Here is a 115343-nt window from a genome sequence, read left to right as displayed (position 1 = left end):
CGAGGGGGCCAGGCGTTTTAGGGCGCGGCGCAGAGAGGGTTCCAGCCCCTCCAGCCCATACAGGCCCTCCCGCACCTCCCAGTCGATTTGGGGGGCGCTTTTCCAGTAGGTCTCTCCCCTGCGGCCGCAAACCCCCCGGGGAGAAGGCCCCCGTCCCGCAGGGGGGCCTTGGGGAGCCTCCCCCTCCACCGTAAGGCGCACTTGGGGAAACGCCTTGGCGGCCCATTCCAGAAAAAGGGCGGCCTCCTCCTGCGGGACCTCTCCGAACACCCTCATCGCGTACTCACCATATTCCAGCGCCATCCTTTCTGTTCCCTGCCACCAGTATACCACAGTCCCGGGGGGCGTCCACTCCTTTTTTTGAAAAAGTGTTTGAATTTGAAACACTTTTCCCACCAGGCCCTGTAGCGCGGCGGGGGGAAAGCCTGTATCCTAAAAGCAAAGAATCCGGCCCGCCGGCTGGAGAGACAAAAGGAGGAAAAAGGAATGAAGCCTGTAGAAGTGCGGGGCATCATCCCGCCTGTCATCACCCCCATGGGCCCGGACGAGGAGGTCAACCTGGAGGAGCTGCGCCGCCAGGTGGAGCGGCTGCTGGAAAGCGGCGTGCATGGGATTTTTTGCTTTGGCACCAACGGGGAGGGCTATGCCCTGGACGGCGGGGAGAAACGGCAGATTTTGAAAGCCGCCGTCAGCCAGGTGCGGGGAAGGGTCCCGGTGTATGCGGGGACAGGCTGCGTCACCACGCGGGAGACCACCGCCCAATCCCGCATGGCCTGTGAGGAAGGGGCCGACGTGCTCAGCATCGTCACCCCCAGCTTTGGGGCTGCCAGCCAACAGGAACTCTATGACCACTATGCCGCCGTGGCCCGGGCGGTGGATTTGCCCATTCTGCTTTACAACATCCCTGCCCGCACAGGGAATGCCCTTCTGCCCGAGACGGTGGCGCGGCTGGCCCAGCTTCCCAATATTGTGGGCATCAAGGATTCTTCCGGGGACTGGAACAGCATGCTGGCCTATTTGGAGATTGGCAAAAGCAGGGACTTCGCGGTCCTCTCCGGCAACGACGGGCTGATCCTGGACTGCCTGCGCAGCGGGGGAAAAGGGGCCGTAGCCGGGTGCGCCAACGTGTACCCCCGCACGCTGGTCTCCCTCTATCACCGGTTTCTCGCCGGGGACGGGGAGGGCGCCCAAAGGGAGCAGGAGAGCCTGGCCTCTTTCCGGAAGTGCTTTCAATATGGGGGCTCCGGCACGGTGATCAAGGCGGCGGTGGCCATGCTGGGATATGATGTGGGCCGGTGCCGGGCCCCGTTCCATCTGCTGCCCCAAGAGGGGGCCGCGGCCCTGAAACGGGTTTTGGAGGAAAACCGGGAGAAGGGAATGGGCTGACAGAAGGGGGAAGGAGGGCTTCCAGCGCGTGAGGCGCCGGAGGCCCCTTTTGCCTTTCCGGGGCCTTTGCGGCAAGGGGAGAAGACGGGGGGCGCAGCAGAAAGCCCGTGCCCAGAACGCGAATGGCGTTGGGGCTTGGCCGGGGTGACAAACGAGACGCCCGCCGTAAACGCGGGCAGGAAAAAACGCGCACCCCACAACGTGAGGTGCGCGAATGGGGAGCGGCAGCTTGCCGCCTGGGAGGCGTTGACAAAAAGATACCTGCTATAAACGCGGGCGGCAAGGCAAAAGAAAAAGCGGAGCCTGGAAGGCCAATTGCGTCCAGGCTCCGTCCTACTAAAGAAAAATGAATGCTGAAAGCGCGGGCACAAAAAACAACGCACCCCACAACGTGAGGTGCGCGAATGGGGAGCGGCAGCTTGCCGCTGGTGGAGATGGCGGGAATCGAACCCGCGTCCGAAAAAGGATTACCAAGGCTTTCTACGAGCGTAGCTTCTGTTTTAAGATTCCCGCCGCCCCCCGCCCAAAAGCAGGCTGGGGGTTTTGGTAGCCCTTAGGTCATGACGGGGGTAAGGGCATAGCCCCGTTCACGTTCACCGCTTATCGACGCCCTAGCCCCGGCCGCGGTGCTCCGGGGGAGGACGGCTGCCTTAGTTAGGCAGCAACAGCAACAGGTTCGTTGTCGTTTAATTTTAAAGGTTGCGGATTTTATAGCGGTCCCGCACCGCTGCTCGCTTACCAGGGCTCTCCTTCCCCGTCGAAACCTTTACATCCCCCTATCTGGGACAGCCAGGGCTGCCCTTGGGTTTTGGGCGGCGCACCGCCCGAAGAGGTACATTTACCGGTTGCGCTCTTTTATGGCGCGCTCGATGTCCCGCTTGGCGGCTTTCTCCGCCATGTCGGCCCGCTTGTCATAGAGCTTCTTGCCCCGGCACAGGCCCACCTGCACCTTCACCCGGGAGTCCTTGAAGTACAAAGACAGGGGGATGAGGGAATACCCCTGCTGCTTGACAATGCCGTACAGCCGCAGGATCTCCTTTTTGTGCATAAGCAGCCGCCGCACCCGCATGGGGTCGGGGTTGAAGATGTTGCCAAAGTCATAGGGGCTGATATGGCAGCCGTTGAGCACCATCTCCCCGTTTACCACGGAGCACCAGGCGTCCTTCAGGTTGGCCCGGCCCGCCCGCAGGGACTTTACCTCTGTCCCCTTCAGCTCGATGCCGGCCTCGAAGCTCTCTTCCACGAAGTAATCGTGGAAGGCTTTTTTGTTTTGGGCAATGGTTTTTGTGTTGGCCTTGCCTGCCACGGTCACTCCTCCTTTGCGGAATTTCCTCCAAACTGATGCCTTGCTTGGAACACTTATTATACCACACCTGCCTGTCGAAGTGCAAGGGATTTTCCCCCGGAGGCAATTTTTTCAGGAGAGAGGGCGGCCTGTGAAAAAAAGAAAAATATTTACCCATACTCTCTATGGAAAAGAAAAATGGGGCGGAACCCAGGGGAAAGGCCGAAAAGCCGGTATAGCGGAGTTTTTCCCGAGCGGGGTTCCCGCAAGGGGGTGATTTTTGCCGAAAACAGAGGGGAGAGAGCGGGAATTTCCTGCTTTTTCACGAAGCGCAAAAGCTTTGATAAAGGATTGACAAAAGGGGGAATCAGTAGTATTCTAAGCAATGGATAGTTTAAGTCTTAAACAAAAGGCTGAACTGCGGACGAGGGAACCGGTCCAATATCAAGCAAGTGGAGTGTGGAACCATGAAATTCAAGTACCGCTGGTGGGGCAAAGGCGATATCGACGCCTCTATCGGCATCTTTTTCGACGGCTTCTCAAAGATTCTGTCCGCCACAGGCATCATGCTGTTTGTGTTTGGCATGCCGGCGGACATCGTGCTGGGGAAGATTGTGCCAGGCGTGGGCCTGGCTATTTTTGCGGGCAACCTGTGGTATTTTTACGAGGCGTGGGCCCTGGCTAAAAAAGAGCAGCGCCAAGATGTGACCGCCCAGCCCTTTGGCATTGGGGCCTCTCAGCTGACGGGCTGGCTGTACCTTATCATGGGGCCTATTTATTGGCAGACTGGCGATGCGGAGCTGGCCTTCCAGGTGGGCCTGGCGTCCTCTCTGATTGGCGGCATGATCGAGGTGCTGGGCGGCTTTATCGGCCGCTGGATTGTGAAGGTGGTGCCCCACAGCGCCCTGATGGGCAACATGGCCTCTTCGGCGCTGGTGTGGCTCTCTTTTGTGGGCATCGCCATGGTGTTCGACAAGCCCATCTACGCCCTGCTGCCTTTCTGCATGGTCATCATCGACTATCTGGGCAAGGCAGACCGGCGGTTCCAGAAGATCCCCACCGGCGTCATTGCCGTGGTGCTGGGCGCTGTCATCGCCTGGTGCACCGGCAGCCTGACCTGGGAGAACTTCACCGCCTCCTTCTCGGACCTGGGCTTTTACCCGCCCACCTTCTGCGGTGTGGACATCGTCAAAGGCCTGAAGGGCATCTTCCCCTTCCTGCCGGTCATTATCCCCCTGCAGATCAACAATTTCCTTTCCACCCTTCAGGGCATTGAGGCCGCCAAGGCGGTGGGGGATGTGTACCCCGAACGCCGCTCCATGGTGATGGACGGATGCTCCACCATGCTGGGCAGCCTGTTTGGAAATCCCTTCCCCACCACGGTGTACTTCGGCCATCCCGGCTGGAAGGAGCTGGGGGCCCGGGCGGGCTTCTCCCTGGTGAACGCGGGGGCCTACCTGCTCATCTGCCTGACCGGCCTGACCGGCGTGCTGATGGCCCTCATCCCCACAGAAGCGGTGATGGTGCTGCTGATCTTCGTGGGCTTCTCCGTGACGGCCTCCACCTTCCAGGAGCTGGACAAGAAGTACGTCAACGTGGTGCTTCTCTCTCTGATCCCCATTCTGTTCCAGTATATCCAAACCCAGATCAGCTCTTCGGTTCAGGCGGCGGGCACCACGGTGGACGCCCTGACCGCCGCCCAGTTTGCGGAGTACTCGGTGCCCATCAACGGCATCCAGTACCTGGGTAACGGGGCGTTCCTCTCCAGCCTGCTGCTGGCGGGGCTGCTGGCCTATGTGTTGGACAAGAAATACTTCCACGCCGCTTCCTTTGCGGCGGCCCTGGCCTTCTGCTCCTTCATCGGGATGATCCACGCGCCCTCGGTGGCGCTGTTCCCAGCGGAGAGCCTTCCCTTTGGGGTGGTGTACCTGGTGGCAGGGGCTTGGCTGGTGGCCAAGGGCCTGCTGTTCCGCAAGCCCCAGGCGCAGGAGGAGGCCGCCGCGGGCCCGCTGCAAAATTAAGGTGATTTCGCCCTGGAAAGCGGGGCGTGCCACATAAAGGAACTTTTTCATCATTAGGAGGAAGAAAAATGACGGACAGCGTAAAAATTCCACTGTTCAAAAAAGCGGACTTGGACGCTTCCATCGGTGTATTCTTCGATGGGTTTTCCAAGGTAATTGTGGCCGTGGCCATTCTGCTGGGCACCTTTAGCCTGGACGGCGGCACGGTGTTTGGCACCATGATGCCCGGCGTGCTGGTGACGGTGCTGGTGATGAACGGCGGCCTGTGGCTTTACTACCGCCACATCGCCAAGAGCCGCGGCGACGCGAACCTGACTGCCGTGCCCGCTGGCCTGCAGGCCGGCCGTATGTTCATCTGGCTGTATTCCATCATGCTGCCGGTGTTCAACACCACCGGCGACGCGGAGATGGCCTTCAAGGTGGGCGTGCTGGCCCACTTTATCGGCGGCGCGGTGTTCATCATCGGCGCTTTTGTGGTGCCCCTGATCCTGCGGATCGTCCCCGCGGGCGCCCTGTTCGGCAGCCTGGCCGGCGGCGCCATGGCCTTCTTGATCCTGCAGTCCATGGACGGCACCTTGAAAATGCCCCTGGTTGGCTGGCTGTCCCTGATTGTGCTGTTTGTCATCTACCTGGGCAAGGTGAACACCAAGCTGCCCGCCGCCCTTATCGCCATTGTGGTGGGCGCCGGCATCGCCTGGGTCACCGGCTCCATGAGCTTCTCCACCGTGACGGACTCCCTGCAGAACCTGAACTTCTACATTCCCAACGTGACCTTCGGCATCTTCTCTGGGGACGTGATCTCCCAGACCCTGCCCTTCCTGCCCATTGTCATCGTGTTCTCCCTGAACGAGGTCATCACCGGCATCCAGGCCGTTGAGCAGGCCAAGGAGTGCGGCGACACCTTCTTCACCACCACCAAGCCCCTGGTGCTGTGCGGCGTGGCCTCTATGGTGGGCGCCCTGTTCGGCAACCCCCTGGCTGTGGGCCTGTACTGGGGCTATCCCGGCTGGAAGAAGATGGGCTCCGGCACGGGCTACCATCTGGGCATTGTGGTGCTCTACGCCCTGGTGGGCCTGACCGGCCTGTCCGCCATCATCACCGCCTTCATCCCCGAGGCCGTGGTGCTGCCCATCCTGGTGTTTGTGGGCATTTCCAGCTACTCTCAGGCTTTCGAGGTGGTCACCAAGAAGTATTACCCCGCGGTCATCATGGCCTCCCTGCCCGTTGTGATGGACTTTATGATGGACAATGTGGCCGAGGGCAAGCTCCAGGGCTTCCTGGCCTTCGACCCCGGTTCGGCGTTCGTGGGCCTGCTGGTAGGCTGCGTGTTCGTGTTCATCATTGACAACGAGTGGATGAAGGTCGCCATCACCAACGTGGTTGCCCTGGCCCTTACCGGCATCGGCATGATCCACTCCCCGGGCCTGCTGTTCACCGATACGTACAGCCCGGACCTGGGTTTTGTGGCGGCCTACTGCGTGCTGGCCGTGGCCTTCCTGGTCCTGCATTTCATCAAGTTCAACCAGAAGGCCCATCAGGCGGACCTGGAGGCGGAAAAAGCAGCCGCCCTGGCGGCCGCCAAGCAAGAATAATTCCGGAGGAATCTGTCCTATGAAAACCCTAGTCATCACCGGTGCGGCCCGGAAGAACGGCCACACCAACCAGATGGTGAAGCTGTTCCTGGACACCCTGGGCGGCGAGTACACCATCATTGACGCCTACCGCGCGGAAAACATCGCCCCCTGCAAGGACTGCCGCTACTGCTGGCACAAGAAGGGCTGCTCCATCCACGACGGCATGGACGAAGTCTACCGGCTGCTGGAGGAGGCCGACAACGTGGTGCTGGCCTCTCCCATGTACTTCCACTCCATCACCGGCAAGATGAAGGCCCTCATCGACCGCTTCCAGGTGTACTGGGCGGGCCATGTCCGCAACGATATGCCCGAGAAGCCCCTGCGCAAGGGCGCCATCCTCATGGTGGGCGGCGCGCCCAGCTTCCCCAACCAGTTTTTGGGCGGCGAGCTGGTGCTGAAGAACCTGTTGAACGACCTGAGCACCGAGTGCCTGGGCGAGGTCTGCCTGCCCAACTCGGACCATGACTCCCTGGAGACCCGCCCGGACATCGCCCAGCAGGTGGTGGAGCTGGCGGAGAAGATGAAGGCCGCGCAGGAATAAAACCGCGAAGCGGCGTAAAGTTTTCGCAGTACGTCCGCAGGACGTACTGGCCTTCTTTCAAAAGGCTTGCAGAGCGCGGGGCGCTGGTCTCCTGTGGAGACCGTTCAGCGCTTGACCGAACCGGCAGGTGAGAAGCGTCTCGCGGCCTTAACCGGCGCAGCCGAAAAAGAAATCCAGGGGCAAGGGCGCACGCCGCCCCAGGCGGCTGGCCCGCGGCCCCGGCCGGGACCAAGAAAGCCCCAATCTGAACAACAAAAAACCAGGGAACAGGGCGGCTCCGCCGCTCCCCTTCCCTGATACTGAAACATGAAAAAACAGGAGGATACAATCATGCAAGGCTATACCTATGTCAAAGGCGAGCACTATCCCGTAGAACACCTGATTTTTGAGACCGCTCCCGAGCACGTTCAGGAATTCCTGGATGTGGACCACGAGGTCTGGACCCTGGGCGAGGCGGAAAGCGACCTGTTCGACCACATCCCCTTCCTGTACAAAGAGGTTTGGGTCAACGACAACAAGCCCGGCGAGATGCACTTCATCTTTGTGTGGGAGAGCCTTGAAAGCTGGCGCAAGGTGGACGATAAGGAAGTGCAGGCCGCTTTGATCGCCCGCTTCGAGTCCAAGTTCCAGCATCCCTATAAGCTGACCCGCTGCATCCAGAACGAGGAGAACTTTGGCATCCATCGTTACAGCCGCTTCGAGCGCATCTAAAACTGTCAGGGAAAGGACTTGTGTGCAATGAAATTTGAAAATAAAGTGGTCATCGTCACCGGCGCCAGCTCTGGCATTGGCGAGGGCGTGGCCAAAATGTTCCTGGAAGAGGGCGCCCGCCTGGTGGGCTGCGGCATTGAGCCCGCTATGAAGATCGAAAGCGAGAAGGCCATCTACGTTCAGGCCGACCTGACCGACCCCGCCCAGGCCCAGAACGTAGTGGACAAGGCTGTGGAGGCCTTTGGCCAGGTGGACAAGCTGGTGTGCTGCGCCGGCGTCACCTTCATCGGCTCTTTGGAGAATACCGAGTACAACACCTTTATGCGGGAAATCTCCATCAACCTGGGCGGCGTGTTCAACATGTGCAAGGCCGCTGTGAAAGAGCTGGTCAAGAGCGAGGACCCCTCCATTGTCACCATCGGCTCCGACCTGGGCGTGCGCCCCATCCCCGAGCGCATTGGCTACTGCCCCTCTAAGGCTGGCGTCATTATGCTGACCAAGTGCATCGCCCTGGAGTACGCCCCCAAGGTGCGGGTCAACTGCGTGCTGCCCGGCCTGGTGCGCACCCCCATGACAGAGCAGCGCTTTTTGGATGCAGAGGACCCCGCCGCCCTGGAGGAGGCGTACGCTTCCCTGTACCCCCTGCACAAGATGGGCAAAGTGGCCGACATGGCCAACGCCGTGCGGTTCCTCTCCTGCAGCGAGGACAGCGGCTTTATCACCGGCGAGATTATGAACGTCTGCGGCGGCAGCCTGATCTAAGGGAGGGACACCATGGCTACATCCCTGTTTAAAATGCCCTTCGACGTGGACCGCCTGCACCTGACCCGCATCTACCAGAGCAAGGAGCTGGAAAGCTGCCAGGTGGAGACCATGAGCTGCCCCAAGATCCAGAAGATCTACGGCGACCTGAAGTTTTTGGAGCTTCACGAGGACCGGCCCTGCACCTACACCTCTCTGGTGACCTCCATCGACGGGCGCATTGCCTTTACAGACGCCCCCCAGGGCCCCCTGATCGCCAAGAAGAACAAATATGACCCCGCCGGCGCCGACGCCGACTGGTTCATCCTGAATATGCTGCGGGCTGTTTCCGACGGCGTGATGCTGGGCGCCGGCACCATGAACGCCGAAGCCGACTATACTTGCCATGTGTTCGACCAGGACATGGAGGACATGCGCATTGCAAACGGCAAGAACCCGGTGCCCTGGAACATCATCACCTCTCTGGACGCCACAGACATCCCCTTCGGCCACATCCTCTTCAACACCCCCGAGGTGCCCGTGATGATCTCTACCTCCCGCAAGGGCATGGAGCTGGTAAGGGAGAACCTGAAAAACGAGGCTTACTTTGTGGACGCCCCCTCCATGGAGGCTGTGACAGAGGAGCTCATCCAGGGCATGAAGGAGAACGCGGACAAGGTGCTGGTCATCGGCACCGGCGACACCGCCCCCGACTCCAAGGTGGCCCTGTATGTGCTGAAGAAGTTCGGCATTGACCGGCTGCTGGTGGAGACCCCCTCTTACATGCACTACCTGGTAAGCCAGAAGATGATGGACGAGCTGTTCTTCAACTACTCCTGCATTTATGTGGGCGGCCAGGCGCTGACCATTGGCAAGTTCGGCAAGGAGTTCACCAGTGAGGACCACCCCCACACCCGGATGCTCTCCATCCACACCCACAGCGATCATTTCTTCTATCTCCGCCACAAGCTGCTTTACGATTGAGCGCGGAAAGCCGCAGCTTGAACGGGCGGGATCCATCCTATAAAAAAGAGGAGCCTTCCAGCGGCTCCTCTTTTGCTGAGAACAGGGTTCAGCCGTTTGTTTCCGCGGCGTTTGCCATATCCTGAAAAAATTGGCAGATGGCCTGGTGGGCAGCGCCCAGAATGGGCCCGCTTTTCCCCAGGGGGGAGAGCACAACCTCCTCCGCGTGGGTGATGGGCAGCACCATTTTCCCCAGAATGTCGGGCATGTAATAGGGCAGGGCGGAAAGAAGCTCGGAGCTGATGACAATGACCTGGCAGTCAAAGATGAAGATGATGTTGGTCAGCCCCACAGCCAGGTAGGTGATGAAGCGGTCCAGAACCTGCCGCGCGGTGGGGTCCTGGCGGCGGATGAGGTCCGCCAGCTCTGGAATGGAAGAAATGGGTTGGGAGAGCACAGAGTTGGCATAGGCGATCAGGGCGCCGTCGGAGCAGTACTGCTCCCAGCAGCCATATTTGCCGCAAGAGCACTGCGCGGGCTCGTCAAAATTGATGGTGTGGTGGCCGATGGCGTTGGCAAAGCCGTGGAAGCCCCGGAACAACTCGCCATTGGTGATGAGCCCCACAGAGATGGAGTCGCCAATGTTGACCATGGCCAGGCTTTGCAGGCACTCCCCCGTGCCGCTGATCAGTTCCTGCTGGGCCAGGGCGGCCAGGTTGCCGTCGTTGTCCAGGGAAACCGGAACCTGGTAGCGCTCTGCCAGCAGGCTGCGCAGGTCCACGTTCCGCCAGCCCCGCCGGGGGATAAAGCGGATCAGCCCGGACAGGTCCACCACGCCGTGGACAGCCACCCCCATGCCCACCAGCCCATATTGGGAGGCGGGCATTTGGGCCAAAAGCCTGTCCACCGCCTGGCACACCCGCTCATACACCCGGGGGAAATCCTCCCCCTGGGTGGGGAACTGCTCCCGGGCCAGGACGGTCTCTCCCGAGAGGTCCGTTAAAATGGCCTGAACCCGGCTGATATCAATGTCCAGGGCCACAGCGCAGCCCGCCCCGTGGAGGGGGGAGAGGAGGATGGGTTTGCGCCCCCCTTCCGAGTGGCCCAGCTCGGTTTCCATCAGCAGCCCGGCGTCAATCCACTCCTTGACAATGGTGGAAACCGTGGCCTTGTTCAAGCCGGTGCGGCGGCCGATGTCCGCCCGGCTGATGGGGTAGTTCCCCAGCACCTGCCGCATAATCTCCCAGCGGTTGGCTGCCCGGATGTCCTTTGTCTGCGTGATTTTCATGGCGGATCGCTCTTTTCTGCTTTGGGCACTGCCCAATTGTTCTAAAATGGATTATACTATATTTGTTAGAAAAGTTCCAGGGCCCTGGGAAAAGAGGCCCTGGAAGAAGGAGGTCTTTATCATGCCTTGCATCCAAATCAAGACGAACGTGCAGGTTTCCAACGAGACGGCCCAGACGGTGAAAAGCCAGCTGGGGCGCATCATCACCCATCTGCCTGAGAAGACGGAGGACTGGCTGATGGTCACCCTGGAGGACCAGTGCCGCATGTGGTTCCGGGGAGAGAGCGCCAAGCCCCTGGCGATTGTAGAGGTGAAGGTGTTCGGAAACAAAATTGACAGAGAGGGCTCTGAGCGGATGACACAGGAGGTGTGCGCCCTGTTCCAGAAGGAGCTGGGCGTAGACCCCAAGGACCTGTATGTCCGCTATTTGGCCTCTCCTGACTGGGGCTGGAATAACGGGAATTTCTAAATGCTGAACAAGAAAACGCCTGCTGCCCAAGGAGGCCTCCCTTTTGGAGAAAGGGGGAACCCCTCCCTGGCGAAGCAGGCGTTTTTTTGTGGAACTGTGAAAGCGCAAAGAAAATCAAGTTGGCGGCTCTGTTGCTGGCTGGCGCCATGCTGCTCACGGCGTCCGCTGTTGGGACGCGGGCACGGACACTCCCAACATCATGCCGCCCACTCTGTGCGCCCTGCTCTCTGGCGTGGACTGACGCGAAACGGGATACCAGGATGTGGGCCTGCCGGACCATCAGGCCAAAATCGACCAGGCCATTGCCGATGGGTTCTTCTCCCAGCCGGACCACCATGTGCCCGGCCTGTTTATGAGCATGGGAAATCTAGGTTCCATGAACGCGGGCCATGTGTTTGGGATGAGCTCCACAAACTGCGCCAGCCTGTCCCAGGGCATGGTGCGGGGCCGCCGCCTGGTGCAGGAGTACCTGCGCTTTTACCAGAAATACTATGACCTTCCGAAGCTCCAATTGGTGACCACTGCGGCCATGATGGGCATTCGGGAATCCAGGCGCATTCAGGGGGAGTATGTGCTGGGGTATGAGGATTACACCGCCCGGCGGAAATTCCCAGACCAAATCGCCATTTTCGCCAAGGCTATCGACATCCATGTGTACGATTGCTCCGAGGAACAGTATGAGCGGTATTACGGCTCTTTTACCAAGGTAAAGGCACGGGTTACAGAATGTCGATGTACTCCCCGCTCAGGGCCTTGTTCATGCTGCGCACGGCGCAGAACTTGCCGCACATGCTGCAGGTGTCGCTGTGGTCGTCCTCGGGCTTGCGGCTGTCTCGGATGGCCCGGGCGGTCTCGGGGTCCAGGGCGCAGGCGAACTGGGCTTCCCAGTCCAGGGCACGGCGGGCGTTGGCCATCTTGTCGTCTATCTCCTGGGCGCCGGGGATGCCCTTGGCGATGTCCGCGGCGTGGGCGGCGATTTTCGAGGCGATGATGCCCTGCTTTACGTCCTCCACGTTGGGTAGGGCCAGGTGCTCCGCCGGGGTGACGTAGCACAGGAAGGCCGCGCCGCTCATGGCCGCCACCGCCCCGCCAATGGCGGCTGTGATGTGGTCGTATCCCGGGGCGATGTCCGTCACCAGGGGGCCCAGCACATAGAAGGGCGCCCCCATGCAGATGCTCTGCTGCACCTGCATGTTGGCCGCCACCTGGTTCAGGGGCACGTGGCCGGGGCCCTCCACCATCACCTGGACGTTGTGCTCCCAGGCCCGTTTGGTCAGCTCGCCCAGACGCACCAGCTCCTCAATCTGGCACACGTCGGTGGCGTCGGCCAGGCAGCCGGGCCGGCAGGCGTCCCCCAGGGAGATGGTCACGTCGTGCTGTTCGCAGATGTCCAGAATCTCGTCGAAGTGCTCGTAGAAGGGGTTTTCCTCCCCGGTCATGGTCATCCAGGCGAACACCAGGCTGCCGCCCCGGCTGACAATGTTCATCTTCCGCTTGTGGCGGCGGATCTGGTCAATGGTCTTGCGGGTGATGCCGCAGTGCAGGGTGACAAAGTCCACCCCATCCTCCGCGTGAAGGCGCACCACGTCGATGAAGTCCTGGGCGGTGAGGGTGCCCAGGTCCCGCTGGTAGTGGATGACGCTGTCGTACACCGGCACGGTGCCGATCATGGCGGGGCACTCGGCCACCAGCTTTTTCCGGAAGGGCTGGGTGTCCCCGTGGGAGGACAGGTCCATGATGGCCTCGGCCCCCAGGTCGATGGCGCTCTGCACCTTTTTCATCTCGATGTCATAGTCCTTGCAGTCCCGGGAGACCCCCAGGTTCACGTTGATCTTGGTGCGCAGCATGCTGCCCACGCCTTCGGGGTTCAGGCAGGTGTGGGCCTTGTTGGCGCAGATGGCCACCTGGCCCTTTGCCACCAGTTCCATCAGCTTTTCCAGAGGCATGCGCTCCTTCTTCGCCACAATCTTCATCTGGGGGGTGGCAATGCCCTTGCGGGCGGCGTCCATTTGGGTGGTGTATTCCATAGGTCAGTCCTCCTTGTGGGTTCTCAGTGGATAGGCGTGGTCTAAGGGGCCGCTGCCATGGCCCAGGTCCAGCATGGCCGCCAGGGCCCCAGAGAGGTACGCCTTGGCGTTTGTCACGGCGGTTTCCAGGTCCTGGCCCTTGGCAAGGTTCGCGGCAATGGCGCTTGAAAGGGTGCAGCCGGTGCCGTGGGTGTTGGGGTTGCCGATGCGCTGGCCCAAGAACCACCGGCCCTGCCCCTGGCAGTACAGGTAGTCGTTGGCGTCGTTGAGGCTGTGGCCGCCCTTGCACAGCACGGCGCAGCCATAGGCGTCCCCCACGGCTTTGGCGGCGGCCTCCATGTCCTCTGGGGTGTGGATGTCCTGCCCGGAAAGGGCCTGGGCCTCGGGGATGTTGGGCGTCACCACCGCGGCCAGGGGGAACAGCTCTTCCCGCAGGGCGGCGGCAGCGTCGTTTTCCAGCAGCCGGGATCCGCTGGTGGAGACCATCACCGGGTCCACCACCACGTTTTGAGCGCCGTACTGGCGCAGCTTCTGGGCGATGACGCGGATGAGCCCCGCCGAGGAAACCATGCCCACTTTCACCGCGTCGGGCCGGATGTCCTGGAACACGGCGTCAATCTGCTGGCCTAAAAACTCCGGCTCCACCTCTAAAATGTTGGTGACGCCCAAGGTGTTCTGCACGGTCAGCGCGGTGATGGCGCACATGGCGTATACGCCGTTCATGGTCATCGTTTTCAGGTCCGCCTGGATGCCCGCCCCGCCGCTGGGGTCGCTTCCGGCGATGGATAGGCATGTGTTCATGGGTTACACTCCTTTACAGCGCGCTCCGCCAGGGCACGCAGCTCCCGGCAGGCGGCTTCGATGTCCGGCTGGGAGAAGATGGCGGAGACCAGGGCAAATCCGTCCATGCCGCCCCCCGCCAAGGCGGGCAGGTTCTCCCGGCTGATGCCCCCAATGGCCACGCAGGGGATGGACACGCTGGCGCAGATCTCCCGCAGCTGCCCCGTGGTGATGCGGATGGCGTTTTTCTTGGTGGGGGAGGGGAACACCGCCCCCACCCCCAGGTAATCCGCCCCGGCGGCTTGGGCGGCCCGGGCCTGTTCCACGGTTTTGGCTGTGGCCCCGATGAGGAAGCCCTTGCCCGCCTGGCGGCGTATCTCCGCCACCGGCTGGTCCTCGATGCCCACGTGGACGCCGTCAGCCCCGCTTTTCAGGGCCACCTCCAGGGAGTCGTTGACGATCAGTGGCACCCCGTAGCGGTGGCACAGGGCTGTGGCCTGGGCGGCCTCCCGGATATAGTCCAGCCGGGAAAGATCCTTTTCCCGCAGCTGCACCAAGGTGGCGCCGCCTTTCAGCGCGGACTCTATCTGTTCCAGCAAAGTCTGCCTGCCCACCCACGCCCGATCCGTCACGGCGTAGAGCAGCAGGTTTTGGGCGGTGAAGTTCATTCTCCCGCCTCCTTTCTCAGTTGGCTCACAAGGCGGGCCGGGTCGGGGGCGGTCATCAGGCCGCTCATCACGCAGGCCCCGGCGGCCCCAGCTTGTTTTACTTGGGCGATGTTCCCCGGCCCCACGCCCCCAATGGCGTACACGGGCAGGGGGGAGGCTTGGCACACCTGTGCCAGCAGCTCCACGCCCCGGGGTGGCAGGCCCGGCTTGCACCCGGTGGGGAAGATGTGCCCCAGTGTGCCATAGGAGCACCCAAGCTCCGCCGCCTCCAGCACATCCTCCAGGCTGTGGCAGGAGGCCCCCAGCGCCGGGAAAGCTGCCCGCTCCTCCGGGGAGAGCGCCCGCAGCCGGGGGAGGGGCAGGTGCAGGGCGGGGGCGCCCAGCTCTTTGGCTGTCTGGGGGAAGTTGTGCACCGCGCACTCCACCCCATACCGGCGGCAGAGCGCCAGCGCCTGGGCGGCCAAAAGCTTGTACTCTGGCTCCGGCAGGTCCTTCTCCCGCAGGATGATTTTGTCCACCCCGGCGGCCGCCACCCGCTCCAGCTGGGAAAGAAAGTCGTTGGGGCACAGCGCCCTGGCGGTGACGCACAGGATCTCAAACATAGAGGTAATCGTTGAGGACGGGCTGCAAGCCCTCCTCCGCCATGTCCTGGTACATCTGGGAGAGGCTGCGCTCGTCGCTGATCTCAAACTGCTCGTCGCCCGTTTCCTCGGCCTCCTTCCCCTGGTATTTGCTCTCGTGGTCCCCGATGCCGGTGCTCACCCCGGCGGAAACCTTGGTGGCAGCGATGCGCACAATGCCGTTGCGGAAGGCGGCGTTCTCCCGGGAGGAGACGGTGATGCCCACAAAGGGCAGGAAGATGCGGTAGGCGCACAGCACCTGGCACAGCTGGCGCTCGCCCACGTCCAGGGGGTTGATCTTGTCGTTGTTGATGATGGGCCGCAGCCGCGGGCAGGAGAGGGACATCTCCGCCGCGGGGTACTTCCGCTGGAGGTAGTAGACGTGCAAGGCGCTGGCCAGGGCGTCCTTGCGGAAATCCGCCAGGCCCAAAAGGGCCGAGAAGGCCACGCCCCGCATGCCGCCCCGCAGGGCCCGCTCCTGGGCGTCGAAGCGGTAGGGCCACACCCGCTTGTGGCCCATCAGGTGCAGCGTCTCGTACTTGTCCCGGTCGTAGGTCTCCTGGAACACGGTGACGTAGTCCGCCCCGCATTCATGGAGGTAGCGGTATTCGCCGGTGTTGACAGGGTAGATCTCCAACCCCACGTTGCGGAAGTGCTTCCGGGCCAGCTTGCAGGCCTCGCCGATGTACTCCACGGAGCTCATGGAGCGGCTCTCCCCGGTGAGGATGAGGATTTCCTCCATGCCGCTTTGGGCAATGACCTCCATCTCGTGCTCAATCTGCCCCAGAGAGAGCTTCATCCGGTGGATGTGGTTGTAGCAGTTAAAGCCGCAGTACACGCAGTAGTTCTCGCAGTAGTTGGCGATGTACAAGGGGGTGAACAGGTACACCGTGTTGCCGAAGTGCTTTTTGGTCTCCAGGCAGGCCCGCTGGGCCATCTCCTCCAAAAAGGGCTCGGCCGCCGGGGAGAGCAGGGCCTTGAAGTCCTCGATGGTGCAGGTTTCGTGCTCCAGGGCGGCCCGCACGTCCCGGGCGGTGTACTGGGCGTAGTCGTAGCTGTCCATCTGGGAGAGCACCTTCTCCATCACGTCCGAGTGGAGCACCTCCATGCCGGGCAGGTACTCCAGGTGGCTCTTCCGGGAGGAGGGGTCCGTCTCCAGCCGGTGCTTTTTCTCCAAAGCCTGGGGGGAGAGGAATTCAGAGTCGATCAAAAACTGGTTTTCCCGCTGTGCCATGATAACGCCCCCTCAGTCCCGCAAAAAGCCCGTCAGGGGGTCAGAGGCGCTGGCGCCCCGGGCCAGCACCCGCCCCAGCCCGGAGAGGTACGCCTTGCGGCCCGCCTCGATGGCCTGGCGGAAGGCGGCGGCCATCAGGGGCAGGTCCCCGGCGGTGGCCAAAGCGGTGTTGGCCATAATGGCCGCGGCGCCCATCTCCATGGCCTCGCAGGCCTGGGAGGGCCGGCCGATGCCCGCGTCCACAATGACGGGCAGGTCGATCTCGTCAATGAGGATCTGGATAAAGTCCCGGGTGGCCAGACCCTTGTTGGAGCCGATGGGGGAGGCCAGGGGCATCACGCAGGCGGCCCCGGCGCTGACCAGGTCCCGGGCGGCGTTTAAATCGGGGTACATGTAGGGCATCACCACAAAGCCCTCTTTGGCCAGGATTTCCGTGGCCTTGATGGTCTCCTGGTTGTCGGGCAGCAGGTACTTGGTGTCCCGCATGATCTCAATTTTCACAAAGTCCCCGCAGCCCAGCTCCCGGGCCAGGCGGGCAATGCGCACAGCCTCTTCCGCGTTCCGGGCGCCGGAGGTGTTGGGCAGCAGCGTCACCCCCTGGGGAATGTAGTCCAAGATGTTCTCCTTCTCGGTGGTGTTGGCCCGGCGCACCGCCAGGGTGATCATCTGGGCGCCGGCGTCCCGCACCGCGGCCTCAATCAGCTCCAGGGAGTATTTCCCCGAGCCCAAAATGAACCGGGAGGTGAATTCCCTGCCTCCCAGGCTCCAAGTGTCCTGTGTGTTCATGGTCGATTCCCTCTTTCTAAAAAATAAAGTTAAACGTCAAATTCCCCGGCTAGGATGCGCAGTACAGCCTGGGCTTGATGGGCCGCGCAGAGCATCACCCGGGGGGCGAACAGGCTGCTGTTTTGCACATCGCTTTCCCCGTCGCCGCAAAGGTAGAGCCGGGACCCCACCCGCCGGGTGCGGATGGCGTTGGCAGGCCCCAGCCCCGCCATGCCGGAGGCCGCCACCAGGTACGTTTCCGGCAGGCGCTCCAGCACGGTGTTGGTAAGCAGGGCCTTTTCCTCCGGCCGGTCAAAGGCTTCGCAGACCACCTGGGCTCCTTGCAGCAGCAGGGGAATGTTTTCCTCTGTCAGCCGCAGGGCATGGGGCTCCAAACGGAGGTACGGGTTGACCTCCCGCAAATTTTCCGCCAAGGCCATGGGCTTTTCCAGCCCGATCTGAGAGGCCTTGTACTGCTGGCGGTTCAGGTTGGACAGGTCCACCCGGTCAAAGTCGAAGAGGCGCAGCGTGCCCACCCCGGCCCTGGCCAGGGCCAGCGCAATGTGGGAACCCAGCCCCCCCAGCCCGCAGACCGCCACCGTGGCCTGCTGGAAGCGCTCCCACAGAGCTGGGCCGATCCGCCCCCGGAGGGAGGCCTCCATTGCTTTCCTGGCGGGCGGGCCGCCCTCAGCCCCCGCCCACAAAGCGGACCACCTCCAGCGCGTCGCCGTCCTCCAGCACAGTGGAGGCGTACTGGGCTTTGGGGACGATCTCCCCATTGCGCTCCACGGCGATGCGGCCGGTTTCGTATCCGGCAGAGGCCAGAAGCTCCGCCAGGGTCTTGCCCGCCGCGTCCTGGGCCTGCCCATTGACTGTTACCATATCCATTCCTCCTTTTTGGACAAAAGAAAACGGGGATACCTGCTACGGTATCCCCGGGAAAGGCGTATGTCACTTCCTACGACGGCATTATCCGTATCAGGTAAAGGGTCGAAGTTGATGACTTCCTCTCAGCCTGCCAATACAAGCTCCCCTGGTTTTTATTTAACTGTATTATAGCAAGCGGCGCCGGATCCGTCAAGGGCGGGAAACAGCCCGTGGGAACAAAGCGTGCCAGCTGGGTGGCGCTCCTGCCGCCGGCTATTCCCCCGCGTTTTGGGCGGCGGGCTCCCGGCGGGGCCGGACGGTTACACGCACCCGGTCACCGGCTTGCTTGTGCAGCGCCGCGCGGATATCCTTGCGCACGCCGAGAATATAACAGATGGAACCATCCGGGTTTTTCACCCCCATATTGACCAGGCTTCCGGCATAGGAGACCCCATCGAAGGCGGCGTCCACTTTCAGCCGCCCCACGCCGAACTCCTTCCGGAGATCCAGGGGAAAGCGGACAAAGGCCCCCTTCCCGTCGGGCGTGGACTCGATGACGGCTTCAAATTCGTAACAGCGCTGGTCCATAGGGCTTCCTCCGTGTGAAAAGGGAATCTACAGTATGGGGTATGGGAGGGAGGGCGTGAGAAAATACAGCCGGCAGTGCCTTTTTAGTCCGCCTTTCCGTGGATGAGGGGGGAAATTTTCTTGTAGACCAAAAAGGTGATCGCTACATCGCACAGGGCCTTGAACAGGGTGAAGGGGCAGTTGAACCACAGCAGGGCCTGGGCCAGGTTCTCCACCGCCGGGTTGATGGCCTGGTACAGCCCCAAAATGGCTTCCAGGGGGTACATGGTGGCGGTGTAGAAGGGATAGGTGATGAAATAGTTGATGGGGAAGCTCATGGCGGCCATCACCACCGCCCCCAGCAAAGAGCCCCACAAAGCGCCCCAGCGGTCCTTGCGGAGCTTGTAGAACAGCCCGGCAGGCACCACAAAAGTGACGCCCAAAAGGAAGTTGCACAGCTCGCCCACACCGGCAGTGGAGGACATGGCCAGGTTGATGAGGTTTTTCAGAAAGCACACTGCCACCCCGCTGGCAGGCCCCATGGAAAAGGCCGCAATCAGGGCGGGAAGCTCGGAGAAGTCCAGCTTGACAAAGCTGGGGATGACGGGCAGGCTGAAGCTGAGGAACATCAGCACGGTGGCCACCGCCCCCAAAATGGCAGTCATAGCCAAGGTTCTGGGGTTGACGCGCTTGCGGCCCGGGGAATTTTGAACAGCGCTCTTTTGCATAAAAACCATCCCTTTCGGAAAATTTTGCTTGCAAAAGACCGAAGGGGTGGCGAAAGGGCGAAAAAATCCCGGAACCGCGCGCGGCTCCGGGGACCCTTTTTGATGAAATGAGAAAAACGGAACGGCGCCCCGCCGTCCCCAATCTTCTATCATCCGGACTTTGCCTGGATATACCAGGCGTTCACCGTCGGTGCTGGAATCACACCAGCTCGGCGGAGGGTTGCCCCTCCGTTCGCAGACTATACTGCCGGTAAGGAATTGCACCTTGCCCCGAAGATCATTTGCTGGTATCATTTTAGTACAGAGTTTTGCGCCTGTCAAGGAGGAATTGGATATGAAGCTCTTTTGCCGTGATGAGATGCAGCGCCTGGAGATGGCGGCTGTTGCCGCGGGGGTCCCCCTCGCCCAGCTGATGGAGAACGCGGGCCGGGCCCTGGCCCAAGAAGTGCTGTGCCGCTGCCGCCCCGTAAAGGGGAAGCGGGCCGTGGTGCTGTGCGGAAGGGGCAACAACGGGGGCGATGGATTTGTCTGCGCCCGGGTGCTGGCCCAGCAGGGCATGGAGTGCGTGGTCATCCTGGCCCAGGGCGCGCCCCGGACGGACTTGGCGGGGGAGGCCTTCGCCGCCCTGCCGGAAGGGGTGCGGGTCCTCTCGGGAGAGGACCGGGAGGCGGCCCGCCGGGAGATGGAGGGGGCCGGTGTGCTCATCGACTGCGTGTTCGGCTTCAGCTTCCGGGGAGAGCTTTCCGGCCTGCCCGCCCAGCTGCTGGGCTTTGCCAACGGGGTGCCCTGCCTGAAGGTCTCCGCCGACCTGCCCAGCGGCGTGGAATGCGACACGGGCCGGGTGTCCGCCGGGGCGTTCCGTGCGGACGTGACGGTCACGTTTACCGGGAAAAAGCCAGCCAATGCTTCCTACCCCGGCAAGGAGTTCTGCGGGGAGACCGTGGTGCGGCAAGTGGGGGTGCCCGCCGCCCTTGTGGAGGGGGCGGAGACCCATATTTTTGAAACGGATGCCGGGTTCCCTCCGGCGTGTTTTTCCACCCCGGACCCCCAGGCCAACAAGGGGGACAATGGAAAGCTGCTGATGGTCTGCGGCAGCTGGGGCATGGCGGGGGCCTGTGTCATGGCGGCCCAGGCAGCTCTGCGCTGTGGGGTGGGGCTGCTGCAAATCGCCGTGGAGGAACGGCTCTACCCCCTCATCGCCCAGGCGGTGCCCCAGGCGGTGTACATCATTTTGGACTGGGAGAACCGGCGGGAAGAGAGCGAGGAAAGGCTTTTTGAAGCCCTGCGGGGCTGCACTGCCTGCCTGGTGGGCTGCGGCCTGGGGACGGACTCTGAGCGGCTGTGCCCCCTGGTGTTCTCTCATTGCCAGCGGCCCTTGGTGGCGGACGCGGACGCCGTCAATTTTCTCTCCCGGCATCCGGGCTTTTTAGAGGGCATTCAGGCGCCTGTGGTGCTGACGCCCCATCCCGGGGAGATGGCCCGTCTCTGCGATGACACCATCCCGGAGATCCAATCGGACCGGTTGGGAGCTGCCCGGCAGAAGGCGAAGGACACCGGCGCCGTGGTGGCCCTGAAGGGGGCGGCTACCGTGGTGGCAGCCCCCGATGGGCGCTGCGCGGTGAACCCCACCGGAAACCCGGGCATGGCGAAAGGGGGCAGCGGCGACGTGCTGGCGGGCATGGCGGGGGCTTTTCTGGCCCAGGGAATGCGGGCCTTTGAGGCGGCGGTGCTGGCGGTGTATCTTCATGGGTATGCCGGGGACCGGTGCGCGGAGCGCCTGGGCCAGCGTGCCATGCTGCCCACGGACCTGGTGGAGGCCCTGCCCCAGGTGTTCCAGGCTTTCCCGGCAGGGGAAGGGGCCCTGTGAGGGGGCAACAGCCCGCAAAGCGGCCCGGCCTTGTGAAAAGGTCCGGGCCGCTTCTCATGGGCAGGGCTCACTCCCGCAGCATCTGGATGTGGGGGATGCCGTCCTCTAAAAACTCCTCCGAGACCTGCCGGAAGCCGAACTTCTCGTAAAAGCCTTTGGCGTAGGTCTGGGCCTCGATGCGCAGGGGTCCCTTTCCCAGCCAGGCCTCCGCGGCTTTCAGCCCCCGGCGCAGCAGCTCTGCTCCCAGGCCTTGGCCCCGCGCCCGTGTGGCCACCCTTCCCAGAGAGGCTTCCGGGAAGGAAACGCCCGGCCGCAGCACCCGCAGATAAGCCTGAACCCCGGTTTCATCCCAGGCAAAGACGTGCAGGGCCTCTGGGTCCTTTCCGTCCAGCTCGGGGTAAGGGCAGCGCTGCTCCACCACGAACACGTCCACCCGCAGCTGGAGAAGCCGGTAGAGCTCTTCCGGGGACAAATCCGCAAAGCGTTTGCATTCCCACTGCATAAGCTGCCTCCTTTCAGGGGTATTTTCCCCCATTATAGCATAGATTTCCCAAGGGGGGAAGGCGGGCGGCCCGGCTTTACAAACCGGCCGGAATCTGCTACAATAGCTCAAATAGCCGGCTGCGGCCGGAAGTTTTTTGGAAATAGGGGAAATGTGGATGATCTATTCCTATCTTTGGGTCTTTTTTCTGTTCTCGTTTTTAGGCTGGTGCAGCGAAGTGATCTTCGCGGCCATCCGGCAGAAGCGCTTTGTCAACCGGGGATTTTTGAACGGGCCCCTTTGCCCCATTTACGGCCTGGGCGTGGTGCTCATCGACGCCCTGCTGCGCCCCTTTGGGGACAGCCTGGCCATTCAGCTGGTGGGCTCTATGCTGTTGGGCTCGGCGCTGGAATACCTGGCGGGTTTTCTGCTGGAAAAGCTGTTCCACCAGAAATGGTGGGATTACTCTGACCGGCCCCACAACCTGCACGGCTACATCTGCCTGAAGTTCAGCGTGGTATGGGCTTTGGCGGGGGCGATGACCGCCCGGTACATCATGCCTGGCTTTGTGCGGCTGTTTTCCCACATCCCCCGGCCCCTGGGCTGGGTGCTGCTGGCGGTGCTGGGAGGGCTGCTGCTGGCGGACCTGCTGGTGACGGTGGTGGCCATTGTGGGCCTGAACCGCAAGCTGCGGAATTTGGAATACGTCACAAGCAAGCTGCGGCAGGGCTCGGATAAGCTGGGGAAGGACCTCTCCAAAGGCGCCATTGCCCTGCATGGAAAGCGCCTGGCGGGCAAGCGCGCCTTGGAGAAGGACTGGCAGCGGGAGGCTGCCCGCCTGAAGGCCAAGTACGAGCAGAATATCCAGAACAACTGGCTGCGGCGCCGGCTCTCCATGGCGTTCCCCAACCTGCAGGTGCTCAAGCACAATGAACAGCTGGAGGAGCTGCGCCAGAACATGAGCGTGCTGCGCCGCCGCTCTTGGGAGGCCCTGCGCAAGCGCAACGAGGACGCCCGGGCCGCCTATGAGACCCGGCTGGCCCCTGGCGAGGAGCGGCCCTTCGCCTTTGGCCTGTGCTATTCCAAGCTTTTCTGGATCTTCATGGTGGGCAATGTGGTGGGTTTTGTGCTGGAGACGTTGTATGCCCTGGTGCGCACCCATGAGTTCCAGATCCGTGTGGGGCTGGTGTTTGGCCCCTTCATCCCCGTGTATGGCTTGGGGGCGGTGGCCATTACCCTGCTGCTTTGGCGCATGTATAACCAAAAGGATGTTATGATCTTTTTGGCCAGCATGTTTATCGGCGGCGCCTTTGAATACCTGTGCAGTTTTTTGCAGCAGGCCGTGTTTGGCACGGTCTCCTGGGAGTACAGCGACTCCCCCTTGAATATTGGCGGCCGCACCAACTTGATGTACTCCTTCTTCTGGGGGATTCTGGGTTTGGTGTGGGTAAAGGACCTGTATCCTGCCCTGTCCCGCCGCATTCAAAAGGTCCCCAAGCGGGCGGGCCGTATTCTGACGGCGGTGTTCACCCTGCTGATGGCAGTGGATGTGCTTCTCTCTGCTGGGGCTGTGTACCGCCAGAGCGAGCGGGTCAATGATATCCCCGCGGACAATGTGGTGCGGGAGTTCTTCGACACCTATTTCCCCGACTCCTATTTAGATCTCATTTTCCCCCACATGGAGTATGTGGGCAAGCCAGAGCTTCCATCCGCCCCGCCGCCTAAGGCGTAGGGAGGACAAAGCAGGCCCCCGGCACAACTTTGCCGGGGGCCTGCTTGCATCCGCTCTGGAAACGGAAAAGGCCGCCCCGAAACGCACCGGGGCGGCCCTTTCCAAAGTGGGGAAAAAGAGTCATTGTGAGAAGGGCCCTAAAGGCCGGGTGCTCACACCTTGAACATCAGATCACCATAGGTGGGGTAAGGCCAGTACTTGGAGGACACATGAACCTCCATCTGGTCCACAACGGCCCGCAGCGCCTCCATGGCGGGGATAATTGTATCCTTGTAGTAGGTGGCGGAGGTCAGCACATTGTGGCTTTCTGCCTTTCCGTCGGCCAGCAGGGTGTCCAGGGCCTCCACCTTTTCGTAGGCCTGATCCAGCAGGCCGGAAAGCTTTTTAATGAGAGCGGTCTCTGCGGCGCAGGGCAGGCCGGCACACACGGTGCGCTGGGCCGCCACGGACTTGGCCAGGGATGCTACATACCCGCTGACAGAGAGGAGGATATCCTGCCGGGTCATCTCGCTCATGGTCAAAGCCTCAATGTTCAGCGTTTTGCAGTACTCCTCCATAATGGTCTCATACCGGGCCTCCATCTCCGCCTCGGTGTAGATCTTGTGGGAAGTAAACAGATCCACATTCTTTTTGTCCAAATACCGGGGCAGGGCGTCCACGGTGGTGCGCAGGTTCAAAAGCCCGCGGCGGGCCGCCTCTTGGGTCCAGGCCTCCGAGTAGCCGTCCCCATTGAAGATGATGCGCTTGTGCTCCTGCATCACCTGGCGCACCAGGGTGCGCACATCGCTTTCCAGGTTGGCAGAGCCCTCCAGCTTGTCGGCAAACTGGCGCAGCTCTTCGGCGGCGATGGTGTTCAGCATGATATTGGGGCAGGAAATGGAAATGGCAGAGCCCAGCATGCGGAACTCGAACTTGTTGCCGGTGAAGGCGAAGGGAGAGGTGCGGTTCCGGTCGGTGGTATCCATGGCCAGGTCGGGCAGCACATGCACGCCAGTCTCCAGCTTTTTCTGCTGCGCGCCCACATAGGGGGCGTCGTACTCAATGGACTCCAAAATGGCGGAGAGCTCATCCCCCAGGAACATAGAAATGATGGCGGGAGGGGCCTCGTTGGCGCCCAGCCGGTGGTCGTTGCCGGCAGAGGCCACAGAGATGCGCAGCAGGTCCTGATATTCGTCCACGCCCTTGATAATGGCCGCCAGGAACAGCAGGAACTGGGTGTTTTTGGCGGGTTCCTTGCCGGGGTCCAGCAGGTTCTTGCCGGTGTCTGTGGAGATGGACCAGTTGTTGTGCTTGCCGCTGCCGTTGACCCCATCGAAGGGCTTTTCGTGGAGCAGGCAGACCAAACCGTGCTTGGCGGCCACATTTTTCATGGTTTCCATGGTCAGCTGGTTGTGGTCAGTGGCAATGTTGGTGGTGGTGAAGATGGGGGCCAGCTCATGCTGGGCGGGGGCCACCTCGTTGTGTTTGGTTTTGGCCAGAATGCCCAGCTTCCACAGCTCTTCGTCCAGGTCTTTCATAAAGGCGGCCACCCGGGGCTTGATAGCGCCAAAGTAGTGGTCCTCCAGCTCCTGGCCCTTGGGGGCCTTGGCGCCGAACAGGGTGCGGCCGGTAAAGCGCAGGTCCGGGCGCTGGTCATACAGTGCCTTGTCCACCAGGAAGTACTCCTGCTCCGGGCCCACGGTGGTGATGACCCGCTTGGCCTTCTGGTCCCCAAACAGCCGCAGAATGCGCAGGGCCTGGACATTCAGGTCCTCCATAGAGCGCAGCAGGGGGGTCTTCTTGTCCAGCACCTCGCCGCTGTAAGAACAGAAGGCGGTGGGAATGTAGAGAGAGTCCCCCTTCACAAAGGCGTAGGAGGTGGGGTCCCAGGCGGTGTAGCCCCGGGCCTCAAAGGTGGCCCGCAGGCCGCCGGAGGGGAAAGAGGAGGCGTCGGGCTCGCCTTTAATCAGCTCTTTGCCGGAGAACTGCATAATCACCCGCCCGTCCGAGGTGGGGGAGATGAAGCTGTCGTGCTTTTCCGCGGTGATGCCGTTTAAAGGCTGGAACCAGTGGGTGTAGTGGGTGGCGCCCTTTTCCACGGCCCAGTCCTTCATGGCGTTGGCCACGGCGTTGGCCACGTTCAGGTCCAGGTCTTTGCCCTCGTCGATGGTCTTCCGAAGGGATCTGTACACATCCTTGGGAAGCCGCTCCTGCATGACGTCATCGTTGAATACCGAGCTGCCAAACAGCTCGGGAACGCTTTTGCGGTTTTCCGAACAAGTTCCCATAACATACCACTCTTTCCTTGATGATGGAGTCGGACGCCTTCCCAGGGCTCTGGGAAAGCGCACCGTAAGACGAAAGGCGCTGAAGGGACTTCCCTCAGCGCCTTTGCTGCTCTATGCGCTATTCTATACCTGAACCAAGGGTTTGTCAACGGGTTTTTGCGCGCCAGAGCGCCTTTCTCCAAGGTGAACAGAAGTGCCGGGAAAACCCTTCTTGGTTTTTATGGAAATTTTCGGGGGTTCCCTGCGGGGCACGGCCAAAAGCCGCGGCGGGCCCCGGAACCAGTTGACAAGCGGGGAAGGGCATGGTATCCTTTCATAACAGAAGGACAAAGGCGTCCATCCCCTGGAAGGCAACCGTGCCGGCAAGGGGGTGGGCGCTTTTTTCATCATGGGGGCAAAACCAAAAGGCACGGGGAAGCGTCCCTGCCGCTGGGGCCAAGAAACTGCGCCCATGCCCTGTTGAGTTTGTGTAAATGGGAGAAATGAAATTTCTTCTTGCTTGTTTTCCTCCCATCGGGTATGATATACTATTGATAACTAGAGAGACGAAACAGAAGCGCCTGGGTTCAGGCTCCCAGGGGGAAAGGGACAGGCCCGGCGCGGCGGCGTCAAAAAAGACAGAGAAAGGGTTGAGCGTATGGGGAAAACGGGATATCTGGTGCTGGAAAACGGCAAGATCTTTCGGGGCGAGCGTTTCGGCGCCGAAGGCGAGATGACCGCTGAAGTGGTGTTCACCACGGGAATGACCGGCTATTTGGAAACTTTGACCGACCGCAGCTATTGGGGGCAGATGGTAGTGCAGACCTTCCCCCTTATTGGCAATTACGGCGTTATTCCCGCCGACTTTGAAAGCGATGCCATTGGTCCTTCCGCCTATATTGTAAAGCACTGGTGCCAAGCTCCCTCCAACTTCCGTTCTGAGGGCAGCCTTGACACCTTTTTTAAAGAGCGCGGCGTCATCGGCCTTTCCGGCGTGGACACCCGCACCCTGACCAAGATCATCCGGGAGGCCGGCGTGATGAACGGGGTCATCACCGACGATCCCGCCGCCGTGGACTTTGAGGCCCTGAAGGCCTACCGGGTCACCGGCGCGGTGAAGGCCTCCTCCACGAAGGAACGCTATGTGGTGAGCCCTGCGGGCGAGGTGAAAAAGAAGATCGCCCTGTTGGACTTTGGGCTGAAGAAGAACATCTACCGGGAGCTGGTCAAGCGGGGGGCAGAGGTCACCGTGTGCCCCTGCAGCACCACCGCCCAGGAGATCGCGGCCATGGGCGTGGACGGCATCATGCTGAGTAACGGCCCCGGCGACCCCGCGGAGAATGTGGAGATCATCGCCAACTTGCGGGAAATCTGCAAGCTGGGCATCCCGCTGTTCGGCATCTGCCTGGGGCACCAGCTGCTGGCCCTGGCCCACGGCTTTCAGACCGAGAAGCTGAAATACGGCCACCGGGGCGCCAACCAGCCGGTGAAGAACCTGGAGACCGGCCGGGTGTACATTTCCAGCCAGAACCACGGCTATGCGGTGGTGTCCGGAAGCATCGACGGCAAGACCGCCAAAGAGCTGTTTGTCAACGTCAACGACGGCACCTGCGAGGGCATTCGCTACCTGGACTGCCCCGCCTTTTCCGTGCAGTTCCATCCGGAGGCCTGCGGCGGCCCTCTGGACACCCAGGAGCTGTTCGACCAGTTTTTTGCCATGATGAAGGAGGGGGAATAATATGCCACTGAATAAGGATATCAAAAAGGTATTGGTTATTGGCTCCGGCCCCATTGTCATCGGCCAGGCGGCGGAGTTCGACTACGCCGGCACCCAGGCCTGCCGCGCCCTGCGGGAGGACGGCATTGAGATTGTCCTGGTAAACTCCAACCCCGCCACCATTATGACCGACAAGGCCATGGCGGATAAGATCTATATTGAACCCCTGAACCTGACCACGGTGAAACGCATCATCGAGAAGGAGAAGCCGGACAGCATCCTCTCTGGCTTTGGCGGCCAGACCGGCCTGACCCTCTCCATGCAGCTGGCCAAGGAGGGCTTTTTGGAGAGCCACAACGTGCGGCTGCTGGGCGCCTCCCCTGAGACCATTGACAAGGCCGAGGACCGCCAGATGTTCAAGGACACCATGGAGAAGATCGGCCAGCCCTGCATCCCCTCCAAGGTGGTCACCACTGTGGAGGACGCCGAGGCCTTTGCCCTGGAGATCGGCTACCCGGTCATCATCCGGCCCGCCTTCACCTTGGGCGGCTCCGGCGGCGGCATCGTCAACAACCAGGAGGAGCTGCGGGAAGTGGCCGCCAACGGCCTGGCCCTTTCTCCCATCACCCAGATCTTGGTGGAGAAGTCCATCGCCGGGTGGAAGGAGATCGAGTTCGAGGTGATGCGGGACAGCAAGGGCAACACCATCACCGTGTGCTCCATGGAGAACCTGGACCCGGTGGGCGTGCACACCGGCGACTCCATCGTCATCGCCCCCACGGTCACCCTCTCTGACAAAGAGTACCAGATGCTCCGCTCCGCCGCGTTGAAGATCATCAACGAGCTGGGCGTGGAGGGCGGCTGCAACTGCCAGTTTGCCCTGCACCCCACCTCCTTTGAATACGCCGTCATCGAGGTAAACCCCCGTGTGTCCCGTTCCTCCGCCCTGGCCTCCAAGGCTACGGGCTACCCCATCGCCAAGGTGGCCACCAAGATTGCCATTGGCTACACCCTGGACGAGATTAAAAACGCGGTCACCGGCAAGACCTACGCCGCCTTCGAGCCCGCGTTGGACTATGTGGCCGTTAAGTTCCCCAAGTGGCCCTTTGACAAGTTTGTCTACGCCAAGCGGGATTTGGGCACCCAGATGAAGGCCACCGGCGAGGTCATGTCCATTGCCGACACCTTTGAGATGGCCCTGATGAAGGCTGTCCGTGGGGCGGAGATCTCTCTGGACACCCTGAACCTGCCCAAGTTCGCCACCGAGAGCGAGGAGAACCTGTGGCACATCGCCACCCACGCCACCGACGAGCGTCTGTTCGCCGTGTACGAGCTGCTCAAGCGGGGGGTGACCGTGGAGAAAATGCACCAGGAGACCATGATCGACTGCTGGTTCCTCTCCAAGCTGATGAACCTTCTAAGCTACGAGCGGGAACTGGCCAAGGGCCGGCTCACTCAGGAGCTGTACACCCAGGGCAAGCAGCTGGGCTATCCCGACGCCACCATCGCCAGGCTCTCCGGCTGCGAGGTGACCTTTGAGCGCAAGCCCACCTTCAAGATGGTGGATACCTGCGCCGGCGAGTTCGCCGCCCACACCCCCTATTTTTATGCCACCTATGACACGGAAGAGTCCGGCGGTGAGGACGAGGCACTGGAGTTTATCGGGGAAAACCGGGAGAAGCAGACCGTCATCGTGCTGGGCTCCGGCCCCATCCGCATCGGCCAGGGCATCGAGTTCGACTACGCCAGCGTCCACTGCGTCATGTCCCTGCGCCAGCTGGGGTACGAGGTGGTCATCATCAACAACAACCCGGAGACCGTGTCCACCGACTTTGACACCGGCGACCGGCTGTACTTCGAGCCCCTGTCCCCCGAGGATGTGCTGGACATCATCAACATCGAGAAGCCCATCGGCGTGGTGGTGGCTTTCGGCGGCCAGACGGCCATCAAGCTGACCAAGACCCTGGCCCAGCACAACATCCCGATTTTGGGCTCCTCCGCCGACACCATCGACATGGCCGAGGACCGGGAGCGGTTCGACGCGCTGCTGGAGCGCTCCGGCATCAAGCGGCCCAAGGGCCACACCATCATGTCCACCGAGGAGGCCCTTGCCGCCGCCCGGGATCTGGGCTACCCTGTGCTCATGCGGCCCAGCTATGTGCTGGGCGGCCAGAACATGATCATCGCCTACTGCGACGAGGACATTGAGGAGTACATGGCCATCATCCTCTCCCACAAGCAGGATAACCCGGTGCTGATTGACAAGTACCTCTCCGGCATGGAGATCGAGGTGGACGCCATCTGCGACGGGGAGAACATCCTCATCCCCGGCATTATGGAGCATGTGGAGCGCACGGGTATCCACTCTGGCGACAGCATCGCTGTGTACCCGGCCTCCGACATTGACGACGACATGAGCGCCAAGATCGTGGCCACCACGGAAACCCTCTGCCGGGAGCTGAACGCTCTGGGCCTGATCAACCTGCAATACATCATCATGGACGGGGAGATCTACGTCATCGAAGTGAACCCCCGGGCCTCCCGTACCGTGCCCTACATCAGCAAGGTCACCGGCGTGCCCATGTGCGACCTGGCCACCAAGGTGAGCCTGGGCTACAAGCTCACCGACCTGGGCTTCGGCACCGGGCTGTACAAGCCCTCCCCCTACGTGGCGGTGAAGGTGCCGGTGTTCTCCTTTGAGAAGCTGACCGATGTGGATACCCACCTGGGGCCGGAGATGAAGTCCACCGGCGAGGTGCTGGGCATTGGCAACAATGTGGAGGAGGCCCTCTACAAGGGCCTGATCGCCTCTGGCCACAAGATGAACAAGGGCGGCGGCGTGTTCATCACCGTGCGGGACCAGGACAAGCCCGAGATTGGTGAGATCGCCAAAAAGTTCGCCAAGATGGGCTTCGAGCTTTACGCCACCACCGGCACCGCCATGGTGCTCTTCAAGGTGGGCCTGTCCGTGAAGATCGTGGATAAAATCCACGAGAGCTCGGTCAACACCATCACCCTGCTGGAGAGCGGCAAGGTCAACTACGTCATCTCCACCTCCGCCAAGGGCCGCAACCCCGCCCGGGACAGCGTGAAGATCCGCCGCAAGGCAAGTCTCTTGGGCATTCCCTGCCTGACGGCCATCGACACCGCCAACGCCCTGGCGGACTCCCTGATGAGCCGCTACACCCCGGAGAACACGGAGATCATCGACATCAACAACCTGAAGGAGCGCAAGCAGAAGCTGAAGTTCACCAAGATGTCCGCCTGCTCCAACGACTATATCTACATCAACCTGTTCGATGAGGAGAACAAGGTTTCCTCTCCTGAGTTCCTGTCCATCTACCTCAGCGACCGGCACAACGGCGTGGGCGGCGATGGGGTCATCCTGATCTGCCCCAGTGACAAGGCCGACGCCCAGATGCGCATGTTCAACCTGGACGGCAGCGAGGGCTGGATGTGCGGCAACGGCATCCGCTGCGTGGCCAAGTACCTGTTTGACAACGGCATTGCCAAGGGCCAGAAGGTGGGCGAGGGCCGCTATCTGCTCCACATCGACACCAAGAGCGGCGTGAAGGACTGTACCGTCATCACCAAGAATGGCTTGGTTTCCAAGGTGACGGTGGACATGGGCCGCGCCGAGCTGGCCCCGGAGAAGATCCCTGTCCGGCTGGAAGGGGAACAGGTGGTGGACAAGCCCATCTCCATTGGCGGCAACGTGTACCGCATCACCTGCTGCTCCATGGGCAATCCCCACTGCACCGTGTTTGTCCCCTCGGTGGACAAGCTGGACCTGCAGGACCTGGGCCCCAAGTTTGAGAACGACCCCATGTTCCCGGACCGGGTGAACGTCAGCTTTGTGGAGGTCATCGACCAGCACACCCTGAAGGCCCGCATCTGGGAGCGGGGCAGCGGCGAGACCATGGCCTGCGGCACCGGCACCTGCGCCGCCGTGGTGGCCGCCACCCTCAACGGTTACTGCGAGAAGGGCAAGGATATCCGGGTCATCCTCAAGGGCGGCGAGCTGAAAATCCACTACACCGACGAGCGTGTGCTGATGACCGGCAAGGCCGAGAAAGTGTTCGACGGCGTGGTAGAGGTGTAACCCTCCAGTAAAATGCAACAGCACAAAGGACTTTCCCGCGCCTTGGAAAGTCCTTTGTAGATTTCATCCAGAAAAATAGGAAAGGGGAACGCTATGGGCACTTTGCGTTTTACGAAAATGCACGGCTGCGGCAACGACTATGTGTATATCAACTGCTTTGAGGAGACGGTGGAGGACCCGGCGGCTTTGGCGGTGCGCCTCTCTGACCGGCACAAGGGCATTGGCGGCGACGGGGTCATCCTGATCTGCCCCTCTGACAAGGCCGACGCCCAGATGCGCATGTTCAATTTAGACGGCAGCGAGGGCAAAATGTGCGGCAACGGCATCCGCTGCGTGGCCAAATACGTCTATGACCACCACATCGCCCGGAAAAAGGAGCTCCACATCGAGACCCTCAGCGGCGTGAAGACCTGCCTTATCCACGAGGAGAACGGGGAGGCCGTGTCGGTCACGGTGGACATGGGGGAGGCCATCCTGAGCCCCGGGGAGATCCCCGTGGCCCTGCCGGGGGACTGCGTCATCCACCAGAACGTGGAGGTGGCCGGGGGCATTTATGAGATCACCTGCGTTTCCATGGGCAACCCCCACTGCGTCATCTTCGGCGAAGACCCCGACGGCCTGGAGCTTTCGGAGATCGGCCCCCGGTTCGAGCACGACCCCCTCTTTCCCCAGGGGGTGAACACGGAGTTCATCCAGGTGCTGGACGGCCACACCCTGAAAATGCGGGTGTGGGAGCGGGGCAGCGGCGAGACCATGGCCTGCGGCACCGGCGCCTGCGCCAGCGCCGTGGCGGCGGTCCTCTGCGGATACTGCCCCATGGGGGAGGATATCCTGGTGCGGCTGCGGGGCGGGGACCTGACCATCCGCTATGAGCAGGACCGGGTGTGGATGACCGGCGAGGCGGTCACCGTATTCCAGGGCACCGTAAAGATCTGAGCCAGAACACACAGTCAAACGCACAAGGAGGGAATTCGGAATGGCAAAGTATATTTTCGTCACCGGGGGCGTGGTCTCCGGTTTGGGAAAGGGCATCACGGCTGCTTCCCTGGGACGCTTGCTCAAGGCCCGGGGCCTGAAGGTGGCTGCCCAAAAGCTGGACCCCTACATCAACGTGGACCCAGGCACCATGAGCCCCTATCAGCACGGGGAGGTCTACGTCACCGAGGACGGCCTGGAGACCGACCTGGATTTGGGCCACTATGAGCGGTTCATCGACGAGGACCTGAACAAGTTCTCCAACCTGACCACCGGCAAGGTGTATTGGAATGTCTTGAACAAGGAGCGCCGGGGCGAGTATTTGGGAGAGACCATCCAGGTCATCCCCCACATCACCTCGGAGATTAAGAGCTTTATCTACAGCGTGGGGCAGAAGTCCAACGCCGACGTGGTCATCACAGAGATCGGCGGCACCGCCGGCGACATTGAGAGCCAGCCCTTTTTAGAGGCCATCCGCCAGGTCTCCCAAGAGGTGGGGACGGAAAATTCCCTCTTCATCCACGTCACCCTGGTGCCCTATTTGAAGAGCTCTGGGGAGCATAAATCCAAGCCCACCCAGCACTCCGTCAAGGAGCTGCAGAGCATGGGCATTAAGCCGGACATCATCGTGCTGCGCACCGACGAGCCCATCACCGACCCCAGCATCTTCCACAAGATCGCCCTGTTCTGCAACGTGCGGCCCGACTGCGTCATTGAGAACCTGACCATCCCCGTGCTGTACGAAGCGCCCATCATGCTGGAGAAGAGCCACTTCTCCGAGATTGTCTGCCGGGAGCTGGAGCTGGAGACCCCCGATCCGGACATGGCCGAGTGGCTGGAGATGGTAGAGCGCATCCGCGGCCGGAAGCAGCTGACCCGCATCGCCCTGGTGGGCAAGTATGTGAAGCTGCACGACGCCTACCTCTCTGTGATGGAGGCCCTGCGCCACGCGGGCTATGACTACAGCGCCCGGGTGGAGATCGACTGGGTGGATTCCGAGACCCTCACCGAGGAGAACGTGGCCTCCCGCCTGGGGGACGCCGACGGCATCCTCATCCCCGGCGGCTTTGGGACCCGGGGCATCGAGGGGATGGTGCTGGCCGCCCAGTACGCCCGGGAGCGCAACGTGCCCTTCCTGGGCATCTGCTTGGGTATGCAGATCGCCGTCATCGAGTTCTGCCGGAACGTGTGCGGCATCAAGGACGCCAACTCCGGCGAGTTTGACGAGTACGGCCTGCACAAGGTCATTGACTTTATGCCCGACCAGAACAAGAACATCAACAAGGGCGGCACCCTGCGGCTGGGCAGCTATCCCTGCCAGATCAAGCCCGGCACCCGGATGATGGAGTGCTACGGCAAGGACTTGGTTCAAGAGCGCCACCGCCACCGGTATGAGTTCAACAACGACTACCGGGAGACGGTGGAAGCCGCGGGCATGGTCATCAGCGGCACCAGCCCGGACGGCCGCATTGTAGAGACCGTGGAGCTGCCCCAGAACGACTTCTTTGTGGCGGGCCAGTTCCATCCCGAGTTCAAGTCCCGCCCCAACCGGGCCCATCCCCTGTTCAAGGGCCTGGTCAAGGCCGCGCTGGCATACCGGCAGAGCCGCGGCAGGCAATAAACCCACACCCATAAGAAAAACCGCTATTTCACGGAAAGGAACGGAATTGAAGATGAAGCTGAACGGCAATTTCCAGAACCTGGAGCAGAGCTACCTGTTTGTCACCATCGCCAAGAAGGTGGCCGCCTACACCCAGGAGCACCCTGAAAACAAGATCATCAAGATGGGCATTGGCGATGTGACCATGCCCCTGGCCCCGGCGGTCATCCAGGCCATGCACGACGCCACCGAGGAGCAGGCCCACAAGGAGACCTTCCACGGCTACTCCCCGGACAGCGACGGCTACCCCTTCCTGCGGGAGGCCATTGCCAACTACTACAAGAACTTCGGTGTGGACATGGACCCCTCTGAGGTGTTTGTGGGCGACGGCGCCAAGAGCGACGTGGGCAACATTGTGGATTTGTTCGACGTGGACAACACCGTGCTGGTGCCCGACCCGGTGTACCCTGTGTATGTGGACACCAACATTATCTCCGGCCGGAAGATCCAGTACATGGATGCCAACGAGCAAAACGGCTTTTTGCCCCTGCCCGACCCCAGCGTGCAGGCGGACATCATCTATCTCTGCTCCCCCAACAACCCCACCGGCGCCACCTACAACAAGGAGCAGCTGCAGGCCTGGGTGGACTACGCCCTGGAGCAGAAGGCCGTCATCCTGTTTGACGCCGCCTATGAGGCCTTTATCACCGAGCCGGGCCTGCCCCACAGCATCTTTGAGATCCCTGGGGCGGAGAAGTGCGCCATCGAGTTCTGCTCCTTCTCCAAGACGGCGGGCTTCACCGGCATGCGCTGCGGCTACACCACCATCCGCAAGGAGCTGGTGATGGACGGCGTGCAGGTCTCCAAGCTGTGGCAGCGCCGCCAGGGCTGCAAGTTCAACGGCACCAGTTACATCACCCAGCGGGCCGCCGCCGCGGTGTTCACCGCAGAGGGCCAGAAGCAGATTCGGGAGACCATCGCCTACTACCAGAACAACGCCAAGGTGATGATGGACGCCTTTACAAAAATGGGCGTGTGGTTCACCGGCGGCACCAACTCCCCCTATATCTGGCTGAAGTGCCCGGACGGCATGGGCAGCTGGGAGTACTTTGACTATCTGCTGCACAACGCGGAGATTGTGGGCACCCCTGGCGAGGGCTTTGGCAAGAACGGCGAGGGCTATTTCCGCCTGACCGCCTTTGGCGACGCCCAGAAGACCGTGGAGGCTATGGAGCGTATCCAGAAGCTGAAAAAGTAAGGCGCGGTCCGTGGCCGGACTGGACAATTCGCGCTGTGGGGCGGCGGCTACGGCCGCGCCTGTGCTGACAGCCAGCGCACGTCCGCGCCCAGTGCCTGGGCACTCAAGTCGCGCACGCCGCTTTAGGGCGGCGGAGCTGGCTGAGGGCCGCTGGCTCACAAGCCCGCGCTTGGGTTTGGGAGAGAAACGTAAAAGTTTCGTCCACCTTTTCAAAGGTGGTGGGGTTTGGGGTGAAACCCCAAGACCTTCCGGGGTTGCAAGGACCGTAGGTCCTGCCTTCCCATACTTCAAAAAAGGGGGGACGGATGTCCCCCTCTTGGGACAGCACAAAAGCTGTTGCCCCAGGGCCGGAGAAATTAAAATGGCCATGTTGCCCGAAAACCCAGGAAACATGCGGGTTTGCGAACTTGTCACCTTGGCCATGTTGGGGAGGAAACTGGCCAATTTGGCTTTGAACATGGCCACCTGGTCAAGTTCGGGAAGCCGCATAAAACCTAGCTTTTTTGGCAACTTAGCCATTTATTTTATTCAAGTGGGGCGTGTGCCGCCCCTGTATGGGAGGAACCGTCATGCTAGAACAGCTGAAAGAACAGGTCTACCGCGCCAACATGCTGCTGCCGGAACACCGCCTGGTCACCTTTACCTGGGGCAACGTCAGCGGCATCGACCGGGAGAGCGGCATCATGGCCATCAAGCCCAGCGGGGTGGAGTATGAAAAGCTCTCCCCAGAGGACATGGTGCTGGTGGACATCCGCACGGGCAAAAAGGTGGAGGGCAAGTGGAACCCCTCTTCAGACACGGCCACCCACTGCGAGCTGTACCGCAGCTTTGAGGCCATCGGCGGGGTGGTGCACACCCACAGCCGGTGGGCCACCATTTTCAGCCAGATGGGCCGGGGAGTCCCCGCCCTGGGCACCACCCACGGGGACTACTTCTACGGAGAGATCCCCTGCACCCGGAAGATGACCCCCGAGGAGATCGCCGGGGAGTATGAGCTGGAGACGGGAAAGGTCATTGTGGAGACCTTCCAGGGCAAGGACCCGGAGGACATCCCTGCGGTGCTGGTGCACAGCCACGGCCCCTTTGCCTGGGGCAGCGACGCCATGAACGCGGTCCACAATGCGGTGGTGCTGGAGGAAGTGGCTTTCATGGCCTGGCACGCGTTGATGCTGGAGCCCAGCCTGCCGCCCATGCAGCAGGAGCTGCTGGACAAGCACTACCTGCGCAAGCACGGCGCCAACGCCTACTACGGCCAGGCGCAGTGCCTGCGCTCTCAAGACGCGAACGGCGGTGCGTGACCGCACGGGACAAGACGCGCACGCCGCTTTAGGGCGGCGGGGCTTGCGGAGAGCCTCTAGTTTTTATGCCCGCGCCCAGTGCCTGGGTTCTCAAGACGCGCACGCCGCTTTTAGGGCGGCGGAGCTGGGTGTGAGAGGCGCTAACTGGAAAGCCCGCGCCCGAGTCAGATAGAGACAAGTAAAAGTTTTTAGTCAAGTTTTTTCAAAAAACTTGCGAGGTGTGGAGCAGCGCTCCACGGCCCTAAGGGGGTTGCAAGGACCGTAGGTCCTGCCTTCCCATACACAAAAAAGGGGGGCGGATGTCCCCCTCTTTTGCGCAGCCCACATTTTTTCAAATAGGTGATCCCTATGACGTACTATCAAGACAAGGATTTGACCATCCGCCCCATGCTGCCCTCCGACTGCCAGGCCTTCTACGAGAGCTTTGCCGCCCACGATTGGCACAAGCCCCTGGCCCAGTTTCAGCGGTATTTTCAGGAGCAGGAACAGGGCGTGAAACGAATTTTAGTGGCTGCCTGGCAGGGGGAAGTGGCCGGGTACACCACCCTGCTGCCCCAGGCCCCAGCCGGTCCCTTTGCGGGCAAGGGCTGGCCCGAGGTGCAGGATTTTAACGTGCTGCCCCCCTTCCAGCGGCGGGGCATCGGCAGCCGCATCTTAGAGGCGGCCGAGGACCTGGCCTCCCAGACCAGCGACACCATCTGCCTGGGGGTGGGGCTGCACAGCGGCTATGGAACGGCCCAGCGCCTGTATGTGAAGCGGGGCTATGTGTTCGACGGCTCCGGCCTGTGGTATCGCGACAAGCCCCTGGAGCAGTATGCCCCCTGCGCCGCAGACGACGGCTTGGTGCTCTACCTCTCCAAAAAACTGGTCCGCCGGGAGTTCCGCCCCCTCACCCAGGAGGAGCTGGTCCCAGAGCTGTTCCGCTGCTTCGACCGGTTCCAGATTGTGGAAAAGTGCTGGCGCAAGGTGGAGGGCCAGTGGGTGGTGAAAGATGTGGTTTTCACCGAGCGCTGGGGGGAGAAAGACTACCGCTTCCTGTGCCAATGCCTGCGAAACACCATGGCCACCGGCGGCCAGGTGTGGGGGGCCTTCCTGGAGGGGAGGCTCAAGGGCTTTGCCTCTGTGGAGGGGCCGCTGGTGGGCTCCCGGAAGCAGTACGCCGACCTGACCAGCATCCACGTCTCCGCAGACGCCCGGGGCCACGGCCTGGGGCGGCGGCTGTTCCTGCTGGCGGAGGACACCGCCCGCCAGCTGGGGGCCGAGGCCCTGTACATCTCCGCCCACTCGGCGGTGGAGAGCCAGGCCTTCTACAAGGCCATGGGCTGCGTGGAGGCCAGGGAGTACCTCCCCGCCCATGTGGAGCAGGAGCCCTGCGACTGCCAGTTGGAGCGCAGGGTGTAGGCGGGGGCGTGAAAAAGTAAAATCGCAACAAAACGGAATTTTTTTCGGGTGTGCCGCGAACGCTGCGGCACACCCTTTTTTGTGCCGGCCCAATGAGTTGTTTCCTTCTCCCGGAAGGAGGCCGCGACTCTCAAGTGCTTGTTTCCACTCAGGGCTGGCGCGAATTTGAAGATTTTTGCTTTTTTCTTTTGAGGAAGGTAACTTTCCATCTTCCGGAAATATAGAGCCCGCGACTCTCAAGTGCTTGTTTCCGCTCAGGGCTGGCGCGAATTTGAAGATTTTTGCTTTTTTCTTTTGAGGAAGGTAACTTTCCATCTTCCGGAAATGTAGAGCCCGCGACTCTCAAGTGCTTGTTTCCACTCAGGGCTGGCGCGAATTAAAAGTTCTTTGCCTTCTTTCTTTCAAGAAAGAAGGTGTAAGAAAAACGAAAGAAATACCTCTTGACGTATTATACTATGTGATGTATAGTATAAGTGATCACAGAGGAAAGGAGTGGGGAGATGGACGCCCAGCTGAAAAAGGGACTTCTCGATGTGTGCGTGCTGGTGGCCCTGCAGGAGCGGGACTCCTACGGCTATCAGATCATCAAGGACGTGTCGCCCATTGTGGAGATCTCCGAGTCCACGCTGTATCCCATCCTCAAGCGGTTGGAGGCCGGCGGCTTTGTCACCACCTATTCCATGGAGCACAACAGCCGCCTGCGCAAGTATTACCGCCTGACGGACCAGGGCAGGCAGCGCATCCGGGACTTCCTGGTGGAATGGCAGGACGTGATGCGGGCCTACCGGTACATTGCCGCCTCCCAAGAGGGCGGAGCAACGCCATTGAGAAAGGATGAAACACCATGACAAAGCAACTGTTTTTAAACGAGCTTTCGGCGGCGCTCCACGGCCTGTCACGGGAGGAGCGTTACCGCACGTTGAGCTACTATGACGAGCTGATTGACGACAGGGTGGAGGACGGCCAAAGCGAGGAGGAGGCCGTGGAAAGCCTGGGAAGCCCAGAGCAGATTGCCCGGGAGATTCTGGGGGAGGAGGAGCCCGCCCCCTCCACCAGCAAGGGCCGGAAGGTGTGGCTCATCGTCCTGCTGGTGCTGGGCTTCCCCCTGTGGGGCAGCCTGCTGCTGACGGCGGCAATCCTGCTGCTGTGCGTGTATATCTGCCTGTTCCTGCCGGTCTTTTTGCTGGGGGTGATGGCCCTGGCGTTTTTGGCCAGCGCCCTGATAGGCGTGGTAGGCACCCCCTTCCTGATAATGGATGTGGGCCTGCTCACCGGCGGCCTGCCCGCGGGGCTGTTCCAGCTGGGGATGTCCGTAGCTCTGCTGGGCCTAGCGGTTCTCAGCGCTCTGGGGTTCTACTTCACTGGCAAGGCCACGGTAAAGGCCGGCAGAGCCATTTGGCGGGGAATCCGCCGCAGTTTTAGCAAAAAGGGGAGGGTTGTGGTATGAAACGGAAACAGCGGTTTTTCAAGCTCAGCGCCATTGTAGGGTGCATCCTGCTGGGCGCGGGAATGCTGCTCTGCGGCGCCGGGTTTGTGGGCATGGGCTGCAATTGGAACGCCTTCACCTATCCCCGGGGCGGCGAACCTGCGGCGGTCTCCTCCTTTGTGGAGGCGGACGCGGTGGACTCCATCGAGATCCACGCCTCGATGGGCGATGTGAAAATTGAGCGGGCCAGCGCCGCCAACCCAGAGGAAGTGGAGCTGGTTTTGGCGGAAAATGTGTATCAAGTTGTCGTCCAACACGGTTTGCTGCTGGTGATGCCCCAGGACTCCTACACCGCCACGGGCCAGGGCGGGTGGAACTGGTATCAGCTGCTCAACTTCCCCTCCAATGGGGATTGGGACGTGACCATCCGGGTGCCGGAAAAGCTGCTGGACAACGTGTTTGTGGAGACGGACATGGGCGCCGTGGACCTGTCGGATTTAGAGGCAGGCAGCGTGACCGTCCAGGGGGACATGGGCGACGTGACCTTGGACAATGTGTCCGCCTCGGAGAGCATGACCGTCACCCAGTCCATGGGCCGGATCACGTTGGAGAACTGCCAGGGCGGCGCCCTCCTGTTGGAGAATGACATGGGGGATACGGACGTCTCCAGCGGCAGCTTCACAGAGGGACAGATCACCGCCAGAACTGGCAACGTGGGGGTAGCGGACAGCGCCTTCACCGCCTTGACCGTGGAAAACGACATGGGGGACGTCACCTTGGTTTCCACCCAGGTCTCCGGGGCGGCCTTCTGCACGGTGAATATGGGCAATATTGACCTGGACGCCTTCGCCAGCCCGGAAATCACCCTCACCGCCGATTCCGGCAACGTGGAGGGCACCCTGACTGGCCGCCAGGAGGACTACCAGATCACCGTGGACACGGACATGGGAAATTCCAACCTGAAGGACCAGCTGGGCGGTGGGCCCAACCTCCTGCAGGTTACCACCAATATGGGAAATATTGATATTGAATTTGAGGAATAGCCAAAAGAACAGACGGCCAACGGGAACCAGCTAAAAAACCGCCGCCCCACGAGTGTGGGGACGGCGGTTTTTGGGTCTGCCCTTTACTCCCGTACAGGATCCCGGTCACGGAAGATCAGAGAGATGCACCACAAAGCGGCAATGCCCACAAGGGTGTAGACGATGCGGGCGATGATGGCGTCCTGCCCGCCGCAGATCCAGGCCACCAGGTCAAAGCGGAAGATGCCTACCAATCCCCAGTTGATGCCGCCAATAACCGTTAAAAGCAATGCAATGCGGTCTAAAATGCTCATGGTATAATTACCCCTTTTGTTTGAATTTTCCGGCAAGCGCGCCGGTGGTTCTCAAGGCTAGTGTGGACGGCTGTTCAGCTTTTATGCGTTTTGCCCTCCTCTGTTTTGGCAGCGCCTTTTTTGAAAAACAGCTCCCGCCAGCCCACAATCAAAAGAAAGGCGCCGAACAGCCGGCGCAGCAGGGTCACATCCAGCCAAGCGGCCAAGAACGCCCCGGCGGCGCAGGCGGGCAGCCCCGCCAGAGCGCACACCAGCACCGCCTGTTTTTCCACCAGCCCCCGGCGAAGGTGGCCCCACAGGGCGGGCAGGGCGCAGCATATAAAGTAGAGAAGGTTGATGCCTCCGGCCTGCAGCTGCCCCATGTCTTGCACCAATGTCAGCCATAGAAGCAGCAGGGTGCCGCCGCCCACGCCAAAACCGGAGAGTACCCCGGTGGCAGCCCCTACCAGGGCAGAGAGAAACCAGTTCACAGGGCCAGCACCGCCCGCACGCCTCCGTAGAGGATCAGCGCCCCAAAGGCCCGGCGCAGCCAAGCGAGGGGCACCTTTTGAAAGAGCCTGCCGGAGAGCAGGCCGCCCACCGCTCCTCCCAACAGGTAGGGCCAGGCTGCGGCCAGGTCCACTCCGCCCTTGAGCCAGTAGACCGCCGCCGACACCAGGGACAGGGGCAGGATCACCGCCACCGAGGTGGCAAAGGCTTTGCGCTGCTCCAGCCCGGCCCACTGGGTGAGCAGCGGCACCAAAAACAGCCCGCCCCCCGCGCCAAAAAGGCCGTTGCACAGCCCGGCAAGCCCGCCGGTGACAGCAAATTTTCCCGTGTTTTTCACATGGCTGCCTCCCCTCGCTTCGATGTGCCTGCAATACAGTGTGCCCTTGCAATCGCAAAATATCCCAAGTGATTTTTCACATAAAGCCACGCTTTCCCTTCCATACTGAAAGCAGGAGGCGGAGCGCTTATGAAAAAGAGAATCTATGGGGTTTTGGGGCTGCTTCTGGCGCTTTTGGGGGCTGCCTGTGTCTCTCTGGCACGGATTTCCACCGGAGAGGAGTATGTGGCCGCGGCAGGGGCGCAGAGCTTGTACCGGCTGGACGTGGCCCGGGCCCGGGGCGCCATCTATGACCGGGACCTGTCCCCTTTAGTGGGGGGACAGACCCAATATGTGGCGGCAGTGGCCCCCACAATTCAGGCCATCGGCGCCCTGGAACAGGCCACCGGCGGCCAGTACCGGAACCAGCTGGCCCTGGCCCTGGAAAACGGCAGGCCCTTTCAGCTGATCTTGGAAGAGCCTGTGGAAGACCCCCGCATTGATGTATTCCAGGTGCCCCAGCGCTACAGGGAGGACCAGCTGGCGCCCCATCTGATTGGCTACCTGGACAGCACGGGCGGAGGGGCCTCTGGCATCGAGCTGGCTATGGACGACGTGCTGCGCCAGTATGAGGGGAAGATCTCCGTCACCTACCGGGTGGACGCGGTAGGCCGGGCCATCGCCGGGGAGGAACGCCAAGTGGTGGACACCATGGAGGAGGCCGTGGGCGGGGTGGCCCTCACCCTGGACGAGGAAATCCAGCGGCTGGTGCAGCGGGAGGCTCAAAAACTGGGAAGGGGCGCTGTGGTGGTGACAGAGGTTCCCGGCTGTGAGATACGCGCCCTGGCCAGTGTCCCGGATTTTTCCCCGGTGGACCTGGGCTCTGTGGAGGAAGAGGGCTCTCCCCTGGTGAACCGGGGGTTCTCCGCCTATGCCCCCGGCTCGGTGTTCAAGCTGGCGACGGCCGCCGCCCTGCTGGAGGAGGGCATGGGGGACACCGCTTTCACCTGTGTAGGGTCCCTCAACGCCGGGGGGATGCAGTTCCACTGCATCAACAACACCGCCCATGGAGAGCTGGACCTGACGGGGGCGCTGGAAAAGTCCTGCAACTGTTACTTTATCAGCGCCGCCCGGGCCTTGGGCTCCCAAAAGGTGCTTTCCATGGCCTATAACCTGGGCTTTGGCCAGGCCCAGGAGTTTGGGCGGGGCCTGTGGGCCGCCTCTGGGGACCTGCCCGCCCTGCAGGACCTTTCCAACGTGCGGGCCCTGGCCAATTTTTCCTTTGGGCAGGGAGAGCTGACCGCCACGCCCTTGCAGCTGTGCGCCATGATGAACGCCATCGCCAACGGAGGCACCTACGCCTCTCCCAAGCTGGTGCTGGGCCTGGTGGATGAAGAGCGCCAGCTGACGGAGACCCCCTCTTCCGCGGACCGGGAGGGCCGGGTGATGAAGGCCTCCACCGCCCAGGCTTTGCGAGAGGCCCTGCTCTCCGCCGCGCGAGAGGGAACCGGAAGCCCCGGCGTCCCAGAGAACGGCACGGCGGGCATCAAGACAGGCACGGCCCAAACCGGCGTTTATGAAGAGGGGGAGGAGCTGCTCCACTTTTGGTACTGCGGCTTTGTCTGTGACAGCAGCGGCCCCCGCTGGTGCGTGGCAGTGCTCAAGGAGTCCTCCCAGGCGGATGGGGGTGTGACAGCCCGGGTGTTCCAACAGGTGGCACAGGGGCTGATTTCCCTGGAGGCGGGGGAAACCGGAGAAACCTCCGGGCTCTCCGCTTGACAGAAGCCCTTGGGCCGGGTATAATGAAAGCACAGTGAAATAGTGGTTTTTGCGCGGAGAAGATGTCCTTTTCCTCCCGTTCAGAGAGGCGGCCGGTGGGTGAAAGGCCGTTGGGGAGAAAGGGCAGGCCGCTCCCGCTGCTTGGAATGCAGCGCAGCTTTCTGGCGCTTTGCCGCGAAGAGCGGCACGGCTTTCCGCCGTTACCGGGAGAAGAGAGACCTTTGGCGGCTGCCAGAGGTAATTTGGGTGGTACCACGGGCTTTTCCGTCCCATTGATTGGGGTGGAAAAGCCTACTTTTTTTGGAGGCGCCATGCAGGAGATTTTGCGCACCCGCCGGCTTTTGCTGCGGGAGATGACAGAGGGGGATTTGCCGGACCTGAAGGAGGTCTTGCAGGACCCGGAAGTGATGACGGCCTACGAGCACAGCTTCTCGGACCGGGATGTGGCAGAGTGGCTGGCCCGCCAGCGGGAGCGCTACCGCCGGGACGGCTTTGGACTGTGGGCGGTGGTGCTGCCCTCCACCGGGGAGATGGTGGGCCAGGCGGGCATCACCTGGCAGGACTGCGAGGGCCAGCCCGTGCTGGAGGTGGGCTATCTTCTGAAAAAGCGCTTCTGGCACCAAGGCTACGCCAGCGAGGCCGCCCGGGCCTGCCGGGATTACGCCTTTCGGGTGCTGGGGGCCGAGAAGGTCAGCTCCATCATCAAGACGGACAATGCCGCCTCTATCCGGGTGGCCCAGCGCAACGGCATGCGCCGGGAGAAGGAATTTACCGCCCGCTATTACAATGGGCCTGTGCCCCATTATCTTTATACAGTATGGAAGGATGGGATTATGGATACCACATATTGCATCGAACAGCTGAAGGCGCTGTGCGCCATCGACAGCCCCTCGGGCTTTACGGACCGGGCGGCGGACTATTTGCTGGAGGAGCTCTCCCGCCTGGGCTATGCCCCGGAAAAGACCCGCAAGGGCGGGGTGCGGGTGTGCCTGGGAGGAGAGGGAGCCCCCCTGCTGCTGATGGCCCATGTGGACACCCTGGGCGCCGTGGTGCAGACCATCAAGGCCAACGGCCGGCTGGTGCTCTCCCCGGTGGGCGGACTGCGGGCGGAAAACTGCGAGGCGGAGAACTGCCGCGTCTACACCCGGTTTGACGGCACCTACACCGGGTGTTTGCAAATCTCCAACGCCTCGGTGCACGTCAACGACGACTACGCCGGCTCCCAGCGGAAGTTCGGGCAGATGGAAGTGGTCATCGATGAGCCGGTGAAGTCCGAAAAGGACACCCGTGCCCTGGGCATCTGCGAGGGGGATTTCGTCTGCTTCGACCCCCGCACCACCGTCACCCAGTCCGGCTACATCAAGAGCCGCTTTTTAGACGACAAGCTCAGCGCCGCCATCTTGCTGGCCTACGCCAAGGAGCTGAAGGACACCGGCACCGCCCCCCGGCGGAAGGTGTACCTGCACTTCACCGTGTACGAGGAGGTGGGCCACGGCGCTGCCGCCAGTGTGCCGGAGGACGTGGTGGAGCTGCTCAGCGTGGATATGGGCTGCGTGGGCGAGGGCCTGCAGTGCACCGAGCGGGAAGTCTCCATCTGCGCCAAGGACTCCGGCGGGCCCTACGATTACGCCGTCACCACCGCCTTAGTGGAGGCTGCCAAGGCAGCCGGGGCCGCCTACGCCGTGGACGTGTACCCCCACTACGGTAGCGACGCCGAAGCCGCCCTGAGCGCCGGCTACGACGTGCGCCACGGGCTGATCGGCGCGGGGGTGTACGCCTCCCACGGGTACGAGCGCTCCCATGTGGAGGGCGTGGAGAACACCTTAAAGCTGTTGTGGCAGTACACCACCAAATAAAAAAAGTCAAACACGGGGCTTGCCCCCAGTTTCATAAAGAGAGGGTAAAAGACAATGCAGTGGACAGGGTTAAACGAACTGAGAGAGAAATTCCTGGAGTATTTTGAGAGCAAGGAGCACCTGCGGCTTCCCAGCTTTTCGCTGATCCCCCAGGGGGACAACAGCCTGCTGCTCATCAACTCCGGCATGGCGCCCATGAAGAAGTACTTCACCGGCGAGGTGGAGCCCCCCCGGCGGCGGGTGACCACCTGCCAGAAGTGCATCCGCACCGGCGACATTGAGAACGTGGGCTACACCGACCGCCACGGCACCTATTTTGAGATGCTGGGCAACTTCTCCTTCGGCGATTACTTCAAGCGGGAGGCCATCTCCTTTGCCTGGGAGTTCTTCACCCAGGTGCTGGAGATGCCCAAGGAGAAGCTGTACATCTCCGTCTATGAAAATGACGACGAGGCCTGGAATATCTGGACCAAGGAAATCGGCGTGGAAGAGAGCCACATGAAGCGCCTGGGCAAAGAGGACAACTTCTGGGAGCACGGCTCCGGCCCCTGCGGCCCCTGCTCGGAGATCTACTTCGACCGGGGGGAGAAGCACGGCTGCGGCAAGCCCACCTGCGGCGTGGGCTGCGACTGCGACCGCTTTGTAGAGGTGTGGAACCTGGTGTTCTCCCAGTTTAACAACGACGGCCACGGCAACTACACCGACCTGGTGCAGAAGAACATCGACACCGGCATGGGCCTGGAGCGCCTGGCCTGCGTCATGCAGGACGTGGACAACCTGTTCCTGGTGGACACCGTGCAGAACATTATGAAGAAGATCACGGAGATTGCCGGGGTACACTATGGCGACGACCCCAAAAAGGACGTGTCCCTGCGGGTTATCACCGACCACATCCGCTCCACCGTGTTTATGATCGGCGACGGCGTGCTGCCCTCTAACGAGGGCCGGGGCTATGTGCTGCGCCGGCTGCTGCGCCGGGCCTCCCGCCACGGCAAGCTGCTGGGCATCCAGGGGGCCTTTTTGAAGGACGTGGTGGACACCGTGATCCAGGAGAACGAGAAGGCTTACCCCGAGCTTTTGGAAAAGCGGGAGACCATTAAGAAGATCGTCTCCTTTGAGGAGGAGAGCTTCCAGAAGACCATTGACCAGGGCATGGCCCTTTTAAACGACCTGATCGACAAGGCCGACTCCAAGGTGTTCTCCGGCGACAACGCCTTTACCCTCAATGACACCTATGGATTCCCCCTGGACCTGACCAAGGAGATCTTGGCAGAGCGGGGCATGCAGGTGGATGAGGAGCGGTTCCGCCAGCTGATGCAGGAGCAGCGGGAGCGCGCCCGCAGCGCCCGGAAGGACGCCGGCGCCGACGCCTGGAAAGGCGAGGGCAGCGCGGCCTCTGGCCTGGAGGAGACTGTTTTCACCGGCTACACCCAGATGGAGGGTGAGGGCAAGGTGACCGCCATCATCCAGAACGGGCAGCGGGTGGACTCCGCTGCCGAAGGCGCCGAAGTCAGCGTGGTGCTGGACACCACCCCCTTCTACGGGGAGGGCGGCGGCCAGGTGGGCGACACCGGCATTTTGGAAGCCGAGGGCGTTTCTGTGGATGTGGTGGACACCAGCAAGCACGAGGGCGTGTACCTCCACCGGGCGGTGGTCTCGGAAGGGTCTTTGCGCGTGGGAGATGTGCTCGCTGCCAAGGTGGATTCTGCCCGCCGGGAGGCCATTATGCGAAACCACACGGCGGCCCACCTGCTCCAGGCGGCCCTGCGGAAAGTGCTGGGCGACCATGTGGAGCAGGCCGGCCAGCTGGTCAACGACCGCCATGTGCGGTTCGACTTCACCCACTTCTCCGCCCTTACCCCGGAGGAGCTGCTCCAGGTGGAGGAGCTGGTGAACCGGGAGATCCTGCAGGCCGTGCCTGTGTCCGTGCAGGAGATGGGCATTGAAGAGGCCCGCAAGAGCGGCGCCATGGCCCTGTTTGGCGAAAAGTACGGCGACGTGGTGCGGGTGGTCAGCGTAGAGGACGGCTTCTCCAAGGAGCTGTGCGGCGGCACCCACATGGACAACACCGCCCGCCTGGGCCTGTTCAAGATTGTCAGCGAGAGCTCGGTGGCCTCTGGCGTGCGCCGCATCGAGGGCGTCACCGGCCTGGGCGTGCTGGCCCTGTTGAGCACGCAGGCGGCCACTTTGCTGGATGCGGCCCGGTCCATGAAGGTGGTAAATCCCATGGAGCTGCCCCTGCACGCCCAGCAGATGATGGCCCAGCTGAAGGAGAAGGACAAGGAAATTGAGTCCCTCAACGCCAAGCTGGCCCAGAACCGCCTGGAAGGCGTGTTCCAGAACGCCCAGGAAGTGGACGGCGTGAAGGTGGTATTTGCCCTGCTCTCCGGCACGGGCAGCGACGCCCTGCGGGCCCTGTGCGACAAGGCTAAGGAGCGCCCGGAGGCCATTGCGGCGGTGTTTGCCGGGGTTTCCGGCGGCAAAGCCACCCTGGCGGCGGCCTGCAGCAAGGCTGCCCAGCAGAAGGGCCTGAAGGCCGGCGTGCTGGTGAAAGAGGTGGCCCAGCTCTGCGGCGGCAACGGCGGCGGCCGCCCCGATTTCGCCATGGCGGGCGCCAAGGACCAATCTAAGCTGGACGACGCTTTGGCTGCTGTGCCAGAGCTGGTAAAGAAGCAGATCGGCTGACGCCGGTTTCCATACAACATACTGGAAAGGAGCATTCCCATGACTGACTGCATTTTCTGCAAAATCGCCAAGGGGCAGATCCCCTCGAAGATCGCCTATGAGGACGAGAACGTCATCGCTTTTTACGACCAGGACCCCCAGGCCCCGGTGCATGTGCTGGTGATCCCTAAGGAGCACATCGCCTCCGCCATGGAGGTCACCCCGGAGAACAGCGGCCTTATTGCCAGGGTGTGGGAGGCCATTCCGAAGATTGCCGCCGACCTGGGCCTGGAGAACGGCTTCCGGGTGGTGAACAACTGCGGCAAGGACGGCATGCAGACTGTCAAGCATTTGCACTTCCACCTGCTGGGCAAAAAGCAGATGGGCTGGCCGCCCTTCCCGGCCCAGTGACCCCGGCGGGAAAAGCCGCGGGACGGACGCTGAAGGCGTCCGGGCACGGTGTGGGCCGCACACGCGCTGCCGCGAGGGGTCCCGGCCACACCGGGGTGCGCGGCTCTAAAGCGGCGTGCGCGAAGGAAAGTTCTTTGCCAAGCTTTCTGACAAGAAAGCGGGAGAAAGGGAGGAATAGCAATGGGTGAAGTGTATAAGATCAACATAGCCGGGTGCGACAGGGAGCTTCCCATCTGCCCCATCGACGACCACATGGACATTGCGGGGTTTGTCATGTTCAGCGACGTGGAGATCACCGAACGGACTGCCCAGGCCCTGATGGAGAAGTGCCCCGAGCACGATGTGATCGTCACGGCGGAGAGCAAGGGCATCCCCCTGGCCTATGAGATGGCCCGCATTGGCTGCCGCAACTATGTGGTGGCCCGCAAGGGGATCAAAGCCTATATGGAGGACCCCATCCATGTGGAGGTGAAGTCCATCACCACCGACCACGTGCAGAAGCTGTACCTTTCCAAAGCGGACTGCGAGAACCTGAAGGGCAAGCGCATCCTCATTGTGGACGATGTGATCTCCACCGGGGAGAGCCTGGCCGCTATGGAAGAGCTGCTGCACGCCATTGGCGGCAAGGTGGTGGGCAAGGCCTGTGTGCTGGCGGAAGGCGACGCCAAGGACCGGACGGACATCATCTATCTGGAGCCCCTGCCCCTGTTCTTCAAGTAAGCGGTGGTCAGGCCCTTTGCCCTGCTGGGATTTTCCGCCTATGGGGCCTTGGCCCTCTGCGCGGCTTTGGGACCGGACGCTGCCCGGCCCCTGGGTTTCCTATGCCTGGGGCTGGCCTGCGCCATTGCCCTGGGACGGGCCGTGCTGGGCTTTTTCTGGGGGCGCCGGGGAATATGGACTGAGAATGAGCTTTCGGGGGAGACCCCGAGAGCTCTTTCTGCCTTTCGGAGCTTGTTTTGGGCGGCGGCAGCAATTGCTTTGGCGGGCGCTGCCTGCGTGCTCTACCTGTTGGCCTGGCAGCAGGCAGCCCCCTGGCAGGGACTGGATGGGGAAAAGCTGCAGGTTCGGGCCCAGGTGCTGGATTACCCGGAGGAGCGCTACCACCGCTACTACTACAAGCTCCGGGTGGAGGCCCTGGGGCAGGAGGAGGGCGCTTTAAAGGCAGTCGGGCCCTTTACCCTGCGGCTCTCCTCCACCATGCCCCTTGCCTGTGATCCCTATGACCGGGTGGAGTGCCTGGTGACTTTTCAGGCCTTCCAGGCGGGCGGCGGCCTTTATTCCACCCGGAACTCCCGCCTGGCGGACGGCTTCCAGGCTGGGGCCTATCTCTCCCAGTACGGGGGCATCGCTGTGGAGAGGGACAGCTCGGTTTCCCCGGGGGAGATGCTGGTAGAACTGCGCCATCAGGTGGGCCGGGCCATGGACCGGCTGCTCCCCCGGCGGGAGGCTGGGCTTTTGCGGGCCATGGTGCTGGGGGACAGCGGCGGCGTTTCAGAGGAGGACATGAGCCGTTTCCGGCAGCTGGGAGTCTCCCATATTCTGGTGGTCTCCGGGCTGCACATGACCATCTTGGCCGGCTTTATGCAATTTTTGCTTTGCCGCTTCCCCATCCGCAAGGCGGTGCGCAACGCGCTGACAGCTTTGGTGCTGGTCCTGTTCCTGGCCCTCTCCGGGTTCCAGCCCTCCGCCTGCCGGGGCGCGGCCATGTATGGGGTGCTGCTGTTGGCGGACTCCACCGGGCGCCGGGCGGACAGCCTGAATTCCTTGGGCTTGGCGGTGCTGCTGGTGTGCCTGTTCGCTCCCTTTTCCGGCGGGGACCTGGGGTTTGCCCTGTCTGTGTTGGCAACGCTGGGCATTGTGGTCTTGTACCGGCCCGTTTACCAGGTGCTTGTGGGAAAGCGCCTGGCCGGGCTGGCCCGGCGGCTGTGGAAGCCGGTGGCCGCCTCCCTGGCAGTGACGGCAGCCGCCTTGCTGGGGACCTTTCCCGTACAGCTGGCGGTGTTCGGCGGGCTCCCCCTGCTGACGCCCTTGGCAAACCTGCTGTTGGTGTTCCCCAGCACATTGCTGCTGTACGCCTCCTTCTGCGGGGCATTCCTCTCCCTGCTGCCAGCTACCGCGCCGCTGGCCGCTCCCTTTGTCTGGGCGGCGGGGTGGCTGGCCCGGTTCCTGCTGGGGGCTGCCGGACTTCTTGCCCAATGGAAGGGGACCTTCCTGCCCCTCACCGGCGAAGTGGCTTTGGCGGTGGTGATCGGGCTGCTGCTCCTGTTGATGGCAGCGGGCCTGGTGGGGAAGGACCGGCCCCTCCGGGCGGTGCTGGGCGGATGCATGGCTGTTTTGGCGGTGTTTGGAGGCGTCTTCCAGGGTTGGCTTACCCAGGATACGGTGATATTTGCGGCGCCCGCCGCGGAGGAGAGTTCCTGTGTGGTGATGATTCAGGATGGAAAGGCCGCGGTGCTCTCCTTGGGCGGGTACCGGACGGGTGCGGTGGCGGAGCTCCTCCAGCGCTACAGGGTTACCCAGGTGGAGGCACTGTGCCTGCCGGACCGGGGCCCAGAAGCCCGGGAGGCGGCGGTGCAGGTGCTGGAGGAGTACGGAGCAAAGCAGCTGGTCCTGCCGGGGGACGCCTATGTGGGACGGGACCTGGAGCTTGCCCTGGGGGACGCGCTCCCCGTGTTTTTGGAAGGCGGGGACAGCGTTTCCCTGTGGGCGGGAGTCTCCGCCCAGGTTCTGCCCCAGTGGGAGGGGCTGCTGCTCTCCGTTCATGGGGTGGAGGTGCTGGTGGAATGGGGCCCTGGCCAGAGCCGAAACTGCGGCCTGCTGTTTACCAACCAGCCCCAGACCCGGGTAAATGCCCCATTGTCTGTTTGGCAGACCGATGGTATAATAGGTGAAAACGGCCAAGGCCTGGCTTTCTCCCCAAAGGGGGAGGGGGCGGTGCTGCCGGTGGAGGAGGGGTGCGTGGAGGTATCCGTCTCCCCGGAGGGGACCGTTTCCGTGAGAAGGGAGGGCTAACATGCCCACGGTGGAAGAAAGCGCGCTGCGCAAGCAGATGGCGGCGGGGGAGCTCTCCGGCCTGTTTGTGGTGGCGGGAGAGGAAAAGTACATGGTGGGGCGGCTCTCGAAGCAGCTTATCAAAAAAGCCGCAGGGGGGACCTTCCCAGAGTTCAACAACCAAGCCTTTACCAATGAGTCCTCCCTGGACGCCATCGGGGACGCCTCCCAGGCGCTGCCCTTTTTTGCGGAGCGCAAGTGCGTCTCTGTGTCCGATTTCGATGTGGAGTCCAAGAGCGCCGACGAACTGAACAAGCTCTATGAGCTGTGGGAGCTTTGCCCGGAGACCACGGCCCTGGTGTTCTGGTACCCCACCTTGGATTTTGACGGGAAGCGCTCCTCCAAGTGGAAAAAGTTCCTCAAGCAGGCGGAGGAGCGGGGCACCGTGGTGCTCTGCGGCAGGCGCAGCCGCACAGAGCTGCTGCGCTTTCTCGGACGGGAGGCGGAAAAGTCCGGCTGCGTCCTGCCCAGGCCCAGCGGAGAGCGCCTGCTGGATTATGCGGGGGAGGACCTGACCGCCCTGAAAAGCGAGATGGACAAGCTCTGTGCCTACGCGCTGGCCACGGGGCAGGGGCAGCCGCCGGAGATCACCCGGGAGATGGTGGAGGACATGGTGCCCAAGTCCACAGAGACCACGGTGTTCCTGCTGGCCAACGCCCTGGTGGCGGGGGACTATGAAAAAGCCTATGGCCTGCTGGATGTGCTCTTCTATCAGAACGAGGAGCCCATTGCCATCCTGGGGGCGCTGGGGGCCAGCTATGTGGACATGTACCGGGTGCGGGCCGCTTTGGAGAGCGGCCATCCCTATCAGGACGCCGCCCAGTACGGGGACTATAAGGGCCGGGATTTCCGCTTGCGCAATGCCCAGAAGAATGTCCGCAGCATCTCCCAGGGCGTGCTGCGCCAAAGCCTGCATCTGCTGCTGGAGGCCGACCTGGCCTTAAAGGGTTCCCGCCTGGAGGCCCGCATCATCCTGGATGAGCTCATTGCCAAGCTGCTGCTGGCCGCCCAGGAGGACCGGGCATGATCCGCGTGAAAGAGGCCATCGTGGTGGAGGGCAAATACGACAAGATCAAACTCTCTTCGCTGGTAGAGGGTGTTATCATAGAGGTGGGAGGCTTCGGCCTGTTCAAGGACCGGGAAAAGCTGGAGTACCTGCGGGCCCTGGCCAAGGCCCGGGGCCTCATCGTCCTGACGGACAGCGACGGCGCCGGGTTCCTCATCCGCAGCAAGCTGTCCTCCTGCATCCCTCCCCAGCAGCTGAAGCACGCCTACATCCCGGATATCCTGGGGAAGGAGCGCCGGAAGGCCGCCCCCTCCAAGGAGGGGAAGCTGGGGGTGGAGGGCATGGAGCTTTCCGTGCTGCGCCAGGCCCTGGAGCGCGCCGGGGCCACCATCCAGGACGGCGGCGCCCCCCCTCCCCAGCGGGAACCCCTGACCAAAGGGGACTTCTACGAGCTGGGGCTGACTGGCCGCCCGGACAGCGCCGCCCGGCGGCAGGCGCTGCAAAAACGCCTGGGCCTGCCGGAGAGGCTCTCCGCCAATGGGCTGCTGCAGGCGCTGAACGCCCTGTACGGCCGGGAGGAGTTTTTGGCCTTGGAGCTTTGGAAGGAGGAAGAGTGAGATGGAGCGTTCCCAGCAGGCTCTGGGCCGGGCCCAGTTCCGCGCCAAGGGCAAGTGGTACCTGGCCCAGGAGGTGGACTCCCTCTTGGAAGAGCTCTCGGTGTGCCTGGAGGAGGACGGCAGGGAACGAGAGGCCCTGGAAGGGGAGGCCCGCTCCCTGCGGCAGGAGAACGCCCGCCTGGCCCAGGAGCTCCAGGAGGCCCGGGCCCGGCTGGCCCAGTGGGAGGAGGCCTCGCAGGAGGCCCGCCAGCGCCGGGTGTGCCAAGAGCTGGAACGGGAGCGGGACAGCCTCATCGGGGATATCAAGGCCCTGCGGCGCTTTCGGGAGAGCTTCCGCCAGGCGGTGGAGGAGGACGCCCAAAGCCTGCTGCGCCGGGCAGAGTCCCTCCCTTCGGAAAAGCTGCTGTAGGGGGCTGGGCACGCAGGAAAATGACAGCACGCCTTTCTCCCCGCCACGGGAGGAATGGGCACAACAGGATGGAGAGACGGGGGAACGCCATGGATAGGGAACGGACGCAGAGCCGCATCGAGAGATTTTTAGACCTGTACAAACAGCTGGAGGACGAGCTGGAGGACAAGTACCGCAACGCGCGGAGGCATTACTCCAGCGTGGTGTTCGAGTTCATCCGGGATGAGGACAGCGCCCCGGTGCGGGACCAGCTGGAGACCTGCCGGGAGATCCGCAACCTGCTGACCCACAGCGCCAACCTGGGGGGAGAGCCCATTGTGGAGCCTTCGGCCCCGGTGGTGACCGCCATGGAGGAGGTGCTGGATTTTGTCCGCAAGCCGCCCCTGGCCCTGGATTACGCCACCAAGTGGGACCAAGTGATGAAGGCCCACCTCCATCAAAAGGTGCTGCGGCTGATGGAGGTCATGGACAAAAACGGCTATTCCCACATTCCCGTTTTAAACGACGGGGAGTTCTGCGGTGTGTTCAGCGTGGGGTCTGTGTTCCAGTACATCCTGCGCACGGGGGGGAAGGGCATCAAGCCCGAGACCACGGTGGCCGAGCTGGGGCGCCATATCCAAGTGGACGCCCACATGGAGAACTACGACTTTGTCCCCAAGGATGCCACCTATCTCTCTGTGCGGCGGAAGTTTGAAAAGGTGCGGGGCAAAAACAAGCGGATCTCCGTGATTTTTATTACGGAAAACGGCAAGCCCGGCGAGCGGGTCCTGGGCATGCTCACTCCCTGGGACGTGCTGGGCGAACCCGATTGATGGATGACCGGCAAGCGGCCTCTGAGAATTCTCTTCAGGGGCCGTTTTTTGCGTGAGTTTTTTGAAAAAGACCTTTCTTTTTTTATGTATATGGTATAATATAAATAGAAAGAGGTTCCCTATGTCTGAGAAAGGCGGTGATCCGATGTCTGTTTCAAAGGGAAAACGGGGATTTTTCGTGAAGCTGCTGTGCTTTGTCCTGGCCCTTGCGGCGGGCGGCGCTCTGGGGGTGGGCGGCACCCTTTTCTTCCAATGGCAGGCCCTTCCCCCGCCGGAGGAAGTTTTTCCCTATTGGTATGAGCCGCCAGCCCCTGTGAGGGAGGAGAGCGGCGTCACTGTGACCCTCACAGAGGCCAACCGCAAACACACCGGGGCTGGGACTTTGGCCTATACGTTGAAAAACGACACGGAGCAGCCCCTCTCCTTTTCCGTGTCCATGCGGGCGCTGGACTACCTGTACCAAGGGGAGTACCACCGCATCTACCCCAGTCCCAACTCGGAAGGATCTTCCGGGGAGATCACGCTGGAGCCCGGCGAGGAGCTGCCGTTGTCCTTGAGATTTTACACCAGCGTGCTGTCCCGGCCCGGGACATACCGGCTGTATGTGGAATCTGGGGATGAGGTCACGTTCCGTGTGGGGCTCAACAGCGACGTGATGTTTTGAGAACGGGAAAGGCGGTGAGCGTGTGAACATCTCTCCACGAGCAGGAAAAAAGGGGCTGGGGAAAGTCCTGGCCTGTTTGGCGTTGACAATGGCTGTGGGAGCGGCTTTAGGCGTGGGAGGCACGCTGTTCTATCTGGAGAAGACCAGCGCGGTCCCGGAAAAAGCCTTCGCCTACTGGTACGGCCTGCCCGATTCTGTGCCGGAGGACAACGGCGTCACCCTCATCCTGGAGGAGGTGCGCCGCGAACCGGACGGCTCCGGCTCCATCCAGTACACGCTGGAGAACCGGACGGATGAGGAGCTGTACTGGGTGGACTATGAGCCCGCCATTGACTACTTGGAGCAGGGGGAATCCCACCGGGTGTACCCCTTCCCGGTCCACACGATGGAAGGGCATCTTCCTAACTCCCTGCCGGCGGGGGAGTCGGTCTCCTTCACGCTGGAGCTGGAGCCCTGTGTGCTGGCTCTGCCGGGCACTTACAGCTTGTATGTGGATTCCATCGGCCGGGCGGAATTTGAAGTGACCCAGAAGGGGGAGGCCTTGTTTTCTTCCCCGTAGCGCACCCCAAAGGGAAAACGGGCAGTGCCCATGTGATCCAGCAAACTACAAAAGGGAAGGAATAAGAAAAAGAGCGGTGTGAAAACCGCTCTTTTTTCGTATTGCTGGTTCAGCTGTTTTTCATAATGACGCTTTCCACGGCGTCTGCCACATGCTCGCAGGCGTCGGCGCATTTTTCCATGTAGATGTAAATTTCCCGCCAGCTGATGATCTCCAAGGGGTCGGTGCAGGTGGTGTGCAGGCGGCGCATGCTGTCGATGAACAGCTTGTCGGCCTGCTCCTCCATGGTGTTGATGTGGATGATGTATTCCCGCAGTTTCTTGGACTTGCGAAAGTCCGCGAATTCATCCAGCAGCAGCCGCAGCTCCTCGCAGCAGTTGATCAGCACCGCGCCCAGCTCGATGGCGTCCGGCCGGATGGACTGGATGTTGTTGCACCACAGCCGCAGCATCACGTCCTCGATCTTATCGGTGATTTCATCAATGCTTTGGCTCAGCAGCAGGATGTCCTCCCGCTCGATGGGGGTGATGAAGGCCCGGGCCAGCACGTTGGAGAGCTCGTGCTTTTTCTCATCGGCGGCGTGCTCCACCTGGTGCAGCCCGTCCAGCACGTCGTGCAGGCGCTGAGGGTCAAAGCTTTTCAGGGTGTCCTCCAAATAGTGGGCCGCCTGGCAGGCGCAGGCCACACATTCGCTGAAATTTTCATAGTAAAAGCTGTCCTGTTTTTTCGACATAATTTTGCTCCTTTATCCGGTATCGGGGGCTGCTCCAGAGGGGGGGTCCCTTAGAACAGCACCATAAACAATTTTGCCATTACAAAGCTGATGAGCCCGCACCCAGGGAAAGTGAAAACCCAGGTGAGAACCATATCCTTTACCACGCCAAAGTTGATGGCGGAAAGCCGTTTGACAGCCCCCACGCCCATAATGGCGCTGGTCTTGGTGTGGGTGGTGGAGACAGGGATGCCGAACAGGCTGGAAAGCAGCAGGCACAGCGCCGCAGAGAGGTCAGCGGAGAAGCCCTGGTATTTTTCCAGCTTTACCATATCCATGCCCACGGCCTTGATGATCTTCTCACCGCCCACGCTGGTGCCAATGCCCATCACCGCGCTGCACAAAAGCATGAGCCACACAGGGATCAAAACGCCTTCCACGCTGTTCATGCCGTTGGAGAAAGCCACGCCCAAAAACAGCACGCCAATGAACTTTTGGCCGTCCTGGGCGCCGTGCATAAAGCTCATGGCCGCGGCGCCAAAAATTTCCGCCCCGGTAAAGAATCGGTTGGTCCGGCGGCGGTCCATTCTGCGGCACAGCAGCGTCAGGCCCTTGCACACCAGCCAGCCGATGCAGAAGCCCAGGGCCAAACTGGCCACCAGGCCGTACAGCACCTTTACCCACTCTGACATATTGATGCCGCCTACGCCGTTCTGGATGGCAATGGCCGCGCCGGAAAGGCCGGCAATGAGGCTGTGGCTTTCGCTGGTGGGAATGCCAAACATAGAGGCCACAACGCTGTACACCACAATAGAGAACAGGGCGGCGCACAGGGCAATGAGGGCCTCGTGGGTGTCCCCGCCGAAATCCACCATGTTGCTGATGGTAGAGGCCACCGAACTGTTGATGCGGGTCATCACCAGCACCCCTAAAAAGTTGAACGCGGCGCTGAGGAGAATGGCTGGCCGGGGGCGCATGCACCGGGTGGTGATGCAGGTGGCAATGGCGTTGGGCGCGTCTGTCCAGCCGTTGACGAAGATCACGCCCAAGGTTAGAAGCACTGTGATTAAAAGCACAGGGCTTTGGGCCATAGCGTTGATAAAGTACGAGAATGATACATCCATATGCTTTCCTTACCTACCTTCAAGTTTACCGGAAGGACGGGCCGCCCTGTGGAAAGGAACACGTGGGGGCCGTTTTTTTCCAGCAATACAAGAGTATCATCAAAACGGGGCAACGTCAATAAAAAGTGAAATTTTTGTAAAGAAAAAGTAAAGCACCGCCTTCCCCAGGGGATTTTTGGCGAAACGCGGCGTGGTGTTCCCTATGCCGGATCGGAACGTAAACTTTTACTATATCCTGTTTTCTGCGTAAAATATATTCGTAATCAGCCCATGATTTTTGGAAATATAGTTCAAAAGATTGGCGGTTCTCCCTCTTTCCCTCCGTCGAAAATTCTGATATCATCTCCTCATTATTCTCGATAAAGGAGGAGCTATGATGGACCGTTTTTTCGACCTTGATTTCAGCCAGTTGGAGGATATCCCCGCCCATCTCTCCCGGTACACCACGCCCCAGACCACTGTCAGCGAAAAAGGGATGGTTTCCTTAAACAGCGTCATGCTGAAAACCGTGGGCAGCCAGCGGATGTTTCGGGCCCGGCTCAGCCCCAACGGCTACTGGCTGGTGCTGTACCGGCAGGGAGAGCCCAACCTGCGGTTTTCCGCCAAAAGCGGGCACGCTTCCCACCCTGAGCTGGCGCAGTTGTTGCGGGAGAAGGGGTTCTCCCTGCCGGCGGCGTACACCATGGAGTGGTGCCAGGAAGAAGAGGCCTGGGTGGGCCGCTGCCAGGAAATGGCTCCTCCCCCTGCGCTGTCTCTGCTGGAACCCCCCAGCAAGCCCCAGAGGAAACCGAGAAGGAGGAGAAGCGCGTGAGGACCAAGTGCAAGCCCCTCTCCCTTTGGGAGAAGCACCAGATTGACCAGTTTGTGAACGCCGTTCTGGAAAAGATGGACCTTTCCCAAACGGATGAAGAGCTGCGCCAGTGTGCCTGGGCCGCGTTCCTGTCCGTTTTCCGGGAGGACCCTCGCGCGTTCTCCTTTCCCCATTCCTGCGGCTGGGCACGGGCCTACGCCCGCATCCAGCAGGAGGTGAACGCCGCCTGCAGGACCCGCGGCGCTTCCCGCTGGAAAGAAGTCTCCCTGGAGCGCCCGGTGAGTGCGGAGGTTCCGCTGCCCCTGGCCCAGCTGCTTCAGCAGCCCCACGGGGATTTTCAGGCCAGCGTGTGTTTTCACGAGTTTCTGTACCACCTGGAGCCGGACGCGCGGCACCTGGCCTACGGCATCATCCACGGCGGCACGCTGGAGGAGATGCGGCGCTGCCGCCTTTGGAGCTGCGAGCACGCCGGCCGCATCTATGAACATCTCCGCCAGGGGATGGAGGAATATGTAAAAAGCTGAAAAGGTCCGCGCTTTGAGCGATCAAAGCGCGGATCTTTCTTGCCGGGAGGGGAGACCCCTGCCTATTTTCCCAAACCGGTCCCCGGCCGGGCGGAACCCTTTTCCTGTAAGAGCAGTGCCAGGACCACCGCCGCGAGCGCGCCGCTGAGCTTGGCCGCTATCAAAGGCGCCAGCATGGAGGGCTCCACGCTGAGTGCGAAGGCCATGTGGGCTGCCAGCAGGCTGGTGCCGCTGACAAGGAACGCCCCTGCCGCCACCTTCCCCCGGGGGTCCATGTCTTGGTACAGGGACAGGGTGGGCAGGGCGCTGACCAGCCCCACCAGCATACCTGTCAGGCTTTGGGGTTTCAGGCCCAAGCGCTCCCCCAGCCAGGCAAAGGGGCGCACCAGCAGGCGGCGCACCAGTTCCGCCATGGGCAGGCTGCCCAGCAGCACAATGCCAATGGAGGACACTGTGGCCAGGGCGTCTTCCAGAGGGGCCACCTCCGGCAAAGGGCACCACCCTGTCATATATTCCACAGCCGCCAGCACCAGGCCAATGGTCACCAGCCAGCGGATGCCCTCCGAGAGCAGGATAAAGCCCTTGACCATCCGGTGGGGAAATTTCCACAGCCCCAAAAGGAGCAGCAGCGCAAGGGCAAAAATGGGCAGGTTCTGGTGCAGGCAGACCAGCACCGGCAAACCGCAGAACAGGCCGCCTACCACCAGGGCCACGGGCATGGCGGACAGCCCCAGCATGATCCCCCGGGCAAAGAGGGGCCGGTCCCCCTTGGGGATCATCCCCATGCCCACAGGAATGGTGAACACCAGGGTGCACCCAAAGATGGAGGCCGCCACCAGCCCGGCGTAGCTGCCCAGCAGGGGGTCCTCCGCCAGCTCTTTGGCCAGCTGGTAGCCGCCCATGTCGATGGCCAAAAGGCTTCCGAACATGGCGGGGTCCACGCCGATAAGCCGGTACAGGGGGACAATGGCCTGCCCCAGCCACTGGGCCAGCACCGGCGTCAGGCAGATCATCCCCGCCATGGAGAGGGCCATGGAGCCCAGCAGCATGAAGCCCGTCTCGAACTTGTCCCCGAACCCCCACCGGTTGCCCCGCAGCCGGTCCACGCCTCCCAGCACGGCCCCGGCGGCCATGACGATCATCAGCACATCGTTCATAGACCGCCTCTTATTGGAACGCCACGAAGTTCCGGCGCATGGTCTCCTCAATTTCCGGGATGGTGCGGGGCGTCTGGACAGAAAGGTTCTCGCAGCCGTCCGGGGTCACCAGGCAGTTGTCCTCCACCCGGAAGCCGATGCCCCACTCCTCGTGATAGATGCCGATGTCCACGCAGAACACCATGTTGGGGGCAATGACTTCCGACGTCTCCACGGCGTCATGGACGTCAAAGCCCACATGGTGGGCGCCGCCGTGCCACATGTACTTGCCGATGTTCCCCACCTCGTCCAGCACCCCGGCGTCCTTTAAGAGCTGGGCGCAGTACCGGTGGGATTCCCCGTCCACATCCTTCATAGCCATGCCGGGCTTGATGAGGGAGAACATGTGGTTGGAAGTCTCCAGGGCGATGTTGTACAGCAGGGCCTGGCGCTCATTGAACTTGCCGTTGCAGGGCCATCCCCGGGAGACATCGGTCATCACATAGTCGTGCCAGGCGCCCACATCGTTTAACACCATGTCCCCGTCGTGGGCCTGGCCTTTGTAGGAGTAGTAGTGGATGCAGAAGTTGTTCTTCCCCGCGGAGATGATGGAGGGGAACCCGGGCCCCTGGGGCCCATACTGGCCGATGGCATAGTCGAACACCGCCTTGTACTGGTACTCGTACATGCCGGGCTTAGAGGCCTTCATCATGGAGGTGATGCCCGCGCAGGTGATCTCCTCGGCCTTGCGCATGGCCTCCAGCTCGCAGGGCTGCTTGAGGGTGCGCATGCGGCGGATGGGGGCGTTGGCGTTCTCCACCCGCAGGAAGGGGTAGTCGCTGGCCACCCGCCGGAGCAGCAGATGGGCGGGCTCGTCCCGGTCGGCAGGGGAGACCCGGTACAGGTCCAGGTACAGGTGCCGGTAGCTGCCGCTGGCGGCCAGCTTGTGCAGGTCGCCCTCAAAGTCCGCCGCATAGCCAATATGCTGGATGCCGGAGAGCTCCTGCACCTGGTCCGGCTTCAAACGCTCTCCGGTCCAGCGCTCTGCCAGCCAGTCAGGGGGGAGAATGTAAACCTTCTCCGTGACCTGGCCCTGGCCGTCCTTGCGGGCGATGAAGGCGGTCTCCTTCTGGTCCACCCCGGTAAGGTAGAGAAAGTTCCGGTTGGTGTAAAAGGGGTAGAACTCATCGTTTGTCTTGCGCACTTCCGTGCCGGAGAACAGCACCAGAAGAGAGCTCTCCTTCATTTGGGCGTAGAGCCTTGCCCGGTTGCCCTGAAAAAATTCCTTGGTCATGGTTCCTCCTGTTCCGCCGCGCCGGAGAATGAATTGGCGCAGGCTTTTCTCTGGTTTCCGCTGTGTACGATTGTATTCCACGCCCGGGCAAAATGCAAGGGGGTGATAGGGCCAGCCGCAGCCGCACAACAAAAAACCCTGGCAAAGCCAGGGAAAGCTATCGCGGAGAAGGGCAGGTGGCGGAGCCTTCCTCCACAATTTCCGAATGAACCAACGTCAAGCTGCCGTTTTTCTCTTTCCGGAACGTGTTCTCCTCATAGTAGAGCAGGCAGTGAAGGCGCCCCTTGGAAAAACTTGGCACAGCGTAATAAAGGCGGTTGACCAGAAAATCTTTATCCTCAAACATGTCCACGTTCACAAGGGGCACCGGCGGATATTCCTGCTGGTCCGGAGGCAGGGACCTCTCCCGTCTATGTTTTTGACAACGCCCGGTGTCTTCCATGAAACTCCCTCCTTGGCTGCCGCTGGTTTGCTGTGTTGGGGAAATTCCTAGACCAAGGAGCGTGCTCTCTTCCGGTGAAAGGGAGGATCTAATGCGGCGGTGGATGGAATGGTTCCTGAAGCAGCGAATCTGATGGTATTGTAGCATGAAGGAAAGACGCTGTTGGGCGAAAAATGTCGAAATGCCCACAATTTCCTTGGACGCGGCTGTTCCGGCAGGGCTTGACCTGCCAGATGAGGCGGCAAACGCAGCTTGCTATCGCCGCGGGGACGTGATACAATATTATTTATCATCATTAGCCGTACATCATCCGCCGCAAGGGCTGCTCTGAGAAAGGGAGGCGATCTCCGATTTACCGCGTTGCGATATGTGAAGATGAAGCGCCCATTCGGGAGGCGCTTTTACAGATGTGCCGGGAGCTGCTTTCCCAGCTGGCGCCGGAGCATCAGGTGGAGGCGTTTGCCTCTGCCAGAGAGCTGGCGCAGGCTTTGGCAGACGGCGCCCCGTTTGACCTGCTCTGCCTGGACATCCTGATGGAGGGCCAAAACGGCATGGAATTTGCCCAGAAGCTGCGGGAGGAAAACGAGCGCATCAGCATCCTCTTCATCACGGGCAGCAGTCAATATCTAAAGGACGGCTATTCTGTCCGGCCCATCCAATACCTGTTCAAGCCCGTCCAGCGGGAGGAGCTGGAGGATGCCCTGCGAACGGACCTGCGCCTGCACCACCGGCCCCGCACCTTGACGCTGCGTACCGGCAACAAGACCACGGTGCTCCCCATTCAGGATATCCGCTATTTGGAGAGCCAGAACCACTGGGTTGTGGTCCACATGAGGGAGGGCCAGCAGACCTTCCGCAGCAGCCTGTCGGAAGTGGAGCGGCTGCTGCCCCCGGATCAATTCTGCCGCAGCCACAACAGCTATCTGGTGAACATGGCCTGGGTGGCACAGACCGGCCGGAGAGAGCTTCTTTTGCAGGATGGTTCTCAGGTCCCAGTCAGCCGGGGGTATTATGAATCCATGCAGCGCCAGTTTGTCCGCTTTCTAAACTTGAAATAAAGCCATCCCGATGAGCGTTCCCGTTTTTCAGGGTGTCCTTTCCTGTTTTACAGCCCTTCCGGCCCTGGCCGGAAGGGCTGTTCTTTTCAGGCCTTAAGAGCTGTCTGTACAGTAAAGCGGCCCTCTTCCCAGCTCACATCCAGCGCGCTGTGGTATTTTTCCGCCACGGCCCGCATCTGGGATAGCCCAAAGCCATGGCCCTCCTCCCGCTTGGTGGAGAGCAGCCGCCCCTTCTCATCCCGCTTCAATTCGCCGCTAAAGGTGTTCTCACACTGGATGGCCAAAAAGCCCTGGGATAGGGTGAGCTTGCACCAGACTTCTTTGGGCTCCGCCTGGCTGGCGGCCTCCAAGGCGTTGTCCAGCATGTTGAGCAAAAGGGCGCACAGGTCCTCCTCGCGGATTTCCACCTCTGCCGGAATGGACGCCTGGGCATGGAAGGCCACCCCCATGGCCGCGGCTTTGGCGGCGCTGTTCTGCAGGATGGCGTTGATGGCGAAGTGCTGGGTGTAGGTCTTGGGGGACAGGTGGTCCAAAGTCCCCTCCAGCTCAGAGAGCCTGGCGCCCAAGGCGTCCAGTTTCTTTTCCCCCAGCATCAGGCGCAGCGCTGTAACCTGGTTTTTCCACTCGTGGCGCATCAGGTCTGTGCGTTGGTTCTGCTCTAAGATGTTCTGATAGCTCTCCACTCCCAGGGGCGGCTGGAACTCTATGTCACGGACGCCAACAACAGCCGTGTTACCAACATCCTGTATTTGAACTCGGAGAACATCGGGCAGCTCAGCTCCCTGGACACCTACCAGGTGCCCGGGTCCATCGCCCTGGCCGCCGGCGACTTTGACGGCGACGGCAAGGACACGTTGGTGGTCTATTTTCCCGATGTCAAAACTCCCACCATCCAGGAGTATTCCGTAACCGGTACAAACATCCAGGAGGTTTCCACTGTCATGTGGGACGTGGCCATCGAACTGGGCATACCGGCCCGCTATAATCCCAGCGCGAATCGGGAGAACCAGGCCATGGTCTCCCTGGTGGCGGAGGACGCGGACCTGGATGGCTTTGACGAGCTGGTGGTCACCGCCGGTATGAACGACGTGCAAACCAGCTATCACGATCAGCTGGATGATGGCCGCTTGGGCTCCCAGCTGTTCATCTATGACTATTCCAAAACAAACGGAAAGACCGATTGGCATGAGAGCTTCCACACGGACCTGACCACTGTCACCACGGGGAGTGAGAATACCGCTGCCGATGTGGGGCGCCTTGTGTGGGCCTCCTCCACCGTGGGCAACGTGGTGGCTTCCACCGCCACTACCACCGCCGACTACCCGGAAATCATCGCCGCGGGTTATGTGGACAGCCAGGGAGGCGGAAATATCACAATGAAAGACGGCGGGGACGCCCTGGGCGTTGTGACAGTGCAGGTTTCCGGGCAGGGGAGCGAAACCCTGGAGACTGGCGTGCATGTGGACCCGGAGGACTCAAGCTCTGCCATGGCCCAGAACGTGGTGGGCCAGTATGGGGTGCTTTACCGGCAGGAGGTGGAGGCCAACAGCTTTACCAGCAGCGGCGCCTACGATGAGGACTGCTGGGGGCTGCTGCAGGTGCAGGCCTTTGCGGACCGGGGCGTGGGCGCGGAGGAATCCGTGTTTATTTCCGGCTCCCTCTATGAGAGCGGGGACCAGGGCCTGGTGGAAAAGGACCTGGAGATAGCGGGCTATTACTTTGACGAAGCGGACTCCTACGCCCAGTGGAGCAGTTCCGTCAACGACCGGCTGAAGCAGACGGTGGTTCTGGACGTGGTGGCCGGCAACTTTGACGGCAACGATGAGGGCCGGGAGCAGATCCTCTGTGTGACGGGCCTGGAAAAGTATCATTATCAGTACGAGAGCTACTCCAAGCTGTACTGTATCTATAACACAGGCGGCGGGACAAATGAGGACGGCAGTGTGGCGGAAGACAGCTGGGCCTGCAGCGAAACGGGCAATTACCTGTTCAAGTCGAAAAAGCCCTGCTATATCACAGTGGCCGCCACGGACACCGGGGATGACAGCACCATTTTTGCCCTGAACCGGGTGGACCGCACCTACAGTGAGCCCGGTGTGCTGGCTGTGCTGGAGGCGCCCCCCTATTTCCGGGAGATCGGCGACGGCGACACGGGCAACAGCCAGACCGTATATGGCACCACCAGCACCTCTGGCTCGGGCTACAGCAACAATGTGGGGTTTAGCGCGGGCATTACCTTTGGATATGAGGCAGACACCCTTCTGGGAGGGGGCGGCTGGGAGGTCACCATTGACAACAGCTTTAACTGGGGCTTTGCCAATACCACAGAGGTCTCCTTTTCCACTAATTTCGCCAACGACACCGGCGACAACCTGGTGGTGGTCTACCGCAGCCCGGTGGTGGGCTATGAGTACTTGGATCAGGACGGGAACGCCCTGACGATCACCAAAACGGGCCTGCCCGCCGTCAACATGATCCCTGTAGAGGATTACAACGAAGCGGTGGCCCAGTACACCTCGAAAAATTTGGACCCCATCCCGGACGGCCTGCTGAGCAGCCCCGGAGACCCCCAAAGCTACCGCAGCACCACCGAGGGCCTGGATGAGGCTGTAGAGGGCTCCAGCGATTCTAACCCCAGCTGGATCCAATACAGCGGGCAGGGCACAGTGGAACAGAGTATTGAAACCACTCAAACCAGTGAAAACGACTTTACCTATGAGCTGGATATCCAGGGAAGCCTCTGGGGCAAGGTGTTTGGAGGCAAGCTGGGCGGGCAGGCCGGCGTACAGTATTCCCACGGGATCTCCTGGTCCTCGGGCCAGGGCACGCTGATGTCCGGCTCTGTCACCGGCCAGCAGGAAAACGGCTATGACTTCCAGTGGAGGTTTGCCACCTGGACCACGCAGCTCAATGGGTACGATGTGCCTATGCTGGGGTATCTGGTGCGGGACGTGGTGGCGCCGCCCTCCCCCGGCACCAACCTGCAGGTTTCCAATGTGACCGAAACCACCGCCACCATCACCTGGGAACCGGGGACCCGCTTCTCCCAGCAGTACCGAATTTACCGCTTGACAGATGATGGCGTCTATGTGCTGGTGAGCGCGGTCAGCGGCAGTACCTATGAGTACACCTTGAGCGGGCTCCTTCCAGGAGAACCCTACACCTATGTGGTGCGGGGCGTGGCCTATGAGGAGGACGGAGACGAGCAGGAGTCGGTGGACAGTTCCCGCTTGACGGTGATGACACGCTCGGAAAACGCCGCGGATGTGGAGATTCTGCTTTTCGGAGCGCAGGACAATGGGAGCTACCCCACCAGCGGCGCGGAAGTGAACCTTTCCGTGGAGGCCATTGTGACGGCGAACTACCAATACAACACCAGCTATCAGTGGCAGATCCTCCGGCCCGATAACTGGAAGGACGGGATCTCCAACTGGACAAACCTATCGGCCAATGAAGAGGGGATCGAATCGGTAGAGGTTGACAAAAACAGCCTGCGTCTCACAGGCTTGGACAGCTCTTTGGACGGCGCGAGGCTGCGCTGCAGGGTGACCGTTCCCACTTCAGACGCCACCCCCAACGATTATTACAGCGATGCCGTTACGCTGGAGATTTCTCTGGACAGCACGGAAACCTCTCTCAGCCTGAGCGGCAGCGCAGATGACCGTGCAGCCGGAAGCCTGGACGATCCCTACACAGGCAACGCCGGGTACAGCATTACCACTACAACCAGCACTCCCGGTGAAGTGGAACAGGATGTGGCCATCCCCGCTGGAGAAAGCTATCCCGCCCTGAAGGTGTATTCCTACACTGCAGGGGAAGAAAGTACCCCTGTCTATGTGGGCGTGGGCACCGATGAGGGCGAGACCGTGTATTATGCGGTTACAAAAACAGAAACGGCAGAGGGCAGCGCCGCATATACCGTGGGCGATAAGCTGACGCTGGGCGGCACGAAGTGGGTTACCGCCGCAGCCAGCGGAAGTGGCATCGAAGAGTATATGGTGCCGGAGGGATATGATGGAACCATTGAAACCGCCCCCTCTACTGGTTACCGGCGCATGGCACTGGTAAAAACAGAAGATAGCTCCACCACCTTTACGGAATATTGGATGTTAGTGCCCACAGGAGAAGAGGAAAATGCTGACACGCAGTATTTCGCAAAGCCAGGCGATACCTTTGAACCTGCCGACTTAACACCGCAGCAGGAAGAAGCCCTGCGCTATGTGTATGTGGGCAGCGGTGAGGGAGTTCTGATCGTCAACGCCGCGGAGGAAGGTTCTGACGGCCCCGGCGCGGACGATGACCGCTATGTTACCTACGCAGTGAGCGGCGGCGCTCTTTCTGCCCCCACGGTGTTCTGGGGCGAGGCGGATACGGGCCTTTACGCCACGAACGGAGAAGGGCAGAAAACTCTGTACGCCGGCAGCACCGGCCTGACGGTGGAAAGGGAGACGGTTACACAGGAGCAGACCGGCACCACAACCGCCTCTTACGGCGGCACAGAGATCACCGTGGCCGCGAAGACTACGGTGGATACCAGCATCCTGTTTACCTTTGCCAACCTGACCACCGGCGGGTCGGAATCGGTGCAGGCCGGCGCGGATGGGAGGGCCACCTGGCAGGCGGCTGTCCCTGGGATGTACCGTGTTACGGCCACCGCCCAGGCGACGGAGACCGCCGCCTCCAGCACCAGCGCCGCCCTGTACTACTACGCAGGGAGTGTCTCCGAAGGGGCTACAACTGAATACCGGTTGGTGGTGAGCAAAGGCAGCGCGCCCGCCTCTTCCATGGTGTACGACGGAAGCAGCGTGGCTTTGACTCTGCAGAGCCGTACAGCAGCAACCGCCAATGGCGGCACCGTGACCTCTCCCAGTGGTTCATGGCAGGATGTTGAGGACAATGTCTCTTACACAGTCCTGAACTTGAGCGGCAGCGATGAGGATGCGGCCGCGATAGAGGGCAGTGCCTATTATCGGCCCCAGGCAGCGGGGACCTACCGCTTTACCGCCTCTCTTGGGGGAGTCCAAGTGGCCACGGCCCAGCTGGAAGTGGCCCGGGCCGATATCACCATTGCCCCCGCTTGGGAGGGGATGGAGGACGAAACCGTCCCCGCGGCACTGGACGAGATTCAATTGACCGCAAGCGGCGGATTTTTAGAGGAGGACCAAGCTCTTTTGGAGCGGGCCATTGCAGTCCAATGCGACTTGTATGGAAGCGATGGGGCCATCCGGGATGTGGGCGGCGTGTACGATGTGACTCTCAGCTATAAGAGTGATGGGGAGGGAGCCGCCGCGGCAGCGGAGCTTCAGAGCAAGTACAACATCACCCTGGCAAGCGGGGAGATCACCTACCTAAGCCATTCCGCGGTCGTCAATTATTCCGCTGGGGAAAACGGAACGCTGCAGGCCCAGTATGTGGAGAATTCCGAGTACGGATTTGTCAGCGGGGCCTCCATTCCCGTGAGCTATGGGCTCCGCTTTGTTGCCACGCCTGCCGTTGGCTTCCAGTTTGCGGAGTGGACCGTGACCCTGAACGGAACGGCCGTTGCATGGGAGGATGAGGCGTTCCAAGGCATTGTGACCTTTACCGAGACAGAGAGCGCCGCCATCCTGCGCGTTTCCAGCCTGGAGGCGTTGATCCAAGCGGTCCAAGGGGAGAGCGAGGCCTCCGGTGAAGACGCGGCCCCTGTTTTGCAGGTGCAGGCCGCCTTTACCAGCCAGAACCGCACCGTGACCTTCTCTGCGGATGAATCGACGCCCAACGGCACTGTGACCGCCCAGCAGGACGGCCAGAGCCTGAACAGCGGCGTGTCCGTGGCTCACGGCAGCACCGCGACCTTTACCGCCACGCCCAACGAGGGGTATGTGGTAGAGAGCTGGGTTGTCAACGGCCGGATGGAACAGAACCCTGACGGCACCTACTACACCGGAACCACTTTGGAACGGGAGATCACCGAGGACACCGAGGTCAAAGTGACGTTCGCAGCCGAGGAGCAGTACGCTGTCTCCTATGAAGTCGTGGATGAAAACAACCAGCCCGTTTCGGGTGTGGCTGTCACCGTGGAAGGATTGACGGATGGCAAAGTGACCAAGGGCGGCAATGTGGCCTTTACCGCCCAGCCCTCTGTGGGCGTGGTCATTCAGAGATGGGAAGTGAAGCGCGGCGAAGGGGAATGGGAGACGGTCTCCGCCAGCGCCAACCGCTACACCCTGTACAACGTGCAGGCGGATACAAACGTCCGCATTGTGGCCAGCGGCGGCGGCTCCAACCGTTACACGCTGACCTTTGGCGTGGTGGACGATACTAGTTCCCCTGTGACCGGCGGCACCTTGACAGCCACGTCCAATGGCGTCACGTTGGAAACCGGAACGGAATACCCCTCTTACACGAATGTGGACTTCACCTTTACAGAGGCGGAAGCCTATGAAGTGGTGGAATGGAAGGTCAACACAGATACGGTGCAGGAGGGCCGCGACCGGCTCACCTACACCCTGGAGAACCCCTCTGCTGACACCACCGTCAACGTGGTGGTGCGGGAGAAGCCCTCTGTCACCGTTAATGAAGTTTCAAACGGCACTGTTGATGTGACGTACACCTTGGACGGCGAAACCGTTCAACCCTCTGAGAACGGCTATGTGTACACTGGCACCGGCATTTCCGTTACGCTGGCGCCCGCTACCGGCTATGTGGTGAATGCAGGTGCAATGGAGGCAACATACGGTGTAGATGTGAGCTACACAGACAGTTCCGGCGCCACCACCGACAACATGACCTATACCATTGACAATGTGCAGAGCGATGTGACGATCGTTCCCGTTTGGGAACAGCTTGCCGCCTACACCGTCGGTTACTATGTAGTGGACACCATTGGGAACGGCTCTGGCACAAACGGCACTCTGTCCGCCTCTGTGGAGCGCAAGGGCATGGATAGCTATGAGAACAGCGAGTTTGTCAGTGGAAACACTGCCTACGACGGCTCCACCGCCGCCTTTACCGCCAGCCCGGAGAATGGCTATATCGTGCAGGAGTGGCAGGTCGATGGCGAGGTGCAGGCAGGCAACACCAGCAACACGCTGACCCTGAGCGCGTCCGAATTGACGGCTGATACAACCGTTACTGTCCAGTTCCGCGAGATCGGCGACAAGGTCACCATCTCTGCGGGAGAAAATGGTGAAATCACCAGCGCCATCGCAGGCGGTGTGGACCAGATTGACAACATGGAGACCGGTTTTACCCTGGACGAAGGCGCGTCCGTGACCATCACCGCGCAGCCCGAGACGGGGTATGAAGTGGCTTCTTGGAGCGTCAATGGCGAGAGAATCGAAAATACGCAAGGGCAGAACACCTTCACCTACACGTCGCAGAGCGCAAACACCGGCGCGGCCATCTCTGTGGAGTTCCAGCAAGTGACCTATGCGGTCTCTTGGAGCGCTGCCGGGGGCACTGTCACGGCCGATGGTTACACCGGCACCAGCGCCGATATCCGGGGCGGCACCGAGGTGAGCTTCACAGCCGAGCCTGCTTACGGCTATGAACTCACCGGATGGACCGTAAACGGCGAACCCCAGAATGGAGAAAGCGATGAAACCTTCACCTGGACCGTTCCCAACGGCCAGGCTGCGGACCCTGCTGTCTCAAGCTATCAAATCGAGGCGCTCTTTGAGCTGGTGGATACGGATTACACTTTGACCTATACGGTTGCTGGTTCCGGCGGCACGATCTCTGTGCCCGGCGGCGAAAATGGGAGCGTTACCGTGTCCCATGGCGGCAGTATCACCTTCACCGCCGCGCCGGACCAGTACTACCACGTCAATGAATGGATGGTGGACGGCGAGCCCGTTACCGAAGGCGTCAGCGCGGATAGGACCACCCTGACCTTGACCAATGTAACAGCGGCCCATACAATTGCCGTCTCCTTCACCGGCGCCGTGCGCTATGATGTGAATTATGCTGTGGAAGGCTCCGGTGGTACTGTTTCGGCAACGGCAAACGGCGAGAGCATCGCCAGCGACACCACTGTGCAGGTGCTGGGCGGCAGCAAGCTGGTCTTCACCGCCGCGCCAGAGGAGGGGTACATGGTGGCCCGGTGGACGGTAAACGGAGAGGAAGTTACTCGGGGCAACATGGCAGCCTACGGCATGACCAGCCCCTACCAGAACACCCTGACGGTAGAGAACCTGACCAGCGCTCTAACTGTACGCGTTTTCTTCGAGGTGTATAATGGCTACCTCATTCCCGAAAACGGCGCCGGCTACACCATTACCGGCGTGGTGCGTACTCCCGGCGAGACCTACGAGGGTGCACCTACGAACGAGATCCGAAAAGGCGGCGATGTGACCTTTACCGTTGGGCTGAACGTGGAAGGCGGCTACGCCAACTTTAGCAAGCTGGTCATCAACGGCTATGACTGCCTGGAACAAACCGGGACTGCTGCTGGCTGTGACTCCGTCACCGCTATCCGCAACAGCGACGGCAGCTACACCGTGACCATCCAGAACGTGAATGGCAAGATCACAACGGATATCGAGGCTCACCAGTTGGTGATCACGGACGGTTTGGAGAACTACAAGATTCCCGAGAGCCTTATAAAGAATGGAATTGATTCCATAGACAAAATCCAAACTCTTCTGAGCACGGCCATCACTGGCAGCTATGACGGCATCACCTACATGGACATCGCCCTGATGTATTGGGACGGCAGTCAGTGGGTAGTCGTCACCGAAATGCCCGAAGGCGGCGTGGATGTGGTCGTTCCGTATGATACGATCAATACGGAAGCCACTTCCAACGACACCTTTACTGTGGCTCACATGCTGACCACAGGCGAAAATGCTGGTCGGGTGGACATTATCGAGGACGTGCGCAAGGAGTCCGACGGCCTGCACTTCCATGTAAACAGCCTGTCGCCCTTCGCCATCAGCTGGACCAAATATGAGGCGCCGGTCAATCCCGGCGGCGGCACTCCCTCCGAGCCGGAAGAGCCCACCTGGCCCTTCACGGACGTGACGGAAGGGGAGGACTGGTTCTATGACGCCATGGCCTATGTCTATGAGAACGGCATCATGGCCGGCACCAGCGACACCACCTTCGAGCCTGACATGCTGCTTGACCGGGCTATGGCCGCCCAACTGTTCTACAATCTGGAAGGCAAGCCCGCAGTGACCGGCGACTCCACCTTTACCGACGTGACCTCTGGCCACTGGGCTGTGGACGCCATCACCTGGGCCGCCCAGAACGACATCGTGGCGGGCATTGGCGGCGGTCTGTACGACCCCGACAGCAATGTGACCCGGGAGCAGTTCGCCGTGATGCTGTACAAGTACGCCCGCTTCAAGGGCTACGACCTGACGGCTGCTGGCGACCTGACCCAGTTCCCGGACGCTGGCTCCATCAGCAGCTGGGCGGAAACCGCCCTGAGCTGGGCCAACGGCAACGGCCTGATCAACGGCAACGAGGACGGCACCCTGGCTCCCGGCGGCATCGCCACCCGGGCCCAGGCAGCCAGCATTCTGGCCCAGTTTGATCAGAGTTTCGCAAACAAGCAAACCTTTTGCATACACAAAAAATGGCTTCTTTCGGGGGCCATTTTTTGTTTTGTCACAGGGCGTTTCCTGGCGGGTGGAGGTCATCGACACCTGGGAGATGACCGTCACCGACCTGGGTATCTTCTCCGGCAGCTTCCGGGTACCCCTGCCCGGGAAGGAGTACATGGCGATCCGGCTGAGAAAAGTATGAAAAAAGGGCCACCAACACAGTCCGGTGGTGGCCCTTTTCAAAATCAGAGGGACGAAGCAGCGCGCTTCGGATTGCGGAATTTTTCCCGATGGTTCACGAAAAATGGTAGGGGGTGCCGGAACATCCCCTTCCGTGCTTCCCAAAGCCCCTGAATTTCACTTCATGCGCAAACGCGGGAAATAAAAATCGCGAACCTCACAAGGTGAAGTTCGCGATTTGCCTGGGGTGCAACCCCTGGGTTAGGATGACCAAATAGGCATTCTTTACAAACGTGAGCCGTAAGGCAAAAAACAGCCGAGCTCTGGAACGCGACTTGCGTCCAGGCTCAGCCTGGTGGGTTGGAGGGATAAAATAGATATCAATGAAAAACGCGGGCAAGAAAAATCGCGAACCCCACAAAGTGAGATTCGCGACTTGGGAGCGGCAGTTTGCCGCTGGAGCGGGCGAAGGGAATCGAACCCTCGTATTCAGCTTGGGAAGCTGATGTTCTACCATTGAACTACGCCCGCAAAACATCCCTAGACATTTGGGACTTTTCTATTATAAGTCCTAAACTAGGAAAAGTCAATGCGCCTGGGAAATTTTTTCGCGCGGGAAGGATCTGCCAGAAAAGTGAATATAGTTCACAATAGAATTAAACTTTGAAGAAACGCTGGCTTTTCTATCAAAACTGGTATATAATAAATTCCGCACGTTACATGGAAAGCCTTTTCTGAGCGGTTGTTTGACAGAGCTCGGGACATACTAAGCATGACAGCCTGTGTGATCTGAGGGCGCTGTAGAAAACAGACGATACAGGAGGAGGGCGCTGGGATCGTAATTATGGGTAGAAATTTTGGCGGCTCCAATGGCTTTTTGGCGGACCGGCTTCGGCAGGCCCGGCTGCAGGCAGGGTATTCGCAGCAAAACATTGCGGATGCTTTGAATGTAAACCGAGCAACCTATACGTATTACGAAACTGGAAAAACCACGCCGGACCCTGTAACGCTGGGAAGGATTGCCCGTATCTGCGGAGCTCCCATTGAGTTTTTCTTTGAGGAAGAGCCCGTTGCGCCAATGCTTTTGACAGACCGGGAGCGTTGCCCAAAGAAAGCTATGCCGGATCCCAGCCGGATCGGAGAGCTTTCTGCGGAGGAAAAACAGCTGATTGCCCTGTTGCGCGCCTCTCAAAAGGTCAGCGTGGAAGAGACGGTGGATTGGGTCAAGGCAAGGAAGAAACTTCGCAACGAGGAGTAGCGGGGTTCACAAAAGTTTTTTTGTTCGTCAAAATTCGCCTTTTTTCGCGTGGAATTGGGTGTAAGCTAAAGAGGCCTTTTAAAGGCGCACGTTGTTCAAGTTTTTACAGGATGGAATACGCTATATTGCGTTTTTCCTGATATATGCGCTCGTAGCTCAGCTGGATAGAGTGACAGACTCCGACGGTTCAGGCCGTTCCAGTTGAGACATCTCGAAAAAGCCAGTGTTTATCGGGCTTTGCGGGTTTGGCGGAAAGAAAAAATCCCGCCGTTGACTACTGTTTGACTACTATTTTTCAAAAGGTTGACTACCGCTTCCGCGGTTTTCATACATATTCGCGCTCGTAGCTCAGCTGGATAGAGTGACAGACTCCGACTCTGTAGGCCGCTGGTTCGAATCCAGTCGGGCGCACCAAAACCTCCAAAGGAACAACTCCTTTGGGGGTTTTCTTATGTCTGAAATAACGGCAGAAAAGGCAAAGTGTGCAGGAATAGAGATACGGATTTGGGATTTAGGGAGATTTTCTGTCGTAGTCAAATAGTGGTCAAAAATGAGATTGGTTCTTAAATTAGTACACTCATATCTAAAATTTAACATCCGCTTTTGCCCTTTGGATATCTTGATTACATTGACTTTTTCTCAATAATCTGGTAAAATTATCTTAATAATATATTTCTTATGTGGAATTATTTTGACCAATAGTTCCAAATTACAGCAACCCATATCTGCTTCCCAAAAATCTCCTAATCACACTTCAAACGCATTTGCTCCTTTTCTCGCAACAGTATTATAATTATGCGCTCGGAGGGATTCACTATGAAAAAAGTAAGACGAGCTTTTGCACTGCTGCTCTCAGCCGCTCTGCTGCTGGGGGTTTTGGAACCTGCCGCCATAGCCGCAGGCCCTGTGACAGGTGCGAATCTGCAAACCACCATCCAGACGCCACGCTCTATTGAGCCCCAAAGTGGAACTTGCGGAGACAATGCGACCTGGTCCATTTCCGCCGAGGGGGTGCTGACTATCTCGGGGACGGGGGCCATAGGGAACTATACCGAAAATGACGCGCCTTGGCAAAGTTTGCGAGCTGACATAACAGCCATTGTAATTGAGAAGGGTATTACAAGAATTGGCAACTATGCTTTTCATGACTGCAGGGTCGCCACATCAGCTGCCCTGCCCGAGGGCTTAGTAGAAATTGGCGAGAACGCCTTCCGGAGTTGTGGGGCTCTAGAAGAGATTAACTTACCACCGGAGCTTACAACCATTGGCATTGGTGCGTTCTATTACACCTCCGCTTTAACTTCTATCACGATTCCCGGAAGTGTAGAAACCTTTTTGGATGCTTTTAATGACTCCGGCTTGGAGACAGTGACGATTGAGAACGGGGTAGATGAAGTAGACAGCTATGCCTTTTGCAATTGTTATCACCTTAAATCTGTCACTTTGCCCGACTCCATCCAAAGCATAGGAAATTACGCATTCAGTGGCTGCCAGCAATTAGAGGAGCTCGACTTGCCCGACGGGATAACAAGTTTTGGCGAGTATGCTTTTGCCAATACAGCCATTTCGGAATTCGAGTTCCCAGAGGGTGCGTCCATTAACGCAGGTGTATTGCAAAACACCTCGATTACCAGCATTGTCATTCCCCAGGGCGTTACAACGATTGGGCAGAACGCCTTCTACGGCTGCGAGAACCTGGCAACGGTCACCTTCCCCAGCACTCTCACCCGCATTGAGGGCGGCGCCTTCTCTTACACAGCGCTGACCTCCCTCCATCTGCCCGATGGTGTAGAGTTTATAGGGCATTCCGCGTTCCGAGAGTGCAATGTCTTGGAAACGGTCACGATGACGGACAGCGTGACTACAATGGATGATAACGCGTTCGACCACTGTGATATCCTGCGTTCCGTCACCCTTTCCGATCAAATTGAAACCATCGGCCTGCAAACATTTTCCCAATGCAAAAATCTGGAAACCATCCATTTGCCGGCCAGCTTGAAGACGATTGGCAACGACGCCTTCCAATACTGTGAATCGCTCCGCTCTCTCACCCTGCCGGACGGAACGGAAAGCATCGGCAGTTTAGCGTTCCGTGGCTGTAGCGTTTTGGAGGCTGTTGTCATTCCCGCAAGCGTTACATCCATTGATAGTGGTTGGAACAACAATAGCGTTTTTGCATATTGCGGCGTCCTCACTCTGTATGTAACACCAGGTTCCCATGCTGAAACATACGCCAAAGAGCGAGGGATCACCTACGAATATCTGGCCGAGGGTAAGACGGTGCGGCTGGACGTTGTGGACGAAGACGGCAAGCCGCTGGACGAGGTGGACTACTCCATCCGTTGGTACGAGAATGGCGAGCGGCTGAACGCTTCCGGCGGCTCCATCGGGGTGGACGGGGACACCCAGGCGCTGACCTATGAAGTCGCCCTGGGCGAGGAGCTGGCCTTCCAGTACCAAACGCCAGGGGTGCAGACCGTAGAGCTGACCGACACGGTTACCACCCTGGAATGCCAGCTGCAGCCCCTGCCCCAGGTGACCCTTACCGGCGCTGTGACGGATGCGGAAGGAGAGCCTCTGAAGCAGGCATCGGTCACCATTTCCCAGAGCGCTGGAATCTACGAGAAAACCCAGCGGGAAAATCTGCCGGTGGACAGCGACGGGAGCTTTTCCATCCAGCTGCCCGTTCTCGAAACCACCGTCACCGCCGAAATGGACGGCTATTACACCCGCAGCCGCACCGTTCCGCTGTTGGACGGGGAGGGCACCTCCAACAATGTGGGAGACATCGCCCTTCCGGCCATTCCCGAAGCCCGGGTGGAGCTGTCCTTCGCCGTGAAAAGCGCCGTGGCAGCGGGAGAGACCCCCGCGACCACCAAACTGCAAACAGGCAACGGCATTACGGTCTCGGCCTATAACGTGACTACGAGGCAAAACCTGACCGGCACCGTGTTCCAATATCCCTATCTGGTGCTGGGTGACAACAATGCGAAGTCTGGTGACAAGGTTCGCATCACTGCTACGGACACCTGGGGAAAGATGACCGCCGAACCAGTCACCGTCAAACTGACGGATGACCCATGGACAGCGGCGATCACATTTACGGAGAATGGCGCTGTCTCGGCCCTGCTTTCCGGGGACTTCCCCAAGCGGGCGGCAGTGTTCGACGGGGAAGGAAACCTGGTGCAGACCGCCACGGTGGATGGGCAGCTCTTTACCTCCCAGCCCCTGCCAGCAGGAAGCTATCAGGTGGCCTTCCTAGAGAAAACATCCCAGATCAGCGCCATTCCCACCCTGGGGTATCTGAACACCCTGGGCCTGGTACAGGGGGAGAACTATGTCCTGCGGAGCTTCAGCGTGGAAAACGGAAAGATCACCACACTGGATACCGTGACGGTCCCACCGCTGGAGATGAGCTACCTGGTGGCGGAGAACACCTCTGTCTCGGTGAACAAAGCCACGGTGCCGGCGGGACAGTATGTCACCGTGCGGGCGGCCTATGAACTGGAGGAGAAAGTCTCCTCCACAGGCCAAACCCTGGTGGTGGATTTGCCAGAGGGCTGCAGCCTTGTAAAAAACAGCGTGACGGTGGACGGAGTCAGCGCCAATTATTCCAGTTCGGATGATGGAACGGTGAACATCCCCACCAACAAAGAAAAGGCCACGGTGCTGTTTTACGTGACAGCCCAGGGCAGCGGGGAGTTTTCCGTCACCTGCAGCCTGGCGGTTACGCCGAAGGGTACGGGACAGGCGGTGACCCAGCCCCTGGGCAGCGGGTTCTTCTCCGCCACGGCTATGCAGCTTCGCGTACTGGACAAGACCTCGAAGGACGAGGTGCGGGTTTCCGGCAAGGCGGCGCCCAATGGCACGGTAGAAATCTACGACGGTTCCCGGCTGGCGGGGACGGCAACTGCCAACGCCGCGGGCACCTGGTTCGCGGAAGTGGATTTACAGCCCCGGTATCAGTTCGAGGTCCACGATTTGCAGGCCAAAGTCACCTCTGGGGGAACGGAGACGCTCTCCGACGTGGCCCGGGTGACCTATGACGCCAACTACATTGATTTTAAATCTGTCACCATGATCAACACAGCCCACCCGCCCACCAACCTGAACCCCATGGAATACGTGACGGAGATGGTGGCGGCGGAATACCAGGGCAAGTCCTTCTACTACCGCTGGGACCCCAACCACCCGGTATTCACCTTTACGGTGGAGTTTGACGAGAATGACCCGGAGCGCCTTTCCGGCGTGACGGTGGTGGCCGCCAACGCTCAAGGCGAGGAGACCCTGCTGCCCTGCCAGTATCAGGCAAGCGCCGGGGCCTGGACCACCTCCGGCACCTTCGACACGGTGGAGAGCCTGCCGGTGTCCCTCTCCGTGCGCTACAGCTGCGACGGGGTTCCCAGTGTCTTTGGGTGGGACGAAGCCGGGTTGGAAGCTTTGATTGAGGACACCCAAGAGTACGTTGAGCTTGTGGATGAAAGTCTGGAGCAAAATTTGGAAAACCTCTCTCTGGGCGAAGTGACCTTGGATGGGGAGATGCTCTCCATGCCCCTCCTCTACACCGAAGGCGAAACCGAGGAAGGGAATGTGATTGGCACCTTTACCGCCGGGCAGGTGGCGTATGACCAGTTCAACAAGGAGGAGTGGGAAGAACTGGACTGCCTGCACGTAACCATGGAAGACGGCACAGAATACTACACTCGTTCGATCATGGAATTGGTGGGTACAGACGTTGTCATTACTCGGTGGACAGCCTTTCCGAATGATCAGATCCTTACCAAGGATGTGATTATCTTGCAGAGGAAGTCCAACGAATCTTCGCAGGCATCCCAGGGGATGCGCCTGACAGCAAATCAGTCTTTTCAGAGTTCGAATAGTCGGGGAATTTCTGTGGATTATTCGGATTTCTTAGAGATTAACAACACCTTGGCCCAGTGCCTGCCGGGCTGGGCAGGCACTCTGGCTTCCGGCATCAATACACTGGGAGAATGGAATATCCTTCGCAGTGGAATCGCCAGCTATATGTCTGTTTTTGAGATTGACCACAACACCACCGAGAAACTTTTAGATGCCAAATGTGATGACGGAACGCCCCGATTGTCTTCTGCCCAGCGAAGCCAGTTTGCCGAATTGCTCGCAGTGTTGGATGGGATGGTGGAAGACTATCCCCGTACAGTATATATGATGTTTGCGGGATCCTTCTTTGCAGACTACTTGATGGGGAAAGTCACGGATAAAATGGTAACTACAAAGGGCCCTCAATCACCCAATCCGAGCGGCGATTCTGATATGATGGAGGCCTATAAACAGTATCTCAAGCAGCAAGGAAACAAACAAACGGTCACTTTAACAGGTAAGGATAAGTTTGCGTTGGGCCTTTTGGAGTTCGACGTAAATGCGCTAAAAAGCGCAGCTTCCGATACCATAATGAATGCTCTCTCTCTCAACTTGGATGCGCAAGAATATATGCACAGCCAATTTGAGCAGATTCATCAAAACTTTGAAGAGCTGCAAAAGCAAATCCAGATGTCCTATAGGCAATGCAAAGACGATGAGGAAGACGACGGCAAGGAAGACGGGGGCAACGGCGATGGGGGCGACGGCCGCAACGGCGCCAACAGCTTGGCTTTCGACATGACCGCCGGGCTGGACCCCTCTGGCTATGTGTGCGAGGCGGTGCCCTCTAACGTGCTGGAAGGGGTTACCGTCACCCTGTATAAGCAGGACGACGACAAAGGGGTGCAGTGGAACGCCACGGACTACGACCAGACGAACCCGGTTACCACTAACGCCGACGGCGTCTACGCCTGGGATGTACCCGCAGGGCAGTGGAAGGTAAAATTTGAGAAAGAAAGTTACAAAACAGCCTGCTCCGAATGGCTAGTTGTTCCCCCGCCCCGGACCGATGTGAATGTATCTCTGGTGTCGGAAGAGTTGCCAGAGATAGCATCCATCTCTGCCTACCAAAAGGGCGTGCGGGTGGAGTTCAGCCAGTATATGGATATTAAGAGCGTTAAAGAAAAACTGAGCGTAACCACTAACGGAAATAAAATCACCGGATCCGTAGAGGCCGAAAACGCCGAGGGCTCTCTAAATAATCCAGAGATCGAGTACGCCAGCGTGTTTTTCTTCACCTTTACGAATGGCCCAGAAAGCGGCGAGGTTACGGTCTCCGCTGCGGGTGCGAAAAATTACGCAGAGAATATCGTACAAGAAACTGCAGGAAGCAAAACGGCAACCATTGAAGTCGAGCCCACCGGTATTGCCGTCTGTGAGACGGCCTCTGTCGGCTGCGATGGTACCGTGACTTTGGAACTGCGGGTGGAGCCTCCCGCAGCTGGGGCCAACAAGACCATTCAGGTGGCGTCCAGCACCTCCTACTTGTTTGAAGTAAAGCAGAACAATGCCACAGTGACCCAGGTAACAACAGATGAGGAAGGCAAAGCCACCCTCACCCTCAGCGGCAAGTTGCCCGGGGTGGGCCAGCTGACCTTTTCTCTGGATGGAACCTCCCTCACAGCAGCCACCCAGGTGGCGGTGGGAGACACAACAGAAGTCTTGTCCGCCTGCGCCGAGGTTACGGCTAACCCGGTTCCCGGCTCTGTCGCCCCGGGGAAAGAAGTTACACTGCAGACGGAAACGGCAGGAGCTGTCATTTACTACACCCTCAACAAGACCTGCCCCTGCGATTTAGACAATGAGGCCCGCAAAGAGTACACGGGGCCCATTGAGATCACGGAGGACACCTACATCATCGCTTACGCCGTGAAGGAAGGTTATGAGGACAGTAAGACCAGCCACTTCTCTTATACAGTCAAAGAGGAAAATCCTCCGGTGGTGGAGCCAGGTCCTGGAGGGAGCACGCCTTCTAGAAAACCCACAGTGACGGTAAGCGGCACAGGAGGCACAGCTGTAGCCCAAAGCAGCGGTGTGGTGGTCATTACCCCTGCAACAGGGTATAAGATTGCCAAAGTGTTGGTCAATGGGCAGGAAGTTGCGATTCCGGCGGATGGAAATCTTACGGGATTGCAGCCTAGTGACAAAGTGACCGTGACCTTCGAGAAAATCAGCGAGAGCGTTGATTTGCCCTTCACGGATCTTGCTGAAGATGCATGGTATAGCGGGGCGGTGGAGTACGTCTATGCCCATGGTTTGATGCGAGGAATGAGCGAAACCGCCTTCGCTCCCAATACAAGCCTAACCAGAGCTCAGGCCGTGCAGATCCTCTACAATCTGGAGGGTCAGCCTGTTGTGAGTGGGACGGCGACTTTCACGGATGCAGAGCACTGGGCTAAATCACCCATTGTCTGGGCCCAGCAGACCGGCGTGGTGGACGGTTACGAGGACAACTCTTTCCGCCCGGAGAACCCCATTTCCCGCCAGGAGTTTGCGCAAATGATGTATAACTATGCAAAATACAAAGGTTATGATCTCACCGCAAAGGGCAACCTGGACGCTTTCCCTGATGCGGACAAAATGGGAGCATGGGCCGAGCCTTCCCTGGCCTGGGCCAACGGAAATAAGCTCATCAACGGCCACGATGACGGTACCCTGGATCCGGGAGGAATAACCATTCGAGCCCAGGCAGCAAGTATCCTCATGCGCTTTGACCTCAACATTGTAAAATAGCGCCTATGCAAATCTGAAAAGGAGCTCCCGGTTGTTATTGTACCAGGAGCTCCTTTTTTCGTGATTTAAGGGTATATGCAATCATAATACATGAGACACCACGGATTAATAAATCAGTAGGCTAATATGGATAGTACGCTTGAAAAAGTGCATATTTTACGCAAATTTCCTTGCGATTCCCCTCAATGTCTGCTATACTTTAATTAATTAACCCGATTTTCTTATTGAAGTTGTCGGAAAATCACAGCGAGGGGAATTGATGGGGGATGCGGTACTGCTACAACTGTTTCCAGTCCATGGCGGATGGGGCGGCTGTTTGTCCGTCCTGCGGATACAAAGCCAGCGCCCAGACGGGCAAGTTCCCCATGGCGTTGCCGTCGGGCACTGTACTCAACGGGCGCTACATTCTCGGAAGGGTGCTGGGCCAGGGCGGCTTTGGCATCACCTACATTGCCCAGGACCATAAGACCGGTGTTTTGGTAGCCGTCAAGGAGTATTTCCCCGATACTATGGCCGCTCGTACCGGCGGCCCCTCTGTTTCCGCCTACACAGGCCAGCGGGAGGAAAACTTCCTCTATGGGAAGGAGTGCTTCCTAAACGAAGCTAAGACATTGGCGGAGTTCATCGGCAACCCCAACATTGTGCGTGTGCATAGCTACTTCGAAGAGAACAACACGGCCTACTTCGTTATGGATTACGTCCAGGGCACCAGCTTCCAGGACTACCTGAAGCAGCATGGCCGCCTCTCTTGGCCGGAGACCAAGCGCATCCTTGAACCTGTCATTGGAGCCTTGGCTTCGGTGCACTCCAAAGGCGTTATCCATCGGGACGTGACCCCGGACAATATCTATATTACCAACGATGGTACTGTTAAGCTGTTGGATTTCGGCGCTGCCCGCTACAGCCTGGGTGACAAGAGCCGCAGCCTGGATGTGGTCCTCAAGCACGGCTACGCTCCCCGGGAACAGTATTCCCGCCATGGCCGGCAAGGGCCCTATACCGATGTGTACGCCTTGGGGGCCACTTTCTACTACGCCCTCACTGGCCGCCTTCCGCCCGATTCCATTGACCGGCAGGACGAGGACGAATTCATCCTCCCCAGCAGTCTGGGGGTCAAGCTCCCTGCCAAGGCGGAAGATGCCCTCTGCAAGGCATTGGCTGTCTCTGCCCAGGATCGTTTCCAGAGTATGAGTGAGTTTTACCTGGCCCTCAATGAGGGGGGGCAGGAACCCGCGCCTCCCATGCCGCCCCGGCCGCAACCTGAGCCTCCAGGCCCCGTCCCCGAACCTTTCCCTGGGCCGGAACCTGGACCCGCTCCCGATCCGGGACCTGCACCCGCGCCAGGGCCGTCTCCTGCTCCGAAGCCTGCACCTTCACCAGAGCCCACCCCCGCACCGGGAACCAATCCGATTTCTTCCATCCAAAAGCGTTTACCCAAATGGGCTCTGCCGGCTGCGGGAGCGTGTGCCGCCGTGGTGCTGTGTGTGGCGCTGGCCGCCGCTCTCAGCGGCCAGGGGGACCAGAAATTGTCTGTGGACGACACTTCTACGCTTAGTACGGTTTCTTTCTCTTCCGAAAGCTCGGAGGAATCTTCCCCTGCATCTCAGGTGATGCTCACCGAGGAGGATTTGGAGCTTTCCTCCGATACAGAAACGGTAAGCCTGGAAATTCGTACAACTTATTATGATGAAACCGGCGCCATTGAGGATTACGAAACGTATGAGTATGATGACTGGGGCAACCGGCTGCGGCACACCTATTTTTTGGCAGACGGGACAGTGGACTATTATTTTCAATATGTCTACGACACACAGGGAAATGAGATAACAAGCCATCACTATGGAGGTGATGGTGTACTCAAAAGCTGGGAGGAAGCTACCTATGACGAAAATGGGTCTAAGTTGACTTCTGTTTCCTACGATGACGATGGGTCGGTGCGGTGGCGCTGGGAATACGAGTATGACGCATCTGGGAATAAAGTGAAGAGCCTGTACTACGACGATGGCGAGGATATACTGTCTGGTTGGTACGAGTATTCCTATGACAGCCAGGGAAATGAGGTGGAGCGCCGCGACTACGATGAAAATGATGCACTAGAGGGCATAGCCAGAAGAGAGTACGACGAGGATGGGAATGAAGTATTGTTTCAGTACTATAACGGAGATGAAGAACTTGACTCCTGGACGGAATATGAGTATGACGGCCAGGGAAACGAGCTCTCCTCCAGCGGGTACGAAGCCGATGGTACACTCTCTGATTGGAGTGAAACCGCTTATGATGACTATGGCTACTCCGTTTCTCACACTTGGACCTACTCTCCCGAAGAGGAAGACAGTTACTCCGTCTTCATTTACCAAAATGAGTACGATGAAGATGGGCATATCATCCGCAGGACCTGCTATTCCGATGAAGTACTGTATAGCGTTACCGAATACCAGGTGCTGGAGGTTCCCACCGCGTCAGGCGGCGACCCTGATTTGGTTCTTCCCGCTCCGGGAGCCGCAGTCTCCGGAGAGGACACATCCTCCTCTCAGATTGAAAGCAGCCAGCCCAGCGGGAGCGGAAGTTTCTCCGGTTCCCAGCACGGCATTACTGGCATGAGATACGCCATCGAGGACATTCAGAACCTGGAGGGATTCCAAGACGAGTACAGCGGACTTCCCTGCGGCGGCCTGGTGGAGATGGAGGACGGCCCTTGGTTTTTGGGCCTGTATGAGCAGAAGAAGGGCGACGGAAGCTACGTGGTCTGCTACTCCCTTTCCGACCTGCGGGGCAACGGCCTGCCGGAACCCGTCGCCGGAGAACTGTTCGTTCCCGCCGGGGGCAACAGCGGCCAGGTGGGCATCGTCCAAGACGAAGAGGGGACCTATTACCTCATGGTCAAAAACTCCCGGATGAGCGGGGCGATGGCTGTGATCAGCCAGGCCTATGTGCCTTTCGGGGAGAACGGCCCCGTTTTCGGAGATGGCTACTCCCTCTACGGGGAGGTCGACTACGATGGGGGCACAGAGACCTACGCCCTGGACGGCACCGTCTTGGAGGAGGGGGAATTATCGGAGTTTCAGGCCCAGTTCACCACCCTGTGCTCTATGGATATTTTAGGGAACTATACTGGCAACGTGATCACCTTTGAAGAGTTCCTGCAAAACTATACATAACAGAGGAGGAAAAGCGATGCGCTACACAGAGTGCGCCAACGGCCATGTCTATGACGCAGATCAATACGCCGTTTGCCCCTACTGCAATCAGGCGCAAACAGAGATCCAGTTTGGCCCCGGTGGTGGGAGAACGGTGGCCCCTGGCGGCGCGGGCGGTACGGTAGCTCCCGGGGGGTTCGGCCCGGCCCCAGGAGGGGCTACAGTGGCCCCAGGCGGTTTTGGGGGGTCTCCCCTGGACGGGGAGCGCATCATGCCCGTGGGCGGCGGAGAGGACGCACAAAAGACGGTGGCCCCGGATATGTTCCGGCGGCAGGCGGAGCAATCCAACAAGACCGTAGCGGTGTTCCGGCAGCAGCACGGTATCGACCCGGTGGTGGGGTGGCTGGTGTGCGTCAACGGACCGGAAAAAGGCAACGACTACCGGCTGAAAGCGAAGATCAACACCATTGGCCGGGGCGAGGGCAACGATGTTTGCATTAAAGGAGACAAGACAATCTCCGGCCACGCCCACGCAAAGCTGGCCTATGACGCCCGCCGGAACCAGTACACGTTCCTCCCCGGCGAGGGTTCTAACATCAACTACTTAAATAACGAGGCAGTTTACACGCCTATGCCGCTCCACGCTTACGATGTGGTGGATCTGGGCGAGTCCAGTTTCCTGTTTATCCCTCTGTGCGATGAGCGGTTCCGCTGGGATGGGACATCCCAGGGGTGAGCTATGGGCATCTTCGCTTGGATGAAAGGAAAGCGGGGAACCCCGCCCCTACCGGAGAAAGCACCTCCTGCTCTTGGCTATCGGACAGCCTCTGTGCAGGGGATTGGTTCCCGGGAAGATCAAGAAGACGCTTTCCTTTTTGTGAACGACAGAGACGTGGTACGATCCCGGCAGGAAGGCCTTTTCGCCGTAGTGGCGGATGGCATGGGGGGGATGGCTTCCGGCCAAGAGGCCAGTGCCATCGCTATAGCTAGCCTTGCGGACAGTTTTTCCTCCTTTGACAGAAACGAAGCCCTTGCCCCTCAGCTCCGGCAAGCCCTCTGCGAGGCCAGCGGGAAAGTCTTTCAGCGACTGGGTGGGTTAGGAGGAAGTACCGCAATCGTCTGCCTTGTCTTTCGAGAGCAGTTGTGGTTTGCCTGCGTGGGAGACAGCCCGCTGTACCTGTTGCGGGATCAACAGCTGAATAGGCTGAACCAGGAGCACACGGTATGCACCCAGCGCTATGAGGAAGCTCTCCTCTCTGGCTCCACAGATCCCAGTTCCGGCAGAAACGATCCGCAATCCCATGCGGTTACGTCTTTTTTGGGCCGGGAGGAATTGAATCAGATAGATTGCCTTTTGCGCCCCTTACCATTGCAGGCGGGAGATGTGCTGCTCCTCTGTTCCGATGGGGTGAGCGGGACCTTATCTGAGGAAACACTGCTGGCCTGCCTCCAGCAGGAAACTCCCGAATACAGCTGTATTGCTATGGAAGAGGAGATCAAAACACGGAATAAGCCGGGCCAGGATAACTATACCGCACTGGTCATCCGCTGTGAAAACTAAAGAAAGAAGGGTCCCCTATGAAAAAGAGAATCGTATCCTCATTGCTGGCCGTTTTCCTGCTGTTGGCGATTCCGTTGACGGCATTTGCAGATTTTGACCCCGAGACCCGCAACAGTGTGGTGGTGGTGGAAACCTGTCTGGAACTTGATGCAGGTACGGTCAGCTTCGGGTGGGGCACAGGCTTCTTTGTGGGAGAAGACGGCCAGGACCCCATGTACCTTATCACCAACCACCACGTTATCGAGCCCTTCTTAGAGAGCGGCGAGGGAGAGCTGGTGCAGGCCGAGACCACTGAGGGGGTTCTAACAGGCCGCAGTAAGATCCGGGTTTATTACGACTCGGACGATTATGAAGAGGCTTACCCTGTGGCATACGATGAGATCAAAGACCTGGCGGTGTTAAAGCTGGGAGCGGCCACCTCCAAGCGTACTCCCCTCCCCCTTTGCAGCCCCACGGATGACATGGTGGGTAGCACCATCTATGCGGTTGGCTACCCAGGCCTGGCGGAAAATATTTTTGCGGACGCCACTTCCACTTGGGGTCCCTCGGACGTGAGCGTTACCAGCGGCAGTATCAGCCGTCTGCTCACCACCTCGGGGACTGGCCAAATGCGACTGCAAATTGATTGTGTGATCCGCCATGGAAACTCCGGTGGCCCTCTGGTCAATGAGAATGGCCAGGTATTGGGAATCGCTGTGTCTTCTGTCTCCGATGAAGAGGACAGCTCCATGTACTACGGCGTGAATATTGATGAGGTCATCCCCTACTTAAAGCAGTACGATGTACCCTATGTCCTTCAGGAGGCTGGAACGGCTCAGCCCAGCGGTGAGACGTCTTTAGCGGAGGGGACTACCCCTGCAGGGGACACAGTTGTGGTTCCCGATCCCGTAGAGGAAGAACCGGAAGAATCCTCTGGCGGCGTGCCAATCGCTCTATGGGTAGTGATTGGTGTAGCTGTAGCAGCAGTGGCAGGCGTGGCCATTTTCCTTCTACTCCGGAAAGGGAAGGCAGGGTCTCCCGTCCCAGTGCAGCCCGTACAGCCGGCGCCCGCTCCAGCACCTGCCCCTCAGAAAGTGCCTGTGCTGCGCTCTTTGGCTCAACAGCACAACGGGGTGCGGATTCCCATCCAGGGCAGGCAGATCCTGATTGGTACCAGCCAGGGAGAGTGCCAGGTGGTGTTCCGGGCGGGGACGCCAGGCGTCAGCCGCCGCCATTGCTCCATCTCCTTTGATGCCGCCACCGGGGATTTCATTCTAACAGATTTGGGTTCGTCCTTTGGTACGTTTTTGGAGAACCGTCAAAAGCTGGCCCAGGGTGTGCCCACAAGGCTGCGGCCTGGAGACAGGTTCTACCTTGGCTCTCCTGAGAACTTGATGAGCACGGGACTGGAGTGAGCCCATGATCGACAGCTTTTTCTTTACCGTACCCGGTGGTCGGGAGCATAATGAAGACGCGATAGGCCAGCGAGAGATTCCAGGGGGTACGCTGTTCCTTCTGGCTGACGGGTTAGGTGGTCATCAGAGGGGGGCGGAGGCCTCTGCCCAAGTGATCACTTCCATGCAGGAGGTTGCTCCTCCAGAGGGCGAGGAAGATCTGGAACAATGGCTTACTCGTGCGATTACACAAGCAAACGAAGTCCTGCTTCGGCTGCAAGCAGATTCCGGGTCTACCATGCGCAGCACCTTAGTGACTCTTGCCCTTACAGGGGACAAGGCCGTCTGGGCCCATGTAGGGGATTCCCGCCTGTACTGCATCCGGGGAGGGAGACTCATTTCTTTCACCAACGATCACTCGGTGGCTTACACCAAGTATAAATGCGGGGAGATTACCCGGGCTCAAATCGGCGAGGATGAAGACCAGTCTTCTCTCCTGCGCTCCCTGGGGAATCCCACACGGAACCAGCCGGATTTAGCTTCCTTGGGTGGTCCTCCCCAGCCAGGGGATGGATTTCTCCTTTGCTCCGATGGGGTTTGGGAATATCTCTATGATGGAGAGATCCTTGCCGACTTTTGCAAATCTGCTTTTGCAGAGGACTGGGCACGGCGGTTGCTGCTCCGAGTGATGGGCCGAATTCAGCCGGGGAATGATAATCTTTCCCTCATCACCATTATGCTCTCTTGATACAACGGTTGGGAGTATTGCTATGAAAAAGTTGATCGTTTTGCTGTTGCTGTTGGCATTGGGACTCCCGGTTCAGGCGTCGGAAACTCCTCCTGGCTCTTGTCAAGTAGTTAGTGCCTATTATAGAGGGGAAACTCTTTACACATTTCTCGAAGGGCAGCCCCCCGATGAATTGGGATTGCTACTGAACAATACACAGGTGGCCCAAGGGACCCCTACTCCGGTTTCTGAAACGGAAACAACCTCCCACTATCTATTCCTCATGGATCTTTCCACATCCATGCCGGATTATCAGCAGTGGATTCTTGCCTTTACTGACGCCCTGTTCGCGCAGGAGATCCAGCCGGTGGAAGTGGCCATTGCCGGGTTCGGTGACAGATTCGAACTGCTGGACGAGGGGATGACCACCAGTGACGAGGTGCGCAGGGCCATTGGTAATCTTCACTATGACCACACAGCCACCGATCTTTCCGGATGTCTGGCTCAAGCCCTGCGTTATACAGCGGAAACTCCTGTAGAGGAGGGGGCGGTAGCAAATGTTATCCTGTTTACCGATGGCATCCCTTGGCCAGAACAGGCGGATGGATGGGAAGAAGCTGCTGCCATCACCCAGGACTTGGCACAGGCTCCAGAGGTAATGTTCCATTTGGCTTCCTTTGGCAGCCAAGGAGACGATGTCTTGCTGCAAGCTCTTTCCAGTGGGAAGGGGCTCAGTCTCTCCATTACCAGCCGTTCAGACGCGGAGGCTGGCGGTACGGCTGTGGCTCAACAGGTAGATTCCCTCTATGGCCTAGCATTCCAGCCGAACATGCAGTTGGAAGAGCCTCGGCTGGATGGGCAGCTGTTTTATCAGGAGGATGGTTCTACCGTTTTCTTAGATTTAAACCATGTCCGCAACTATTCTGTGGAGTTGCCAGAAGAAGTTTCCGCCCCAACGGAAGAACCAGCAAATTCTCCCGAGCCGGAACCCACTCTTGAACCAGAACCGCCGGCGGTTCCTGAGCCAGAGAGCTCTGCCCCTCCGGAGAGTTCGCCGCCGGCGGAAGGAACGGTAACCAGCGAGCCCCGGGTGGAATCCTCACAGGAACCCAGTGCGCCTTCTGTTTCCTCGGGACCTGCAGCCTCGAAAGTGTACGCTGGTGAAGAAGAGGCATCTTTCCCACCCATCTGGATGATTGCGGCGGGTGGAGGTGCTGCGGTTTTAATAGTCTTTATCGTGGCAGTTGCTCTCTCACAAAGAAAAAAACGCACTACCTTAAAAGAGGCGGAAGCTCCGGGAATCGCATTGAAGTTGGAAGTATTCCAAGGGAAACCAAAGAGAAAGCAGGTGGTGTTTACCTTGGTGAATTCCCTTACAGTTGGGTCTGCAGCTTCCTGCGATATCGTGTGGAATGATCCGGAAATGGACGGCGTCTGCGCTCGAATCTTTTTGGATGAAAAAGGCGTGTTTATCGAGAGCGTGTCCCCTCGCACTCAGGTGTTTATAGAGGGAATTCTGATCCATGGTCCTAACCGGCTGCGCAGCGGCGACAGGGTTACCATTGCTCATTCCATATTCTGTCTGCGTTTTTAAAAAGAAGATCCGGACATCCTTGCTAACAGGATGTCCGGATCTTTCCTCCGTAGAATGAATCTATTTACACCCCCACCCTCCCCTGCATCTGAGCGCTCACTTCCCGCTTCTTCTCATCAAAGGCGTGAGTGTAAATATCCAGCGTAGTGGACACCTGGGCGTGGCCTAAAATTCCGGACACCGTAGCCACATCCGCTCCGCCGGAGATCATCAAACTGGCTGCCGTATGTCTGAGGCTGTGGACGTTCAAGTCAAGGGGCAGGCTGTGCCTTTTGAGAATTAGCTTGAACCGCCAAGTGAAGGTGCTGGGGGTCATGGGCAGGTTTTCTCCGTGGCGGCGGAAGATGTAGTCCTCTGGGGTGAGGGAGCGTCCCTCATGCAGTTCCAGTTCCCCCTGGCAGAAGGAGCGGTACTCTTTCAGCAGGCTGGCCATCTCCAGGGAGAAGTACACATACCGATCCCCGGCGGCGGTCTTGGGTTCTTTCACAAGGATGTCCTCCCCGGTGACCTTCACCACATTTCTGCATATATGGATGGACTTCTCGGTGAAGTCCACGTCCTTCCATTTGAGGCCGCAGCACTCCCCACGGCGCATCCCCGTAGCGATGAGGAGTTTGAAGTAGGTTTCGTATTTGATGCTCTCCTCCTCCAGTGCGGCGATCAGCCGCTTGGTGGTTTCCTCATCCGCCACGTTGCGCTTTTTCTTCTTTTTCCCAGCGTACTTGTAGGTGCGCCAAGCTGGATTCTGCGACAAAAAACCGCCCTCCATGGCATCGCTGAGGATTCCACACAGGCAGGCGTGGACTCCCTCAACGGTGCTTTCGGAGAGCGGTTTTCCCGTCACAGAGTGCTTTTGTTTCCGCAGCTGGGCGTAAAGGTTGCGGAAGTGTTCGGGCTTTAGATCGGTGAGTTTGTAGCTGCCCAGGGCCGGCAGGAACCGGTCGATGTCCTGCCTGTCCCGGGCCAGGGTGGATTTTGCCAGCTTGCCTGGGGCGATGTGAGCCAGCCAGTAGGCGGTATATTCTGCCAGAGTGACGGACTTGTCCACGGTTAGGGGCTGGTTTTTGCACTGCCGCTCAAAGAGGGCTGCTTCTTCCTCCAGCCATTTTTCCTTGGCCTTTGGTGTCAACCCCTCCGGCGGGTGGACGGTTTTTTGCTGGGGCTTGCGGCGGTGGCCCTCCGGGTCGTAGCCCATGGACACCACCAGCAGGTAGCTGTTTCCGCGCTTTCGGATGCTTGCCATTTCTGTTGACCTCTCTCCTGTTGTGGTTTGCCCTCTGGAGGCAACCACACACTACCCCACGTGCGGCCGGAAGTCTAGTGGCTTTTTCACTTTCTACCCTTTGGACAAAAGGGGCAGCATATCCTGCCCGCAAGCCCCAGCGATGTACCTGGTTTTCAGAACCGGAACAGGGCTTCCTCCAGCTTTTCGGCGGCCTCTTGCTTCAATTTCATCTGGGGGTGACAGTATGTGCGCTCTAGAAAAGAGGTGTCCCCGTGCCCTGCCAGCTCCGCAACGGTCTGCTTGTCCACCCCCTCGTGGAGCATGGTGGAAACAAAATAGTGGCGTAAAGTGTGGAGGTGGAAGGTGTCTGGGAAGCCGTTTTCCTCAAAGATCAGGCGCAAGTGTTTTGTAAAAGTGTCCGGATGGATGGGTTGGCCCTTCTCGTTGACGAACAGGTAAGGACTCAGCTCCCGGCCCTGCCGTTCCGCAATCTCCCGCTGGTAGTAGCAGAACCCCCGCACCAGGGAGGTGATGTCCTCAGACAGGGCGATGGAACGGGAGCGTCCATTCTTGGTGGGACCTTCCACCACACCTTGCCCAGCTACCACAGTGCGAGAACGGGAAACCGTGAGCACAGAGCGGTATTTCTCCACGATCACAAAATCTTTCCACCGCAAAGCGCACAACTCACCCCGGCGGCAGCCGGTGTACATGGCCAGTACGTAGAACAGCTTGTAGTGGTAGGGCTCGTCCAGCAGGGCCAAAATCAATTCCTGTGCCTGCTCATCCGTGGGGATGAACTGCTGCCGGTGTTCCGTGTCCGGCAAGTCGATCATCCGGGCGGGGTTGCGCTGGATGATTTCATTTCGCTTGGCATCGCTGAGAACGGCGGAGACAACGGTCAGGTATTTCTGCACCGTGGCTTCCCGGATGGGCTTGCCCTGGTGGGTTCTCTTTCTCAACTCGATCATCATGTTTTCCAGGGCCATGGGCCTCAGCTCTCCCAGTTTGATGGCCCCAATGTAGGGGTAGACCCGCTCCAGCATCCGGCGGTAGCTGGCCAGAGTGCTGGGGGCGTATTTCACCTGCCGCTCCAGCCACCGGGTGGCGTAAGCTTCAAAGGTGGTGTCCCTGTCCTCGGCGAAACCGGATTTCACCAGGCGTTCCAGCTCTTCTGCTTCGTGGGCAATGTACTGGGGGATGCCCCTGGGCTTCACCGAATTTGGGACGGTAATGGTCTTGGCCTTGCAGATTTTCTTGCCGCTTGGGCGGTAGCCGTTGCTGATGGTGATCTTGAATTTGCGGTCGGTAAGTTTCTTGATGCTTGCCAAGTCGTTTCTCCTTTCTAAAATCTTTAGCGCGATGTTTTGCGGTTTTGCGTAAGCAAAATGGAGGTTTTTCAAACCTCCAAGCAAAACTCGGAGAGATGGCGTCAGCCATCTCTTTGCCAACTCAGCGCTTTGTCAAAGGATATCATCCCGTTGGTCTTGCGGATTTCCTCAACGCATTCCCCTCGCAGTCGTGTTAAATCCTGCTGGTCTACGCTGCAGACAGCGGCGAGGATGTTCTCCGTCACCGCCTGCTCCACTGCCATCTTGAACAACAGCCGTCCCATGCGGTTGGCGGTTTCATCCATGATGCCTTTCACCGTGGAGGGGATGACGTCGGCCAGGTAGTCCTGGGCATGGTTGCAAGTGAGGTAGCCAATGTAGAACTGTAAAGCCTTTTCCATGAACTCGCTGCGGCTGGCGCAGTTGTCCTTTTGGTAGAGGGAATCCACCTCCTCCAGCAGGGAGGGGCGAATCCACAGGGCGAATTTCCGTTTCAAATCTTTTTCTGCCATAGATTTCTTCATCCTTTCGTTGACCCCGGCGGTGACACCCGTAAAAATGGCTTGCCGCCGGGAAATTCTTGTTTTCTGACCCCGTCCGTGACCCCAAGGTCGCCAAACCGACCCCGGAAAACGGGGAAATTGACGCCTGGGAAAAATCCCTCAACGACCGGCTCTGCCGGGCGAAGTGACCCGGCACGGGACGCCTCCAGCGACCCCGGGCCTTTCACCTGCTTGTTTTTCACACCTCTCTCCACTGCTGGTTTTGAGGAAACCGTGTGCCTGGTGGGAGGTCAAAAGCTGGTGCATCCGCCGTCTACGCTGGCGGCTGCTTTCCGGGCCGGGCCGTTTTCTTTTCTTTCTGCTAAACTGGGCTCTGTGTGGCCCAAATCGCCCCGGAACGGACGGGGACGGGTTGTTTCCCCCACCTGGGGTGGAAACCGCCACACGGGGCCTCCTGGGGGCAAAACGGGGGCCTTGGGTGGTTTTGTGGGGCGGCTGACTGTGGGTGGTCCCCAAGTGCCGGAAGGAACGCAAGGGACGCAAAATTCCGCTAGAGGGGGGACGGGATTGGTGTCACTTGCCAGGGCTTTCCAAAGGGTGCAAGGAGGCAATGCGTACCAGTGTACTCTTCTGCTTACACACAATATGTAGGCGATTTGATTTTTCTAAACACAAGATGAGGAAGTGTACTCCATGTCCGTTTGCACCCTTGCACCCTTCATTCTTTTCTCAGCCAATTCCACTCGTTGGCTAGGCGGACGGACTCCACATAGCCAGTTAGATTGCGTTTGGCCTCCTTAAGGGTTCTGGGAGAGATGCTGGCCTGTTCCGCTAAGCGGTACATCACTTTAGCGGGAACAATGGGGTGCTTGTCCAGGGTGTCTAGGATAAGCTGCTCCGCCAATGTGAGTTTGGAATCTGGACTTCTTCCGCTCAACAACTCGTCCGCCGTCAGGTTCTCATATCCCTCCTGCCAGTGGAGGGTGCCGTTGTCCAGGGTAAAGCCACGGGAAGGTCCTTCCTCCGCCAACGAGGATTTGTCGTGCACCATTACCCGGATGTCCCGGTTATTCTTGAGCCGGCCCACCAGCAGAACGCTTCGGGCCGCCGCTCGGAAGTCCATGGAGCCCAGTCCCCGTTGGGCGCTGTTGGCAGTCTGAGATTTGTTCAAGTGCCCCACCAGGACGATGGCACAGCCGGTTTGATTAGCAACCTGGGTCAGGCCCTTCATCACCGTGCGCACTTCGTTAGCCCGGTTCATATCCACTTTCTCTCCCAGGTATGCCTGCATGGGGTCGAGGATCATCAGCTGGGCATGTGTGTCTTGGATGGCCTCCCCGATGCGGTGATCCAGCATGGAGAGGGGAAAATCCGTTTCGTCAATGGTGTAGATCTTTTTCAAGTCCGCTTGGGATTCCAGCAACCGGGGCTTGATGGTGTCGCCCAAACCATCCTCGGCAGTTTGGTAGAGAACGGTAAGGGGTTCCTTATTTTCCCCGCCGGGGAGGGCCAATCCCCGGCTGCAGGCCGCCGCGATCCACAGGGCCAGGGTGGTCTTGCCCTCGGCTGGGTCGCCGTGAATGATGGACAGTTTTCCCAAGGGAATGTACGGGTACCAGAGCCAGCGCACCGGCTCCACCACAACGTCCTCCAGGGAGATGAGTTTCAGTTCGGGTTGATTCTTTGGCAAATAACTTCGCACTCCTTTCGATGCTCCCAGGGAAAAGGTGGGAGCAGTGTTTTTAATTGCGGAAAGCCACTGAGTCAGTCCTCTGCAATGGCTGAGGAAAAACTGCCCGGCGGACGGCTAAGCCGAGTTCAATTTTTCTTCCTGCAGTGGTGGAAGGGGGCCTTCTCCTCCGTGCCTTTTCATGTCTGCGAGGATACAAAAACTCCCACCTCTTTTGCAAAAGGTGGGAGTAATATCCTAAAAGCATAAGAATGTTATAGAGAAATCATTTCCAACACCTCGCAAGTTTACCGGACAGGAAATTTTATTCCTGTCTCAAAATGTGATTCTCATTGTAGAGAGAAGTCCGAAAGAAAACAAGGGGGGCCCCTGTCACCATGACAGGGGGGTACCCCCATATGTGGGAGTGAAACAGAAATAACTCTTCTGCATTTTGAGGTTTTTGAAGAAAAAATAGGCCCGAAAGTTAAATTCTTGACGCACAAACAAATTTGAAAATCTCAGCTCGTTTTTAGTAATTTTGCCGGTATGGATTGACGCTGGGCAGGAGATAATCCGGGTACAATGGAGAATGGAAGAGCCGGGCTCAGGCAGAAAAAAAAGAAAATCTCCGCCTTGAGTGAGCGGGGAAACAGGGAAAGATGGACGGCTTTGTTGGAGGGCCTTTTTCTTTTTTGTCTTTGTTATGACTATTTTCTAAAAGATAATTAGGAGGACACACTCTCTTCTGCTGATACATGCTCAATTTATTTACGCTGAAGCCAAAAAGACCTGTTAAGTTGACAAAGAAGAGCGGTTATGCTACTATAATAGTGACCGAAATATTTTAGAAAAAGGAGTGGTTTTTGTGACGCAAATTTCCATTTCCGAACTGAAAACGAATACCGGAAAGTATGTGACCATGGCTAACGACCAGGATATCTTCATCACAAAGAATGGAAAGATTGTTGCCAAGCTGGTCACTGCGAAAGTCGACAAAAAGGCCACTTTGGATCATCTGCTGGGATTGTTCCCTCAAGGACTGGATGTTGACCTGGAGCAAGAACGGGAGGAGCGGCTTAGCAAAAAATGAAAGTAGCTTTCGACACCAACGTGATTCTCGACTTCATTTTGCATCGCCCCAATGCGCAGGCTGCTCTGGAACTGGTTCGGAAAGTTGCTGCCGAAGAGATCGGGGGAATCATTTCCGCAAACAGCATTACGGATATTTATTACATCGCTAGAAAGACTATCGGCGATGAGAAGGCTCGTGAGGCGGTCGCTGACCTTTTGGCTCTCTTTGACGTGGCACCCGTTGATGGTGATGGTTGCAGTAAGGCGTTGGCAACCCCCATGAAAGATTACGAGGATGCAGTCTTAGCTGTGTGTTCCGCACAAGAAGGGGCTGACTATCTTGTCACCCGGGACGAAGATTTCCTAGCTGCCGAAGGGTGTCCTGTCCAGGTAGTGTCGCCGGGGACACTTTTAGAGATGCTAAATTGAAAATTTCCCTCTTTCGCCCTGTTACTTTTCTCTTTCTGCCCGCCCTCTGACTACTGTTTGACTACTATTTCCTAAAAACCGGAAAAACCGCGGGAGCCCAGGCGTATCAAGGGCTTCCACGGTTTTTGCAAATAGCTGTTAATTTTGTGCGATGTACCTGAAACCCGCATGAAACCTGGGTTTCTTCTTTGACGGCCTGATAACTCCGACTCTGTAGGCCGCTGGTTCGAATCCAGTCGGGCGCACCAAAACTCCCAAAGGATATTCCTTTGGGAGTTTTCTTAATTATTAATGTTAGGAAAAGTAAACCGGCCTCTTGACAGCGCTAGTACTTGTAAGCGCCTGTTTTGGTCTGGATACGTTCTAAGCGGGCACCCAGCCGGCTTAGAATTTCGTTGGTGATTGTGCCCGTTGCCTCGGCCATATCGTAGACCGTGATTTTCTCCGCCCCATCCTTTCCCAAAAGGGTGGCAATGTCTCCGGGGGATGTTTGAGGGATTTCCGTGATATCTGCCATCAACTGGTCCATACAGATTGCCCCCACGATGGGAGCTTTCCGGTGGTGAAGCAGCACCGTTCCCCGGCCATTGGAAAGTGCCCGGGGCACTCCGTCTGCGTAGCCAATGGAGAGGATGGCAACGAGCAGCCGCTGGGGAGCTTTCCACCCCAGTCCGTACCCCACTGTCTCTCCAGGATAGACCTCCTTTACCTGCGCCACCCGGGCCTTGAGGGACAGCACCGGTTTTAGGCAGATCGGGCAGGATGCCAACTCGTCACGGGTACTCAGTACCCCATACAGGGCGATCCCCACCCGAGCACAGCTGCCGCCTAACTGGGGGTAATGAAGCAAGCCTCCGCTGGCCAGCAGGTGGTTTTTCCCACAAGAGCAACCGTGCTTTTCCAGCTGAGCCACCGCCTGATAAAAGGCTTTGCCCTGCGCTATGGTAAATTCCCTGGCCCGGGGAGAGGGATCCTCTGAGGCGGCCAGATGGGTGAAAACACCAGTCACTTTCAGATACTTGTACCGGAAGATGGGAAGCAGCTTTTCCCATTCCTCCGCGCGCTGTCCCAGTCGGTGCATCCCGGTGTCCAGCTTGAGGTGAACGGACAGAGATTTCCCGTATTCTTCCAGAAGCCCAGCGTAGGACGGGTCGAGGACAGCTTGGGTAAGCCGGTGCCGGTGCAGCAGAGGAAAGTGGGTGGGGTGGGTATACCCCAGCACCAGGATTTCCCCGGTTATGCCCTGCCGGCGCAGCTCCGCGCCCTCCAGGGCTGTGGCCACACAAAAGTTGTGGATGCCCAGGCGGTTCAGCTCCCGTGTCACCAGTGCGGCCCCGTGGCCATAGGCGTTGGCCTTTACAGCGGGCATCAGCTGGCAGCCCTGGGGGAGAAGGCTTTCCAACTGATGGACATTGTGGGCCAGCGCTTCGCTGTCCAGCTGAATCCATGCTCGTGCGGTGGGATCCAGCATTTCCTGAAAGCCAAGAGACCCCGGGGGTGGCGGTAATAGGCTCACGAGATTTTGCCTCCTTCCCGGCACCATTCTGTAAAGAGGAAGCCCTCCTGATTGTCCCCCGAAACAGAGTAATACAGCGTGTCCTGGCGTGGGCGCCAAAGCGTTGGGCCGCTTGGATTGGCCCGTTGATAGGACAGGTACGCTCTCAGCCCCTTGCCCCGATAAAGGTAATACCGTTTCCCGGTGGGAAATTGCCGCAAAAACTGGTGGTATTCCTCCAACGTCAGGTGTTTGGCTGCCATGATTTCCCCGTGTGGCTCCCCCACATAGCGGAAATGCCAGGGCTCGTGGGCAATGCCGGTGATGTTCTCTTTCCCCTGGGGATACCGCTGGATAAACCCGCGAAAGGGCGATTGCTCCCGGAATTTCTGGCAGATTCCCTCGTAGGGGAAGTCTGGGCGGAGAAAGTCTATCGTTTCGCTCCGCAGGCCCAAATCAACGGCGAAGCCTGTCTGGTGCTCACTGTGCCCGGGCAAGGCCACATATTGCTCTGTAAAGTGCTGCCCGTGCTCCTGCAGGGAACGGGTGTAGATGGTTTCCTGCTCCTCCTGGGAGCGCCAGCCGCTTACCGGGCACAAGGTTTCGCCGCCTCCCAAATCCAGGACGAGCTTTTCCAGCAGACGTGCTACCCGGCCGTCCAGCAAGACACGGTTGCCCCCAAAGCTGGCCGGGAGAAGAAACCGGTCCGTACCGGTTTCACGAAAAGGAAACTGGGCGTTAACCAAAATCAAGTCCCCTGTGCGGATCATTTCTTGGGGCAGAAGGACCTCCCTCATGGCTCTAACGCCTCCTCGATGGCCTGGGTGACAGCGTCCTCCAGGGGGATCCCGGCGGCTTCCAACATTTTTGGAAACCGGCTGTGGGCCGTCAATCCTGGGATCGTATTGACCTCGTTAAAGACGAGATTGCCGGAGGGGGTCAGGAAGAAATCCACCCGGGCAAACCCGCGGCAGCCCAGGGCACGGTAGACGGTTGCGGCAGCGGCTTTCACCAGCGCCGCCTGTTCTTTGGTGACGCGGGCGGGCACATGGATGGCGGAGGTCCGCAGGCTGTACTTTTCCGTGTAATCAAAAAAGCCGTGGGAAAGCTCCACCTCATCCACCTCACCGATGGTTAAGGTTTTGTTCCCCAGCACGGCGCAGCCCACCTCAAAACCGGGAACAGCTTCCTCTAAAATCATGGTTTCATCGTACTTTAGGGCACTTTTCCAGGCGCCCTGCAGCTGGTCAGAGCTCATCACCTTGGAGATGCCAAAGGACGAACCTGCGCGCAAGGGTTTCACAAACAGCGGGTAGCCTAGGCTGGCCGCCCCATCCATCCGTTCCTGTTCCGAGGTTTCCCGGTCAAAAACCAGGGAGCGCGGGATCTCTACCCCAGCTGCCTGCACAAGTTGATGCGCCCGCATCTTATCCATGCACAGGGCGGAAGCCAGGGTGCCGCATCCCACTACGGGGATACCGACCAGTTCCAACAGGCCCTGAACCGTTCCGTCCTCACCGTTTTTTCCGTGGAGCACGGGAAAGGCTCCATCTAGCGGTATGATTTCCATACCGCCGCGCCGCCAGACCAGCAGCCCGTGATCCCGCCGGTTGGGGGAGACAGCGGCGGGCAGGCAGTGGCGCTCCTGCCATGTCCCGGCGGGGATGGCCTCCCACTTGCCGGTATACAGAAACCAGTCCCCCGCCTGGGTGATCCCCACCGGGATGGGGCGGTAACGCTCCCGGTCCATGTGGCGCAGCACGCTGTAAGCGGATTGCAGGGAAACGGCGTATTCCGGCGAACAGCCCCCAAACAGTACCAGGATTTTCTTCATTGCCCATTTTCCCCCTTTTTCTGCTCCAGGTATTCCTCCAGGCACACCCCTTGCTCGTAGATCTCTTTTGCGGCCTCTTTGCCTACATAGCGGTAGTGCCAGACCTCTTCGGCGGTGCCGGTCAGGTCGGTCTTGTCCCCGGGATACCGCCAGATGAACCCGTACTCCCAACTGTGCTCCTGCAGCCAGAAGAACACGTCATAGGTAGCGCCGCCCAGGTCTACCGCCAGGCCCAGCTGATGCTCGCTGGTGCCGGGGACAGCCACCCACTGCTGGGCCAATTCCCGGGCCTCTTCCTCCGAGCAGCCCTCCGCCAGATTGCCGTCTATCTCCTCCTGGAACAGCCGCTCCTGTTCCTCCTGGGTGCGGTAGCCGGAGAGCACCTGGGGCAGCTCTCCCCAGTTGCCTTCCCTGGCAGCCTCCAGCATTTCCATCAAAGGCTGGTAAATGCGCTCGTCCACCTGCTGGCCCCCGGGCACCTCCACCAGGTCCACCGTATAGTTTTCCGGCAGGGGGTTCCAGCGGTTCACCAGCAGCAGATTCCACTCCCCGTCCGGCTGCTTCACGGGAGCGGAGGCTGAACCGCTTTCCGAGCTGGACGTTGGCTCGGCTTCCGCCGCTATTCCCAGTTGGGGCTGGCTTCCCGGCTCTTGGGATGTGGGTGCTTTCCAGGTGAGGGCGGCGTAGGCTATCACCAGCACAAAGGCGATAAAGAGCAGGACCATCACCCACAGGAACAGGGAAAAGCCGTGGCCTTTGGGAGCGGGCTGCTTCCATTGGATATCCGCGTGTTTCATTTTCATGGCAAATCTTCCTTTCTCGAAACAATATAAAAGGGGACCCCTTTCTGGTTTTTATCCTACCAGAAAGGGATCCCCTGTTTTTTAAGATCTGCCTAGGGTTTTCCTAAGATTTTATAAAGATTTTTTCGTGGGCAGCTCCACGGTAAAGGTGGTCACTCCTTGTTCACTGTGGGCGGAGATGCTCCCCCCGTGGAGGGTGACGATCTCCTTGGCAATGGCCAGCCCCAGGCCCGCGCCGCCGGTGGCGGTGGAGCGGGCCTCGTCCAGGCGGAAGAACTTCTCAAAGAGGGCGTCCAGCTGGTGGGCGGGAATGGTCTTTCCCTGATTTTGCACGAAAAACCGCGCCTGTTCATCTGCCTGTTCCGCCCACAGGCGAATCGGGGTCCCCGGGGTGCTGTAAGATACGGCGTTCTTCAGCAGGTTGTTGAACACCCGGGCCAACTTCCCGGCATCGCCCTCCACGGTCAGCTCCTGGGGGACATCCAGCTTTATGGTGTTGCCGTGGGCTTGGAGCAGGGGATAGAACTCGTCGGTGAGCTGCACCAGCAGGTAGCTCATGTCCACCGGCTCCTTTTCCAGGGTGAGCTGCTGGAGGTTATACCGGGTGATGTCGAAAAACTCGTTGATGAGCCCCTCCAACCGCTGGGACTTCTCCAGGGCGATGTGGGTGTACTTTTCCCGCTGGGGCTGGGGCATATCCGGCACCTCATCCAGCAGGCTCAGGTAGCCGATGACGGAGGTGAGGGGCGTTTTCAAGTCGTGGGCCAGGTAAGTGATCAGGTCGTTTTTCCGGGCGGTCTCCTGCTGGAGGGCCTGTTCCCGGCGCTGCAGCTTGCTTTTCCACTCCGCCACTTGGGCGGCGATCTCCTGCTGCTGGGGCGGGAAGACCTGGCTGGCGTCCCCATCGGAATCCAGGGCCTGGCGCAGCCGCTCGGCGATGTCTTGGGCGTCCTCCCGCTCTTTCTTCCGGCGGGCCAGCTGCCGGGTGACAAACACCGCCCCGGCCCACAGCAGGCCGTTGACCACCAATATCCCCAGCAGGAAGGGCTTGACCCAGTGCCAGTTGATGTGCTGCACGATGCCGTAAGTCCCGGCCGAGGGGACATATTCCTCCCAGGTGAGCATGAAGGTGCTCTCCACCCAGTCCACAAACACCCCGTTGAACACCGTGTCCAACAGGAAGTACAGTACCAGGCTCACCGCCAGCAGAGACAGGCAGCCCGCGGCCAAAGGCCCGTACTTACGCGTCCATTTCATAGCCGACCCCCCACACGGTTTTGATGTACTTGGGACGCTCGAAGGAGTCCCCCAGTTTTTCCCGAAGATGCCGGATGTGCACAGTGATGGTGTTGTTGTCCTTGGTGTAGTAGTCCTCCCCCCAAACACGGCGGAACAGCTCCTCCGAGGAGACCACCTTCCCCTTGTTTTCGCAGAGGACAGCCAGCAGGGAGAACTCGGTGGGCGTCAGGGACAGGGGCGCGCCGTTGAGGGAGGCCTGATGGGTCTCCACGTCGATGACCAGGCCACCGCAGGTGAGTGGTTCTTTCTGTAAAAATTCCCCATTGTAGCGCTTATACCGCCGCAGCTGGGCTTTCACCCGGGCCACCAGCTCCAGGGGAAGGAAAGGCTTGGTGACGTAGTCGTCCGCCCCCAGGGACAGGCCGTTGATCTTGTCCAGCTCCTCCCCTTTGGCGGTGAGCATAATCACCGGGTACTGGTACCTCTCCCGGATGCGCCTACACAGCTCAAAGCCGCTGATTTCCGGCAGCATCACGTCTAAAATGGCCAAATCCACCGGTCCGGCCTGGATCTGCTCCAGGGCCTCCTGCCCGTTGTAGCAAACCAGTGTCTCATAGCCCTCGTTTTTCAGATACAGGGTCACCAGGTCAGCGATCTCCCGCTCATCGTCCACCACCAAAATCTTCTCCGCCATGTCATCCCCTCCTTTGCTGCTCTCAGTATAGCACACTTCCCAGTGGATTTCTTTAAGAAAATCCTAAGAACAGAAAGAGCGGGTCTCACACCCCCATCCTCCCCTGCATCTGAGCGCTCACCTCCCGCTTCTTCTCGTCAAAAGCATGGGTGTAAATATCCAGCGTGGTGGACACCTGGGAGTGCCCCAGCAGCCCGGAAACCGTAGCCACATCGGCTCCGCCAGAGATCATCAGGCTGGCTGCCGTGTGCCGCAGGCTGTGGACGTTCAAGTCCTGGGGCAGGTTGTGTTTCTTCAAAATCAATTTGAACCGCCAGGTGAAAGTGCTGGGTGTCATGGGCAAATCGGCCCCATGGCGGCGGAAGATATAATCCTCCGAGGTCAGTTCTCTGCCCTCATGGAGTTCTAACTCCCTTTCACAGAAGGCTCGGTATTCTTTCAAGAGACTGGACATCTCCAGGGAGAAATACACGTACCGCTCCCCGGCGGCAGTTTTAGGCTCTTTTACGATGATATCTTCCCCCGTGACCTTCACCACGTTGCGGCAGATGTGGATGGACTTCTCGAAAAAGTCCACGTCCTTCCATTTGAGACCGCAGCACTCCCCTCGCCGCATCCCCGTGGCGATGATGAGTTTGAAATAAGTTTCGTACTTAATGCTCTCCTTCTCCAGCGCGGCGATTAGCCGCTTGGTGGTTTCCTCGTCCGCCACATTGCGCTTCTGTTTCTTCTTGCCAGCGTACTTGTAGGTGCGCCAGGCCGGATTCTGCGACAAAAAACCGCCCTCCATGGCATCGGAGAGGATCCCACACAGACAGGCGTGGACTCCCTCAACGGTGCTCTCGGAGAGCGGTTTTCCCGTCACAGAGTTCTTTTGCTTCCGCAAGGTTGCGTAGAGATTGCGGAAGTGTTCGGGTTTTAGGTCGGTGAGCTTGTAGCTGCCCAGGGCCGGCAGGAACCGGTCGATGTCCTGCTTGTCCCTGGCCAAAGTGGATTTTGCCAGCTTGCCGGGGGCGATGTGGGCCAGCCAATATGCGGTGTACTCCGCCAGAGTGATGGACTTGTCCACAGGCAACGGCTGGTTTTTGCACTGCCGTTCGAAGAGGGCGGCTTCCTCTTCCAGCCACTTTTCCTTGGCTTTGGGAGTCAGGCCCTCGGGTGGGTGGACGGTCTTTTGCTGGGGCTTGTGGCGGTGGCCCTCTGGGTCGTAGCCCATGGACACCACCAGAAGGTAGCTGTTTCCCCGTTTGCGGATGCTTGCCATGATAAAGAACCTCTTTCCTGTTGGGATTGCTCCTGTGGAGGCAACCACACACTACCCCACGTGCGGCCGGAAGTCTAGTGGCTTTTTCACTTTCTACCCTTTGGACAAAAGGGGCAGCATATCCTGCCCGCAAGCCCCAGCGATGTACCTGGTTTTCAGAACCGGAACAGGGCTTCCTCCAGCTTTTCGGCGGCCTCCTGCTTCAATTTCATCTGGGGATGGCAGTAGGTCCTCTCCAAGAAAGAGGTGTCCCCGTAGCCTGCCAGCTCCGCAACGGTCTGTTTGTCCACCCCTTCATGCAGCATGGCGGAGACAAAGTAATGGCGCAGGGTATGCAGATGAAAAGAAGAGGGGAAGCCCAGTTCCCGGAAAATCTTTCGCAGGCGCTTGGTAAAGGTGTCCGGGTGAACCGGCTCCCCCTGGGCATTGGCGAACAGGTAGGGGCTTACTTTCCGGTGGTTCTCCCTGGCCATGCGCTTCTGAAAGTCGTACAGGCTCCACAGTGTACTGACCACGTAGTAGGAGATGGTCATGGAACGGCTGCGGCCATTCTTAGTAGGCCCCTCCACCACGCCTTTCCCCGGCACCACGCTGCGGGAGCGGGACACCACCAGATTCCAGGTGTAATGGTCCACAAAAGAGAAGTCGCTCCACCGCAAGGCGCACAACTCTCCCCGGCGGCAGCCAGTGTATATGGCCAGGACGTAGAAAGCGTGGTAGAGGATGTGCTCTTCGGACAAAGCGTTGAGGAAGTACTGTGCCTGATCATCCGTGGGGATAAACTGCTGCCGGTGTTCCGTGTCCGGCAGATCAATCATCCGGGCGGGGTTGCGCTGGATGATTTCATTTCGCTTGGCATCGCTGAGGACGGCGGAGACCACGGTCAGGTATTTCTGCACCGTGGCTTCCCGGATGGGCTTGCCCTGGTGGGTTCTCTTTCTCAACTCGATCATCATGTTTTCCAGGGCCATGGGCCTCAGCTCTCCCAGCTTGATGGCTCCGATGTAGGGGTACACCCTCTCCAGCATCCGGCGGTAGCTGGCCAGAGTGCCGGGGGCGTATTTGACCTGACGCTCCAACCACCGGGTGGCATAAGTTTCAAAGGTGGTGTCCCTGTCCTCGGCGAAACCGGATTTCACCAGGCGTTCCAACTCCTCGGCTTCGTGAGCAACGTACTGAGGGATGCCCCTGAGCTTCACCGAATCCGGGACGGTAATGGTCTTGGCCTTGCAGATTTTCTTTCCGTTAGGACGGTAGCCGTTGCTAATGGTGATCTTGAATTTGCGATCAGTAAGTTGTTTGATGCTTGCCAAATCGTTTCTCCTTTCTAAAATCTTTAGCGCGATGTTTTGCGGTTTTGCGTAAGCAAAATGGAGGTTTTTCAAACCTCCAAGCAAAACTCGGGGAGATGGCGTTAGCCATCTCTTTGCCAACTCAGCGCTTTGTCAAAGGAAAGCAAGCCGTTGGTCTTGCGGATTTCCTCGATGCACTGCCCTCGCAGTCGTGTTACATCCTGCGGGTCTACGTCACAGACAGCGGCGAGGATGTTCTCCGAAACTGCCTGCTCCACCGCCATCTTGAAGAGCAGCCGCCCCATGCGGTTGGAGCTCTCGTCCACGATGCCTTTCACAGTAGAGGGGATAACATCAGCTAGGTAATCCTGGGCATGGTTGCAAGTGAGGTAGCCGATGTAAAACTGTAAAGCTTTCTCCATGAACTCACTGCGGCTGGCGCAGTTGTCCTTTTGGTACAGGGAATCCACCTCTTCCAGCAGGGAGGGACGAATCCATAGGGCGAATTTCCGTTTTAAGTCTTTTTCTGCCATATTTCTCTTCATCCTTTCGTTGACCCCGACGGTGACACCCGGGAAAATGGCTTGCCACCGGGAAATTTTGCTTTTCTGACCCCGGTCGTGACCCCAAGGCCCCAAAACCGACCCCGGAAAACGGGGAAATTGACGCCTGTGAAAAATCCCTCAACGACCGGCTCTGCCGGACGAAGTGACCCGGCACGGGACGCCTCCAGCGACCCCGGGCCTTTCACCTGCTGTTTTTTCACACCTCTCTCCACTGCTGGTTTTTGAGGAAACCGTGTGCCCGGTGGGAAGTCAAAAGCTGGCATATTCGCCGTCTACGCTGGCGGTTGTTTTCCGGGCTGGGCTGTTTTCTTTCTTTTCTGCTAAACTGGGCTCTGTGTGGCCCAAATCGCCCCTGACCGGGCTGGGACGGGTCCGTTCCCCACCTGGGGTGGAAACTCTCCACACAGGCCCTCCCGAGGCGGAGAAACCCTCGGGTACTTCGTACCCGAGGGTTTCTCCCGGAACAAGCCATGGCTTGTTCTGCCACAAGGGGTCTCCTGGGGCCAAACTGGGGCCTTGGGTGATTTTGTGGGACGGCTGGCTGTGGGTGGTTTCCCCAAGTGCCGGGAGGAACGCAGGCCGCAGCAGGGAGGGTCGCAACCGCTCCTAAGTTTTCCGCGTCACTTGCGTCACTGGTGGTAAAGGAAGTTCTGTTTTTTGCGAAGGGGGGACCGTATCCCTTCCGCAAATTCAAGACCGCAAGGCCGCAACGTGTTTGAAAGTGAGGTGTTAAAAAACACAGCATCTATGGGGTTGTATTTGATAATCACACAAGATATGGAACTGCGCATGGGGAACGATTACGGTCTTGCGGTCTTGGTTAGTGGAGCGACCAGGCCCAGCAGTTTCTTAATTTTCTGGCGGTCACGTCAGGCATATTTAGCTTGGCCATCTCCACGGTGCGCCGGGAAATGCCAGCGTCTTTCGCTATCTGGTAGATCTCATTAGCCAGCACAGGCTGTCCACCAGCCAGCTGTTCCCGGATCAAGTCCTCGGCCAGAGCGACCTTATTTCCACGGGTGGCTCCGCTCAACAGCTCGTCCGCTGTGAGGTTCTCATACCCCTCCTGCCAGTGGAGGGTGCCGTTCTCCAGGGAGAAGGCTCGGGAGTTTCCCTCTGGGGCCAGGGAGGATTTGTCGTGCACCATCACCCGGATGTCCCGGTTATTCTTGAGCCTGCCCACCAACAGAACGCTTCGGGCCGCCGCTCGGAAGTCCATGGAGCCCAGGCCACGCTGGGAACTGTTGGCGGTCTGAGATTTGTTCAGGTGGCCTACCAGGACGATGGCGCAGCCGGTTTGGTTGGCAACCTTGGTCAGGCCTTTCATCACCGTGCGCACTTCGTTGGCGCGGTTCATGTCCACCTTCTCCCCCAGGTACGCCTGCATAGGGTCCAGGATCATCAGTTGGGCGTGGGTTTTCCCAATGGCTTCCCCGATGCGCTCATCCAGCATGGAGAGGGGGAAATCCGTTTCGTCAATGGTGTAGATGTGGTGCAAGTCCGCCTTGGATTCCAGCAGCCGTGGCTTGATGGTGTCCCCCAAACCGTCCTCGGCAGTCTGGTAGAGGACGGTAAGGGGTTCCACGGTTTCTCCATCGGAGAGGGCCTGGCCCCGGCTGCAGGCCGCCGCGATCCACAGGGCCAGAGTGGTCTTGCCCTCGGCTGGATCGCCGTGAATGATGGACAGTTTCCCCAGAGGGATGTAGGGATACCAGAGCCAGCGCACCGGCTCCACCACAACGTCCTCCAGGGAGATGAGCTTTAGTTCAGGCTGATTCTTTGGCAAATAACTTCGCGCTCCTTTCATCGCTCCCAGGGAAAAGGTGGGAGCAGTACTCAAGTTACGAAAAGACACGGTGCCGTTCGTTTGCAATGGCAGAGGAAAAACCGATGGGCAATCGTGGGGGGAATTGCTGCCTCTCCGTGCCTTTTCACTTCTCCGAGGGATACAAAAACTCCCACCTCTTTTGCAAAAGGTGGGAGTAGTATCCTAATAGCATAAGAATGTTATAGAGAAATCATTTCCAACACCTCGCAAATTTACCGGACAGGAAATTTTATTTCTGTCCCAAAATGTGATTTCCATTGTAGAGAGAAGTCCAAAAGAAAACAAGGGGGGCCCCTGTCACCATGACAGGGGGGTACCCCTATATGCGGACGTGAAACGGAAATGATTCTTCTGTATCTTGTGGTTTTTGAAGAAAAAATAGGCTCTAAAGTTAAATTCCTGACGCACAAATGGATGGAAAGAAAGCCATCGTCTTTCAGCAATTTTGACGGTATCAATTCGTGCTCAGTGATGAGGAATCTCCCCGCAAAAAAGTAAGATGACTAGAATCAGACAGAAAAAGAAAAAATCCCTGCTCTGAAGGAGTAGGGAAAACTGGAGGGGGAGTGTCCATCAGTTTGCCAACTCAAGTTGGCAACTAGTTGGCAAACCTGGCTTAATAGTTGGCAAACTTTGATATTTGTTGTCATACTATGCGGGTTAGTTGGCAAACCGTTGACAAATCCACAACGCTACAAGCAAACAGTTTCTCTTGATGCTAATGTTAAAATTGAAATTTTGAAAATATTTTTTAAAAAACATGTTTTAAGATTGCATATTTGCGTTTTTAAGAGTATCCTATATATGAGAGGGAGTGAGATACCCATGTTACTGCAATTCAAAGTGAAAAACTTTCAGTCTATTAAGGACGAGGCAATCTTGAGTATGGTTCCTTCTGCGGACCGCTCTCATCCGGAAAATCTGGCTCAGGAGGGAAACCGAGAGGCCATTAAGACAGCGGCTATTTACGGCGCAAACGCCGCAGGAAAAAGTGCGGTGATCCGTGCCTTTGTAGCGGCCATTATGGCTGTGCGCACCTCGGACACCCGGAACATCACCCAAAAGATTCCCGGGATGGTGCCCTTTAAGTTTGACGAGGAGACGGCGAAAGCTCCCTGTTCCTTTGAGTTTTTCTTTGTGGCAAACGATGGGATTCCCTACCGCTATGGGTTTACAGCCGATTCCGACCGTGTGCAGGAGGAGTACCTGTATTTTTATACCAGCGCTCGTCCTTCCCGTGTTTTCGAAAGAACCGGCGACGACTTTGACTTTAACCAGGCAAGTAAAAGCACATTTTCAGAGTATGAAGGGAAAAATACATCCAATAAATTTTTCCTTGCCACAGCCACCAACTGGGGAAATGCCAAAACGGCTCCGGCGTATCAGTGGTTGGCGAATGCTATTGATGTTTACAATCCCGAGTTAGCTATCCAGCCCACTGCGCTGCAAGCTTTTGAGCAGGATGAGCAGGGAGAGTTGAAACAGTTCACTCTTTCCCTGCTTCGGCAGGCAGATATCAACATTGACGATATCCAAGTGGACATCACCCCTTTAGGTAATCCGACAAAAGAGATTGTCTTTACAGATCAAGCGGGAAATCCTGTTCCACAAGGGCAAGTAAAAGCAGTTCGCATTCATGCGGGACATCATGTGCAATCCGAAAGTGGCAAGGAGGCACAATTCTTTCTAGACCTCAATGAGGAATCCCTGGGAACCAAGCAGCTTTTTTGGTTTTCTCCCATTCTGAAAGAGGTCTTTGGGAAAGGAAAAACCATGGTCATCGATGAACTGGACCGAAGTCTACACCCATTTTTGGTACAATTTCTGGTAGAGCTATTCCACACGCCGGAAATTAACCAAACCAATGCACAGTTAATTTTTACCACCCACGACACCACGCTTCTCTCTCTTGATACGTTCCGCCGGGATCAGATTTATTTTGTGGAGAAAGACCCTCATACTGCAGCCACGGAACTCTACTCTTTAGATGAATTCTCCGTGCGAAAAAACGAGAACATCGAGAAAGGGTACTTGCTTGGCCGGTATGGAGCCATTCCCTATCTGCGTCCGGAAGGAGGGCTCTGAGATGGCCAAAGGAAGTGGGCGGCATTTTCGGGATAAGAGCCGCGGGAAACCGCAGAGAAAGAGAAAACCGGTGGTGCTTCTCATTGCAGAAGGCCAGAATAAGACCGAAAAACTGTACTTCCAGCATTTCAGCACTCCTGAAAGCAAATATGCGGTGAAGGTAGTGTCCAGAGGGGAAACCGACCCCCAGGGGATGCTGGAGACCTTGAAACGCGAGTGCTTGAAAGACGACGTTTCTGCTGGGGACGATATCGCCGGCATCATCTTGGATCTTGACTGCAATGAAAGTAGAACTAAGCAGGTATATGATCTCTTGCAAGTTGAGAAAAACTGCCAATACAAGGTATTTGCTTCCAACCCCTGCTTTGAAGTTTGGTTTGTGGCCCATTTTCATGAGTTACGTGGAACATACTCGGGGTCTGGCCAGGTGCTGGAGGATTTGAAACGCCAACTCCCCGACTATGACAAGGGACGGGATTGCTATCAGAAACTGAAAGATCACACGCAGGAAGCCATTGAGAGATGCAGGGCGAAAGAGAGGCAGTACAAAGATTTTAACTGGCCCTCTGCGGATTGCAACCCTCGTACCGATGTGGCAGAGCTTGTTGAACTACTCGTCAAGTAACTATCTGGTTCAAAATACTAACCCGATTCAGTAACGCAAGAACACAGAATAGAACGCAGAATTTTGTGAACTGGAACTAATCCCTGCCTTTGCTGAGGGGAATAACCGTGTGGGCCGCTTGTGGCATACGCTGCTACTGCCTAAATGGAATCCGGCGGTTGCCTGGTTCCCCATAAAGTCCATTATCCATGACCGCCAGCAGGAGTATTATGATGCCATCAGTGTCTCTAATGCTGCCGGAGAGTCCACAGTATTTACCGAATTCATGATTTCATCCATCAAGACATCGCTCATAGAGGCCATCAATATGAGTGATGAAATGAGCGATGGAACGATGGACGAGGCAGTACTCCGCTGGAAGAAACTTGAGGAGTATCCCAAAACCCGCGACTAAATTATGAATTCCGATGTGCGGGAACTGCGTGGGGTATTCACTGCTACAGCAAACAGGATTCTTGCGGCGTTGGTTACAAAATACAAATTTGATAAATATCGAAAGAGCGATTATTGGGCATAAAGATTAACTTAGAAAGAAGCAAAGTTGAAGAAAACTCGTAGGGTAATTTACGTCAATCTATAAAGCGGTGAAATCATTCACAGGAGGGAAAATATGGGTAGAAATATAGCTAACACGGAACTTTTTGAACAATTATTGAAACTCGAAAGAGCCAAAACAGATATTACCCCCATTTCTTCAGTAATCGCACAGCATTTACAAAACACCTCTGAATTTTTACTGGGCGAAATTGGTACCTATATGCCAAACTATACACTTCATAATATTGATCATGTAGTAAATGTTTTGGATATTATTAATGATATTGTCCCTGATAAGGTTAAATTAAACCGCTCGGAGCTTACCTTGCTAATCTATGCTGTAGCTTTGCACGATATGGGTATGCTCATTAACCGTGATGATGCGGAGCAACTAAAGGGAACAGAAGAGTATCGCCATCTTCTCGCTGAATTTGATAAGGATACTCCTGAGGGTGATATCCTCTCCGAGTTAATTCGGCGAACACATGTTGACCGCAGCTGTGAGTACATTGATAAGTTCAAAGCAAATTTGCATTTGTATCATCTCGATTTCGAAATTGATGGTATAGATTTTTGTAAGCATTTAAAGAATATTATTCTTGCACATGCCCTCCCTGTTTCAAAATTAACAGATGATAAATATCCTACTAATGCGCTCATCGGTAAAGAACGAGTAAATGTTAAATTTCTGGCTTTGCTTCTTCGTATGGGTGACATCTTGGATTTTGACAAATCTCGTACCCCGTTGTTTTTATTGGAACATAGAAAAGTTAGAAATACTAAAAGTGTATCTGAGTGGGAAAAGCATTTAAGCATAAATGGTCGTAGCGTTTCAAGTACTCAGATAGAATTCCAGGCAGAGTGCCATTCTGCGGAAATACATCGCTGCGTATTAGATTTTCTGTCATACATTGAATATGAAAGAAAAGAGACCATGGAATGTATCCGAAAGATGGGTACTTCAGATCATTATTTAGAATTAAATGACCCTATACTCTTTCAAGTAGATAGTGACGGTAGCTATATTTACGAAGATTTGGATATTTCCTTTGACTATAGAAAAGTCCTATCCATCTTAATGGGTACTGAATTATACAGCTCTGCCGAGGTGTTTTTACGGGAGCTATTACAAAATGCCTACGATGCAAGTTTTGTACGCAAAGAACTTTCAGTTAAATCTGGTGACATAACATATCTTCCCTGTGTCAAAGTTCATTATGATTCAAAAAATAAGATTTTGAGTGTCGAAGATAACGGTATAGGCATGGATATGTCCTCTATAAAAAACTATGTTACTAAGATTGGTAGTAGTTATTATAAGAGCAAAGAATTCCAGAGTGAGTTAATTGACTACACTCCTATAAGCAACTTTGGAATTGGAATACTTTCTTGCTTTATGGTATCCAATTCAATTAATATTGATTCCCTGCGTTATTCCACAAATCTTGCAGCAAGAGAACCTATAAATATTACGTTGAATTTGGATAATTCTTTTGTTGAACGACGTCCTACCTCCAGAACTACCACTGGTACTAAAATTTCATTATATATCCATGATAAATTTGCAAAAGAACTTTCCATAGAAAAGATACAGAAAATTATTGAAGACAATACCGCTTACCAAAGCATTCCTATTCAGTTGTCTGTTGATGATAATCAAATTACTTTAGAGAAAACCTGTATTACCGTTCCTGAAATAAAGGATCATCCTGGAATTGATGTTATTCATGTAGATAATGATATCATAGAGGGATACCTGATTCTATATGGTGGGGAGCATCAGTCACTTGTTAAATCACATAAAATATGCCAACAAGGTTTTAGGATTAACGGAAAAGGTGGAAACACATTCGGATTAAAGCCTGAATTTTTAAGATTTATGGGATTTAATATCAATATCAAAGACAGGTTGCTCTCGACCAAAGCTTCCAGAGAGGGTGTAATCACAAACGCAGCCTTTGATAAATTGCAAGCGTTAATAAGTGATATCATATTGGAAAATTATAAAGACAAAGCGTCTTCTCTTATTAGATATATTGTGGACGGCACACACAATATAATTTCTCATCATCAACAAGAATTTGACTTCTTATCGAAAAACATTAATTATATGGTTTTTGATGTTAAACAGAGAAAGATCATTGAAAGTTGTCCCTTGTTCTCTAAACTCAGGGAACAGACTAAAGTTTGTAAAGTTGCGTTCTTAAGTCCATACTTATGCGAAACAAATCGACAGCAATACTTGCAGGAAATTATTCTTTATTGTGATTTTGTTGTATTTGCTACACTTAATATGCATCTATTTATGCAGCTTGCAAATCCCTATTGTATAAAAAGTTTTGAAGTGATAACAGATGTACCCGGATTGATTTATCACCTAATTGAATATGATTTTTCAAGGAATATCTGCTTATCTGACTACTCTGACAAATATAGTTATACAGATATTAATCAATATTCACAATTAGTGTACACGAAACAAGTATTTTGTTATATCACCAATAATCAATATAATTTCCTACACTTAAGCTTTAATAAACTTCATCCATGGGGAAAGCTTTTCATCGATCATCGTGATGACTTGTGCGTAAAAAAGGCTTCTATTGTATTAAAAGAAAATATAGAAAGTGCTATGCTTACAGCCTCATGTTCGCCCCTTAAAAAAATTATCGAATATTCCGGTGAATACTCAAGATTGCACAGTAACACTTGTGACCATTCAAAGAAAACCATCGGAATTTTTGATTTCCAAATTATTGACTCCATAAATACCTATTTATTCAAAACAATCGATCACACACTACTCCAAGAATATGGATTGTTGGACAAACCATTAACAACTGACGATTTTATTTCTTGGTGGTTCAATAAGGAGGATTGCCCACAAATAAGATGAGTGGCTGCTTAACCAAATAATAGAAAATTGATATCTGGGGAGCCTTTCCGCTTTCCTGGCTTCGTTTACATTAGCGGCGCTGTAATACCGGTCCCCAAGAGATACTGGATGCTTTCATGCGGGAGTGCGTCGAGGACAATTTTTCGGACACAGAAGATATCGCTGGTGCGGGGGAGTGATAGGTAAACCACTGACTAAATAAGTTTCTACGTTGATTGTTTTTTCTTCCCGCGTTCTGACTACTGTTTGACTACTATTTTCCAAAAACCAGAAAAACCGCGGGAGCCCAGGCGTATCAAGGGCTTCCACGGTTTTTGCAAATAGCTGCTAATTTTGTGCGATGTACCTGAAACCCGCATGAAACCTGGGTTTCTTCTTTGACGGCCTGAGTTCTCCGACTCTGTAGGCCGCTGGTTCAAATCCAGTCGGGCGCACCAAAACCTCCAAGGGAATCATTCCTTTGGAGGTTTTCTTATGTCTGAAATAACGGCAGAAAAGGCAATATGCACAGGGAAACGAATTAAGTTTTGAACATTAAGGGGATTTTCTGTAGTGGCCAAATTTAACAATCTCTCTCAAATAGCTGTTACCGTTCCCGCAAGGCGTCTCTTGCCTCCATCAGGGCGAAGCCCAGCAGGTTTTTCCCCTTCCAGTTGGCGGGGTCCTGGGCCAGGGGGTTGTTCTTTCCCATGCCGATGCCCCAAATTCTGTCCCGGGGTGCCGCCTCCGCCAGGATGGTATCCCCAGTGGCCAGCAGGAACGCTTTCATTTCCGGGTTCTGGGAAAATTTGGCGATGTTGCCCGCCACCACAATGTCCCCGCAGCGGGCGTCCCACACCTCTTTCTCAAAATTTCTCACCTTGCGCCCCAGACGCTTGCTGGCCATAGGGTCCCGCTCCCGGAGGATCTGCTGCCGGATCTCCTCGTCCCCAAACAACTTGGCTTTCTCCGCCATCATGTACTGTTCGGCGGTGGTGTAAGTCGCCTCCTCTACCACAAAGGAGCATGGAAACCACTGGCTCAGGCAGGAGGCGTCCACAGTCTCCCCTGTTTGTACATGACCGTAAAAGGCCAACACCTGGACACCCTGCTTTGCGGCCTCCACGGCCCATTCTTTGTTGTATTTCATCGGCCTTTCCTCCTTTTCTTCTGGATCTATTCTATCAAACGGGATGGGACGATTTCGACCCACCCTTTCTGCTACAATCTCCTTGCAAAGAAGGGAGATACCCGTGCGAGACAGAGGCTGGCGGCGGTTCACTGCCTGGAAAAAGGACAAGAGGATGCGGCAAATCATCCAGCGGGAACGGTATTTCGCCTCCAGCTCCCGGACGATCCAGGAACGGAAGAAAAGCCATGTTTGCCATACCTACATCAAAGGCTGCTATCGGGAACAGCTGCGGCGAACACTGAAACGCCAGTCCCGGAAGAAACTCCGCCACACCAAAGACCTGCCACTGCGGGGCAACGGCTTCCATAAGTGTTTCGATTACTGGTGGATCACAGCGGCTTGCTTATCGCCGTGGAAAGCCCCGTCTTTGGAGGAACAGCCCGCACGGTCCAAATGGCCCGGGCAAAGGGCATCCCTATCTTGCGGATTCACTCCTCTTCCTCATAAGGGAAGGGGAGATTTTCTTGCTCATAATAGTCGCAACCGCCCTCATAGTCGTTTTTCCGATATTCCTCAGCGAGCTCAGCAAATACTTTCTCAAAAGTCTCCGGCGTAACGTGGAGCTGCTGGTGAATATAGGGCTCCAATACCAAGCCGCCCCCACAGAAGTCCCGGCTGGGGCAAGGACGCAGAGGGTTTTCCAGCCCATGCAGCAGGGCATCCACGAATTTCCCGCAGACATCAACTTCCCAGGGCGGGGTATGCGCGGGGTACTGATTGTTCCCGCTAAGCTTTCCCAAATAAGCCACCAGGGGTACCACCTTATGGGGCACGCCGTAGCAATCCACCGCATCCCTCAAATAGCTCCAGGTGTCCAGAAAAAGGGACTTGAAATCTTCCGTTTGGAATCCAGCATCATAGATGCTGTCCAACAAGTCCTCCCATCGGCCTTTTAGGCTCTCCAATTGCTCCGTGTCCAGGGTGCGCGCGGCTCTTCCCTCATTGCTGAACGTGCGCTGGAGGGCCTCCAACATCTCATCCTCTTCCACAAAAAACGGGTCATGCCCTGGCCGGTGGATGGCCAAGGGTAAGAGGGAAATAATCTGCCCAAAGCGCAGGTCAGGACCGTGGGTTTCCCATAACTGCGCCAGCTGGTCGCAAAAAGGCTTGATGCGGGCTTTATCACGGTGTTTTGCCATAGGCTGCGTCTCCTTTCCATGGTATACGGTTCATTGGTTTTCCAGACGGATGGAAGAAAAAGCCTTTTCTGCCAGTGCTCTCCTCGTCCCACACCACCGTCACGGTTTCCATTTCTTCCTTGTGGGTTCCCAGAAACCGCCAGATAGCCGGTTCCCAGTCAAAGGCAGGATTGGAGACGCGAAA

90 protein-coding genes, 2 tRNA genes, 1 other RNA gene, 2 pseudogenes and 2 riboswitches (2 of these 97 running past the window's edge) are annotated in these 115343 nt (G+C 58.4%); of the genes and pseudogenes, 52 read left to right on the top strand and 43 right to left on the bottom strand.

Going from position 1 to position 115343, the window contains the following annotated elements; all coding sequences use genetic code 11:
* On the bottom strand, positions 1-303 hold the 5' portion of the coding sequence (locus ODJ80_RS00775) for a helix-turn-helix domain-containing protein (protein ID WP_263040497.1). The gene continues 849 nt to the left of window position 1, outside the view; 303 of the gene's 1152 nt are visible here — the first part of the coding sequence; its start codon is at positions 301-303; its stop codon lies beyond the left edge, outside the window.
* A 183-nt stretch (positions 304-486) separates the two neighbouring features.
* Here ODJ80_RS00775 and ODJ80_RS00770 point away from each other — a divergent pair, with 183 nt between their 5' ends.
* Complete coding sequence (locus ODJ80_RS00770; RefSeq protein WP_263040496.1) at positions 487-1386, top strand: dihydrodipicolinate synthase family protein; 900 nt, start codon at positions 487-489, stop codon at positions 1384-1386.
* 426 nt (positions 1387-1812) lie between these two features.
* Here ODJ80_RS00770 and ssrA read toward each other — a convergent pair.
* Positions 1813-2162: a transfer-messenger RNA gene (gene ssrA, locus ODJ80_RS00765) on the bottom strand.
* A 62-nt stretch (positions 2163-2224) separates the two neighbouring features.
* On the bottom strand, positions 2225-2692 hold the full coding sequence (gene smpB / locus ODJ80_RS00760; protein ID WP_178863766.1) for an SsrA-binding protein SmpB: 468 nt from the start codon (positions 2690-2692) through the stop codon (positions 2225-2227).
* A gap of 446 nt (positions 2693-3138) precedes the next feature.
* Between smpB and ODJ80_RS00755 the strand changes: the two genes are divergently transcribed.
* From ODJ80_RS00755 to ODJ80_RS00730, 6 genes are all read left to right on the top strand, one after another.
* On the top strand, positions 3139-4692 hold the full coding sequence (locus tag ODJ80_RS00755) for a uracil permease (RefSeq protein WP_263040495.1): 1554 nt from the start codon (positions 3139-3141) through the stop codon (positions 4690-4692).
* Between the two features lie 68 nt (positions 4693-4760).
* On the top strand, positions 4761-6284 hold the full coding sequence (locus ODJ80_RS00750) for a permease (RefSeq protein ID WP_263040494.1): 1524 nt from the start codon (positions 4761-4763) through the stop codon (positions 6282-6284).
* Between the two features lie 19 nt (positions 6285-6303).
* Positions 6304-6867, top strand: a complete 564-nt coding sequence (locus tag ODJ80_RS00745) for a flavodoxin family protein (RefSeq protein WP_178863754.1) — start codon at positions 6304-6306, stop codon at positions 6865-6867.
* A 330-nt stretch (positions 6868-7197) separates the two neighbouring features.
* Positions 7198-7578: a TIGR03792 family protein gene (locus ODJ80_RS00740; protein ID WP_178863752.1), complete on the top strand. Its 381-nt coding sequence runs from the start codon at positions 7198-7200 to the stop codon at positions 7576-7578.
* A gap of 27 nt (positions 7579-7605) precedes the next feature.
* A complete protein-coding gene (locus ODJ80_RS00735; RefSeq protein WP_263040493.1) occupies positions 7606-8340 on the top strand; it encodes an SDR family NAD(P)-dependent oxidoreductase in 735 nt (244 codons plus the stop codon).
* A gap of 12 nt (positions 8341-8352) precedes the next feature.
* Positions 8353-9303 carry a dihydrofolate reductase family protein gene (locus ODJ80_RS00730; RefSeq protein WP_263040492.1) on the top strand — a complete coding sequence of 317 codons (951 nt, stop codon included), beginning with the start codon at positions 8353-8355 and terminating at the stop codon, positions 9301-9303.
* A gap of 88 nt (positions 9304-9391) precedes the next feature.
* On the opposite strand, the gene ODJ80_RS00725 is transcribed toward ODJ80_RS00730, so the two are convergent.
* Complete coding sequence (locus ODJ80_RS00725; protein WP_263040491.1) at positions 9392-10570, bottom strand: ROK family transcriptional regulator; 1179 nt, start codon at positions 10568-10570, stop codon at positions 9392-9394.
* Between the two features lie 121 nt (positions 10571-10691).
* Here ODJ80_RS00725 and ODJ80_RS00720 point away from each other — a divergent pair, with 121 nt between their 5' ends.
* Both ODJ80_RS00720 and ODJ80_RS14120 read left to right on the top strand, forming a co-directional pair.
* Positions 10692-11039: a phenylpyruvate tautomerase MIF-related protein gene (locus ODJ80_RS00720; protein WP_178863744.1), complete on the top strand. Its 348-nt coding sequence runs from the start codon at positions 10692-10694 to the stop codon at positions 11037-11039.
* A gap of 352 nt (positions 11040-11391) precedes the next feature.
* Positions 11392-11694, top strand: a pseudogene (locus tag ODJ80_RS14120) (FAD-dependent oxidoreductase); the annotation flags it as partial.
* Between the two features lie 64 nt (positions 11695-11758).
* Here the strand turns inward: ODJ80_RS14120 and thiC are convergent.
* The 10 genes from thiC to ODJ80_RS00670 all read right to left on the bottom strand — a co-directional run bounded on the left by thiC (position 11759) and on the right by ODJ80_RS00670 (position 19295).
* Positions 11759-13066, bottom strand: a complete 1308-nt coding sequence (thiC, locus tag ODJ80_RS00715) for a phosphomethylpyrimidine synthase ThiC (protein WP_263040490.1) — start codon at positions 13064-13066, stop codon at positions 11759-11761.
* 3 nt (positions 13067-13069) lie between these two features.
* The gene (thiD, locus tag ODJ80_RS00710) at positions 13070-13867 is read right to left on the bottom strand and encodes a bifunctional hydroxymethylpyrimidine kinase/phosphomethylpyrimidine kinase (protein ID WP_263040489.1); all 798 of its coding nucleotides are present in this window, start codon (positions 13865-13867) and stop codon (positions 13070-13072) included.
* Positions 13864-14514: a thiamine phosphate synthase gene (gene thiE / locus ODJ80_RS00705; protein WP_263040488.1), complete on the bottom strand. Its 651-nt coding sequence runs from the start codon at positions 14512-14514 to the stop codon at positions 13864-13866. Before thiE ends, thiD begins: the two co-directional genes overlap by 4 nt.
* Entirely contained in the window at positions 14511-15116 is a 606-nt protein-coding gene (locus ODJ80_RS00700) for a thiamine phosphate synthase (protein WP_263040487.1), read from the bottom strand. The genes thiE and ODJ80_RS00700 overlap by 4 nt, the downstream gene beginning before the upstream one ends.
* The gene (thiH, locus tag ODJ80_RS00695; protein ID WP_263040486.1) at positions 15109-16368 is read right to left on the bottom strand and encodes a 2-iminoacetate synthase ThiH; all 1260 of its coding nucleotides are present in this window, start codon (positions 16366-16368) and stop codon (positions 15109-15111) included. Before thiH ends, ODJ80_RS00700 begins: the two co-directional genes overlap by 8 nt.
* A 12-nt stretch (positions 16369-16380) precedes the next feature.
* The gene (locus ODJ80_RS00690) at positions 16381-17154 is read right to left on the bottom strand and encodes a thiazole synthase (RefSeq protein WP_263040485.1); all 774 of its coding nucleotides are present in this window, start codon (positions 17152-17154) and stop codon (positions 16381-16383) included.
* Positions 17155-17183: 29 nt separating this feature from the next.
* Positions 17184-17837, bottom strand: coding sequence for a sulfur carrier protein ThiS adenylyltransferase ThiF (gene thiF, locus ODJ80_RS00685; protein WP_263040484.1), 654 nt, complete (start codon positions 17835-17837; stop codon positions 17184-17186).
* Positions 17821-18015 (bottom strand): sulfur carrier protein ThiS, encoded by a 195-nt coding sequence (gene thiS / locus ODJ80_RS00680; protein ID WP_263040483.1) that lies wholly within the window; start codon positions 18013-18015, stop codon positions 17821-17823. Before thiS ends, thiF begins: the two co-directional genes overlap by 17 nt.
* A gap of 56 nt (positions 18016-18071) precedes the next feature.
* Positions 18072-18178: riboswitch (TPP riboswitch) on the bottom strand.
* 95 nt (positions 18179-18273) lie between these two features.
* Positions 18274-18588, bottom strand: coding sequence for a DUF1905 domain-containing protein (locus ODJ80_RS00675; RefSeq protein ID WP_263040482.1), 315 nt, complete (start codon positions 18586-18588; stop codon positions 18274-18276).
* 83 nt (positions 18589-18671) lie between these two features.
* Positions 18672-19295, bottom strand: a complete 624-nt coding sequence (locus ODJ80_RS00670; RefSeq protein ID WP_263040481.1) for an ECF transporter S component — start codon at positions 19293-19295, stop codon at positions 18672-18674.
* A 137-nt stretch (positions 19296-19432) separates the two neighbouring features.
* Positions 19433-19577, bottom strand: a riboswitch (FMN riboswitch).
* Between the two features lie 52 nt (positions 19578-19629).
* Here ODJ80_RS00670 and ODJ80_RS00665 point away from each other — a divergent pair.
* Complete coding sequence (locus ODJ80_RS00665; protein ID WP_263040480.1) at positions 19630-21162, top strand: NAD(P)H-hydrate dehydratase; 1533 nt, start codon at positions 19630-19632, stop codon at positions 21160-21162.
* 67 nt (positions 21163-21229) lie between these two features.
* Here the strand turns inward: ODJ80_RS00665 and ODJ80_RS00660 are convergent, their stop codons facing one another.
* Entirely contained in the window at positions 21230-21664 is a 435-nt protein-coding gene (locus ODJ80_RS00660) for a GNAT family N-acetyltransferase (RefSeq protein ID WP_178863718.1), read from the bottom strand.
* A gap of 157 nt (positions 21665-21821) precedes the next feature.
* On the opposite strand from ODJ80_RS00660, the gene ODJ80_RS00655 reads away from it, so the two are divergent.
* On the top strand, positions 21822-23375 hold the full coding sequence (locus ODJ80_RS00655; protein WP_263040479.1) for a putative ABC transporter permease: 1554 nt from the start codon (positions 21822-21824) through the stop codon (positions 23373-23375).
* Between the two features lie 152 nt (positions 23376-23527).
* Here the strand turns inward: ODJ80_RS00655 and ODJ80_RS00650 are convergent, their stop codons facing one another.
* The gene (locus ODJ80_RS00650) at positions 23528-25642 is read right to left on the bottom strand and encodes a glutamine synthetase III family protein (RefSeq protein WP_263040478.1); all 2115 of its coding nucleotides are present in this window, start codon (positions 25640-25642) and stop codon (positions 23528-23530) included.
* Positions 25643-26279: 637 nt separating this feature from the next.
* On the opposite strand from ODJ80_RS00650, the gene ODJ80_RS00645 reads away from it, so the two are divergent.
* The 10 genes from ODJ80_RS00645 to ODJ80_RS00595 all read left to right on the top strand — a co-directional run bounded on the left by ODJ80_RS00645 (position 26280) and on the right by ODJ80_RS00595 (position 40441).
* Positions 26280-27359 carry a carbamoyl phosphate synthase small subunit gene (locus ODJ80_RS00645; RefSeq protein ID WP_263040477.1) on the top strand — a complete coding sequence of 360 codons (1080 nt, stop codon included), beginning with the start codon at positions 26280-26282 and terminating at the stop codon, positions 27357-27359.
* 1 nt (position 27360) lies between these two features.
* On the top strand, positions 27361-31440 hold the full coding sequence (gene carB, locus ODJ80_RS00640) for a carbamoyl-phosphate synthase large subunit (RefSeq protein WP_263040476.1): 4080 nt from the start codon (positions 27361-27363) through the stop codon (positions 31438-31440).
* A 93-nt stretch (positions 31441-31533) separates the two neighbouring features.
* Positions 31534-32376, top strand: coding sequence for a diaminopimelate epimerase (gene dapF, locus ODJ80_RS00635; protein WP_263040475.1), 843 nt, complete (start codon positions 31534-31536; stop codon positions 32374-32376).
* 40 nt (positions 32377-32416) lie between these two features.
* Entirely contained in the window at positions 32417-34036 is a 1620-nt protein-coding gene (locus ODJ80_RS00630) for a CTP synthase (RefSeq protein WP_263040474.1), read from the top strand.
* 52 nt (positions 34037-34088) lie between these two features.
* The gene (locus ODJ80_RS00625) at positions 34089-35273 is read left to right on the top strand and encodes an LL-diaminopimelate aminotransferase (protein ID WP_263040732.1); all 1185 of its coding nucleotides are present in this window, start codon (positions 34089-34091) and stop codon (positions 35271-35273) included.
* A 569-nt stretch (positions 35274-35842) separates the two neighbouring features.
* Positions 35843-36571 (top strand): L-ribulose-5-phosphate 4-epimerase, encoded by a 729-nt coding sequence (araD, locus tag ODJ80_RS00620; RefSeq protein ID WP_263040473.1) that lies wholly within the window; start codon positions 35843-35845, stop codon positions 36569-36571.
* Between the two features lie 348 nt (positions 36572-36919).
* The gene (locus tag ODJ80_RS14070) at positions 36920-37972 is read left to right on the top strand and encodes a GNAT family N-acetyltransferase (RefSeq protein ID WP_317619842.1); all 1053 of its coding nucleotides are present in this window, start codon (positions 36920-36922) and stop codon (positions 37970-37972) included.
* A gap of 500 nt (positions 37973-38472) precedes the next feature.
* Positions 38473-38820, top strand: coding sequence for a PadR family transcriptional regulator (locus ODJ80_RS00605; protein ID WP_178863691.1), 348 nt, complete (start codon positions 38473-38475; stop codon positions 38818-38820).
* Positions 38817-39419 (top strand): DUF1700 domain-containing protein, encoded by a 603-nt coding sequence (locus tag ODJ80_RS00600; RefSeq protein WP_263040472.1) that lies wholly within the window; start codon positions 38817-38819, stop codon positions 39417-39419. The genes ODJ80_RS00605 and ODJ80_RS00600 overlap by 4 nt, the downstream gene beginning before the upstream one ends.
* Positions 39416-40441, top strand: coding sequence for a DUF4097 domain-containing protein (locus tag ODJ80_RS00595; protein WP_263040471.1), 1026 nt, complete (start codon positions 39416-39418; stop codon positions 40439-40441). Before ODJ80_RS00600 ends, ODJ80_RS00595 begins: the two co-directional genes overlap by 4 nt.
* Before the next feature lie 83 nt (positions 40442-40524).
* Here the strand turns inward: ODJ80_RS00595 and ODJ80_RS00590 are convergent, their stop codons facing one another.
* The 3 genes from ODJ80_RS00590 to ODJ80_RS00580 all read right to left on the bottom strand — a co-directional run bounded on the left by ODJ80_RS00590 (position 40525) and on the right by ODJ80_RS00580 (position 41560).
* Positions 40525-40728 (bottom strand): DUF378 domain-containing protein, encoded by a 204-nt coding sequence (locus ODJ80_RS00590; RefSeq protein ID WP_263040730.1) that lies wholly within the window; start codon positions 40726-40728, stop codon positions 40525-40527.
* Between the two features lie 80 nt (positions 40729-40808).
* Positions 40809-41204 (bottom strand): sulfite exporter TauE/SafE family protein, encoded by a 396-nt coding sequence (locus ODJ80_RS00585; protein ID WP_263040470.1) that lies wholly within the window; start codon positions 41202-41204, stop codon positions 40809-40811.
* Entirely contained in the window at positions 41201-41560 is a 360-nt protein-coding gene (locus ODJ80_RS00580) for a sulfite exporter TauE/SafE family protein (protein WP_178863683.1), read from the bottom strand. Before ODJ80_RS00580 ends, ODJ80_RS00585 begins: the two co-directional genes overlap by 4 nt.
* 129 nt (positions 41561-41689) lie before the next feature.
* Between ODJ80_RS00580 and ODJ80_RS00575 the strand changes: the two genes are divergently transcribed.
* The 12 genes from ODJ80_RS00575 to ODJ80_RS00515 all read left to right on the top strand — a co-directional run bounded on the left by ODJ80_RS00575 (position 41690) and on the right by ODJ80_RS00515 (position 55367).
* A complete protein-coding gene (locus ODJ80_RS00575) occupies positions 41690-43318 on the top strand; it encodes a peptidoglycan D,D-transpeptidase FtsI family protein (RefSeq protein ID WP_263040469.1) in 1629 nt (542 codons plus the stop codon).
* Between the two features lie 311 nt (positions 43319-43629).
* A complete protein-coding gene (locus ODJ80_RS00565) occupies positions 43630-45174 on the top strand; it encodes a GNAT family N-acetyltransferase (protein ID WP_317619841.1) in 1545 nt (514 codons plus the stop codon).
* 54 nt (positions 45175-45228) lie between these two features.
* On the top strand, positions 45229-47859 hold the full coding sequence (gene alaS / locus ODJ80_RS00560; RefSeq protein WP_263040468.1) for an alanine--tRNA ligase: 2631 nt from the start codon (positions 45229-45231) through the stop codon (positions 47857-47859).
* A gap of 39 nt (positions 47860-47898) precedes the next feature.
* Entirely contained in the window at positions 47899-48249 is a 351-nt protein-coding gene (locus ODJ80_RS00555; RefSeq protein WP_263040467.1) for a histidine triad nucleotide-binding protein, read from the top strand.
* Positions 48250-48429: 180 nt separating this feature from the next.
* The gene (locus ODJ80_RS00550) at positions 48430-48969 is read left to right on the top strand and encodes a phosphoribosyltransferase family protein (RefSeq protein WP_178863673.1); all 540 of its coding nucleotides are present in this window, start codon (positions 48430-48432) and stop codon (positions 48967-48969) included.
* A 3-nt stretch (positions 48970-48972) separates the two neighbouring features.
* The gene (locus ODJ80_RS00545) at positions 48973-51261 is read left to right on the top strand and encodes a ComEC/Rec2 family competence protein (RefSeq protein ID WP_263040466.1); all 2289 of its coding nucleotides are present in this window, start codon (positions 48973-48975) and stop codon (positions 51259-51261) included.
* A 1-nt stretch (position 51262) separates the two neighbouring features.
* On the top strand, positions 51263-52327 hold the full coding sequence (gene holA / locus ODJ80_RS00540) for a DNA polymerase III subunit delta (RefSeq protein WP_263040465.1): 1065 nt from the start codon (positions 51263-51265) through the stop codon (positions 52325-52327).
* A complete protein-coding gene (locus ODJ80_RS00535; protein WP_263040464.1) occupies positions 52324-52923 on the top strand; it encodes a toprim domain-containing protein in 600 nt (199 codons plus the stop codon). The genes holA and ODJ80_RS00535 overlap by 4 nt, the downstream gene beginning before the upstream one ends.
* A 1-nt stretch (position 52924) precedes the next feature.
* On the top strand, positions 52925-53332 hold the full coding sequence (locus ODJ80_RS00530) for a hypothetical protein (protein ID WP_263040463.1): 408 nt from the start codon (positions 52925-52927) through the stop codon (positions 53330-53332).
* A gap of 89 nt (positions 53333-53421) precedes the next feature.
* A complete protein-coding gene (locus tag ODJ80_RS00525; RefSeq protein ID WP_263040462.1) occupies positions 53422-54144 on the top strand; it encodes a CBS domain-containing protein in 723 nt (240 codons plus the stop codon).
* A gap of 145 nt (positions 54145-54289) precedes the next feature.
* The gene (locus ODJ80_RS00520; protein WP_263040461.1) at positions 54290-54808 is read left to right on the top strand and encodes a hypothetical protein; all 519 of its coding nucleotides are present in this window, start codon (positions 54290-54292) and stop codon (positions 54806-54808) included.
* Between the two features lie 22 nt (positions 54809-54830).
* On the top strand, positions 54831-55367 hold the full coding sequence (locus tag ODJ80_RS00515) for a hypothetical protein (protein WP_263040460.1): 537 nt from the start codon (positions 54831-54833) through the stop codon (positions 55365-55367).
* A 109-nt stretch (positions 55368-55476) separates the two neighbouring features.
* Here the strand turns inward: ODJ80_RS00515 and ODJ80_RS00510 are convergent, their stop codons facing one another.
* Both ODJ80_RS00510 and ODJ80_RS00505 read right to left on the bottom strand, forming a co-directional pair.
* Complete coding sequence (locus tag ODJ80_RS00510; RefSeq protein WP_178863649.1) at positions 55477-56100, bottom strand: DUF47 domain-containing protein; 624 nt, start codon at positions 56098-56100, stop codon at positions 55477-55479.
* Between the two features lie 50 nt (positions 56101-56150).
* The gene (locus ODJ80_RS00505) at positions 56151-57203 is read right to left on the bottom strand and encodes an inorganic phosphate transporter (protein ID WP_178863647.1); all 1053 of its coding nucleotides are present in this window, start codon (positions 57201-57203) and stop codon (positions 56151-56153) included.
* Positions 57204-57576: 373 nt separating this feature from the next.
* Between ODJ80_RS00505 and ODJ80_RS00500 the strand changes: the two genes are divergently transcribed.
* Positions 57577-58014 carry a hypothetical protein gene (locus ODJ80_RS00500; RefSeq protein WP_263040459.1) on the top strand — a complete coding sequence of 146 codons (438 nt, stop codon included), beginning with the start codon at positions 57577-57579 and terminating at the stop codon, positions 58012-58014.
* A complete protein-coding gene (locus ODJ80_RS00495; protein ID WP_263040458.1) occupies positions 58011-58538 on the top strand; it encodes a hypothetical protein in 528 nt (175 codons plus the stop codon). Before ODJ80_RS00500 ends, ODJ80_RS00495 begins: the two co-directional genes overlap by 4 nt.
* Positions 58539-58600: 62 nt before the next feature.
* Here ODJ80_RS00495 and ODJ80_RS00490 read toward each other — a convergent pair whose 3' ends face one another.
* The 3 genes from ODJ80_RS00490 to ODJ80_RS00480 all read right to left on the bottom strand — a co-directional run bounded on the left by ODJ80_RS00490 (position 58601) and on the right by ODJ80_RS00480 (position 61410).
* Positions 58601-59695 carry an ethanolamine utilization protein EutH gene (locus ODJ80_RS00490; protein WP_263040457.1) on the bottom strand — a complete coding sequence of 365 codons (1095 nt, stop codon included), beginning with the start codon at positions 59693-59695 and terminating at the stop codon, positions 58601-58603.
* A gap of 10 nt (positions 59696-59705) precedes the next feature.
* A complete protein-coding gene (locus ODJ80_RS00485) occupies positions 59706-60968 on the bottom strand; it encodes an aminopeptidase P N-terminal domain-containing protein (protein WP_263040456.1) in 1263 nt (420 codons plus the stop codon).
* Positions 60969-61125: 157 nt separating this feature from the next.
* The gene (locus tag ODJ80_RS00480; protein WP_263040455.1) at positions 61126-61410 is read right to left on the bottom strand and encodes a hypothetical protein; all 285 of its coding nucleotides are present in this window, start codon (positions 61408-61410) and stop codon (positions 61126-61128) included.
* 305 nt (positions 61411-61715) lie between these two features.
* Between ODJ80_RS00480 and ODJ80_RS00475 the strand changes: the two genes are divergently transcribed.
* Positions 61716-62468, top strand: a complete 753-nt coding sequence (locus ODJ80_RS00475; RefSeq protein ID WP_317619850.1) for a LytR/AlgR family response regulator transcription factor — start codon at positions 61716-61718, stop codon at positions 62466-62468.
* Positions 62469-62554: 86 nt separating this feature from the next.
* On the opposite strand, the gene ODJ80_RS00470 is transcribed toward ODJ80_RS00475, so the two are convergent.
* A complete protein-coding gene (locus ODJ80_RS00470) occupies positions 62555-63151 on the bottom strand; it encodes an ATP-binding protein (protein ID WP_263040454.1) in 597 nt (198 codons plus the stop codon).
* 66 nt (positions 63152-63217) lie between these two features.
* Between ODJ80_RS00470 and ODJ80_RS00465 the strand changes: the two genes are divergently transcribed.
* Complete coding sequence (locus ODJ80_RS00465) at positions 63218-72352, top strand: S-layer homology domain-containing protein (protein WP_442863872.1); 9135 nt, start codon at positions 63218-63220, stop codon at positions 72350-72352.
* A gap of 283 nt (positions 72353-72635) precedes the next feature.
* On the opposite strand, the gene ODJ80_RS00455 is transcribed toward ODJ80_RS00465, so the two are convergent.
* Positions 72636-72709 (bottom strand) — tRNA-Gly (locus ODJ80_RS00455).
* A gap of 313 nt (positions 72710-73022) precedes the next feature.
* Between ODJ80_RS00455 and ODJ80_RS00450 the strand changes: the two genes are divergently transcribed.
* The 9 genes from ODJ80_RS00450 (at position 73023) to ODJ80_RS00410 (ending at position 89460) form a co-directional block, all read left to right on the top strand.
* On the top strand, positions 73023-73436 hold the full coding sequence (locus tag ODJ80_RS00450; protein ID WP_263040453.1) for a helix-turn-helix transcriptional regulator: 414 nt from the start codon (positions 73023-73025) through the stop codon (positions 73434-73436).
* A gap of 337 nt (positions 73437-73773) precedes the next feature.
* Positions 73774-73850 (top strand) — tRNA-Arg (locus ODJ80_RS00445).
* Between the two features lie 381 nt (positions 73851-74231).
* The gene (locus tag ODJ80_RS00440; protein ID WP_317619840.1) at positions 74232-81068 is read left to right on the top strand and encodes a leucine-rich repeat protein; all 6837 of its coding nucleotides are present in this window, start codon (positions 74232-74234) and stop codon (positions 81066-81068) included.
* A 266-nt stretch (positions 81069-81334) separates the two neighbouring features.
* The gene (locus ODJ80_RS00435; RefSeq protein ID WP_263040451.1) at positions 81335-84226 is read left to right on the top strand and encodes a protein kinase domain-containing protein; all 2892 of its coding nucleotides are present in this window, start codon (positions 81335-81337) and stop codon (positions 84224-84226) included.
* 16 nt (positions 84227-84242) lie between these two features.
* Positions 84243-84941 carry an FHA domain-containing protein gene (locus ODJ80_RS00430; RefSeq protein ID WP_263040450.1) on the top strand — a complete coding sequence of 233 codons (699 nt, stop codon included), beginning with the start codon at positions 84243-84245 and terminating at the stop codon, positions 84939-84941.
* Between the two features lie 3 nt (positions 84942-84944).
* Positions 84945-85766, top strand: coding sequence for a PP2C family protein-serine/threonine phosphatase (locus ODJ80_RS00425; protein WP_317619839.1), 822 nt, complete (start codon positions 84945-84947; stop codon positions 85764-85766).
* 17 nt (positions 85767-85783) lie between these two features.
* Positions 85784-87160 (top strand): trypsin-like peptidase domain-containing protein, encoded by a 1377-nt coding sequence (locus tag ODJ80_RS00420; protein WP_263040449.1) that lies wholly within the window; start codon positions 85784-85786, stop codon positions 87158-87160.
* A 4-nt stretch (positions 87161-87164) separates the two neighbouring features.
* The gene (locus tag ODJ80_RS00415; RefSeq protein ID WP_263040448.1) at positions 87165-87887 is read left to right on the top strand and encodes a PP2C family protein-serine/threonine phosphatase; all 723 of its coding nucleotides are present in this window, start codon (positions 87165-87167) and stop codon (positions 87885-87887) included.
* A gap of 22 nt (positions 87888-87909) precedes the next feature.
* On the top strand, positions 87910-89460 hold the full coding sequence (locus tag ODJ80_RS00410; protein ID WP_263040447.1) for a VWA domain-containing protein: 1551 nt from the start codon (positions 87910-87912) through the stop codon (positions 89458-89460).
* Between the two features lie 64 nt (positions 89461-89524).
* Here the strand turns inward: ODJ80_RS00410 and ODJ80_RS00405 are convergent, their stop codons facing one another.
* The 4 genes from ODJ80_RS00405 to ODJ80_RS00390 form a co-directional block, all read right to left on the bottom strand.
* On the bottom strand, positions 89525-90703 hold the full coding sequence (locus ODJ80_RS00405; protein WP_263040446.1) for a tyrosine-type recombinase/integrase: 1179 nt from the start codon (positions 90701-90703) through the stop codon (positions 89525-89527).
* Positions 90704-90858: 155 nt separating this feature from the next.
* On the bottom strand, positions 90859-92016 hold the full coding sequence (locus ODJ80_RS00400; RefSeq protein ID WP_263040445.1) for a tyrosine-type recombinase/integrase: 1158 nt from the start codon (positions 92014-92016) through the stop codon (positions 90859-90861).
* A 101-nt stretch (positions 92017-92117) separates the two neighbouring features.
* Entirely contained in the window at positions 92118-92528 is a 411-nt protein-coding gene (locus ODJ80_RS00395) for a ribbon-helix-helix domain-containing protein (protein ID WP_263040444.1), read from the bottom strand.
* Between the two features lie 709 nt (positions 92529-93237).
* On the bottom strand, positions 93238-94209 hold the full coding sequence (locus ODJ80_RS00390) for an AAA family ATPase (protein ID WP_263040443.1): 972 nt from the start codon (positions 94207-94209) through the stop codon (positions 93238-93240).
* Positions 94210-95056: 847 nt separating this feature from the next.
* Between ODJ80_RS00390 and ODJ80_RS00385 the strand changes: the two genes are divergently transcribed.
* Positions 95057-95281 carry a type II toxin-antitoxin system Phd/YefM family antitoxin gene (locus ODJ80_RS00385; protein WP_263040442.1) on the top strand — a complete coding sequence of 75 codons (225 nt, stop codon included), beginning with the start codon at positions 95057-95059 and terminating at the stop codon, positions 95279-95281.
* Positions 95278-95691 (top strand): type II toxin-antitoxin system VapC family toxin, encoded by a 414-nt coding sequence (locus tag ODJ80_RS00380; RefSeq protein WP_263040441.1) that lies wholly within the window; start codon positions 95278-95280, stop codon positions 95689-95691. The genes ODJ80_RS00385 and ODJ80_RS00380 overlap by 4 nt, the downstream gene beginning before the upstream one ends.
* 325 nt (positions 95692-96016) lie before the next feature.
* Here ODJ80_RS00380 and vanT read toward each other — a convergent pair whose 3' ends face one another.
* The 10 genes and pseudogenes from vanT to ODJ80_RS00330 form a co-directional block, all read right to left on the bottom strand.
* A complete protein-coding gene (gene vanT, locus ODJ80_RS00375) occupies positions 96017-97207 on the bottom strand; it encodes a serine racemase VanT catalytic subunit (protein ID WP_263040440.1) in 1191 nt (396 codons plus the stop codon).
* On the bottom strand, positions 97204-97983 hold the full coding sequence (locus ODJ80_RS00370) for a D-alanyl-D-alanine carboxypeptidase family protein (RefSeq protein WP_263040439.1): 780 nt from the start codon (positions 97981-97983) through the stop codon (positions 97204-97206). The genes vanT and ODJ80_RS00370 overlap by 4 nt, the downstream gene beginning before the upstream one ends.
* Complete coding sequence (gene vanG, locus ODJ80_RS00365) at positions 97980-99020, bottom strand: D-alanine--D-serine ligase VanG (protein ID WP_263040438.1); 1041 nt, start codon at positions 99018-99020, stop codon at positions 97980-97982. The genes ODJ80_RS00370 and vanG overlap by 4 nt, the downstream gene beginning before the upstream one ends.
* A pseudogene (locus ODJ80_RS00360) lies at positions 99017-99574 on the bottom strand (M15 family metallopeptidase); the annotation flags it as partial. The gene vanG and the pseudogene ODJ80_RS00360, both read right to left, overlap by 4 nt.
* Positions 99575-99934: 360 nt before the next feature.
* Complete coding sequence (locus ODJ80_RS00355; protein ID WP_263040437.1) at positions 99935-101080, bottom strand: sensor histidine kinase; 1146 nt, start codon at positions 101078-101080, stop codon at positions 99935-99937.
* Positions 101064-101756, bottom strand: a complete 693-nt coding sequence (vanR, locus tag ODJ80_RS00350) for a VanR-ABDEGLN family response regulator transcription factor (RefSeq protein WP_263040436.1) — start codon at positions 101754-101756, stop codon at positions 101064-101066. Before vanR ends, ODJ80_RS00355 begins: the two co-directional genes overlap by 17 nt.
* An 85-nt stretch (positions 101757-101841) precedes the next feature.
* Positions 101842-103020 carry a tyrosine-type recombinase/integrase gene (locus tag ODJ80_RS00345; protein ID WP_263040435.1) on the bottom strand — a complete coding sequence of 393 codons (1179 nt, stop codon included), beginning with the start codon at positions 103018-103020 and terminating at the stop codon, positions 101842-101844.
* A gap of 155 nt (positions 103021-103175) precedes the next feature.
* Positions 103176-104333, bottom strand: a complete 1158-nt coding sequence (locus tag ODJ80_RS00340; protein WP_263040434.1) for a tyrosine-type recombinase/integrase — start codon at positions 104331-104333, stop codon at positions 103176-103178.
* 101 nt (positions 104334-104434) lie between these two features.
* On the bottom strand, positions 104435-104845 hold the full coding sequence (locus ODJ80_RS00335) for a ribbon-helix-helix domain-containing protein (RefSeq protein WP_263040433.1): 411 nt from the start codon (positions 104843-104845) through the stop codon (positions 104435-104437).
* A gap of 853 nt (positions 104846-105698) precedes the next feature.
* Complete coding sequence (locus ODJ80_RS00330; protein WP_263040432.1) at positions 105699-106664, bottom strand: AAA family ATPase; 966 nt, start codon at positions 106662-106664, stop codon at positions 105699-105701.
* Between the two features lie 867 nt (positions 106665-107531).
* On the opposite strand from ODJ80_RS00330, the gene ODJ80_RS00325 reads away from it, so the two are divergent.
* From ODJ80_RS00325 to ODJ80_RS00310, 4 genes are all read left to right on the top strand, one after another.
* Positions 107532-108791: an AAA family ATPase gene (locus ODJ80_RS00325; protein ID WP_263040431.1), complete on the top strand. Its 1260-nt coding sequence runs from the start codon at positions 107532-107534 to the stop codon at positions 108789-108791.
* Position 108792: 1 nt separating this feature from the next.
* Positions 108793-109416, top strand: a complete 624-nt coding sequence (locus ODJ80_RS00320) for an RloB family protein (RefSeq protein WP_263040430.1) — start codon at positions 108793-108795, stop codon at positions 109414-109416.
* A gap of 109 nt (positions 109417-109525) precedes the next feature.
* Positions 109526-109810, top strand: a complete 285-nt coding sequence (locus ODJ80_RS00315; RefSeq protein WP_263040429.1) for a hypothetical protein — start codon at positions 109526-109528, stop codon at positions 109808-109810.
* Positions 109811-110026: 216 nt separating this feature from the next.
* Positions 110027-112849: an HD domain-containing protein gene (locus ODJ80_RS00310; protein WP_263040428.1), complete on the top strand. Its 2823-nt coding sequence runs from the start codon at positions 110027-110029 to the stop codon at positions 112847-112849.
* A 586-nt stretch (positions 112850-113435) separates the two neighbouring features.
* Here ODJ80_RS00310 and ODJ80_RS00305 read toward each other — a convergent pair.
* From ODJ80_RS00305 to ODJ80_RS00295, 3 genes are all read right to left on the bottom strand, one after another.
* Positions 113436-113978 carry an NADAR family protein gene (locus ODJ80_RS00305; RefSeq protein WP_263040427.1) on the bottom strand — a complete coding sequence of 181 codons (543 nt, stop codon included), beginning with the start codon at positions 113976-113978 and terminating at the stop codon, positions 113436-113438.
* Positions 113979-114448: 470 nt separating this feature from the next.
* A complete protein-coding gene (locus ODJ80_RS00300; protein ID WP_263040426.1) occupies positions 114449-115159 on the bottom strand; it encodes a hypothetical protein in 711 nt (236 codons plus the stop codon).
* Positions 115143-115343: the 3' end of a hypothetical protein gene (locus tag ODJ80_RS00295; RefSeq protein WP_263040425.1), read on the bottom strand. The gene runs 426 nt beyond the window's last position; 201 of the gene's 627 nt are visible here — the last part of the coding sequence; its start codon lies off the right edge, out of view; its stop codon occupies positions 115143-115145. The genes ODJ80_RS00300 and ODJ80_RS00295 overlap by 17 nt, the downstream gene beginning before the upstream one ends.

It is taken from the genome of Acutalibacter sp. LFL-21, assembly GCF_025630755.1.
GTDB classification, from domain to species: Bacteria; Bacillota; Clostridia; order Oscillospirales; family Acutalibacteraceae; genus Acutalibacter; species Acutalibacter stercoravium.
The sequence above is the reverse complement of the archived record's forward strand: the minus strand, read 5'-3'. Positions and strand labels throughout refer to the sequence as shown.

What these genes read in the sequence shown, in the direction of transcription:
- alaS (WP_263040468.1), top strand. Translation starts at nt 45,229, where the DNA reads ATGCAGTGGACAGGGTTAAACGAACTGAGAGAGAAATTCCTGGAGTAT.
- ODJ80_RS00480 (WP_263040455.1), bottom strand. Translation starts at nt 61,410, where the DNA reads ATGGAAGACACCGGGCGTTGTCAAAAACATAGACGGGAGAGGTCCCTG.
- carB (WP_263040476.1), top strand. Translation starts at nt 27,361, where the DNA reads ATGCCACTGAATAAGGATATCAAAAAGGTATTGGTTATTGGCTCCGGC.
- ODJ80_RS00485 (WP_263040456.1), bottom strand. Translation starts at nt 60,968, where the DNA reads ATGACCAAGGAATTTTTTCAGGGCAACCGGGCAAGGCTCTACGCCCAA.
- ODJ80_RS00770 (WP_263040496.1), top strand. Translation starts at nt 487, where the DNA reads ATGAAGCCTGTAGAAGTGCGGGGCATCATCCCGCCTGTCATCACCCCC.
- ODJ80_RS14070 (WP_317619842.1), top strand. Translation starts at nt 36,920, where the DNA reads ATGACGTACTATCAAGACAAGGATTTGACCATCCGCCCCATGCTGCCC.
- thiC (WP_263040490.1), bottom strand. Translation starts at nt 13,066, where the DNA reads ATGGAATACACCACCCAAATGGACGCCGCCCGCAAGGGCATTGCCACC.
- ODJ80_RS00675 (WP_263040482.1), bottom strand. Translation starts at nt 18,588, where the DNA reads ATGGACCAGCGCTGTTACGAATTTGAAGCCGTCATCGAGTCCACGCCC.
- ODJ80_RS00310 (WP_263040428.1), top strand. Translation starts at nt 110,027, where the DNA reads ATGGGTAGAAATATAGCTAACACGGAACTTTTTGAACAATTATTGAAA.
- ODJ80_RS00670 (WP_263040481.1), bottom strand. Translation starts at nt 19,295, where the DNA reads ATGCAAAAGAGCGCTGTTCAAAATTCCCCGGGCCGCAAGCGCGTCAAC.
- ODJ80_RS00435 (WP_263040451.1), top strand. Translation starts at nt 81,335, where the DNA reads ATGCGGTACTGCTACAACTGTTTCCAGTCCATGGCGGATGGGGCGGCT.
- ODJ80_RS00430 (WP_263040450.1), top strand. Translation starts at nt 84,243, where the DNA reads ATGCGCTACACAGAGTGCGCCAACGGCCATGTCTATGACGCAGATCAA.
- ODJ80_RS00565 (WP_317619841.1), top strand. Translation starts at nt 43,630, where the DNA reads ATGCAGGAGATTTTGCGCACCCGCCGGCTTTTGCTGCGGGAGATGACA.
- ODJ80_RS00450 (WP_263040453.1), top strand. Translation starts at nt 73,023, where the DNA reads ATGGGTAGAAATTTTGGCGGCTCCAATGGCTTTTTGGCGGACCGGCTT.
- ODJ80_RS00700 (WP_263040487.1), bottom strand. Translation starts at nt 15,116, where the DNA reads ATGTTTGAGATCCTGTGCGTCACCGCCAGGGCGCTGTGCCCCAACGAC.
- ODJ80_RS00535 (WP_263040464.1), top strand. Translation starts at nt 52,324, where the DNA reads ATGATCCGCGTGAAAGAGGCCATCGTGGTGGAGGGCAAATACGACAAG.
- ODJ80_RS00410 (WP_263040447.1), top strand. Translation starts at nt 87,910, where the DNA reads ATGAAAAAGTTGATCGTTTTGCTGTTGCTGTTGGCATTGGGACTCCCG.
- ODJ80_RS00525 (WP_263040462.1), top strand. Translation starts at nt 53,422, where the DNA reads ATGGATAGGGAACGGACGCAGAGCCGCATCGAGAGATTTTTAGACCTG.
- ODJ80_RS00395 (WP_263040444.1), bottom strand. Translation starts at nt 92,528, where the DNA reads ATGGCAGAAAAAGATTTGAAACGGAAATTCGCCCTGTGGATTCGCCCC.
- thiD (WP_263040489.1), bottom strand. Translation starts at nt 13,867, where the DNA reads ATGAACACATGCCTATCCATCGCCGGAAGCGACCCCAGCGGCGGGGCG.
- ODJ80_RS00575 (WP_263040469.1), top strand. Translation starts at nt 41,690, where the DNA reads ATGAAAAAGAGAATCTATGGGGTTTTGGGGCTGCTTCTGGCGCTTTTG.
- ODJ80_RS00730 (WP_263040492.1), top strand. Translation starts at nt 8,353, where the DNA reads ATGGCTACATCCCTGTTTAAAATGCCCTTCGACGTGGACCGCCTGCAC.
- ODJ80_RS00355 (WP_263040437.1), bottom strand. Translation starts at nt 101,080, where the DNA reads ATGAAATGGACGCGTAAGTACGGGCCTTTGGCCGCGGGCTGCCTGTCT.
- ODJ80_RS00550 (WP_178863673.1), top strand. Translation starts at nt 48,430, where the DNA reads ATGGGTGAAGTGTATAAGATCAACATAGCCGGGTGCGACAGGGAGCTT.
- ODJ80_RS00420 (WP_263040449.1), top strand. Translation starts at nt 85,784, where the DNA reads ATGAAAAAGAGAATCGTATCCTCATTGCTGGCCGTTTTCCTGCTGTTG.
- thiE (WP_263040488.1), bottom strand. Translation starts at nt 14,514, where the DNA reads ATGAACTTCACCGCCCAAAACCTGCTGCTCTACGCCGTGACGGATCGG.
- ODJ80_RS00440 (WP_317619840.1), top strand. Translation starts at nt 74,232, where the DNA reads ATGCGCTCGGAGGGATTCACTATGAAAAAAGTAAGACGAGCTTTTGCA.
- araD (WP_263040473.1), top strand. Translation starts at nt 35,843, where the DNA reads ATGCTAGAACAGCTGAAAGAACAGGTCTACCGCGCCAACATGCTGCTG.
- ODJ80_RS00510 (WP_178863649.1), bottom strand. Translation starts at nt 56,100, where the DNA reads ATGTCGAAAAAACAGGACAGCTTTTACTATGAAAATTTCAGCGAATGT.
- vanG (WP_263040438.1), bottom strand. Translation starts at nt 99,020, where the DNA reads ATGAAGAAAATCCTGGTACTGTTTGGGGGCTGTTCGCCGGAATACGCC.
- ODJ80_RS00305 (WP_263040427.1), bottom strand. Translation starts at nt 113,978, where the DNA reads ATGAAATACAACAAAGAATGGGCCGTGGAGGCCGCAAAGCAGGGTGTC.
- ODJ80_RS00605 (WP_178863691.1), top strand. Translation starts at nt 38,473, where the DNA reads ATGGACGCCCAGCTGAAAAAGGGACTTCTCGATGTGTGCGTGCTGGTG.
- dapF (WP_263040475.1), top strand. Translation starts at nt 31,534, where the DNA reads ATGGGCACTTTGCGTTTTACGAAAATGCACGGCTGCGGCAACGACTAT.
- ODJ80_RS00325 (WP_263040431.1), top strand. Translation starts at nt 107,532, where the DNA reads ATGTTACTGCAATTCAAAGTGAAAAACTTTCAGTCTATTAAGGACGAG.
- ODJ80_RS00530 (WP_263040463.1), top strand. Translation starts at nt 52,925, where the DNA reads ATGGAGCGTTCCCAGCAGGCTCTGGGCCGGGCCCAGTTCCGCGCCAAG.
- ODJ80_RS00335 (WP_263040433.1), bottom strand. Translation starts at nt 104,845, where the DNA reads ATGGCAGAAAAAGACTTAAAACGGAAATTCGCCCTATGGATTCGTCCC.
- ODJ80_RS00755 (WP_263040495.1), top strand. Translation starts at nt 3,139, where the DNA reads ATGAAATTCAAGTACCGCTGGTGGGGCAAAGGCGATATCGACGCCTCT.
- ODJ80_RS00720 (WP_178863744.1), top strand. Translation starts at nt 10,692, where the DNA reads ATGCCTTGCATCCAAATCAAGACGAACGTGCAGGTTTCCAACGAGACG.
- ODJ80_RS00645 (WP_263040477.1), top strand. Translation starts at nt 26,280, where the DNA reads ATGGGGAAAACGGGATATCTGGTGCTGGAAAACGGCAAGATCTTTCGG.
- ODJ80_RS00505 (WP_178863647.1), bottom strand. Translation starts at nt 57,203, where the DNA reads ATGGATGTATCATTCTCGTACTTTATCAACGCTATGGCCCAAAGCCCT.
- ODJ80_RS00380 (WP_263040441.1), top strand. Translation starts at nt 95,278, where the DNA reads ATGAAAGTAGCTTTCGACACCAACGTGATTCTCGACTTCATTTTGCAT.
- ODJ80_RS00690 (WP_263040485.1), bottom strand. Translation starts at nt 17,154, where the DNA reads ATGAACACACAGGACACTTGGAGCCTGGGAGGCAGGGAATTCACCTCC.
- ODJ80_RS00320 (WP_263040430.1), top strand. Translation starts at nt 108,793, where the DNA reads ATGGCCAAAGGAAGTGGGCGGCATTTTCGGGATAAGAGCCGCGGGAAA.
- ODJ80_RS00405 (WP_263040446.1), bottom strand. Translation starts at nt 90,703, where the DNA reads ATGGCAAGCATCCGAAAGCGCGGAAACAGCTACCTGCTGGTGGTGTCC.
- ODJ80_RS00725 (WP_263040491.1), bottom strand. Translation starts at nt 10,570, where the DNA reads ATGAAAATCACGCAGACAAAGGACATCCGGGCAGCCAACCGCTGGGAG.
- ODJ80_RS00740 (WP_178863752.1), top strand. Translation starts at nt 7,198, where the DNA reads ATGCAAGGCTATACCTATGTCAAAGGCGAGCACTATCCCGTAGAACAC.
- vanR (WP_263040436.1), bottom strand. Translation starts at nt 101,756, where the DNA reads ATGGCGGAGAAGATTTTGGTGGTGGACGATGAGCGGGAGATCGCTGAC.
- ODJ80_RS00415 (WP_263040448.1), top strand. Translation starts at nt 87,165, where the DNA reads ATGATCGACAGCTTTTTCTTTACCGTACCCGGTGGTCGGGAGCATAAT.
- ODJ80_RS00630 (WP_263040474.1), top strand. Translation starts at nt 32,417, where the DNA reads ATGGCAAAGTATATTTTCGTCACCGGGGGCGTGGTCTCCGGTTTGGGA.
- ODJ80_RS00555 (WP_263040467.1), top strand. Translation starts at nt 47,899, where the DNA reads ATGACTGACTGCATTTTCTGCAAAATCGCCAAGGGGCAGATCCCCTCG.
- ODJ80_RS00595 (WP_263040471.1), top strand. Translation starts at nt 39,416, where the DNA reads ATGAAACGGAAACAGCGGTTTTTCAAGCTCAGCGCCATTGTAGGGTGC.
- holA (WP_263040465.1), top strand. Translation starts at nt 51,263, where the DNA reads ATGCCCACGGTGGAAGAAAGCGCGCTGCGCAAGCAGATGGCGGCGGGG.
- thiH (WP_263040486.1), bottom strand. Translation starts at nt 16,368, where the DNA reads ATGGCACAGCGGGAAAACCAGTTTTTGATCGACTCTGAATTCCTCTCC.
- ODJ80_RS00345 (WP_263040435.1), bottom strand. Translation starts at nt 103,020, where the DNA reads ATGGCAAGCATCCGCAAACGGGGAAACAGCTACCTTCTGGTGGTGTCC.
- ODJ80_RS00625 (WP_263040732.1), top strand. Translation starts at nt 34,089, where the DNA reads ATGAAGCTGAACGGCAATTTCCAGAACCTGGAGCAGAGCTACCTGTTT.
- ODJ80_RS00300 (WP_263040426.1), bottom strand. Translation starts at nt 115,159, where the DNA reads ATGGCAAAACACCGTGATAAAGCCCGCATCAAGCCTTTTTGCGACCAG.
- ODJ80_RS00660 (WP_178863718.1), bottom strand. Translation starts at nt 21,664, where the DNA reads ATGCAGTGGGAATGCAAACGCTTTGCGGATTTGTCCCCGGAAGAGCTC.
- ODJ80_RS00520 (WP_263040461.1), top strand. Translation starts at nt 54,290, where the DNA reads ATGTCTGTTTCAAAGGGAAAACGGGGATTTTTCGTGAAGCTGCTGTGC.
- ODJ80_RS00650 (WP_263040478.1), bottom strand. Translation starts at nt 25,642, where the DNA reads ATGGGAACTTGTTCGGAAAACCGCAAAAGCGTTCCCGAGCTGTTTGGC.
- ODJ80_RS00750 (WP_263040494.1), top strand. Translation starts at nt 4,761, where the DNA reads ATGACGGACAGCGTAAAAATTCCACTGTTCAAAAAAGCGGACTTGGAC.
- ODJ80_RS00745 (WP_178863754.1), top strand. Translation starts at nt 6,304, where the DNA reads ATGAAAACCCTAGTCATCACCGGTGCGGCCCGGAAGAACGGCCACACC.
- ODJ80_RS00490 (WP_263040457.1), bottom strand. Translation starts at nt 59,695, where the DNA reads ATGAACGATGTGCTGATGATCGTCATGGCCGCCGGGGCCGTGCTGGGA.
- ODJ80_RS00370 (WP_263040439.1), bottom strand. Translation starts at nt 97,983, where the DNA reads ATGAGGGAGGTCCTTCTGCCCCAAGAAATGATCCGCACAGGGGACTTG.
- thiS (WP_263040483.1), bottom strand. Translation starts at nt 18,015, where the DNA reads ATGGTAACAGTCAATGGGCAGGCCCAGGACGCGGCGGGCAAGACCCTG.
- ODJ80_RS00600 (WP_263040472.1), top strand. Translation starts at nt 38,817, where the DNA reads ATGACAAAGCAACTGTTTTTAAACGAGCTTTCGGCGGCGCTCCACGGC.
- ODJ80_RS00425 (WP_317619839.1), top strand. Translation starts at nt 84,945, where the DNA reads ATGGGCATCTTCGCTTGGATGAAAGGAAAGCGGGGAACCCCGCCCCTA.
- ODJ80_RS00665 (WP_263040480.1), top strand. Translation starts at nt 19,630, where the DNA reads ATGAAGCTCTTTTGCCGTGATGAGATGCAGCGCCTGGAGATGGCGGCT.
- ODJ80_RS00655 (WP_263040479.1), top strand. Translation starts at nt 21,822, where the DNA reads ATGATCTATTCCTATCTTTGGGTCTTTTTTCTGTTCTCGTTTTTAGGC.
- ODJ80_RS00735 (WP_263040493.1), top strand. Translation starts at nt 7,606, where the DNA reads ATGAAATTTGAAAATAAAGTGGTCATCGTCACCGGCGCCAGCTCTGGC.
- ODJ80_RS00500 (WP_263040459.1), top strand. Translation starts at nt 57,577, where the DNA reads ATGATGGACCGTTTTTTCGACCTTGATTTCAGCCAGTTGGAGGATATC.